103 protein-coding genes are annotated in these 110,188 nt (G+C 38.3%); 45 read left to right on the forward strand and 58 right to left on the reverse strand.

Annotated elements, in window-relative coordinates; translation table 11 throughout:
- Positions 1 to 113: 113 nt before the first annotated feature.
- The 11 genes from hemB to ftsY form a co-directional block, all read right to left on the reverse strand.
- The gene (gene hemB, locus FCS21_RS07725; RefSeq protein ID WP_138622092.1) at positions 114 to 1,160 is read right to left on the reverse strand and encodes a porphobilinogen synthase; all 1,047 of its coding nucleotides are present in this window, start codon (positions 1,158 to 1,160) and stop codon (positions 114 to 116) included.
- A gap of 41 nt (positions 1,161 to 1,201) precedes the next feature.
- Positions 1,202 to 2,011 carry a GGDEF domain-containing protein gene (locus tag FCS21_RS07730; protein ID WP_138622280.1) on the reverse strand — a complete coding sequence of 270 codons (810 nt, stop codon included), beginning with the start codon at positions 2,009 to 2,011 and terminating at the stop codon, positions 1,202 to 1,204.
- A 75-nt stretch (positions 2,012 to 2,086) separates the two neighbouring features.
- Positions 2,087 to 2,914 (reverse strand): TatD family hydrolase, encoded by an 828-nt coding sequence (locus tag FCS21_RS07735; RefSeq protein WP_138622094.1) that lies wholly within the window; start codon positions 2,912 to 2,914, stop codon positions 2,087 to 2,089.
- Positions 2,915 to 2,926: 12 nt separating this feature from the next.
- Positions 2,927 to 3,472: a hypothetical protein gene (locus FCS21_RS07740; RefSeq protein ID WP_138622096.1), complete on the reverse strand. Its 546-nt coding sequence runs from the start codon at positions 3,470 to 3,472 to the stop codon at positions 2,927 to 2,929.
- A gap of 1 nt (position 3,473) precedes the next feature.
- A complete protein-coding gene (gene tatC / locus FCS21_RS07745; RefSeq protein ID WP_138622098.1) occupies positions 3,474 to 4,244 on the reverse strand; it encodes a twin-arginine translocase subunit TatC in 771 nt (256 codons plus the stop codon).
- The gene (gene tatB / locus FCS21_RS17020; RefSeq protein WP_171035659.1) at positions 4,241 to 4,798 is read right to left on the reverse strand and encodes a Sec-independent protein translocase protein TatB; all 558 of its coding nucleotides are present in this window, start codon (positions 4,796 to 4,798) and stop codon (positions 4,241 to 4,243) included. Before tatB ends, tatC begins: the two co-directional genes overlap by 4 nt.
- A gap of 3 nt (positions 4,799 to 4,801) precedes the next feature.
- Entirely contained in the window at positions 4,802 to 5,062 is a 261-nt protein-coding gene (gene tatA, locus FCS21_RS07755) for a twin-arginine translocase TatA/TatE family subunit (RefSeq protein WP_138622100.1), read from the reverse strand.
- 330 nt (positions 5,063 to 5,392) lie between these two features.
- Positions 5,393 to 6,250, reverse strand: a complete 858-nt coding sequence (rpoH, locus tag FCS21_RS07760; protein WP_138622102.1) for an RNA polymerase sigma factor RpoH — start codon at positions 6,248 to 6,250, stop codon at positions 5,393 to 5,395.
- Positions 6,251 to 6,629: 379 nt separating this feature from the next.
- Positions 6,630 to 7,604, reverse strand: coding sequence for a permease-like cell division protein FtsX (gene ftsX, locus FCS21_RS07765; RefSeq protein ID WP_138622104.1), 975 nt, complete (start codon positions 7,602 to 7,604; stop codon positions 6,630 to 6,632).
- A complete protein-coding gene (gene ftsE, locus FCS21_RS07770) occupies positions 7,588 to 8,295 on the reverse strand; it encodes a cell division ATP-binding protein FtsE (protein WP_138622106.1) in 708 nt (235 codons plus the stop codon). Before ftsE ends, ftsX begins: the two co-directional genes overlap by 17 nt.
- 61 nt (positions 8,296 to 8,356) lie before the next feature.
- Positions 8,357 to 9,862, reverse strand: a complete 1,506-nt coding sequence (ftsY, locus tag FCS21_RS07775; protein ID WP_246047101.1) for a signal recognition particle-docking protein FtsY — start codon at positions 9,860 to 9,862, stop codon at positions 8,357 to 8,359.
- 143 nt (positions 9,863 to 10,005) lie between these two features.
- On the opposite strand from ftsY, the gene rsmD reads away from it, so the two are divergent.
- Positions 10,006 to 10,644: a 16S rRNA (guanine(966)-N(2))-methyltransferase RsmD gene (gene rsmD / locus FCS21_RS07780; protein WP_138622108.1), complete on the forward strand. Its 639-nt coding sequence runs from the start codon at positions 10,006 to 10,008 to the stop codon at positions 10,642 to 10,644.
- 102 nt (positions 10,645 to 10,746) lie between these two features.
- Positions 10,747 to 11,292 carry a methylated-DNA--[protein]-cysteine S-methyltransferase gene (locus tag FCS21_RS07785; protein WP_138622110.1) on the forward strand — a complete coding sequence of 182 codons (546 nt, stop codon included), beginning with the start codon at positions 10,747 to 10,749 and terminating at the stop codon, positions 11,290 to 11,292.
- 88 nt (positions 11,293 to 11,380) lie between these two features.
- Here the strand turns inward: FCS21_RS07785 and FCS21_RS07790 are convergent, their stop codons facing one another.
- From FCS21_RS07790 to FCS21_RS07800, 3 genes are all read right to left on the reverse strand, one after another.
- Positions 11,381 to 12,958: a serine hydrolase gene (locus FCS21_RS07790; protein ID WP_138622112.1), complete on the reverse strand. Its 1,578-nt coding sequence runs from the start codon at positions 12,956 to 12,958 to the stop codon at positions 11,381 to 11,383.
- Positions 12,959 to 13,071: 113 nt separating this feature from the next.
- Complete coding sequence (locus tag FCS21_RS07795; protein WP_138622114.1) at positions 13,072 to 13,719, reverse strand: YjaG family protein; 648 nt, start codon at positions 13,717 to 13,719, stop codon at positions 13,072 to 13,074.
- Positions 13,720 to 13,988: 269 nt separating this feature from the next.
- Positions 13,989 to 14,768 carry a SapC family protein gene (locus FCS21_RS07800; RefSeq protein WP_138622116.1) on the reverse strand — a complete coding sequence of 260 codons (780 nt, stop codon included), beginning with the start codon at positions 14,766 to 14,768 and terminating at the stop codon, positions 13,989 to 13,991.
- Positions 14,769 to 14,993: 225 nt separating this feature from the next.
- Between FCS21_RS07800 and FCS21_RS07805 the strand changes: the two genes are divergently transcribed.
- The 3 genes from FCS21_RS07805 (at position 14,994) to FCS21_RS07815 (ending at position 17,265) form a co-directional block, all read left to right on the forward strand.
- Positions 14,994 to 15,239 (forward strand): hypothetical protein, encoded by a 246-nt coding sequence (locus FCS21_RS07805; RefSeq protein ID WP_246047103.1) that lies wholly within the window; start codon positions 14,994 to 14,996, stop codon positions 15,237 to 15,239.
- Between the two features lie 112 nt (positions 15,240 to 15,351).
- Positions 15,352 to 16,608, forward strand: coding sequence for a leucine-rich repeat-containing protein kinase family protein (locus FCS21_RS07810; RefSeq protein ID WP_138622120.1), 1,257 nt, complete (start codon positions 15,352 to 15,354; stop codon positions 16,606 to 16,608).
- 39 nt (positions 16,609 to 16,647) lie between these two features.
- Positions 16,648 to 17,265 carry a cold shock and DUF1294 domain-containing protein gene (locus tag FCS21_RS07815; RefSeq protein WP_138622123.1) on the forward strand — a complete coding sequence of 206 codons (618 nt, stop codon included), beginning with the start codon at positions 16,648 to 16,650 and terminating at the stop codon, positions 17,263 to 17,265.
- A gap of 95 nt (positions 17,266 to 17,360) precedes the next feature.
- Here the strand turns inward: FCS21_RS07815 and FCS21_RS07820 are convergent, their stop codons facing one another.
- The 4 genes from FCS21_RS07820 to FCS21_RS07835 form a co-directional block, all read right to left on the reverse strand.
- Positions 17,361 to 18,113 carry a substrate-binding periplasmic protein gene (locus tag FCS21_RS07820; protein WP_138622125.1) on the reverse strand — a complete coding sequence of 251 codons (753 nt, stop codon included), beginning with the start codon at positions 18,111 to 18,113 and terminating at the stop codon, positions 17,361 to 17,363.
- The gene (locus tag FCS21_RS07825; protein ID WP_138622127.1) at positions 18,110 to 18,547 is read right to left on the reverse strand and encodes a nucleoside deaminase; all 438 of its coding nucleotides are present in this window, start codon (positions 18,545 to 18,547) and stop codon (positions 18,110 to 18,112) included. Before FCS21_RS07825 ends, FCS21_RS07820 begins: the two co-directional genes overlap by 4 nt.
- A 293-nt stretch (positions 18,548 to 18,840) precedes the next feature.
- Entirely contained in the window at positions 18,841 to 19,212 is a 372-nt protein-coding gene (locus FCS21_RS07830; RefSeq protein ID WP_138622129.1) for a VOC family protein, read from the reverse strand.
- Between the two features lie 194 nt (positions 19,213 to 19,406).
- Complete coding sequence (locus FCS21_RS07835; protein WP_138622131.1) at positions 19,407 to 20,381, reverse strand: cytochrome-c peroxidase; 975 nt, start codon at positions 20,379 to 20,381, stop codon at positions 19,407 to 19,409.
- A gap of 285 nt (positions 20,382 to 20,666) precedes the next feature.
- Here FCS21_RS07835 and FCS21_RS07840 point away from each other — a divergent pair, with 285 nt between their 5' ends.
- Together FCS21_RS07840 and FCS21_RS07845 are read left to right on the forward strand one after the other, a co-directional pair.
- The gene (locus FCS21_RS07840) at positions 20,667 to 21,938 is read left to right on the forward strand and encodes a mechanosensitive ion channel family protein (RefSeq protein ID WP_138622133.1); all 1,272 of its coding nucleotides are present in this window, start codon (positions 20,667 to 20,669) and stop codon (positions 21,936 to 21,938) included.
- A 183-nt stretch (positions 21,939 to 22,121) separates the two neighbouring features.
- On the forward strand, positions 22,122 to 22,430 hold the full coding sequence (locus FCS21_RS07845) for a DUF1330 domain-containing protein (RefSeq protein WP_138622135.1): 309 nt from the start codon (positions 22,122 to 22,124) through the stop codon (positions 22,428 to 22,430).
- Positions 22,431 to 22,549: 119 nt separating this feature from the next.
- On the opposite strand, the gene qatD is transcribed toward FCS21_RS07845, so the two are convergent.
- From qatD to FCS21_RS07880, 7 genes are all read right to left on the reverse strand, one after another.
- Positions 22,550 to 23,308: a Qat anti-phage system TatD family nuclease QatD gene (gene qatD / locus FCS21_RS07850; protein WP_138622137.1), complete on the reverse strand. Its 759-nt coding sequence runs from the start codon at positions 23,306 to 23,308 to the stop codon at positions 22,550 to 22,552.
- A gap of 1 nt (position 23,309) precedes the next feature.
- Entirely contained in the window at positions 23,310 to 24,728 is a 1,419-nt protein-coding gene (gene qatC / locus FCS21_RS07855; protein ID WP_138622139.1) for a Qat anti-phage system QueC-like protein QatC, read from the reverse strand.
- Positions 24,728 to 25,573: a Qat anti-phage system associated protein QatB gene (gene qatB / locus FCS21_RS07860; RefSeq protein WP_138622141.1), complete on the reverse strand. Its 846-nt coding sequence runs from the start codon at positions 25,571 to 25,573 to the stop codon at positions 24,728 to 24,730. Before qatB ends, qatC begins: the two co-directional genes overlap by 1 nt.
- Before the next feature lies 1 nt (position 25,574).
- Complete coding sequence (qatA, locus tag FCS21_RS07865) at positions 25,575 to 27,473, reverse strand: Qat anti-phage system ATPase QatA (protein ID WP_138622143.1); 1,899 nt, start codon at positions 27,471 to 27,473, stop codon at positions 25,575 to 25,577.
- 686 nt (positions 27,474 to 28,159) lie between these two features.
- The gene (locus tag FCS21_RS07870; RefSeq protein ID WP_138622145.1) at positions 28,160 to 29,356 is read right to left on the reverse strand and encodes a BaiN/RdsA family NAD(P)/FAD-dependent oxidoreductase; all 1,197 of its coding nucleotides are present in this window, start codon (positions 29,354 to 29,356) and stop codon (positions 28,160 to 28,162) included.
- Positions 29,357 to 29,559: 203 nt separating this feature from the next.
- Positions 29,560 to 30,081, reverse strand: coding sequence for a non-heme ferritin (gene ftnA / locus FCS21_RS07875; RefSeq protein WP_138622147.1), 522 nt, complete (start codon positions 30,079 to 30,081; stop codon positions 29,560 to 29,562).
- Positions 30,082 to 30,304: 223 nt separating this feature from the next.
- Positions 30,305 to 30,778: a peroxiredoxin gene (locus tag FCS21_RS07880; protein ID WP_138622149.1), complete on the reverse strand. Its 474-nt coding sequence runs from the start codon at positions 30,776 to 30,778 to the stop codon at positions 30,305 to 30,307.
- A 246-nt stretch (positions 30,779 to 31,024) separates the two neighbouring features.
- On the opposite strand from FCS21_RS07880, the gene FCS21_RS07885 reads away from it, so the two are divergent.
- Both FCS21_RS07885 and FCS21_RS07890 read left to right on the forward strand, forming a co-directional pair.
- Positions 31,025 to 32,695 carry a Na/Pi cotransporter family protein gene (locus FCS21_RS07885; RefSeq protein WP_138622151.1) on the forward strand — a complete coding sequence of 557 codons (1,671 nt, stop codon included), beginning with the start codon at positions 31,025 to 31,027 and terminating at the stop codon, positions 32,693 to 32,695.
- A 62-nt stretch (positions 32,696 to 32,757) separates the two neighbouring features.
- Positions 32,758 to 33,645 (forward strand): LOG family protein, encoded by an 888-nt coding sequence (locus FCS21_RS07890; protein ID WP_138622153.1) that lies wholly within the window; start codon positions 32,758 to 32,760, stop codon positions 33,643 to 33,645.
- Positions 33,646 to 33,742: 97 nt separating this feature from the next.
- On the opposite strand, the gene FCS21_RS07895 is transcribed toward FCS21_RS07890, so the two are convergent.
- Both FCS21_RS07895 and FCS21_RS07900 read right to left on the reverse strand, forming a co-directional pair.
- The gene (locus tag FCS21_RS07895) at positions 33,743 to 35,695 is read right to left on the reverse strand and encodes a methyl-accepting chemotaxis protein (protein ID WP_138622155.1); all 1,953 of its coding nucleotides are present in this window, start codon (positions 35,693 to 35,695) and stop codon (positions 33,743 to 33,745) included.
- 95 nt (positions 35,696 to 35,790) lie between these two features.
- Positions 35,791 to 36,573 carry a class I SAM-dependent methyltransferase gene (locus FCS21_RS07900; RefSeq protein ID WP_371287224.1) on the reverse strand — a complete coding sequence of 261 codons (783 nt, stop codon included), beginning with the start codon at positions 36,571 to 36,573 and terminating at the stop codon, positions 35,791 to 35,793.
- Between the two features lie 519 nt (positions 36,574 to 37,092).
- On the opposite strand from FCS21_RS07900, the gene FCS21_RS07905 reads away from it, so the two are divergent.
- The 3 genes from FCS21_RS07905 (at position 37,093) to FCS21_RS07915 (ending at position 40,877) form a co-directional block, all read left to right on the forward strand.
- On the forward strand, positions 37,093 to 37,785 hold the full coding sequence (locus FCS21_RS07905) for a single-stranded DNA-binding protein (RefSeq protein ID WP_138622159.1): 693 nt from the start codon (positions 37,093 to 37,095) through the stop codon (positions 37,783 to 37,785).
- A 36-nt stretch (positions 37,786 to 37,821) separates the two neighbouring features.
- Positions 37,822 to 40,002 (forward strand): SHOCT domain-containing protein, encoded by a 2,181-nt coding sequence (locus FCS21_RS16780; protein WP_246047106.1) that lies wholly within the window; start codon positions 37,822 to 37,824, stop codon positions 40,000 to 40,002.
- Positions 40,003 to 40,100: 98 nt separating this feature from the next.
- On the forward strand, positions 40,101 to 40,877 hold the full coding sequence (locus FCS21_RS07915) for a TVP38/TMEM64 family protein (RefSeq protein ID WP_138622161.1): 777 nt from the start codon (positions 40,101 to 40,103) through the stop codon (positions 40,875 to 40,877).
- A gap of 45 nt (positions 40,878 to 40,922) precedes the next feature.
- Here FCS21_RS07915 and FCS21_RS07920 read toward each other — a convergent pair whose 3' ends face one another.
- On the reverse strand, positions 40,923 to 41,396 hold the full coding sequence (locus tag FCS21_RS07920) for an NYN domain-containing protein (protein WP_138622163.1): 474 nt from the start codon (positions 41,394 to 41,396) through the stop codon (positions 40,923 to 40,925).
- Between the two features lie 137 nt (positions 41,397 to 41,533).
- On the opposite strand from FCS21_RS07920, the gene plsB reads away from it, so the two are divergent.
- Positions 41,534 to 43,969 (forward strand): glycerol-3-phosphate 1-O-acyltransferase PlsB, encoded by a 2,436-nt coding sequence (gene plsB, locus FCS21_RS07925; protein WP_138622165.1) that lies wholly within the window; start codon positions 41,534 to 41,536, stop codon positions 43,967 to 43,969.
- Positions 43,970 to 43,992: 23 nt separating this feature from the next.
- Here the strand turns inward: plsB and ubiA are convergent, their stop codons facing one another.
- Both ubiA and FCS21_RS07935 read right to left on the reverse strand, forming a co-directional pair.
- Positions 43,993 to 44,856, reverse strand: a complete 864-nt coding sequence (ubiA, locus tag FCS21_RS07930; protein WP_138622288.1) for a 4-hydroxybenzoate octaprenyltransferase — start codon at positions 44,854 to 44,856, stop codon at positions 43,993 to 43,995.
- A gap of 39 nt (positions 44,857 to 44,895) precedes the next feature.
- Positions 44,896 to 45,528, reverse strand: coding sequence for a chorismate--pyruvate lyase family protein (locus tag FCS21_RS07935; RefSeq protein ID WP_138622167.1), 633 nt, complete (start codon positions 45,526 to 45,528; stop codon positions 44,896 to 44,898).
- 207 nt (positions 45,529 to 45,735) lie between these two features.
- Between FCS21_RS07935 and FCS21_RS07940 the strand changes: the two genes are divergently transcribed.
- The gene (locus FCS21_RS07940; RefSeq protein WP_118056136.1) at positions 45,736 to 46,125 is read left to right on the forward strand and encodes a flagellar basal body-associated protein FliL; all 390 of its coding nucleotides are present in this window, start codon (positions 45,736 to 45,738) and stop codon (positions 46,123 to 46,125) included.
- Positions 46,126 to 46,205: 80 nt separating this feature from the next.
- Here the strand turns inward: FCS21_RS07940 and glpG are convergent, their stop codons facing one another.
- From glpG to FCS21_RS07960, 4 genes are all read right to left on the reverse strand, one after another.
- Positions 46,206 to 47,093, reverse strand: coding sequence for a rhomboid family intramembrane serine protease GlpG (glpG, locus tag FCS21_RS07945; RefSeq protein ID WP_138622169.1), 888 nt, complete (start codon positions 47,091 to 47,093; stop codon positions 46,206 to 46,208).
- Positions 47,094 to 47,099: 6 nt separating this feature from the next.
- Entirely contained in the window at positions 47,100 to 47,426 is a 327-nt protein-coding gene (gene glpE, locus FCS21_RS07950; RefSeq protein ID WP_138622171.1) for a thiosulfate sulfurtransferase GlpE, read from the reverse strand.
- Positions 47,427 to 47,536: 110 nt separating this feature from the next.
- Positions 47,537 to 48,562, reverse strand: a complete 1,026-nt coding sequence (gene tdh / locus FCS21_RS07955) for an L-threonine 3-dehydrogenase (protein WP_138622173.1) — start codon at positions 48,560 to 48,562, stop codon at positions 47,537 to 47,539.
- 67 nt (positions 48,563 to 48,629) lie between these two features.
- Positions 48,630 to 49,823 (reverse strand): glycine C-acetyltransferase, encoded by a 1,194-nt coding sequence (locus tag FCS21_RS07960; RefSeq protein WP_138622175.1) that lies wholly within the window; start codon positions 49,821 to 49,823, stop codon positions 48,630 to 48,632.
- 273 nt (positions 49,824 to 50,096) lie between these two features.
- Between FCS21_RS07960 and waaA the strand changes: the two genes are divergently transcribed.
- Together waaA and FCS21_RS07970 are read left to right on the forward strand one after the other, a co-directional pair.
- Complete coding sequence (gene waaA, locus FCS21_RS07965) at positions 50,097 to 51,530, forward strand: lipid IV(A) 3-deoxy-D-manno-octulosonic acid transferase (RefSeq protein ID WP_138622177.1); 1,434 nt, start codon at positions 50,097 to 50,099, stop codon at positions 51,528 to 51,530.
- The gene (locus FCS21_RS07970; RefSeq protein ID WP_138622179.1) at positions 51,527 to 52,291 is read left to right on the forward strand and encodes a 3-deoxy-D-manno-octulosonic acid kinase; all 765 of its coding nucleotides are present in this window, start codon (positions 51,527 to 51,529) and stop codon (positions 52,289 to 52,291) included. The genes waaA and FCS21_RS07970 overlap by 4 nt, the downstream gene beginning before the upstream one ends.
- A gap of 4 nt (positions 52,292 to 52,295) precedes the next feature.
- Here the strand turns inward: FCS21_RS07970 and FCS21_RS07975 are convergent, their stop codons facing one another.
- The 3 genes from FCS21_RS07975 to rph form a co-directional block, all read right to left on the reverse strand.
- Positions 52,296 to 53,642: an alpha/beta hydrolase gene (locus tag FCS21_RS07975; RefSeq protein ID WP_246047108.1), complete on the reverse strand. Its 1,347-nt coding sequence runs from the start codon at positions 53,640 to 53,642 to the stop codon at positions 52,296 to 52,298.
- A gap of 286 nt (positions 53,643 to 53,928) precedes the next feature.
- Positions 53,929 to 54,582: an orotate phosphoribosyltransferase gene (pyrE, locus tag FCS21_RS07980; RefSeq protein ID WP_138622183.1), complete on the reverse strand. Its 654-nt coding sequence runs from the start codon at positions 54,580 to 54,582 to the stop codon at positions 53,929 to 53,931.
- Between the two features lie 17 nt (positions 54,583 to 54,599).
- Positions 54,600 to 55,313 carry a ribonuclease PH gene (rph, locus tag FCS21_RS07985; RefSeq protein ID WP_138622185.1) on the reverse strand — a complete coding sequence of 238 codons (714 nt, stop codon included), beginning with the start codon at positions 55,311 to 55,313 and terminating at the stop codon, positions 54,600 to 54,602.
- A 209-nt stretch (positions 55,314 to 55,522) separates the two neighbouring features.
- Between rph and FCS21_RS07990 the strand changes: the two genes are divergently transcribed.
- From FCS21_RS07990 to FCS21_RS08050, 13 genes are all read left to right on the forward strand, one after another.
- Positions 55,523 to 56,071 (forward strand): thioredoxin family protein, encoded by a 549-nt coding sequence (locus tag FCS21_RS07990; RefSeq protein ID WP_138622187.1) that lies wholly within the window; start codon positions 55,523 to 55,525, stop codon positions 56,069 to 56,071.
- Positions 56,071 to 56,865 (forward strand): gluconate 2-dehydrogenase subunit 3 family protein, encoded by a 795-nt coding sequence (locus FCS21_RS07995; protein ID WP_246047109.1) that lies wholly within the window; start codon positions 56,071 to 56,073, stop codon positions 56,863 to 56,865. Before FCS21_RS07990 ends, FCS21_RS07995 begins: the two co-directional genes overlap by 1 nt.
- A complete protein-coding gene (locus tag FCS21_RS08000; protein WP_138622191.1) occupies positions 56,862 to 58,589 on the forward strand; it encodes a GMC family oxidoreductase in 1,728 nt (575 codons plus the stop codon). The genes FCS21_RS07995 and FCS21_RS08000 overlap by 4 nt, the downstream gene beginning before the upstream one ends.
- A 38-nt stretch (positions 58,590 to 58,627) precedes the next feature.
- The gene (locus tag FCS21_RS08005; RefSeq protein WP_138622194.1) at positions 58,628 to 59,491 is read left to right on the forward strand and encodes a YicC/YloC family endoribonuclease; all 864 of its coding nucleotides are present in this window, start codon (positions 58,628 to 58,630) and stop codon (positions 59,489 to 59,491) included.
- Between the two features lie 153 nt (positions 59,492 to 59,644).
- The gene (locus FCS21_RS08010; RefSeq protein WP_138622196.1) at positions 59,645 to 60,832 is read left to right on the forward strand and encodes a tyrosine-type recombinase/integrase; all 1,188 of its coding nucleotides are present in this window, start codon (positions 59,645 to 59,647) and stop codon (positions 60,830 to 60,832) included.
- Positions 60,833 to 60,922: 90 nt separating this feature from the next.
- On the forward strand, positions 60,923 to 61,213 hold the full coding sequence (locus FCS21_RS08015; protein WP_138622198.1) for a hypothetical protein: 291 nt from the start codon (positions 60,923 to 60,925) through the stop codon (positions 61,211 to 61,213).
- 206 nt (positions 61,214 to 61,419) lie between these two features.
- A complete protein-coding gene (locus tag FCS21_RS08020) occupies positions 61,420 to 63,168 on the forward strand; it encodes a hypothetical protein (RefSeq protein ID WP_138622200.1) in 1,749 nt (582 codons plus the stop codon).
- Positions 63,152 to 64,849: a hypothetical protein gene (locus tag FCS21_RS08025; RefSeq protein ID WP_138622202.1), complete on the forward strand. Its 1,698-nt coding sequence runs from the start codon at positions 63,152 to 63,154 to the stop codon at positions 64,847 to 64,849. The genes FCS21_RS08020 and FCS21_RS08025 overlap by 17 nt, the downstream gene beginning before the upstream one ends.
- Entirely contained in the window at positions 64,850 to 65,551 is a 702-nt protein-coding gene (locus tag FCS21_RS08030; protein WP_138622204.1) for a hypothetical protein, read from the forward strand.
- Positions 65,552 to 66,139: 588 nt separating this feature from the next.
- Positions 66,140 to 66,814 (forward strand): YceH family protein, encoded by a 675-nt coding sequence (locus tag FCS21_RS08035; protein ID WP_138622206.1) that lies wholly within the window; start codon positions 66,140 to 66,142, stop codon positions 66,812 to 66,814.
- A 149-nt stretch (positions 66,815 to 66,963) separates the two neighbouring features.
- Entirely contained in the window at positions 66,964 to 67,380 is a 417-nt protein-coding gene (locus tag FCS21_RS08040) for a VOC family protein (protein ID WP_138622208.1), read from the forward strand.
- Positions 67,381 to 67,482: 102 nt separating this feature from the next.
- Positions 67,483 to 69,861, forward strand: coding sequence for a fatty acid cis/trans isomerase (locus FCS21_RS08045; RefSeq protein ID WP_138622210.1), 2,379 nt, complete (start codon positions 67,483 to 67,485; stop codon positions 69,859 to 69,861).
- A gap of 419 nt (positions 69,862 to 70,280) precedes the next feature.
- Complete coding sequence (locus FCS21_RS08050; RefSeq protein ID WP_138622212.1) at positions 70,281 to 72,464, forward strand: prolyl oligopeptidase family serine peptidase; 2,184 nt, start codon at positions 70,281 to 70,283, stop codon at positions 72,462 to 72,464.
- A 112-nt stretch (positions 72,465 to 72,576) separates the two neighbouring features.
- Here the strand turns inward: FCS21_RS08050 and recQ are convergent, their stop codons facing one another.
- Positions 72,577 to 74,373, reverse strand: coding sequence for a DNA helicase RecQ (gene recQ / locus FCS21_RS08055; RefSeq protein ID WP_138622290.1), 1,797 nt, complete (start codon positions 74,371 to 74,373; stop codon positions 72,577 to 72,579).
- 348 nt (positions 74,374 to 74,721) lie between these two features.
- Between recQ and rarD the strand changes: the two genes are divergently transcribed.
- Positions 74,722 to 75,624: an EamA family transporter RarD gene (gene rarD / locus FCS21_RS08060; RefSeq protein WP_138622214.1), complete on the forward strand. Its 903-nt coding sequence runs from the start codon at positions 74,722 to 74,724 to the stop codon at positions 75,622 to 75,624.
- A gap of 75 nt (positions 75,625 to 75,699) precedes the next feature.
- Here rarD and FCS21_RS08065 read toward each other — a convergent pair whose 3' ends face one another.
- Positions 75,700 to 76,959 carry a diguanylate cyclase gene (locus tag FCS21_RS08065; RefSeq protein WP_138622216.1) on the reverse strand — a complete coding sequence of 420 codons (1,260 nt, stop codon included), beginning with the start codon at positions 76,957 to 76,959 and terminating at the stop codon, positions 75,700 to 75,702.
- Between the two features lie 98 nt (positions 76,960 to 77,057).
- On the reverse strand, positions 77,058 to 79,232 hold the full coding sequence (uvrD, locus tag FCS21_RS08070; protein ID WP_138622219.1) for a DNA helicase II: 2,175 nt from the start codon (positions 79,230 to 79,232) through the stop codon (positions 77,058 to 77,060).
- 302 nt (positions 79,233 to 79,534) lie between these two features.
- Between uvrD and FCS21_RS17025 the strand changes: the two genes are divergently transcribed.
- Positions 79,535 to 80,104, forward strand: coding sequence for a PEP-CTERM sorting domain-containing protein (locus FCS21_RS17025; protein ID WP_246047110.1), 570 nt, complete (start codon positions 79,535 to 79,537; stop codon positions 80,102 to 80,104).
- Between the two features lie 188 nt (positions 80,105 to 80,292).
- On the opposite strand, the gene FCS21_RS08080 is transcribed toward FCS21_RS17025, so the two are convergent.
- The 4 genes from FCS21_RS08080 to FCS21_RS08095 all read right to left on the reverse strand — a co-directional run bounded on the left by FCS21_RS08080 (position 80,293) and on the right by FCS21_RS08095 (position 83,198).
- The gene (locus FCS21_RS08080; RefSeq protein ID WP_138622221.1) at positions 80,293 to 81,063 is read right to left on the reverse strand and encodes an HAD-IA family hydrolase; all 771 of its coding nucleotides are present in this window, start codon (positions 81,061 to 81,063) and stop codon (positions 80,293 to 80,295) included.
- 49 nt (positions 81,064 to 81,112) lie between these two features.
- On the reverse strand, positions 81,113 to 81,805 hold the full coding sequence (locus FCS21_RS08085; RefSeq protein WP_138622222.1) for a DUF484 family protein: 693 nt from the start codon (positions 81,803 to 81,805) through the stop codon (positions 81,113 to 81,115).
- Between the two features lie 212 nt (positions 81,806 to 82,017).
- On the reverse strand, positions 82,018 to 82,848 hold the full coding sequence (dapF, locus tag FCS21_RS08090; RefSeq protein WP_138622224.1) for a diaminopimelate epimerase: 831 nt from the start codon (positions 82,846 to 82,848) through the stop codon (positions 82,018 to 82,020).
- Positions 82,849 to 82,853: 5 nt separating this feature from the next.
- Positions 82,854 to 83,198, reverse strand: coding sequence for an LptM family lipoprotein (locus tag FCS21_RS08095; protein WP_138622226.1), 345 nt, complete (start codon positions 83,196 to 83,198; stop codon positions 82,854 to 82,856).
- 318 nt (positions 83,199 to 83,516) lie between these two features.
- Here FCS21_RS08095 and cyaY point away from each other — a divergent pair, with 318 nt between their 5' ends.
- From cyaY to FCS21_RS08120, 5 genes are read left to right on the forward strand one after another with little or no spacing between them, the layout of a single operon-like run.
- Positions 83,517 to 83,837, forward strand: a complete 321-nt coding sequence (gene cyaY / locus FCS21_RS08100) for an iron donor protein CyaY (RefSeq protein WP_138622228.1) — start codon at positions 83,517 to 83,519, stop codon at positions 83,835 to 83,837.
- A gap of 14 nt (positions 83,838 to 83,851) precedes the next feature.
- Complete coding sequence (gene hemC, locus FCS21_RS08105; RefSeq protein WP_138622230.1) at positions 83,852 to 84,805, forward strand: hydroxymethylbilane synthase; 954 nt, start codon at positions 83,852 to 83,854, stop codon at positions 84,803 to 84,805.
- The gene (locus FCS21_RS08110) at positions 84,789 to 85,622 is read left to right on the forward strand and encodes a uroporphyrinogen-III synthase (protein WP_246047111.1); all 834 of its coding nucleotides are present in this window, start codon (positions 84,789 to 84,791) and stop codon (positions 85,620 to 85,622) included. Before hemC ends, FCS21_RS08110 begins: the two co-directional genes overlap by 17 nt.
- A 12-nt stretch (positions 85,623 to 85,634) precedes the next feature.
- On the forward strand, positions 85,635 to 87,017 hold the full coding sequence (locus FCS21_RS08115; RefSeq protein ID WP_246047113.1) for a uroporphyrinogen-III C-methyltransferase: 1,383 nt from the start codon (positions 85,635 to 85,637) through the stop codon (positions 87,015 to 87,017).
- On the forward strand, positions 87,014 to 88,225 hold the full coding sequence (locus FCS21_RS08120; RefSeq protein WP_138622232.1) for a heme biosynthesis HemY N-terminal domain-containing protein: 1,212 nt from the start codon (positions 87,014 to 87,016) through the stop codon (positions 88,223 to 88,225). Before FCS21_RS08115 ends, FCS21_RS08120 begins: the two co-directional genes overlap by 4 nt.
- A gap of 61 nt (positions 88,226 to 88,286) precedes the next feature.
- On the opposite strand, the gene FCS21_RS08125 is transcribed toward FCS21_RS08120, so the two are convergent.
- From FCS21_RS08125 to FCS21_RS08135, 3 genes are all read right to left on the reverse strand, one after another.
- Complete coding sequence (locus tag FCS21_RS08125) at positions 88,287 to 88,490, reverse strand: DUF3565 domain-containing protein (protein ID WP_138622234.1); 204 nt, start codon at positions 88,488 to 88,490, stop codon at positions 88,287 to 88,289.
- A 46-nt stretch (positions 88,491 to 88,536) separates the two neighbouring features.
- Positions 88,537 to 90,078: an FG-GAP repeat domain-containing protein gene (locus tag FCS21_RS08130; protein WP_138622236.1), complete on the reverse strand. Its 1,542-nt coding sequence runs from the start codon at positions 90,076 to 90,078 to the stop codon at positions 88,537 to 88,539.
- A 102-nt stretch (positions 90,079 to 90,180) separates the two neighbouring features.
- Positions 90,181 to 93,663: a hybrid sensor histidine kinase/response regulator gene (locus tag FCS21_RS08135; RefSeq protein WP_138622238.1), complete on the reverse strand. Its 3,483-nt coding sequence runs from the start codon at positions 93,661 to 93,663 to the stop codon at positions 90,181 to 90,183.
- A 335-nt stretch (positions 93,664 to 93,998) separates the two neighbouring features.
- Between FCS21_RS08135 and FCS21_RS08140 the strand changes: the two genes are divergently transcribed.
- The 5 genes from FCS21_RS08140 to FCS21_RS08160 all read left to right on the forward strand — a co-directional run bounded on the left by FCS21_RS08140 (position 93,999) and on the right by FCS21_RS08160 (position 98,717).
- Positions 93,999 to 96,173, forward strand: a complete 2,175-nt coding sequence (locus FCS21_RS08140) for a TonB-dependent receptor (protein ID WP_138622240.1) — start codon at positions 93,999 to 94,001, stop codon at positions 96,171 to 96,173.
- A gap of 82 nt (positions 96,174 to 96,255) precedes the next feature.
- The gene (locus FCS21_RS08145) at positions 96,256 to 96,522 is read left to right on the forward strand and encodes a hypothetical protein (RefSeq protein ID WP_138622242.1); all 267 of its coding nucleotides are present in this window, start codon (positions 96,256 to 96,258) and stop codon (positions 96,520 to 96,522) included.
- Entirely contained in the window at positions 96,522 to 97,163 is a 642-nt protein-coding gene (pnuC, locus tag FCS21_RS08150) for a nicotinamide riboside transporter PnuC (RefSeq protein ID WP_138622244.1), read from the forward strand. The genes FCS21_RS08145 and pnuC overlap by 1 nt, the downstream gene beginning before the upstream one ends.
- 14 nt (positions 97,164 to 97,177) lie before the next feature.
- Positions 97,178 to 98,191, forward strand: a complete 1,014-nt coding sequence (locus FCS21_RS08155; protein ID WP_138622246.1) for a protein kinase family protein — start codon at positions 97,178 to 97,180, stop codon at positions 98,189 to 98,191.
- A gap of 88 nt (positions 98,192 to 98,279) precedes the next feature.
- Positions 98,280 to 98,717 (forward strand): OsmC family protein, encoded by a 438-nt coding sequence (locus FCS21_RS08160; RefSeq protein WP_138622248.1) that lies wholly within the window; start codon positions 98,280 to 98,282, stop codon positions 98,715 to 98,717.
- A gap of 160 nt (positions 98,718 to 98,877) precedes the next feature.
- Here the strand turns inward: FCS21_RS08160 and FCS21_RS08165 are convergent, their stop codons facing one another.
- From FCS21_RS08165 to FCS21_RS08205, 9 genes are all read right to left on the reverse strand, one after another.
- Positions 98,878 to 99,300: a F0F1 ATP synthase subunit epsilon gene (locus tag FCS21_RS08165; RefSeq protein ID WP_138622250.1), complete on the reverse strand. Its 423-nt coding sequence runs from the start codon at positions 99,298 to 99,300 to the stop codon at positions 98,878 to 98,880.
- Positions 99,301 to 99,389: 89 nt separating this feature from the next.
- Positions 99,390 to 100,775 carry a F0F1 ATP synthase subunit beta gene (gene atpD, locus FCS21_RS08170; protein ID WP_138622252.1) on the reverse strand — a complete coding sequence of 462 codons (1,386 nt, stop codon included), beginning with the start codon at positions 100,773 to 100,775 and terminating at the stop codon, positions 99,390 to 99,392.
- 103 nt (positions 100,776 to 100,878) lie between these two features.
- Positions 100,879 to 101,745: a F0F1 ATP synthase subunit gamma gene (gene atpG, locus FCS21_RS08175; RefSeq protein WP_138622254.1), complete on the reverse strand. Its 867-nt coding sequence runs from the start codon at positions 101,743 to 101,745 to the stop codon at positions 100,879 to 100,881.
- Between the two features lie 39 nt (positions 101,746 to 101,784).
- Positions 101,785 to 103,326, reverse strand: a complete 1,542-nt coding sequence (atpA, locus tag FCS21_RS08180) for a F0F1 ATP synthase subunit alpha (RefSeq protein ID WP_138622256.1) — start codon at positions 103,324 to 103,326, stop codon at positions 101,785 to 101,787.
- Positions 103,327 to 103,341: 15 nt separating this feature from the next.
- Entirely contained in the window at positions 103,342 to 103,875 is a 534-nt protein-coding gene (gene atpH / locus FCS21_RS08185) for a F0F1 ATP synthase subunit delta (RefSeq protein ID WP_138622258.1), read from the reverse strand.
- 10 nt (positions 103,876 to 103,885) lie between these two features.
- Positions 103,886 to 104,356 carry a F0F1 ATP synthase subunit B gene (gene atpF / locus FCS21_RS08190; protein WP_138622260.1) on the reverse strand — a complete coding sequence of 157 codons (471 nt, stop codon included), beginning with the start codon at positions 104,354 to 104,356 and terminating at the stop codon, positions 103,886 to 103,888.
- A gap of 39 nt (positions 104,357 to 104,395) precedes the next feature.
- Positions 104,396 to 104,641, reverse strand: a complete 246-nt coding sequence (gene atpE, locus FCS21_RS08195) for a F0F1 ATP synthase subunit C (RefSeq protein ID WP_442548485.1) — start codon at positions 104,639 to 104,641, stop codon at positions 104,396 to 104,398.
- Positions 104,642 to 104,701: 60 nt separating this feature from the next.
- Positions 104,702 to 105,556, reverse strand: a complete 855-nt coding sequence (gene atpB, locus FCS21_RS08200) for a F0F1 ATP synthase subunit A (RefSeq protein WP_138622262.1) — start codon at positions 105,554 to 105,556, stop codon at positions 104,702 to 104,704.
- A 42-nt stretch (positions 105,557 to 105,598) separates the two neighbouring features.
- A complete protein-coding gene (locus tag FCS21_RS08205; RefSeq protein WP_138622264.1) occupies positions 105,599 to 105,982 on the reverse strand; it encodes an ATP synthase subunit I in 384 nt (127 codons plus the stop codon).
- Between the two features lie 695 nt (positions 105,983 to 106,677).
- Between FCS21_RS08205 and FCS21_RS17155 the strand changes: the two genes are divergently transcribed.
- Both FCS21_RS17155 and FCS21_RS08215 read left to right on the forward strand, forming a co-directional pair.
- The gene (locus FCS21_RS17155; protein WP_371287225.1) at positions 106,678 to 106,863 is read left to right on the forward strand and encodes a DUF4158 domain-containing protein; all 186 of its coding nucleotides are present in this window, start codon (positions 106,678 to 106,680) and stop codon (positions 106,861 to 106,863) included.
- Positions 106,864 to 106,941: 78 nt separating this feature from the next.
- Positions 106,942 to 107,487, forward strand: coding sequence for a Tn3 family transposase (locus FCS21_RS08215; protein WP_222927959.1), 546 nt, complete (start codon positions 106,942 to 106,944; stop codon positions 107,485 to 107,487).
- A 163-nt stretch (positions 107,488 to 107,650) separates the two neighbouring features.
- Here the strand turns inward: FCS21_RS08215 and FCS21_RS08220 are convergent, their stop codons facing one another.
- Positions 107,651 to 108,364, reverse strand: a complete 714-nt coding sequence (locus FCS21_RS08220) for a hypothetical protein (protein WP_138622266.1) — start codon at positions 108,362 to 108,364, stop codon at positions 107,651 to 107,653.
- Positions 108,365 to 108,502: 138 nt separating this feature from the next.
- Positions 108,503 to 109,036, reverse strand: a complete 534-nt coding sequence (locus FCS21_RS08225) for a hypothetical protein (RefSeq protein WP_138622268.1) — start codon at positions 109,034 to 109,036, stop codon at positions 108,503 to 108,505.
- A gap of 619 nt (positions 109,037 to 109,655) precedes the next feature.
- Here FCS21_RS08225 and tnpA point away from each other — a divergent pair.
- A complete protein-coding gene (gene tnpA, locus FCS21_RS08230; RefSeq protein WP_138622270.1) occupies positions 109,656 to 109,952 on the forward strand; it encodes an IS66 family insertion sequence element accessory protein TnpA in 297 nt (98 codons plus the stop codon).
- 5 nt (positions 109,953 to 109,957) lie between these two features.
- Positions 109,958 to 110,188: IS66 family insertion sequence element accessory protein TnpB (gene tnpB / locus FCS21_RS08235; RefSeq protein WP_171035662.1), on the forward strand; the 231-nt coding region annotated here is incomplete at its 3' end.

A 110,188-nucleotide genomic window follows, 5' to 3' on the forward strand; every position in this document is an offset into this window, starting at 1 on the left:
CCCTCGGTATTTGTTGTTCAGTTTGGTAATTTAATAAACAACTGAAAAAAAAACGCGATAAAATCGCGCTTTTTATGCTAGGGCATATCAATGCTATAGAGCTAGTAACTGACTTAAGCGTCTTCTTTTAACCACTGCGCTACTTGCTTAGCAAAGTACGTTAAAATACCATCAGCTCCCGCGCGTTTAAAGGCAAGTAGACCTTCCATAACACAAGGCTTCTCTGCTAACCAACCATTTTGAATGGCTGCCATATGCATAGCATATTCACCACTCACTTGATAAGCATAAGTAGGTACTTGAAAGGTATCTTTAACACGACGCACTATATCAAGGTATGGCATACCAGGCTTTACCATCACCATATCCGCACCTTCAGCGATATCTTGAGCAACTTCATGCATGGCTTCATTACTATTAGCTGGGTCCATTTGATAGGTATGTTTATTACCACCTTTAATGTTAGCTGAAGAGCCAACGGCATCACGAAATGGGCCATAGTAATTAGAAGCATACTTAGCTGAATAGGCTAGAATTTTAGTATTCACAAAGCCATTTTCTTCTAAAGCTTCTCTGATTGCACCAACACGTCCGTCCATCATATCTGAAGGTGCGACAATATCAGCACCTGCTTGTGCATGCGATAACGCTTGTTTAACTAAAATATCTTTAGTGACTTCATTGACTACATAACCGGTTTTACCGGCTTTATTGTCATCACTTTCACTTAAAATGCCATCTTGACCATGGGTGGTAAATGGATCAAGTGCGACATCGGTTATCACGGCAAGCTGAGGAAAATTAGCTTTAAGCGCGCGTACGGCACGTTGCGCCAAGCCATCAGGATTGTACGCTTCTTCAGCCATTAATGATTTTTTATCACTTGGGGTCACTGGGAATAAGGCAATCGCTGGTATTTTTAAGTCAACCAACTCTTGTGCTTCCTCAAGTAGTAAATCAATACTTTTACGTTCAACCCCTGGCATTGACGCAATCGCTTCACGCTGATTTTCACCTTCAAGCACAAAAACAGGGTAAATAAGATCATTAACGGTTAACTGTGATTCAGCCATTAAACGGCGAGTATGATCATCAACGCGCATACGACGCATACGACGAGCAGGATATTGGCCAAAAGCCGCGTTACTATTATGGGACATAAGAATTCCTAAATTATTCTATGAAGATATGATTCGTGAAACTACTTTTTAATAAAAGTATATTGTTGGGTTCTATTTCGGCCGTTATGTTTGGCCTCATATAAAGCTTTATCGGCACCAGCAAAAATTTGTTCTGGACTAACATCAGCTTCTTGTTGATAAGTACAGGTACCACAACTAATGGTTAGTCTAATATCAGCAACGTCAAGCTGACAAGGTTGTTGACTGATAAGTAAACGTAACTGCTCGGCAATCTGAAAAGCACCTTGAGCATCAGTATCAGGTAAAATTAAACAAAACTCTTCACCACCATAACGAAATGCTTTATCAGCACTGCGTTTTAAACTTTGCTTTATTTGTTTAGCAACCCAAACTAAACAATGATCACCCGCTAAGTGACCGTGACTATCATTAACCGATTTAAAATGGTCAATATCAATTAATACTAAGCTCAAGGGGGTAAGGTTACGGCGACTACGACGATATTCAGCCAATATCTTCTGGTCGTAATAGCGACGGTTATGTAAACCTGTCAATGCATCTAACACATTTTTTCGTTCTAGCTCTTGATTAGCACTGGCTAATTCTTGTAAGGCTATATTGAGCTCTAAGGTTCGCTCTTGTACTCTTTCTTCTAACAAGTCCTGATTCTCTTGCTGCTTTTTAGCTAAGGTGTTCATTGCTTGTTCTACTATTTTTTCTTTATTTTGTGCTGATTTAAGTAATAATACTTTTCTTTGATACTTCTTATAGTAATGTCGTTTGAGGTACACACATATTAATAAGGCCACTAAGCTACCAAACACAAAGCCTATGCCAAAATATAAATACTCATAATTTTTCTCAGTCATAGCCATGCTTGCAGGCGAATATGCCGCCATTAAAGATGCTAAGCCTACACTTATTTGCCTAAGCAGTGACTTCATTTATAGGGCTTCATTATTTGAAGAAAAATTAAACACCTTAGCGGCATTACTACTCGTTTGCCAAGCTATTTCTGTTGGGTCAACGCCAGTTATACTGGCAATTTCTTTGACGATAAAAGGTAAATAACTCGGTTCATTACGGCTACTTTTGGGTTTAGGTCGAATCGTTCGTGGAGTTAAATAAGGCGCGTCAGTCTCAATCAATAATCGGTTTAATGGAATTAAACTAACAATATCACGCAATGCCTGCCCTCTGCGCTCATCACATAACCAACCTGTTATACCGATATACATATCAGCGGCTATACACTGGCTAAGTTCATCCTTTGAGCCGGTAAAACAGTGTGCCACCATAGCCGGTATTTTATCTAGATAGGGTTTTAGCGTAGCAAACCAAGGATTAAAGGCATCACGCTGGTGTAAAAATAATGGCATATTGAGTTCAGCGGCTAAAGCAACTTGTTCGCTAAAGACTCTTTGTTGTTGAGCGGGGGTTGAAAAATTTCGGTTAAAGTCTAAACCACACTCACCTATCGCTTTAACGTAATCATGTTGAGCTAATTGCTTAAGTTGCTCTATATAATCGCTACTGACATGGTCAGCATCATGAGGGTGAACACCTGCTGTGCTATATAAAAAACCAGGGAAGTTGGCTTGATACTGCTCACACAATAATAATGCTTTCTGGCTTTCTTCGACACTAGTACCTGTGATGAGTAAAGCACTAAGTGCTGAATTTTGCGCGCGACAAAGTACCGCCTCGCGATCTTTATCAAACCGTTGGCTGGTTAAATTCACGCCAACATCAATGAGAGTACTTTCAGTCAAGGTAATCTTGTCCTATTTAAGTCTTTTTACCTTAATGCGTCTATTAATATTTTCTTTTTGTAAAAATACGGAGCTAAACGCTCCTTTAGTCAGCGTGACTTCATCACCTTGTTGGAGCGATAAAGTACCACTATCTTTTTGCTGCCATTGTTGACCATTTTCAAAAGTAATTTTCCATTGTCCGCGTACTGTTTTACTAAGCTTACTCACAGTTAGCGTAATAGAATCGATTTCTTTCTCTAGTTCTTTGGTGGTTTTTTTAACATGTTCTTTAGCAAAGTCATCAACTTGTTGCTCTGCTTGTAACATCGTTTTATCTATTACCAAAGGCTTAGCAGTATCGACCACTAGGTTATTGTTGCTCGTAAGTGCATCAAAACAACCTAGCCTTGATTGGTTATCTGTTATTTCACTGCAGGTTAATATTTTAGTGGCAAGCTGAGTTTCTTTAGCCGATACAATTGGTGCAATAAATAAATGGGTGACGAAGGCATAACAAGTTAGTTGCGTTATTTTTTTTACGCTTATTTTTACGGCTTTTTTTACGGTATGGTTCATCTTAATGCTCCTTTACATCACTCGAGTCGCTTTCGTCATAGGCTTTGTCTGCTTTATGATAAATCGAAGCGATCAAAATACCTACTTCAAATAAAAGTAGCATAGGTACTGCAAGCATTGTTTGTGAAATGATATCGGGTGGTGTTAATAACATACCAATAACAAATGCACCAACAACCACATAAGCACGTTTTTCTCTTAAGCTATCAGGTGTTGTTATACCAGTCCAGCACATTAAAATGATCGCAATAGGAATCTCAAAGGCTACGCCAAAGGCAAAAAATAGTTTTAAAATAAAATCGAGATAACTACTTATATCTGTTGCAATAACCACACCTTCAGGTGCAACCGAAGTAAAGAAGGCAAAAACCACAGGAAAAACAAGAAAATAGGCAAAAGCAATTCCCGCATAAAATAACAAGGTAGAACCCAGCATTAAAGGCGCGATTAAACGTTTTTCATTACTGTATAAACCCGGAGCCACAAAAGACCATATTTGATATAAAACAAATGGCATGGCGATAAATAATGACAACACTAAGGTTAGTTTAAACGGCGCAAAGAAAGGAGAAGCAACATCTGTTGCTATCATTTGAGAGCCTTGAGGCATAACAGATAGCAGTGGCTGTGCTACATATTGGTAAATATCTTGTGCAAAATACACTAAACAGCAAAAGACAATTAACACCCCTAAAACTGACCGTAATAGTCTATTACGTAATTCTAACAGGTGGTCGAAAAGGCTCGCATTTTGTACCGGAGTATTACTCATGGTTGAGGTTTATCACTTTCTTGATTAGCTGGTTTTACGGTATTTTCTGCATTATCTATTACTTCGTCCCACATAGTTGAGGCATCGGTATTTGATATTTTCTGCGACACGTTACTCTCGAGGTCGTTGTTCACTTTATTCGAAGTTTCGCTATGAGTTTCGTTATTGATTTCTTTGTGCGCTTTATTTGACTCAGCCATGGTCTGCGGAGCCGATGCTAATGAAGATGAAATCATTGAATCTGAAGGTTCTTTATCAACTTTCTTAAAAGGCTCATTAACTGAGTCTGCTGCCGCTTGTAGTGACTTTAACGATTCTGCCACTTCAGGGCTTAAGTTTTTTAAATTATTTTCTTCGGCTTTTTTTAGGTTAGCATGCAATTCATGTATACGTAATTCTTCCGTCAACTCGGATTTAACAGTATCACTGAATTTTCGTGCGCCAGATATCCAGCCACGAAGCGTGCGAATTGCAATGGGTAAGCGCTCTGGACCTAAAATAACTAAACCCATAATTGCAATAACAATTAATTCCCAAAAGCCAATATCAAACATACATTAAGCCTGATCGGTATCTTTAGATTTAGATTTATCGGCTGTGTTTTTACTCACATCTTCGCTAGCTTTTTCGTTATGTGCCAAAGTATCTGCCGTTGTGTCTGCACTATCTTTTTTATCTTTTTCTTCACCTATAGCGCTTTTAAAACCTTTTACTGCTGAACCTAAATCACCACCTAAGTTACGTAACTTTTTAGTGCCAAATAATAACACGATAATCACTGCGATAATGACTAGTTGCCAAATGCCAATGCCACCCATAATAAATTCACTCCTATGCTTTGATGCTCACATGGCTAATCACTGTGTTAACGCATGCTTGGTATAAAAGTATTATATACCTAAATAATACAGGGAAACGAGTAAAAGCGGTAAATGATGAGCTAAAACAATATTTATTTTATCGGAACGTTTTTTTCGCTCAACAAGTCATAAAAAAACACTAGATAACACAGACTCATCATTAACTCATTAATAAAAAAGAACAAAAAAGCAACACAAACGATAAAATATCGATAATTTACCATAAAAAAAATCCGATATTTGTTCAATATCGGATTTTTCTTATTGCCGCTAAAAACTATTTTTTAACTAGTCAAATACCATGGTATTTTTTAATTTAGATAAGGCATTTTTTTCTAACTGTCTGACACGTTCTGCCGATATTTGATATTTATTAGCAAGCTCTTGCAAGGTGGTTTTATCTTCGGTTAACCAACGTGTTTTTATAATATCTTGACTACGCTCATCCAGTGCGACTAATGCAGTAGATAAACGTTCATTGGCATGGTTATCCCAATTATCATTTTCAACTTCAACGGCTAAATCAGATTGATTATCTTCAAGATATTGCGCAGGTGCGAAATTACTAGCACCAATATTATCATCGTCATCTTTAGATAGCTCAAACGTTTGGTCATAGCTGCTCATACGAGATTCCATTTCCATCACATCTTTAGTCGTTACCCCAAGGTTTTCAGCAACGGTATTTACTTCTTCGTTACTAAACCAACCTAAACGTTTTTTATTTTTTCGTAAGTTGAAGAATAATTTTCGTTGTGCTTTTGTGGTAGCCACTTTCACTATACGCCAGTTTTTAAGCACATATTCGTGAATTTCTGCTTTAATCCAGTGTACAGCAAACGACACTAAGCGTACGCCAACTTCTGGATTGAAGCGTTTTACTGCCTTCATTAAGCCAACGTTGCCCTCTTGTACTAAATCGGCATGAGGTAAACCATAGCCTGAATAGCCTTTGGCAATATGAATAACAAACCGTAAATGCGACATAATCAATTCTTGTGCCGCTGATAAATCGTTTTCGTTATAGAGACGAGTAGCCAAATTATGTTCTTTTTCTGCGGTTAGCATAGGAATGCTATAGGCGGATCGCGTGTATGCTTCAATACTACCACTTTGTGGTAAGGTAAGTTGCATTGCATGGCTCATAAAAACTCCTCAATTCTTTGTTTTCTATTTGCTTATTGTTCACTGGTAAAAGCATTCTTTTAAAAGTATTTATTACAATGCTTTTCAGAATAATTTCTAAATAATTGGTCTAAGTAATTTGCGTGGGTACGGCATTGGAAAAATTTACTTAGCTGTGAAAATTTACTTAGCGACTACTTAGTCTGCTTAACAGTAGCATACTTCAATCGGTCGATATTATAACACATATCGACACAGTTGACGATGTCAGCGGCACAAACATTAGCTTAATAGAGAGCCCTAGACAAGGCGAACTTGCGATTTTTTGATGAATTTAATGTGACTATTTGTAAGTATCTAAAATAATTAACAATAAATAGAGGCAAATAAGGGCTATTTATCAATCAGCATTAGGCTCTATCGCTTTGATATGTTGCCTTACTGAAATATAACTGCCCGTTAAAGCAAGCACAATGGCAAAGCTAATTAACATCAAGGCTTCACGGATTGATAAGCCCTCCAACTGAAAATTACTTTGGTAAAGCTCAGTTAAATCACTAATAGCATAACCCAAGTACCAAGCTAGCAGTGTTACAGCAATACAAGAGAGTATGCCGCCAAAAATACCGTACCAAATACCAGAATACAAAAAAGGTCGCTGAATAAAGCTATCTGTTGCGCCTACCAGCTTCATAATGGCAATAGCATCTTTTTCATTTAAAATAGCTAAGCGAATGGTATTACCAACAATTAACACCACAGATAAACATAATAATAAAGCAACACCAAGTACAATATCTTCAATTAAACGCGCCATGGCTTCTAATCGTGTTAACCATTCTAGGTCGAGCTTACCTTGCTCAACTTCACGCTCTTTACTTAGCTTTGCTAATAAGGCGTTCGCCGCCTCTGCTTGGCTCGCTCTTTGTGTTGGGGTCACAAGTAAGGTTGCTGGCAATGGGTTTTCATCTAAATATTCAAGCGACTGGCCAAAACCTGATAAGACTTTAAATTCTTTTAATGCTTGCTTAGCAGAAATATAACGAACGTCAGCCACCTCATTATAAAGACTAACGCGCTGCACTAAATTTTGAGCGCTTTTTTCACTGGTTGAAAGTTTTAAAAATAAGGTGATTTGTGAAGCACTGTCCCATTGTTCACTGACCTGTTGTGCATTTTTAACAAAAAGGTGTAATGTTGCCGGTAATGCCAAGCTGATACCTAAAACAAAAATGGTCATTACCGTCGTAAAAGGTGTGCGCCATAAGTTACCTAAGCTACCCACGGCTTGTTGTACATGCCGAATAGGTAAGGTTAGCAACCGAGCCAAAAAACTTGAACGTGATTTTAAACCACTACTATGAATGTTGCTCATGCCTTGTCCCCTGTGCCTGTAAACCATCAACAATACCATCGTTGATCATAGTGCCCTCTTTAAGGGTCAAGGTGCGGTATTTCATCCGTGCAATTAAACCAAGATCATGAGTAGCAATAAGTACGGTAACACCAGCGGCATTAAACTCTTCAAATAAGCTAATAATATCTAATGATAATTTAGGGTCTAAATTACCGGTAGGCTCATCGGCAAGCAGAATCGGTGGTTTATTCACAATAGCGCGAGCGATACCAACGCGCTGTTGCTCACCACCTGACAACATATGTGGGTAGCACTTGGACTTACTCGTTAAGTGTACTTTGTCTAAAGCCGTTGCCACCCGCTTTTTAATTTCACTGTGACTAACCCCTTCAATAATTAATGGTAAAGCAACATTATCAAAAACAGTACGGTCTTTAAGTAAGTTGTGACTTTGAAATATCATACCAATACCCCGGCGTACGTAGGGTATTTGCTTGTATTTAATATCAGCAAGTTCGGTATGATTCACTTGAATGCTACCTGAACTAGGTTTTTCCATTAAAGAAATTAACTTTAACAAGGTACTTTTACCTGCACCTGAATGACCGGTTAAAAATGCCATTTCACCGCTTTCTAAGTTAAAACTGACTTGTTTTAAGGCCAGAAAGCCACCTGGATAGGTTTTATTTACCTTATTAAAATTAATCATATTATCTTTATATATTACACGAGTAAGAAGGTTAATTTAACACGCAACAGTAGTGATACCTCTATGACTTACTAAAAAGTGCATCAATAAAATCATCTCCATTAAAAGGTCTTAAATCATCAATACCTTCGCCAACGCCTAAATAACGAATAGGAATACTGTATTTATCAGCAACCGCAAAAATAACACCACCTTTAGCCGTACCATCAAGCTTAGTAATAGTTAAGCCTGTTAGACCAACAGCTTCGTTAAATAATTTAGTTTGGCTTAATGCATTTTGCCCAGTGCCCGCATCAAGCGTTAACATCACCTCATGAGGGGCGTTAACATCGAGTTTTTTCATTACTCGAACAACTTTTTTTAACTCTTCCATTAAGTGAGCTTTATTTTGTAAACGCCCTGCTGTATCAGCAATAATAACATCCACTTTACGCGCTTTTGCCGCATTAATCGCATCAAAAATAACCGACGCACTATCAGCGCCAGTATGCTGAGCAATAACCGGAATGTCATTACGTTCACCCCATACTTGTAATTGCTCAACCGCCGCTGCTCTAAAAGTGTCGCCCGCGGCAAGCATTACCGATTTACCGTCTGCTTGAAATTGCTTAGCAAGCTTACCAATGGTGGTGGTTTTACCCACACCATTAACACCCACCATAAGGATAACAAAAGGCCCGTCGCTTTGAGGAATAACTAACGGCTGACTCACTTCTTTAATAACTTTTTTCAACTCTATTTTAAGTAAATCATACAAGGCAGACGCATCTTTTAACTGTTTTCGACTCGCACTTTGCGTCAAGGAGTCGATTATTTTCATGGTGGTTTCAACACCAACATCAGCTAGCAGCAAATGTGTTTCTAGTTCTTCAAACAAATCATCATTGATTTGTTTGCCACGAAACAAATCAACTAAGCCATCACCTAAGTTTTGCCTAGTTTTACTTAAACCTTGTTTTAAACGCGCAAAAAAACCAAGCTTAGTTTCTTTAACTTCAACTGGCTGTTCTGTTTTTGGTTCTGGTTCTGGTTCTGGTTCTGGTTCTGCAGTAGTATCAACTTGCTCAGCAGCCTCCATTTCAGCTAATAGTTTTGCTTCAGGTAGTACGTCGTTAGCGACATCGTTTGTCAGATTCGTATCAATAACCTTAATAGCTTCGTCGACGCTTTGTTCTTGAGTAATTTTTTCATCGATATTTTTTGTATCAATAATCACCTCAGCATTAACCGTTGGTGCTTCTCGCACTGCGGTTACTTCTGTCTCTGGCTCTACTACAGCTGGGGTAACTGAAACTTCAACTGCTTCTGCAACTGGCTTTTCAGTAACCTGTTCTGTCGTATTTTCAGGTACTTGTTCGGTTTCTTTTGCCGTTACAGGTTCAACAACACCACCATCAGTTGACTCAATGGCTTTATTATCAATAGGCTCAACGGCATCAGTTGTGATCGCTTGCTCATGCTCATGCTCAGTCGTAGACTGAACCTCATCGTTATTTTCTTCAGTGCTTGGTTTTTTTGATTTTTTGCCAAAACCTAACCAAGACAACATACCTTTTTTCTTCGACACGTTTAGCTACCTAAATATTGCAGTATGGATATGTTTGCTGTAACACCAAGAGGATGAATAATACGACAATCTACTTGGTATAAAGACCAAACAAGGATAAAATTGCCGTCATATTAACACCTAATAGCAACATTGTCAGTGATATGAAGCAAGCAAAGAAACAACTCAGTAAAAAAATTCTTCCTAGAAGTGGCCAAGGTACGCCTGCCGGTAAAATCCGTATTATTGCGGGTAAATATAAAGGAAGAAAATTACCGGTATTAATGGCTGAAGGGTTACGTCCTACAACGGATAGAGTTAAAGAAACCGTTTTTAACTGGTTGATGCCTTATATTGGTCAAGCTAACTGTTTAGACTGTTTTGCTGGCTCAGGCAGTTTAGGCTTTGAAGCGTTGTCACGTGGCGCTGGCCATGTCACTTTAGTTGAATTAAATAGAGCTGCTGCCAAGCAATTGTTGGCGAATAAAGACTTGCTCAATGTTAACAACCTAGCAGTAATTAATAGTGATGCTCTGACTTTTTTAAAAGAAGGCTGTCTAACGCCAACACTACCCCAAAATGCTCAGCAACCATTTGATTTAGTTTTTCTCGATCCGCCTTTTAGAAAGCAATTAGTAGAACAAGCCGCGCAGCTATTAAATAACGTTGGCTTAGCCGATCAAGCACTTATTTATGTCGAAATGGAAGCACAAAGCACACAAGTAATACCGAGCAACTGGCAACTAATCAAAGAGAAGTTAGCAGGGCAAGTTGTTTATCGCCTTTATCAGTATCAATCGTAGTACTATTTTTTCTGCTAACGTTGATTATAAGGTTGCCATGTTTTTTGAGCATTTGAGCACCCCACTTTACCTCGCTATAGATTAGCCTCTGGAGCAAGTACCATGTTTATTGATTACCTCGATACGCCCTTAGGTTTATTTGAATTTATGGCAACTGAGCAAGGGATCTACCAAGCTATTTTCTGTGGCGATAGGGTAAATGATAAACAGAGTAAACAAAAAACTAACCACATTACCGCGCTGTGTAAACAGCAATTAACCGAGTACTTTGCTGGTCAACGCCAAGTTTTTACTGTGCCGCTAGTGCCAAAAGGTACGCCATTTCAGCAAGCTGTTTGGGCGTGTTTAACACAAATTCCTTTTGGCGCGATAAAGTCTTATGGTGATATCGCTAAGCAGTTAGATAAACCCAAAGCTTCACAAGCCGTGGGTGGCGCAAATGGTAGAAACCCAATTACGCTCATTGTGCCTTGTCATCGTGTTATTGGCGCTAATGGCTCATTAACTGGCTATGCTGGCGGTATTGAACGTAAATTATGGTTATTAAATCATGAAGGGATCGAGCTAAAAAAAACCGATGATAATAGTCATTTAGATATTAATAATGTCATTGGTAAGCGCCAAGCAAAAACACAATTTTTAAATTAGTTGTTCTACTTTTGCCTACCGCATCACTAAAAGTAAAACTAAGAACAAAAAAGGAATGCCTTTCAACATTCCTTTTTTAGCGCTAGCGTTATTTTTTCGGTACTAGCCTTAGGTCATGAAAATCAAAACTAAAGTCAGTTGCTCGTGATACGGCTTTCATGGTGGCGTAACTAATACCCCCCTCTTCATTAAGATTAAAATTAACAAAGGCATCCGCTTCAAGTGTTCGGTCTTGCCAGCGAACAATAAAAGTATTGTGCTGGTAATGCTCTAACGTGCCTACTAGCTCTGGCGTATTGCCAAACTGCATATGCAGCTGATTATTTTTAAAACTAATAGTAATTTCACCATACCAGTTATCAACATAAGTCTGGGCATAATCTCGCAATATTAATGAGTGCGCTGAATTTTTATTCACTGATTGAGCGGCTTTCGCTAAGCGTTTTTGCTCTTTAGCTATGCTTTGCTGTTGTTTTTGATGGTAATGAGCGGTCCAATCTTTGTCAGGTAAATCTAAGTACTCGTTTAATATTTGTTGGTATATCGCATTAAAAGCATAGCCCGATTGCTGATTAGTGAGAATAACCATGGCTAAATCTTCTTCTGGTACTAATACTACTTTTGATACCATACCCAAGATACCACCGCTGTGATGAATTAACTTCACACCATGATAATCTTTCATAAACCAACCTAAACCATACGCTGAAAAATGGGTTTTATCTTGCTCCGTCGCGCTATCAGAAACAGACAACAGGGTTTGCGCTCGCCACATTTTATCGCTTTGCTCAGCTGAAAATAGACGAGGTGACTGTGCACTTAATTTAGCGCCATATGCGCCTTTATTTAGCTGTGCTTGCAACCAAAGACTCATATCATTAACACTTGAGGCAACCGCGCCTGCTGATGAAAACTTCTCTAAAAAGTTGCCACCAACCACATTTAATTTACCGTTAAGAGGGACATGTGCTCTGGCTACATTAGTATTGTTTTTTTCAATTAAGGAGAACGTTGCTCGGGTGTTATTCATGCCAAGAGGTGTAAATATACGCGCTTGAATAACCTCATTCCAAGTCTGGCCAGTAACGCGAGCAATCACTTCGCCAGCAATAATATACATTAAATTATCGTAAGCAAACTCACTACGAAAACTTGAGACTTGTGGTAAATATTTTAACCCTTTAATGATATCGGCTGTCGTTAAGGTGGTATGCGGCCAAATCATCAAATCGCCAGCACCTAGACCTAAACCAGAGTTATGCGCCAGTAAATCGGTAATAGTAAACTCGCGAGTAACATAGGCGCTAGGCATTTGAAATTCAGGAATAATATCAATGACTTTAGTTTGCCAAGTTAACTTTCCTTCATCCACTAGGTTAGCTAATAAAGCAGCGGTCATCGCTTTAGTATTTGACGCAATACCAAATAAAGTATCCGCCGTAACTTTTGCGGGCTTACCTTGTTCAATAACGCCAAAACCCTTACTCATTACTAGCTCATTATCTTTGATAATGGCAACCGCAACTCCCGGCACTTGAAACGTATTCATGGCTTGAGTAATGGTGCGCTCTATTCGGCTATTTTTATCAGCAACACTGTTTGCTTGTACTGAAAAAGTTAAGGTAAATAAAATAACGGCGAGCAAGGCACTACTGAATAACTGCATATGCATTTCCTAAATTAAGAGATATTTTTCTTTATACGCTTATTTTTGAGTTTGGTTTGAGGTTATTTAAGCAAGCACTAACAACCTATAGGCTCAAAATAACAAAGTCGTTATTATATGATTTCTATACCTAAACTAGATAAACCTTCCGATAAGCTCATTTTCTTTGCTAATTCACAACTGCGTTTATCTTCGGCGGCAAATTTTAGAAAATCGAACAACTCATGTTGAGTATCACTTTCCCACTGCACTAAAGGATGGGCATTTATTTGCGTTTGGGTAATCGCTAGTTCTGCGGCATTAACGTCTTGATTGTCTGTATCAGCTTCATCAAGTAACAACAACTCAACATAGTAGCTAACGCTATTATATGAAAGGCGACTAATGCTACTAATATCGTCAACTTCGACTACTGATGTTTTATTTTTCTTCTGCGGTTTACTTTGCATAAGCTGCCATAACGCAGTTAATGCCATACAAGCATCAAGTGCAGGAAATACACCGAAAGAATCGAAGGCTTCAGGATCAGGCGTTTGTGGCTCTAATTTAATTAATTGTGCATCAATATTAATTTTGACCGTGTTGCGATTAGCTAGCCATTGCCAAATGATATCAAGTTGATTGCGCAATACTTTAGCGTCGCCAAAATCAACCGCTTCACTAAACATTTGATAATTAGGTAGCATGCGTTCAAGTAAAGCAGCCGAAAAAGCAATTTGCTGCCAATGACTTAACTTGGCAAAAGGAAGGTGTATAGCCACGTAGGTATATACTCAGTAGAAATAATTAACTCGATTATACCCAAGCCTACTCAAAATTAGAATAAACTTAGTTTTATAATATTTATCTTGTTTTTGCTGCCATTGAACAATGGGTAATGGGTAATAAAGGCTCTACTCATTAATATCTATGATATCGCGACAACAACACGATAATGTGACCAATAAAGCACTCACTTAAAAACAAAAAAGGAGCCAAAGCTCCTCTTATTATTTTACCCGTAACGCTTAGACTTTGTCAGACTAAAAAATTAGCTTTCTGCCGTTGCTGTTTCCGCATCGGCTTTCACTAATGGCGCAATTTGAATACCTGCAATATCATTTTTACCGGTAAGGTTACGTAATTGTACTAAACGGTTAACTTGGCCTAAAGAACCTAACATGGCATAAATGGGTACAAACAAGCCGCGTTTATGGAAATCGATTACTTTGTCTTCTGCTAGTGCTTTGACTTTATCTTCATTGATAGTAAAAACACCCGTGAGTTTTTTCTTCTCACCACTCGTTAAATTAACATTCAGCTCAAGCTCTTGTAGTAAATCATTTTCTTCTAATTCTTTAATGAAGCTCTCGGTCATTTTTTCATTTTCATATAAACGACCTAAAGAGTTTTGTACATTAATCAATAATTCTGATTCTTTACCTTCAGCTTCAAATAACGCTAACTCTTTATCTTCACCAACTAAGTTGCTCTCAACATCAACACAAGCCGTTAAAGTGTTTTCTTTATCTGGATCTAAACCTAAGGCGAACGGTGCCATGCCAACACTTTGTGGTAATGACAAACCGGTCCATTTACTATCGTTATAAAATAAGTTTTCACCCGCTTCTAAACCTAACATAACAACACTACGGTAACGTGGTGATTCAGGGTTTTTCACCAATACCACTGGAAAGCTGGCTGATGCTTGTGCATATTCAGCAGCAGTAACAGGAACAATGTGCTGCTCAGCAACATGTGCAAGGTCACGCTTACTAGCAAGTTTAAGGTTATGATGTTTGTCTGCTTTAATTGCTACAAAATTAGCCATGATTTATCATCTCTTGTTAATGCCTCTATCAGAGCACATTTTATAATATTGTTATTGGATTGTTATAACTAAGATAAATTATAACGCTATTATAAGTAATGGAGACACTTAATGAGCTTTCAATGCTAAACTCAATATTATTTCATTAACAGGCTAAAAGTAGTGATGTTAGTTAAAATTGTATGTTTTTTGCTGTTTTTATTACTAACAACCAGCGTATCAGCTATGCCTAGGATAGACGTAAAGCATCAACGCAATATTAATGGCTTTGCAGAAATACAAGTCAGTAATGCCACTACGGAAAATTTAATTTGTCATGTAGCGATTGACGGCTATAAAATATTATTTCGTTTACAAGGCATGGGCTATTCAAAATGGTATACCGCCACAGACAAGCGTTTTAATCATACTAACTTTAGTGTGTGGTGTGATTATTTAAAGTTACATCCTAAATATCAGCCCAAAAATTAAGCGACATAGTGTTCTCACGCCCCTCTGACTTAACATTAACTTAGCCCTGATTTAACCCTAGTTTTCTAGTACACTAACGCCGTTTTTAACCATTATAAACGGACGTTTTATTGTGCAAACCCTTTCTCAACTTCGCTCTGGTGAGCTTGCCGGCATCAGCCAGCTTAAATTATCTGAAAACCTCAGCACATTTCCCTTAGAAATTTTAACCCTCGCTGACACTTTAGAGGTGCTTGATTTATCCCATAATGCACTATCGTCGTTACCTGATGAGTTGGCGCAACTGAGTAAATTAAAAATAATTTTTGCCTCGCAAAATAACTTTACGCATTTACCAGAAGTATTAGGAAAACTGCCTAAGTTAGAAATGGTTGGCTTTAAATCTAATCAAATAACACAAGTAGCCCAAGAGTCGCTACCTGCACAATTACGTTGGTTAATATTAACGGATAATTTAATTGAAACCTTGCCTAATAGTTTAGGAGAGCGACCACGATTGCAAAAACTAGCCTTGGCGGGTAATCAGTTAACACAGTTACCAACAACATTAGCACAAGCCCATAATCTTGAATTGGTGCGTATCTCAGCTAATCAACTAAGCCAATGTCCTGAACAATTATTAAACTTGCCCAAATTGGCGTGGTTTGCTTTTGCGGGTAACCCGTTTAGCCAGGTGAAGTGTACTAACGACAATAACAGCGATACCAGCTCAGTACCGCAACTTCCATCAACAAGTTACACCTTAAAGGAAGTACTCGGTCAAGGCGCGTCAGGGGTTATTTCAAAAGCACATTGGAATACACCACAAACACAATTTCCCGAGGCTATCGCGGTTAAAGTTTTTAAGGGTGAAGTCACCAGTGATGGTTACCCACAAGATGAGTTACAGGCGTGCTTACAAGTAGGGTATCACCCTAATTTAGTGCAATCATTAGCACAGGTTAATGAAGAAGGTTATCTAGCATTGATCATGAGTCTTATTCCTGAGCCTTATCAAAATCTTGGCTTACCACCTTGCTTTAACAGCTGCACCCGAGATACCTTTGCGCAAGATTTCAGCTTACCCATAACCTTGATCAGTAATATAGTAAAACAAATGCAAGACGTCTTTACCCACTTACATAGCAAGCAAGTATGTCACGGTGATTTATACGCTCATAACACCTTATTTGATAAACAAGGCAATATCATTTTTGGTGATTTTGGTGCTGCGACACGCTATCAAATGCTAACAGCGGCGCAACAACACAAAATACAGCAAATAGAGCAGCGCGCCTTAAAGCATTTTATTGAAGATTTACTCAGTATTTGCGCCAAGGAAGACAAAGAGAGTGCTGCGTTTTACACCTTACAAAACCTTATTGAATAAGGTCATCATTGTCATAGCAATTAACACAAGGAAGTTCACATGAGATTGACAGGAAAAATAATTAACTGGCATGCCGACAAAGCGTTTGGGTTTATTACCCCTAATGGGGGGGGTGATAAAATCTTCATTCATAAAAATGCGCTAACCAACCGAAATCGCTCACCCAAAATCAATGACATAGTGAGTTTTTCAGTGGTAAAAGATAATCAAGGGAGATATTGTGCAGATCAGGCAACATTTGCCGGCGAAAAAGTCCGTAATAAACATAAAAAACAGGTAACACCACCAATAGCTAAGCTCTCAATATATTTACCGGTGTTGTTTTTTGTCGTACTCACCGTTAGCTATTTTTTGCATTACTTACCTCAAAAAATAGTATTTATTTACTTAGGCTTGAGTATTATTACGTTTTTTGCCTACGCATTTGATAAGTCTAAAGCACAACGAGGTCAATGGCGCACACAAGAAAGTACCTTACACTTACTAGCATTACTGGGTGGCTGGCCTGGTGCAGCGATAGCACAACAATTGCTTCGCCATAAGTCTAAAAAAACAGAGTTCCGTGTTGTTTTTTGGTTCACTGTTGTTGTGAATACCGCGGTATTAGGCTGGTTGATGTCAGCTCAACGGGAGCTTTTGTTAAGTTTATTGACATAAAACGTTAAGGAAAAAAATGTGCAGCCTAACATAGGCTCGATGCACCTTGTTAACTTGATTTGTTAGCGAGTGATCATAAAGTCTATCATCAAGATTTAACGCTTATGTTCAAGACCATATTCTTGCCACAAAGACTTTAACGTGCCCTTTCGTTCCATCTGTTTAAGCAACGTATTAATATATTCAATCGAGGGAGTCGTATGCTTACGCACTAAAATAGTGTGTTGATAAATTTGGTCAATTTTATCAGAAATAAGTAACTGCGTTTTCGCATGAGGAGCGCGCTCAAAGTAATACTTTACATACTCCTTTGATAAAATAGCAATATCACCGCGGTTATTAAGTATCAACTGAAGACTTTGTTGCTGACTGTTGGTATAAACAAAATTAATGTGCTTGGTTAGAAAGTCTGGCTCGCTATGAAAGCTAGCGAATAGATAGTTATAGCCAAAAACACCAATTAAGGTTTTATTGGTAAAACTAGAGAAATACTCTTGCCCTCTTCCTGGTTCTGCTTTACTTACATAAACCTCGGCACCGGTAATAAAAACTTGTGAAGCGATCACCGGAAAGTCCTGCCAGCCCCATTTGATACTTTCAAACATCAGCATATCAAATTTATTATTTTCAAAGTCCTTATACCGACGCCTAGCGGTAGTAGGTACGGCAACAAACTCATACTTATTTTGAAACGTGTTCATGGCCGTTATCATTTTTTCAGTAATACCAATCGCTTTATTAGCCATGAAAACATAAGGTGGAAAATCATAAATACCCACCTTCACTACCTCGCCAGCTAAGGTGTTGGTAGATAACAAAAAACCGGCAAGTAAGCCATATAGCCTCATTGACCTATATCCTCATTCCATAAAGTCGGCTTTGCCATAATAAAATTATTCATCATTTTTTTGCAGACATCCGAGTTGATCATTTCAATTTCAACCCCTTTAGATTTTAACAGCGCCTCTTCACCCATAAAGCTCTGGTTTTCACCAATAACTACCTTAGGAATGCCATACAGCAATATTGCCCCGGTACACATAGCACAGGGTGACAAGGTAGTATAAATTACGCTTTGTCGATAAACACTGGCAGGTTGACGACCAGCATTTTCCAACGCATCCATTTCGCCATGCAAGGTAGGGCTGCCTGTTTGCACTCTCCTGTTGTGACCACGGCCAATAATTTTTCCCTTATGCACTAATACCGAGCCAATAGGTATGCCACCTTCGGCTAAGCCTCTTTTGGCTTCATCAATTGCTGCTTGCATAAATTCATCCATCAACCAACCCCATAAATATTTTTCTGTATGAAGCCTAACAGTATATAAACAAAAAACACAAAACACATGTTTACTTTATGAACACAACAAGTACAAAAAAAACTCAAGCAACACGGCAGTATTAACGCTACAGTATTGTTATTGAAATGGCTCAACATACCTCTATTTAAGGTTAGTGCGCATTGAGAAGTTCCCAGAGGGAAAGTGCTTAATAAAAGGTAAAGGCTTAGCTGCGGCGTTAATGATGGTGAGATATTCGAGCATAGCGATAGGCTATGCTCGAATGAAAGGTGTTAACCGAAGTGATTAAAAGCGATTTTATTACCATCAAAATCACGGAAATATGCGCCATAAAAAACATCTGGAATGCGTTGTCCTGGTTCGCCATCGCATGTTGCACCCAAGGCTATTGCCTTATGATACATTTCCTCACACTGCTCTTTTGAACCTGGAGCAATAGCCAACATATTACCGTTACCACAGTGAGGGGCTTCTTCGTTAAAGGGAATACAAAGGGCAAGCATAGGTTCTTTCATGCTTTTACCAATAAATAGAATACGATCCATTTTTATTAATGTTTTAGCACCCATGGGGGCTAGTAGTTCATTATAAAAGGTTTCTGATTTTTCTAAATCGGTTACACCGATAGTTGCATAACTAAGCATATTCATTCCTTTTTTATCATGATAGTGACGTTAGAGACATAGCTGACTACAACAGGTTAGATAAATCATGTCAATAATCATCTGTAGCTGAAATACAGTAAATATAAACCAGTTACTCAGTCATCACTTTTATAAGGCTTAATCATCTATTACTAAGCCTTATAAGGTATTAATTTACCCGATCGCAATATTATTTATAACGAGCGGTCGTGATTGGTAGACGTTAAAAAAGCAACAATATCAGCAGTCGTTTGCGCATCTAAATCACGCCCTAATTGTAATGATGACATAAGCTGTACCGCTTCAGTTAATGTCTTAACACTACCATCGTGGTAATAAGGCGCTGTTCTCGCCACATCCCTTAACATTGGTACTTTAAAAAACATTTTGTCACCCGGGTTTTTAGTAACATCAAAACGGCCTTGATCAGCTTGGTTTGTATAAGGTTTTACTAAACCCAGTTTTTGATAGAAAGTACCACCTAACGTTGGGCCACTATGACAAGCCGTACAACCGGCATTAATAAATGCTTTCAGGCCATTTTTTTCTTGCTCATTAAGCGCGGTTTTGTCACCTAACATGTACTGATCAAAGCGATCTTTACTAATAAGTGTGCGTTCAAAAGCGGCAATAGCATGCGCTAAATTATCGTAAGTAATAGCATTATTAGCATCAAAAGCTTGTTCAAAAGCTTGTTGGTATTCAGTAATGGCTGAAATTTTATCAACTACCGCTTGCTCTGACGGCATTGCCATTTCTGCTGGGTTTAATATAGGGCCTTTTGCTTGATCTTTAAGATCAACTGCACGACCATCCCAAAATTGCGCCAATTGAAAACCTGCATTCCATACCGTAGGGGCATTTCGGCCACCAAATTTACCCGCAACAGCACCAGGAGAGAATTGCGTATTATCAACGCCAGGCCCTGCATCAACAACATTGTGACAGCTGTTACAAGACTGACTATCGTTTACCGATAATCGTTTATCCATATAAAGCTTTTTACCTAAGGCGATCATAGCTGGGCTATCATTTTCAGCCCCTGGCATCATAGTAGGTAAAGTACCAAAAATGGCTTTGGCTTGATCTTGTAATGGTTCAGCGTGAGCAAAAAGCGGAGCAAGCAATAAACTAAACGTTATTGCGGTAATTTTTAAAGCATTAAACATAACTTTTCCTAGGACAGATAAATGCTGGCTATAGTATCAATTTTCTTTTATCTGTAAAGGGTAAATAGAGTTAATATTCTATTAAATAAATGAAAGTTAATCTTGTATCAATTCCATTAAATTACAGTATCATACCATTGGGACTCATTTATTATGTGAAGTAGTTCACATTACATAAAACACCATTAATAAGATAAATAAGGCCGTTAACAATGCCCAAAAGTGCCGTTTGCACACAACATAAAGCATCACAACGTTAATACACCGAGTAAGGAACAATGAGTTATGACAGAAGTAAGAACACAGCTAAGAGAATTTTTACTTGGATGGTTTGGTGAATACCTGCCTGGCAGTGTTTTTTTATGGTATGACGCACTTTTTTTATGCTGGATAGTGATTTTTTCTATTGCCTTACACCTAGGGTTAAGAATTTTAACCAAGCATTTAATTAAAGACCGGTTAATTGGTAAACGCGATCTTACCGATAATGATGTCATCGTCAGTTTAGTACTGAAACTAGCGAAGAACCTGTCATTTGCACTACAAGGCGCAGTGGTTATTATTCAGGCTAACTTGTGGTTAGCACAAGGCGTAACATTTTTATACTTGATTAAAGTTATTACCGACCAATGGATAATTCTATTTTTATTACTGTCTTTATTTACCTTACTAGACATATTTCAAGCCCTGTCAGACAAACGATCTAAGCCAGCACATTTTCCGTTAAGGGGTTTACTACAAACCGTTAAGCTGATTGCCAGTGTACTTACCGGTATTTTGGCGGTGTCACTGCTAATGGATAAATCACCGCTTATTTTATTAAGTGGTTTAGGGGCCTTATCCGCAGTACTCCTATTAGTGTTCAAAGACCCTATTTTAGGGCTTGTCGCTGGTATACAGTTATCAGCAAATAATATGCTTGCCGTGGGTGACTGGCTTGAAATGCCTAAGTATGGCGCTGATGGTGACGTTATTGATATTGCCTTAACCACGGTAAAAGTAAAAAATTGGGATAAAACTATTACCACCATCCCTACTTATGCCCTTATTTCTGACTCCTTTAAAAACTGGCGAGGCATGTCTGAGTCTGGCGGTCGCAGAATTAAACGTAGTATTCATATAGAAATGAGCAGTGTTTGCTTTTTAACTGAACAAGAAATTGAAGAGCTAGAAAAAGTCCACTTATTAAGTGATTACTTAGCAGCAAAACGCTCGGTAGTCGCACAAGAAAATAAAACCAAAAAAGCCGATATGTCAGTGATGATCAACACACGACGCCTAACCAATGTGGGTACATTTAGGCACTACCTTGTCGCATTTTTAAAGCAGCACCCTAAAATTCATCAACAAATGACCTTAATTGTTAGGCAATTAGAACCTAACAACAATGGTTTACCTATAGAGCTGTACGCCTTTTCTAATACGACAAACTGGGCGGAGTATGAAGACATTCAATCTGACATTTTTGACCATATCATCGCAATACTGCCAGCATTTAACCTGAGGCTACATGAGTCTCCTACGGGCAATGATATTCGCCTATTAGTAAAGCAATAAAGTAAAGTATTAATGCTTTGACTAGCCTTTACGCCAACTATTATGACAGTATAAGCCACTAGCTTACTGTGGATTTTTTAGTGTAAAGGCTATTATTTTGTTAAATATTGTTGAGTATTGTTAGGCTGTTTTTAATACAGTGAGTTTTATAAATTTGGTTTATTAGGTGAAGGTGGAGTATTTATGACTTTTGAAAGAATTATGGCATTAGAAGTAGTTGATGATGACTTATATCAGCAATATCGTGACAATATGCTACCCATTTTACACACTTTTGGTGGTAGCTTTGGTTACGACTTTATCGTCAGTAAGGTGTTAAAAGCTAAAACAACAAAACCGATAAACCGCTTGTTTACCATCGACTTTCCTAGTAAAGACACCATGGAAAAGTTCTTCGCTGACCCAGCTTACCTTACCGTTAAAGATAAATACTTTAAAGCGTCTGTGAACGCTGTCACCATGATTTCGATGCATGAAAAAGCAGAAACTTAAGAAGAAAAAAAGACAATTAAGCTACAAAAAAATGGCCAAAATTAGTTGACCACTACACATCGACTTATCAAGTTGATGTGTAAGATCAGGTCTGAGCTACTACAATCTATGATACCTTCTTAAACAAAACTTAACAGTTTAGATGCATTATTTAAAATTACTCTTCTAGTATCATATTCTGATATTTTGAGTAAATAAGATGAACTGGTGATAGTACTTGTTAAAGATTCATAAATTGCTGAAATTGAAGATGTATTTGTTGTAAACGGAAAGTCTGTCTCCGTCAGCAACCGATCTTTAGGTAAATAACTTATTAATTCTTTACCTTTATTGGATTTAAGCATTTTGTGATTAAAAGAAAAATATGCACCTAAATCTAAAAGGTGCTTTGCCTGAGTCATGGAGCCAGTAAACCAATGCATAACTGGTGTACATGTTGCTTGAGAGCTAAAATCTCTTAACTTTCCGATAACTTTAGATTCTGCTTTTAGGCTATGAATAGATAAGATTTTACCTGGACGTGATTTACAAAAACCAAGAATTGTTTCAAATATCTCTTCTTGTTCATTAATACTATCTTTGAAATTTTTTGAATTATCTAAACCTACTTCCCCTATGACGCTAGTTTGATCAATATATTTCTCAAATACTCCAAAGTCTGCTTTGTGAGACTTCACTAATTGAGGGTGAAAGCCTAATGCAGCGACTATATTTGATGATTCTTGTGCCTTTTGTCTATTTACAGGCCAAGCTAAAGGAGTTGTAGTAACCGCAACAACTCCTATGCTCTGTTCTATTTCATTAAAAGCGCTTGTAAATTCCGGACACAAATCTAAGTGGCAATGAAAATCAATTAACTTAATGTTTTTATCATTCATACTATCTTGCCAATTCAATTTTTACATTTTTTACTAATTCATAAACTTCTTTTAAACCACGCTCATACATTCCTGAAATATCTTTCCATTCAGACTCTAACCCAGTTAAAGAACCTGATTTATGTATTTCAATTTGAGGTTTGATTTTTCCTTCAGAAAGTCTGAATCCAGCATATTTTACGGACATTATATCACGCGATTCGGCATAACCTTTGCCTTCTTTGCCAGCTTTAATCTTAGCTTGAGAAAAGTCATTTATTGCAACATAGGAGGTCTCATCTTTTATTGATGCTCTATTAAAAGCGGCTTTTCTAATTAAACATGGATAGCAATAGCCACAATTTCCTTTTCCTCCTATACCACCTAACCGCTTAGCTTTTAGCCCACCTTGATCAAATCTCATTTTAGTCGGAGATGCACAAGATAATGTTTTTCCCGCAACTTTTTTAAGAACGGACTCTTCTTGGCACTTTAAAACCATCTCACCCTTTGTCATATGCCTATATGGATTATTAAGTACTACTTGAAAATGGAAATTCTTAAAAACCTCATTCATGCTCCTCAAAAAATGAGGGTGAACAGTTCTTGTGCTATGAGCGCCAATCCTTAGAGGGTCAAGGGGAATGTTTAATGCTATAAAGCCATTTTCAGGTACTATTAGTTCAACTTTTTTGTCATTAGAGGCTGCTATATAGTTTGCCATTGCTAAAAATAGAAATGATCTTGAACGCTGACTATTTTCAGTATTCTCCTCTTGATCATTAATTGCTACACTATTGATGTCGAATGTTATATTCCCTTTAGCAAAGCCAATAAAGTTTGACTGATAGCTCTCTAATAGTGTTTTCTCAACATCTTTTTGGTAATTTTGTGTTCCATCACTAGAATAATGGCCAACAAAGATTGTTTTCTTTTCTTCTTCTAACAAATCAATAGCGCCTATAAGGCTATCTAAGCCTCCAGAAAGCAAAGAGACAAAATCAAAGTCTACTTTTGATTCTGTTGGTGCCACTATTTTCAATAAGTTATCATCGGGTCGCTGGCGAAATTTAATATTCCATTTGTCTCCAGTTAAGAATCCTAAGATTCTTTGTAATTCATTTTTTTGCTTCACCCAAACAGTTGTTTGATTAACTGGCATTGTAATGTCAAATTCACGTGTCCAACCATCTTCCGAATTTCCATATCGGCTCACACGAGTATCTGCCGCATAAATAAGACTTGCCAAATTTAAAAATTCAGCAGCGATCAAGTTTGGCTTATTCATAAAAACAGCTGTTCTTTTTACAAAAGCACCTATTCCATTGGGTGTTTTAATGTGCTCACTGGGTAATTTGACATAAATATTTATATTATTATCTGAAGATAACAAGCTTTTTTCTTTTTCATTACAAACGCCAAAAACAGAACATCTTTTCATTATTCATCCTCCACTGATGCTAATATTTCAAATACATCCGTATATATATTTTCCATACATTCAATAAGCTTTTGATCAGTTAAATCAAAACCATTTGCATTTATGTCATTAACGGCATCATATGCTCTCCCTTCTATGTACCCAGAAAGCTCACTGATAGTTTCGCTTAATTTTTCAGGTGTTGCTTTGTGTGCTACTAAGTTATTGCATATATCGTTAATTATTCTGTAGCTCACGCTTTTCCCAACAAAGCACCCCAAACTAGCTTGAATTTGTTCGGAAGTCGTGTTTTCCAGGTCCGTTATCCCCAGAGTTGTCAGCATTTCTGAAATTGTATCAGTGTAAGCATTTCGAATTACACTGTCAGGTAAGTCTCCTGAAGTTTCACCACATATTTGATCTGAAACTCTGAGTAATAATTCATCGGCAGTTTCATCTCCTCTTAACTGAATGGAGTATTCTTGTGCTACAACATCTAAACCATTATGAGATACGCCGTTTAAGAATGAAGCCAAGTTTCCTGCGGCAACAGGAGCGTTTCCCATCCTTTTAAGGGCGGCTTTTGAACCTCCAGAGCCTTTTACATAATTACTGACTCCTTTTTTCATCGAGTTACTGTTACCTGTTCTTAGGTATTCATTTATCTTGGCTCTGGGATATCTAAATCTTTGCCCTTGTTGCGGCTGTATAGGTGATTTAGGGTTCTCTTGGGTAACATCATCTTGTTGGTTGCCACTTTCACCAGCATTTCCATTTTGAGGTAATGATTCTCCTTCACTATCCAACCATGATGGGATAAGGGGGTTTTTAGAGTTCGGTCCTATATTAGTAGTGGAGGTACCCATTTTAATTCCTTTTATTTGATTTTAGAGCTGTCTTAGAAGCGGATGCTAAAAGTGATTTTCCTTCCAATTTACTCCACTTGGTTAGTAGAGCAACTCGCATTGTTTCTGCTTCATCCGTCAAATCAATGCCCCCTGCACCTGTAGTAACCCAAGGGCCTATTTTATTTGTCGGTAAATTTTCAATAGTCTTTAATAGGGGGAGTTGTAATTCTCTGAAATGTTTACAAAGTTCCCAAGCACCAAAATAGCCTTCTGCATCAGAGGTATTACAGGTGGTTGTTATCTTGGTAATTAATATATCCATCAACGACTTAGATTCATCATTATTTAGCTTTTTAACTAATGAAGTGGCTGAAGTCACTTTGAGTTTATCTCCAAGCAATAGTGGTAAGCATCTAGCGACATTTTCATTTCGACCACTACTAGTAATAAACCTAACTCTTTCTCTTGTTAAATATAAATAAGGAGTTAAATCACACTTGCTTAACGCCGGTTCCATCGAAACCCACTCTTTAAGCCATTTATCTTTTTCTAAATCAAAAAGATTAGCAGTGGTATCTTGAGTACTTGTATCTGAAGTAGGCGGCTGATCAACCATCTCTTCCATTCGATTTAAAGCTTCGGAAATTCCATCATTATTTCTAAAACAATCATCTCTCAATAAATTATATGCAGATTCATTAAATTGCTCTAAGAGCATGATTTTTATAAGTGTAGATTCGTTGATTGCATCAGCATAACCGGCACCTTCAGCTACTAGCATTCGTGTAATGAAAGCATTCAAAAAGCGCTTAATTTGACGAGGATTACCTTTCGTACCTATAGTTAGAACAGTTGAAAGAGTAGAAACCATTAACAGTTTTTCTTTTTCTGTCTCGATTAAGTCTCTACCAATAGCCTCTTGAATATCAGATGTTTCTAACAAACTCCCTTTCCAAGGAGTTCTTAAAATTTCCTTAGCTTTATCGTGGACGCACTTAAATTCATCAGATTCTGCTCCAAAAAGACTTTGAGCTATTAATAGCTGCAAATATGTTCCTGTCTCTTTCTCACTTAATGCCGGAATTCTGAAGGGAACTTGAATCAATTTCTCTAAATAATTTCTTGTATATGCCCTCCCTCCAATCTCTTCATTCAATTTGGGAAAATGGCGACGAACTGAATACTCAATCATTGTCTCATCAGCAGCTATAACAAAGGCTGTATTGGGCATGAAAAGAAATAACTTCATAGCTTCTAGGGTTGATATGGCTGTTTCAGGAAGACAACGATCTAAATCGTCTACTAATATAACTAATCGCTCTATCTTTGCTGCCTCTATTAATTTTTTATACTCTTTTCTGAATTCAGTGATTTCCTTAACTACTCTTTCTTTTTTAGGCTCGTTAATGCATTTAGAAAGTTCTTTAACTTTAGCTTTAGCATCTTCAGCACTAATCTCTGTTATAGAACTTGTCAGTTTTTCAAAACCAGCTTTTAAATCGTGCAGTGTTTCAGGGGTTGGCATTCCAGTAAATGCGGTTGCTCCCCAATTCGTTACAGTCTTTGCAGTTTTCAACCAATCTATTCTTTTATAAAATTTTTCAGCTTTCTGTTTAAACCCCCTTATGCCGGATCGCTGTTTAATTAACTCAGATATTATCTGTTGCATTAAAGCTGATTGAGCATCTTCTAATCCTTGGAATAACCAACCATTAAAACGGATACATGCCGTTGACTCATCATGTGCGTATTGTTTTTCTAACATTGAAAGAATACTAGATTTTCCAGCTCCCCAATCTCCATGAACGCCAACAGAAATGGGAAGTTTTTTTGAATCTTCTAATAATTTAGTAATTGCAGAACTTATAGACTGGTAATTTAATAAATCTAAATCAGTTTCATTATCGGGCCAAAGCATTCATATTTCCTTATATAAGAGAGCGTTCTAAATATGCCTTAATTTACAGTATACTCTTACGATTTAGATCAATATATATGTTTTATATGGTTTTTTTAAATGGAGAACATTGGAAGTCTTTACCTTTTTGTCAACTTAGTTGTGTTAAGTAACAAATATACGGGTATGAAGGGATTAAGCTTCCATGCAATATTCATTGGCTGACGTACATTGTAATTAATGAAATCTACAGGGCTATAACTCACCTTCTCATCTTTCTTCTGTTAACTCTATTGTGGTTATTGAATGATGGTTTACGATGGTATTTTGGCTGAATTATTGACGGAGTGTGCCTTTGCAGAGCATGTTGGCATATCTATTATTTTGATGATTTCAAGTTCCTGCTGAGTAACGGGGATAAGCAATTTGACTATACTTTGCTATTACTATTGTTATTGTTATTGTTATTGTTATTGTTATTGTTATTAGACTGCATATTAAATGGGGTCAGGTACACTTTATTACTTATCGAGCTACTCATAATAAGTCAACGTCCGTGATTTACTGAAACCCCCTCACAGACGACTAGAAAGTCCTAGCTAATATTCTTCTGAGTATGGTTAAGAATATACAAAAGCTAAGGTCAGCTCCCTCTATAGCTTTAAATTTCCTGATGAATTGTCTCAATTTTAAATAGCAGAATACAATCAAACCGCTTGCCCACAGGCATAACCACTTGCCCAGCAAAATTGAAAATTGTAACCGCCGAGCCAACCGGTAACGTCAATTACTTCACCAATAAAAAACAACCCTGGCTGCTTTTTACTTTCAAAGGTTTTTGATGATAATTCGTCAGTATTAACGCCACCCAAAGTGACTTCAGCCGTTCTGTATCCTTCGGTTCCATTAGGCTTGATCTGCCATGTATGTAAGTAGTCACTTAGTGCAGAAATTTCGGGGTGATTCAGTTGTTTTATTGGTTTGTCGGCGATAACGCCATCTTTTACTAACACATCAACAAACCGCTTAGGTAATAAGGTAGAAAGTAAGTTTTTTACTGATTTTTGTCCTTGCTCATGTTGCCACTGAACTAAGGTTTCATTAAGGTTTATTTCTGGTAATAGGTTAATCGTTACCGCCTGCCCGGCACGCCAAAAAGACGATATTTGCAATATCGCGGGGCCTGACAAGCCTCGGTGGGTAAATAAAATATTTTCTTTAAAACGGGTGCCATCTTCGCTGGTGACTTCGGTAGGTAAGCTAATGCCAGATAAGCCATCAAAGCGTTGTTTATCATGCTCGTGTAAGGTAAAAGGCACAAGTGCCGCAAGAGTTTCCAGTACGTTTAAACCAAATTGTTCTGCAATTTTATAACCAATAGGTGTTGCACCTAGTTTTGGCATGGTTAAGCCACCTGAGGCAACCACTAATGATTTACATTGGTAGCTTTTATCGCTGGTTGTCACAATATAGCCTTGCTCATGGTCACTATTTGTTGGTTTAACTGACAGTACTTCAGTACGTAAGTTGATTTGTACTCCAGCCCACTCACATTCGGTCATCAATATATCAACTAAATCTTGGGCACTGTCATCACAAAATAATTGTCCAAGGGTTTTATGATGGTATTTAAGGCCATGGCGATCAACTAAATCAATAAAATCTTGTGAGCTATAACGACTTAACGCTGATTTAACGAAATGGGGGTTTTGGCACAGGTAGTTTTCAGGCGTGGCGTTCTCATTGGTAAAGTTTGAACGGCCACCACCACTGATTAATATTTTGCGAGCAGGCTTTTTGCCCATATCAACCACGACAACTCTTTTACCGCGATAGCCTGCTTGTGCCGCGCACATTAAACCTGCTGCGCCGGCACCTATTATTAATACGTCTGTTGTGATCACGCCAATACCTTAACTATAAATTGCTAATAAGAAAACTTATCAGAAGCGTCCTACGAAGAGAACATTGAAAATTTTGCAGGTATTATACTGCTTATGGTAATAGCGCGCACAAAAAAAGGGCTATAAAGCCCTTTTCGTTAATTATTTTATTATTACTTGGTAGCACTGTGTTTAGTTACCTAGCCAAATAATAACCTTTATGATTATGCTTCAGTCATTATGCTAGTGTTACCAGCTTTGGCTAATTCAGCTAAATCTTTATCAACAAAGAATAATGCATGACCGTCATTACCGACTAAATTAATTTTATCTAAAATACCTTTAAATAACGTTTCTTCTTCGTGTTGCTCAGCAACATACCATTGTAAGAAGTTAAAGGTTGAGTAGTCTTGATTAGTAAAAGCTTCATGAGCGAGTGAGTTAATACGTTCAGTGATTAAGCACTCATGCTCATAAGTAAGTTCAAATAACTGACCTAATGAGGAGAATTCATGTGGTGGTGCATCAATAGCACCAATAATAGGTAAAGCACCCGTTTCACTAACGTAGGTAAATAAACGATTCATGTGCTGAATTTCTTCATTGGCGTGCTTACGTAAAAATTGAGCCGCACCAGCAAAACCTTTTTCTTCACACCAAGCACTCATTTGTAAGTATAAGTTTGAAGAGTAAAACTCTAAATTGAGTTGTTGATTTAACTTTGTGATCATTTCAGCTTTTAACATCATTTTACCTTAAATATTTTAATTACGATGATCTTGCCTTTTTATCCGTATTGATTCAAGTAATAAATCGTATCAAGTTCACTTTTATAAATAAAAAAACCTTATTAACCAATTGGTTAATAAGGTGCATTATTCTTATTCGTGTTCTTATGTTGATTACTTTTAGTATCAATAAATGGTTAAATACTTATTAAGGTATCAATAATATAATCGTCAAAGTCGCTTACAGTTGCTCAAGAATCACTTCTGCTTTACTTACCTCAAACGATTTAGCTTGCTCTACATTTAGGCTGGTTACTTTACCGTTATCAATAATCATTGCGTAACGCTGTGAACGCACACCACCAAAGGCTGCGGTATCCATGGTTAGACCTAAGGATTCAGTATAACTACCGTCACCATCGGCCAACATCATAATATTTTCTGCGTTTTGTGACTCGCCCCAAGCATTCATCACAAAAGCATCGTTAACAGATAAACAGATAATGGCATCAACACCTTTAGCTTTTAATTCATCCGCTGAAACCACATAACCGGGTAAATGTGCTGCCGAACAGGTTGGCGTAAACGCGCCAGGTACAGCAAATAACACCACCTTTTTATTGGCAAACAGCTCTTGTGTATTGTGAGTGATTAATTCACCATTTGTTAATTGTTGTAGCTCGCCTACAGGCATAGTTTCATTTAGTGCAATCATAATATTTCCGTTACTTTGTGGTTAATAGGATAAGGTAGCTTTATTGTTTATCTTAGAATATTGTAAAGCACAATGCACAAAAATGTCGTGATAATATCTTTACATTAGTGTCGTTAATTAAGCGACCTATTTTATCCAGTAGCAATGATCAGATAATTAATGAGATTAGTATTACGTCATTCATCACGTAATTGAGCCACTAAAATGAGTTCAAGATAAAATTAACCGTAATAAAAGGAAGGTGTCATGGGCGATATTATTGCTTCGCTAGGGTCATTATTAGGTGGTCTGGGCTTATTTTTATTAGCAATAAAAATGATGACTGATGGTTTACAGCGCTCGGCTGGGAGTTCGTTAAGAAAGGTATTATCAAACAGTACTGACACTCCTTTTAAAGGTATTGTTTCTGGCTTTACCATGACCGCCTTAGTGCAATCGTCAAGTGCGGTTACCGTAGCATCCATTGGCTTTGTTAATGCGGGTTTACTTACCATGCGTCAAACCTTGGGAATTATTTATGGTGCAAATATTGGTACCACAATTACCGGTTGGTTGGTTGCCTTTATTGGTTTTAAATTAGATGTTCAAGCCTTTGCTTTACCTTTAATTGGTATAGGCATGGCATTACAGTTAATAAAAAACGCTAGAAGATTAGCGGCCTTTGGTATCGCTCTGGTTGGTTTTGGTTTGTTTTTTCTCGGTATTGATGTATTAAAAGACACCTTTGAAGGTTTAGTCACTACCTTCGATATAACACAAATCAGTGTTAATGGCGTAGAAGCCATTGTTATTTTTCTGTTTGTTGGTATCGCTATGACGGTATTAACGCAATCATCTAGTGCCGCTATTGCCTTAACCATTACCGCAGCAGCCAGCTCTCTTATAGATATTAATACCGCAGCAGCCATGGTCATTGGTGCAAATGTTGGCACCACATCGACGGCGCTTTTAGCCTCAATTGGTGCGACGGCTAATGCGAAAAGAGTCGCACTGGCTCAAGTGTTATTTAATTTAGGCACCGCCATAGTCGCTTTATTACTAATGCCTTTGATGCTTATCATTATTGACGCGCTGAGTAATCACTTAGCCATGGCCGCTGATCCTGCCATTACTTTAGCTTTGTTCCATACTATTTTTAATGTTCTGGGTGTTATGTTGATATTTCCACTCAATAAAGTAATGGCCACTTTTCTGGAAAAACGCTTTATTTCTCGAGATCAAGCGTCCTCACTACCAAAATTTCTTGATAAAACGCTAGTAGCTACACCGGTATTAGCGGTTAATGCTGTCGTCATGGAACTAGACAGTATTGAGCAACGTGTAAGAATATTAGTAAAACAGTTAATACAATTGCAATACCCAGTGTCAAATGATGAGGCGAAACAAGTAAAGCCATTGTTATTATTGGTCTCGCAGTTTATTGGCTCATTGGAGCGTAATGAAACCTCAGCAGAAACCACTAATCAGCTAGCGACTCTTTTACGTATTAATCAGTACCTATTTAGCGGTATTAAATGTGCCATTGTTTTTGATGAAAAACATATGCAATCGTTAATACTTGCTAATGAAACAGTTCATAGTGAATTTGCTCTTTTTCAACAAGACCTTTTACAAACCTTAGCGGCAGAAACTAACTATGACCGCGCAGAGGCTCAAGTATTTGTGCAGAGAAGACATGACATAATGAAAGTCATGATATTAAAAGAAGCTGCTGAAGGACGTTTGAATTTTGAAGTGATGTTAGTAAACCTTGATGCCTTGGCGGATTTATTAGAAATGACACTGCTGTTATTAAAGGCGCGTAAGTATTTACAACAACTTATTATTGATACTCACTTATCAAACCCTGAAATAAATACAGCCGACAGTGAGCCTATTGATAGCGATGAGGTTAACAATACGCCCGCGTTGTTATAAGTTTAAAAGCATAAGCTAAAACTCGTTAGTTTTGCTTAAAATAAGATAGGACCTAATGATAAATGAAAAAAAGCCCTTTAAAAAATAAAACTCCTGAACGCTGCGTTGATGCTGCCAAAGGGAGCGAAACCTCATCAGTAGCAAGAGATTCATATAAGTTAGCCTATGATGATGATGCCTTGTTATTGCGTGACGACCTAAAAGCTATTCGATTGCAGCTTGAGTGGCTAAAAGCTGATTTAATTCAGCAAGAACAACATATTCTTTCAACTGTCGTTATTTTTGGTGGAGCGCGGTTTCCAGAGCTAGAAAAAGCGCAAGCGATGTTAACCCAAGCTGAAGAAAACTTAAAAGAATCACCTGATGATGCTGAATTAGTTCAACAACGCTCAATAGCCGACAATATTTTAAGCAATAGTCATTATTATGAAGATGCTAGATTATTAGCGGGAAAAATTACTGAGCTATCTTTAACGTTTGATGGTCAAGAGTTTGTTGTGGTAACCGGGGGTGGTCCTGGTGTTATGGAGGCAGCGAACAGAGGTGCTGCTGAAGCTGGTGGTAAAAGTATTGGCTTAAATATTAAGCTGCCCTTTGAGCAAAAGCCAAACCCTTATATTACACCCGAGCTATGCTTTCAATTTAATTACTTTGCGCTACGCAAAATGCACTTTTTAAAACGAGCTAGAGGTTTAGTAGTATTCCCCGGGGGATTTGGCACATTAGACGAGCTTTTTGATACCCTAACATTAATTCAAACAAAAAAAATGGCTGCTATTCCAGTGGTTTTAATTGGTAAAGAATATTGGCAACGGTTAATCGACTTTGACTTTTTGGTTGAACAAGGTGCTATTAAAGCCGCAGATCTGCAGTTATTTACACTCGTTGATACGGTTGAAGAAGCTTGGCATTATCTTTGCGGATTCTGGAAGGTTACTCTTGAAAATTAGCCTCTGAGTCATAACACCCTGAGCGTAGCAACTAAATTTTGTCGACGTTTTAATTGTTGTCGCTCGCCTACGGGCATTAATGGCTTTTGTTTACCGGTTAAGACGCCTTACTCAATGTCAGCCCGATATCGTTAACTTGGTTACTGACATCTATAGAAATAATATTGGTTAATTGCTGTGAATCTGTCACTTCTTTATCAACATTAGCCATAGCTTGCTCAAAAGCAATAAAGTGGCTGCGTTGACGGGTAATTTGTTCAAGCGTATCTTGTGCAACCGTTGCTGACACTTCTGCTTGTCCAGATACGGTTAATGCCGTTTCTTGTAATTCATCGGCAATGATACGTTGATTTTGTGATGCTTTTTCAATATCGTTGATGATGTTTTCAATAGAATTACTCGCGCTTTGTAATTGACTTAAACGCGCTGAAATTTGTTTTAGTGATGCCTGCGTTTTACCGGCAAGTTGACGAACTTCATCAGCAACCACTGAAAAACCCCTGCCATGTTCACCAGCCCTTGCGGCTTCAATGGCGGCATTAAGTGCCAATAAATTAGTTTGGTCTGCAATAGCGCTAATAACATCAACAATAGAAGTAACCGATTCAACCGAGTGAAAGAGCGAGGTAATGGCTCCCTTACTTTCTTTTGCCGCTAAATTAGTGGACTCACTCGCCGCCAATACTTGTAAAACATAGCCCTGACTAATTTCCATGGCTTCTTTAGTGGCCTGAGCATTATTAACTACCTGCCCAGAAAGTGTATTAACGGTTTCGGTTGCCTCACCTAAAGCTTCCATTATTTTTCTAGCCCCTTGCACATGTTCACCGGTAGTGTGTGATGAGCGGTAAATACGCTTGACCTGGCTTTCCATCGTTGTCAGCGCTTTCGCCACTAAATCAAGTTGCTGTGCTTTATCTTTATCATCTTGGGCAAGCTTATTAACCATATGATTAAAACTCGTAGATATTTCACCAAATTCAGTACGGTTATCAATGTTGGTAATGATAGCTACTTCTCCTTGCTCCATTAGCTGCACAAAACTATCACGTAAGTTGCGCAAAGGTTTAAGGATAACAGTACGTTGTAAAGCGTAACTGACTAATAGAAAAACAACTAAAAAGATTAACAAGCCAATAACAATCATATAAAGCTGTTTATTTTTTTGCTCTTGTTGCTGTGAAATATCCGCTTCACCTTGCATAATCGATTGCTCAATACTTCCTACTTGCTTAGACAATAATGCCAAGCCAACTTTTCGCTGTTGTTGCTGAGTAAGGGTAGTATCTAATTCTCGTTGATAACGATTAATGAGTGACTGTAATTCAGTAATCACTTCAAGGCTGAGATCTTCTTTTTCATCACTGTTAGCGAATAAATCTTCGCTATCATCAAATAAGTCTTCATCGCTTGGGGCATAAATAGCTAAGGCGGGTTGCTTTGACAGAGCGTTGCCTAAACGTTGTAACTCGTTTAGCAGTGGCGTTATCGATTCAATATTAGGGTTTTCTTGGATAAAAACAACTTCTCTGGCGTTGACTAAATCAGCAAGTAGCCTTCCTATGACTTGTATCTGAGTAAGATAGTTAAATTGCTCTGTTAACGATAGCACCGATGTTTTTTGCACATACCCCGCCAGTATATTAGTAAGCGCTAACATCTCTTGTTCACCATAACGCAACAGCACTAAGGGATCACCACTGAGCTTACCCATAGCCCGAAATTTAGTGTCAATATTATTGGCCAGTGCTTTTGCTTGTAAGTCTATCTGCTTAGACAAATGTTGAATATTCAAGCCAGCGGTTTGCTTTACAATCGCGGCAAGTTGCTTTTCTGCTTCGTTTAACAGCGTTGCATCACCGGTTTGCAAATACGCCGCGATGGTTCTATTAAACTTAACTGTGGTTAGCGAATAAAGTGCTTGGTAGCCTTTATATTGTGTCCTGCTCTTATTTAAAGATTCACCTACGTGATACATAGTCGCCATAAAGGTGAGGGCAAAAACACTGATAGCCATAACAGAAAGACGAGAAAAACTAGAAACACGCATGGCAATAACAGCCTTTAATTGTAAATAAAGACCATACTCACTTATTCATGTGACAATTAGGTTACATCTATATGACGAATTTATGTCACCGTTATCTATGCAGTATTTTTGGGGATCGCTAACTTTACATACACATCAAAGCGATTTTTCTTCATATTGATACTCATCGACGGTTTTTTATTGGCTAACGGTGGTGCATAACTAGGTCGTTTAACCACCACGCGGTATTTCGCTAACGCTAATGCGGGTTCAAGTAGACTGTCGGCATCAAGATCTTCTCCGACCAAGGATTGAAAAATACGCATTTCTTTTTTAACCGCTGCTGATTTTTCGCGGTGCGGATACATGGGATCTAAATACACAACGTCTGGCGCATCCGCTAAGTCCATTTGATCAATAGATGAACCATGAATTAACTTCATATTATTGGCAATATTGGCAACCTCATGATTTAGCTTAGCGCGCTCAATACCGTCATCTAATAACGCTGCCACTACAGGCATACGTTCTAATAATGTTAACTTACAACCAAGGCTCGCTAAGACAAAAGCATCTCTGCCAAGCCCTGCGGTAGCGTCTAACACATGGGGAGTAAAGCCGTGTTTTAAGCCAACTGCTTTGGCAATATCTTGACCTCTACCTCCACCAAATTTACGACGATGAGCGACCGCGCCTTCAACAAAGTCGACTTTAATCGCGCCCAGTTTCGGTTCATCTACCTTACAAAGCTCTAACGCATGATGATGCATTTGCAGTATAAACTGCAGTTGCGGATGTTTATTAGCGGCTGCAACATCACCGAGATAAGTAAATCGCCATTTTTTGGCAAGTCGTTTAGCGTAATCACTATCAACACTATCTAGGTAACCAAGCGCTATAGTACTTGGTTGTTCATTGGCAAGTGTTTCGTTGCTAGCTATGTCATTGGTAGTTCTTTTATTGGTAGACAAGGGACTCATTAGCTTCCTATATGCTTGTTTAATATCAACCTCACGCATTTTGTGATCATTTCTACGGGTTAAAATAACCAACTAAATAGCTGGCTGTTTTACCTGCATATAAAGTAGACCATCTAATGAATGAAACTGATATAAAAAGACAAGACTTTTTAATTCGACTCTAAAATATTATCTTCATTATAAAAGCCATGCCGCTCTTTGTCTTTGACTAACCACTTAAATGAATAGTTAATTGCTTATAAAGCAACTTTTAGTGCTTTTGCATACTAAATGGTCGTATTAGTGAGTAATAAAGTAAATATAATTGATATAACAATACAATGAATAAACTTTGAAACAATTTGTTAACGACTGTATATTATTAGTATTAAAATATGGTGCGAAAAATAGCAAACAATTGAATTATTTATAAACATTTAAACGTTGCAGGAAGAAAAGTTGCCTTTATCAGATGTTGTTCAAAAACACTTAAATACCCCAAGTCCACAGTTATGTGCAGTCACCTTATTAGGTAATTTAGTCGCAACCCCGGACATACGCTACCGTGCCAACCCAGCAACGGCGGTGACTGAGATTGTAGTAGCCACCTCGAGCAAGTGGTTAGATAAAAACACCAATAAGTACAAAGAGTGGACTAGTTATCATCCTATAAAAGTAGAGGGTGAGCTAGTCGAGCAAGCGTTATTACATGCGAATAAGGGCGATATTGTTTTACTACATGGTTATTTAAGCAATATTAAGCCCTCTGATAAAAGTGAGAATCACCCCAGTATTGTTCATGCTAATTTTGTCCAAAAGTTTACTAAGGGCTATACCCAAGCGATTAATCAAATTAATTGTAGTGCCCAGTTAACGTCAACACCCAAACTAATGTTAACCGAGCATAATAAAAACATTTGCCAAGCTACTATTGTTATTAATCAGCATGTCTACAATACCGACAAGCAAATGTGGCAAATAATTTCAGTCTCTCGTGCTATTCATGCTTGGGGCAAACAAGCACTGTATTTAGCTGAAAATGGTGATATGGGTGACGAGCTTATGTTAGAAGGAAAACTCAGCTACGCCAGTAGCGCTAACAAAGAGCAGTTTATTGAAGTTAATAATATCCGTGTTTTTAAAAAGGCATAAAATACTATAAAAAGTACGTAACAACTTGCAAGAAGAATGCTGAACTATGGAAAAACCAACGCTATGCTAACCGCAAAAAACAGACTCTTTAGTATTCTTCTGCTATCACTACTTTGGGTAAGTGGTGCGCATGGTGCCAATGAAGACAGTCAATATTTTTTACAAAAAATAGCGCAGGTACCACCGGTTGAACAACACAATAACCAGTGGTTGTTGCCGTTAGAGCAACCTGGCAATAGTAAGCATTATTTTTTAGCCAATAAACAAGGTCAAATTTATCAGTTAGGCCAAGATACCCCTGAAAACCTCTCACCACTCCTCGATTTAACAGCGCTTTCGGTTAACAATCCTATTGTTGAGTTAAACGCTTTTACTTTACACCCTAACTTTTCTTTACGCGGTCAAATAGGTTTTGCCACTTTTTATACTGCTCATATTGAAAAAGCCACTAGTAATGAAAAAACCAAGCGACTACTCGACACCACGGTTAGTTTAGCGCTTCCTTTTGATGCGGTTATTACCGAATGGCAATTAGATTTAGCCAAGACAGTTGATCAGTCAAGTCAACGCGAAGTACTGAGAATTGCGATACCAACCTTAGCAAGCGGTATCAAGCAGTTAAAATTTAATCCGCATAGTAAATCATGGCATGACGATTATGCTCAGCTTTATATATCACTACCACAAAGCTTATCCCTCAAAGAGTACCCACTCTATTCAGGCGCAATTTTACGTATCCATCCAGAAAAAAATGCTGGGCAAAACTATACCGTTTCTCATAACAACCCTTATTACGCTAATGATGACATTAATAAAACTTTGTATTTATTTGGTGCTGGTCAAATTAATCAATTTATTTGGCCAGATAAACACGCCCCTCGCCTGCTAATATCTCATGAATATAACGTTAAAAAACCACCAACACATTGGTTATCTTATAGTAATGGCGGTGATGACTGGCGAAATAAATCACCGCAAAATTTTTTATTTAAAGGAGAGCAAGCCACTTCAGGCTTAGTCATATATCAAGGGAGAAATGCGCTCAGCTTACGTAATAAGTTGCTATGGTTGTCGCAAAACAAACAACAACAGTGGCAACTCAACTCATTGCCTAATGAAATGACACCTGACCCACTATCAAAAAGCAACGAACAAGCGCAACAACCTCTAGTTACCCCCTCAATAGAATGGCAATTAACGCAACCAACATTGCAAACTAAGCGCTTAACGCTCTACCATGATAATCGTGATGAAGTATTGCTTTTTAATGAAGAAAGCGGCGCTATATATCAATTATTTGAAGATAAAACACTGCTTACTCCCCAAGGAAATAACCAAGAAAACGAACAAAGCGGTTTAGGGATTATCGCTACTTTACTCATTATTATAGTGGGTGGGGTTGGCTTATATATTATTTACCGCGTTAATATTAAGCGCACCTCGGCAAAATCTTTAGTGCGTCGAGAGTTCTCTAACCTGTCACTTACAGAAGATGGGTTAACGTTAAATCTCTTTAAACGCCATCAACGTGATATAGAAAAAACAATGATGCTCACCGAGGTTAAACAATGCCAAGTTTTATTGGGCGATTTAGCCGTAGCAACGATTAACACCACCTCAGGGCATGGCTTCAATACCGACAAAGAGCAAGCATTACGCGAGATATTTCATCGCGAACAAGTGGCTAAAATGGTCGACGATAAAGTGCGCCGCATTAGCTTGTCGATCACCTGCGAAGAGAAAAACAGGTCGGTTATTTGTTTATATTTACGCAAAGGTAACGATAGGATAACCAAAAAGAATTACTTTACCGTTGTTGATGACATCATTGACTGGTGCTGGCTTATTGCTAAGGCAATCAACGAGGATAGTACGCAAGAACGCCCTTTAATGCCTAAAATTCAAGTGACCAACACTCACCTAAATGAACATAAAGTACATGATAATAGACCCTTACATGCTCAAGTGTCACATAGCAGGCCTGAAAGAATTTTGCCTGCCATAAAACCTAAGCAAACCACTAGCGCAGCCCCCGCAGAAAAGCCAAAGGATAAGGAAATCTCAGCGAATCATTATGATAGCGCGGCAATAGAAGCCGTTAAAATAGAAACAGAATTAGTGAACGCTTTAGAGAAATTAGTTAAACTACGCCAGCAAGGCTTTTTAACCGCTGATGAATTTGAGCAAGCAAAAGCCAAGCTATACCATTTTCATTAGGCTTATCGCTTTGTTATGACTTGTTGTAATGTACCTTGTTGTACTTTGCCGTAATGCTATACAGAACCAATACATCAAGCTGCTAATCGGATTAATTCATGTTTGCTAAAGTTTTGCTCATTGCCTCGCGCGCAAGTACCCTAAAAATCCTGGCAAGTTTAATTATAGTAACCCTTATTGCTCTAGGCTTTTATCAGTGGTTAATACAAAGCCCTGTACTTCCCTCTTCACTAGCAAGCACGTACACAACAACACTAACGGAAAATAATGATAGTTTTAACATAAGCCAGTGGACAATCAACCTAGTTGACAAACTAAATTGGCAGCAAGAAGGCAGCTCTATTTTTTTAAATACCTTATTGTTATTTATGTTTTTAACTGTGGCAACCAGCCTAGGTTTGCCAAGGCAAATTGCCGCGTTAGTGGCAGGTATCAATTTAGGGGCTTTAATTGGCGTCATTATTGCGACCTTAGCGGCAACACTCGGCTGTTTAATTACTTTTAGCGTGGCTCGTTATCTCTTAAGCAATAGCATAAGCCGAAAATACCCTAATCAGTTGGCCAAATTATCTGATTTTCTGGGTGAACGAACCTTCTTAAAAGCTATTGTTATTAGAATATTGCCGCTAGGCAGTAACTTTATTACTAACATTATTGCCGGTGTTAGCAAGGTATCAATGCCTGCTTATGTCAGTGGCTCGTTTGTTGGTTTTATACCGCAAATGACTATTTTTTCACTGGCGGGCAGCGGTATACGCTTAGGCGCACAAAATGAACTGATCGCTAGTGCAGTACTCTTTGTTATTGCGCTTATGCTGACTGGCTATTTAATTAAAAAACATAAAGCCAAAAATAAAATAAAAGCTGCGTTATGACGGCTCTCATTGTCGCGATAAGGCTATGCTAACGTAATCGAAAAATTACAATAATAAACTTTGCTCTATTTTATGATGGACATCTGCCGCCTCTACTAACGATTGTGCCGTTAAGCTGTCAACACTATATACCTCAGTAGTCACACCATATTTTTCGCGTATTTTACGTAACAGTAAGTCAAAGTCACCATCACCTGACAGCAATATAACCGTATCAACGCCAGCGGCTGCCTCCATTACATCAATCGTAATACCAACATCCCAATCACCTTTAGCTGAGCCGTCTCTGCGCTGTATATAAGGCTTAAGCTTCACTTCAAAGCCAATATGTTTTAGCGCTTTTTGAAATTTATGCTGCTGGTCATCACTCCGTTGAATAGCGTACGCATTAGCGATAACAATATCGCCTTGCGCCATCAATTCTTGCCATAATAAACGATAATTAAATTGCTTAGCAAAAGCATCTCTTGTGGTGTAATAAATGTTTTGTACATCAACAAATACAGCAATTTTCTTCAATGTGAACTCCTGAAACAAACGAATATAACCTACTGATGTTAGTGTGCAATGGCTTCACCTACAAACCAAGACAATTTTAATTAATGATGTTAAAATCTGTTTTTTATACCCATTTCTGACTAATCCGAGCAATAAACATGTTGGCCTTACATTCTTTTTTTTACTTATTGTTAACGTTTCCCCTTAAGTTACTTGTTCGTTGTAAAATTATTACCGACAGTAAAAGTCTTATTGAACAGCCAACTCAGCCAATTTTTTATATTGTTCGACATCAATCCGCGTCTGATTTATTGGCACTACAAGGTGTCTGTAAAAAACAAAATTTGCCTGACCCGCTTGGACAAGTGAGCATTAACGGTAAAACATTTAACCGCACGCTTTGTTTAGCTAAACCTACACCGCTTTTTTCATGGCGCAAGGCCAGTAACACCAAAGCAACAGCACAAGGTTTAGCAATACTTAATGAACATGTTATTGATAAAAACCTTGATGCCAAATTAATTCCTGTGCATTTAATTTGGGGAAAGATGCCCACTAAAGCGCGAAAAGATCTCAAAATGAGTTCGCTACTCGCTGATCAAGAATCTCCTCATTGGTTACGTAAATTATTTATTGTCTTGTTCTTAGGTCGAGATACCTTAGTTCGCTTTAGCGAAGCTTTTTCTTTTCGCAATATTATTGATAATCATGGCAGTGATGAAGCTGCCGCCCATAAGTTTTTACGCGTAGCTCGCTTTCACTTTCATCGTCAAACAATTGCGGCTAAAGGCCCTAGACTGATGCACCGCAAGCAGATGTTTAACGCCTTATTTGCTAACCCATCGATTAAGCGCATTATCAGTGACGAAGCCAAAAGTAAAAAAGTCTCTGAAGCTGAAATAAAAAAACAAGCGCTGCGTATGATGAATGAGATTGCCGGTGACTATAGTGTTTCTTGGCTGCGCTTTGGTGAGATAATTTTGCACTGGTTATGGAAGCGTTTATACAACACCATTAACGTCAGTAATGCCAAAGTATTACGTAAATTAGCGCAAGATGGTCATGAAATTATTTATGTGCCTTGCCACCGTAGCCACATGGATTACCTGCTACTTTCCTATGTCATTATACAAGAAGGCTTAGTAATGCCGCGTATTGCTGCGGGTATTAACCTAAACTTCTGGCCGGCAGGTACTGTGTTTAGAAAAGGCGGCGCGTTTTTTATTCGTCGTAGTTTTGGTGGTAACCGTTTATATTCAACTATTTTCCGTGAATATTTAGGACTTTTATTTGAGCGTGGCTATGGCGTTAAATATTACACTGAAGGTGGTCGTAGCCGAACAGGTAGAGTGTTGTCACCTAAAACTGGCATGTTAGCCATGACCATTCAAAGTTTATTACGCGGTATTGATAGACCCCTCACCTTAGTACCAGTGTATTTAGGCTATGAACACGTAATGGAAGTAGGCACTTACCACAAAGAACTCAGTGGTAGTGAGAAAAAAAGTGAGTCAGTTTTTGGAGTATTAAAAGCCATTAAAAGCTTACGTAACTATGGTAATGGTTATGTAAATTTTGGTGAGCCAATGAACATTAATGAGTTTTTAAATAACCAAGTGCCTGACTGGAAAGACGCGATTGACCCTATTGATCCACAAAAGCCGACTTGGTTAACGCCGACAGTAAATATACTGGCTGGACAAGTCATGGAAAACATTAATAAAAGTGCTGCTTTAAATGGTGTTGCGTTAATTGCCTTAATTTTACAAGCCAGTAAAAACAAAGCCTTGTCTAAACGTGAGTTAGCAACACAACTCAATTTCTTTTTAACTATACAGCGCCAAGCTCCGTTTAGTGAACAACTAACTATTCCACAAGAAAGCGCTGCTGAGCTAATTAGCCATGTAATTTCACTGAATAAAGTCACCATTACCGAAGATAGTTTTGGTAGCTTAGTGTCTCTGTCAGAAACCGCTAATTTAGAAATGCGCTATTATCGTAATAATATTTTACACACTTATGTTGTCCCTGCGATGGTTTGTCGCTTACTGGATAAACACAGTAAAATAAAGCAGGACAACTTAGTAGAAAAAGTACAGTGTTTAACCGCGCTATTAAAAGAAGATTTATACCTCTACCAAGATAGCGAGCAAATTGCTGAGCAAACCTTACAGATACTTAACGTATTAAAAGACATGCATATTGCTAAACAAAGTGACGCAGGCTTTTGGTCCCTGACTAACGATGTAGCGTTACTGAGTCAAGTACATGCCATGGCGGAATGTATTGATGAAAGCTTACAGCGCCTAGCCATTATTACTTCACTAATAACTCGTTTAGCACCCATTAGTAAGCGTGAATTAGAAGAAAAAGTGGTCGCTATTGCTAAGCGCCTTTCGGTACTAAACAACATTAATGCGCCAGAGTTTATCGATAAACGCGCTCAAGCAACGTTAATTTCGACTACTCGTGATGAAGGTTATATTGACATGAACGAGGAGGGGTTGCTGGTTACTAGCGACAGTATGATTGAGCTAAAAGCCACCGTGGTTAACTTAGTAGATATTGAAGTATTACAAAGTATCGCTCGCTAAACTCTTTATTTATCAATGAGCTATTATAAATACTCAATGGTTATGCCAACAAAAATAAGTAAACCAACCCAATGGTTATGTAAAAACGCTTGGAAACAAGCGTTACGCTCTCGATTGACAATTAACAGTTGTTGATAGCTAAACAAGCCCGCGGCGCCAATAACGCACAGCTGATACGGCCAACCAAATGCTAATATCTCACCTACAGTCCACAATAAAGCCAAGGTTATTAACTGTAAAAAACCAATAATGCGCTTATCATTATCACCAAATAAAATGGCGGTAGACTTAACTCCTATTTTAAGATCATCATCTCTATCTACCATGGCATACATAGTATCGTAAGCCACAGTCCAACATAGGTTAGCTGCAAACAGTAACCAAGCAATAAGCGGAATTTCACCTTGTGCTTCAGCGAAGGCCATGATCATCCCCCAGCTAAAAGCAGCACCTAAAAACACTTGTGGTAACTGAGTATAGCGCTTCATAAACGGGTAAAGCGCCGCTAAAAATAACGCCACCGTAGCAAGGTAAATGGTTGGCCAACTCAGTGTTAACACCAGACCCAGTGCTATACCAATTAATACACCAAATAAGTTAATCGCTTCAAACGGGCTCATCATGCCATTAACGAGTGGCCTATTTTTAGTCCGCTCAACCTTGCCATCTATTTTTCTGTCTGCATAATCATTTATCACACAGCCTGCACTGCGCATAACAAAAACACCTAAACTAAATACCAATAACAAATGAAAACTTGGCCAGCCGTCACTGGCAATCCATAAAGCCCAATACGTTGGCCATAACAATAAATAGGTGCCAATGGGCTTATTCATTCGAGTAATTAACGTGATCGCTAACCATTTTTGTTGTAGTTTTTTCAGCATTGAAGTGTTTCGTTTCATGTTATTGTATTTATTGCGCGCCTATTGATAAGCAAAGGCGTCAGGTAAAAAAACTTCGGCGACCATCAAGGGTTTATTGTCTAACATAAACACAGAACGTCGACCCCATAGTACGGTTTCATCTATTGTTGATGCTTTTACCAAACAATCATCATGAGTACGCTGCGCCGTTAAGGTATTGGCTAACTTTGCCACGTTAGAATCGTTGGTAAAAGTTGATAGTTCTAATGCTAAACGTTGTAATGATGGGTTATTAAATAGCACTTGCCCTAACGGCTGTTCACCTAAATGAGCAAGTACTTGCTCTTTACCGGTTAAGCTTGCTAATGGCAATAAACTTCGAGCAAAAACTTGCGGAATATTATCACAATATAAAATAACTTCGCGCACCAATACCGCCTCACCCACCTTAATAAAATGCCCCGCTTCAGCTGCTGAGCAGCGTTGTTGTTGCTCACCAATCACTTTAACCTGGAAGCTTTGACACCGGTTTTTTAACCGCGCCGTTAAAGAGCCTTCATCAAGTAACCAATTTTGTAATTGCTCGGATAGCAAAGATAAGCACTCATCGCTAGGAGATTGCCATTGTCCCGCTAAGGTAATAGGAAAGGTAACTGGAAAATTAAAAGAGCAATTCACTTGTTGCTGTGTCATCAATCTACTTCATCAATCTATTTCATTAAAAAGTCGTCGCTATAATACCAATTCTATTAAATTTATTCGCTACTCAGTGCGATATTAGTGCTCTTAGAACAAGTAAAAATTACTTAACACCGTTATTATTTATAAAAATAGTCATGAAAAAACTAAAATCAGGGTATGATAGGGTAAGTTAAATTATCTACATCGACTATTATTTTTATGTATAAATACTTATTGGTTTTTTCATTTTTAGTTAGCCTAAGTACTGGTATTTCTAAAGCACACGCTAGTGATTACGCTTATTATGGTTTTCAGCCTGACATTGTTACTAACTATGTCGCGGTACAAAAGAAAATGGGCTATGTACGCCTAACAGTAGAATTAATGGTTAAAGGCGATAATTTAGCGATTGTTGAGCATCATGCGCCATTATTACGCGACGCAATTATCAACATTATCGGTAATCAAACCGAGGCTAAAGTAAAGTCAATAAAGGGTCGAGCAGAGATTCAGTTGCAATGCGAAGAGCAAGTAAAAGAGTTATTAATTCAAGAAACTGGCAAGCCACTGATCAAAAAATTACTTTTTACCCAATGGCTAGAAAACTAAGCGCTTTATATCAATCTCACTAACTTTTATAAGTATGGCTAGTGTATATAAAGCAGAGCAGCTAATTAATGACGCTGATATTATTTAGTCTTTACGCCAATGACTTTCACGGTAAATAACGCTAAAAAACACCCTGATAATAAACCGAGTAAATGGGCAGTGTTAGCAACATTAACCGGTAGTAAATCAACAAAACCTAGCACCAGCCAGAACAGCAAAAAAGCCACTATCGGCTTGGCAAGCGATAAACCTCGCTCTGGTGCTAAATAACCAAACCACCAAACAAAGCCTACCAACGCGTAAACAACACCTGATAAACCACCAAAATTTGCCCCAGAAACTAAATATTGGCCAAGATTAGACACAATAGCTGAAATCAGTAATAGGTTAATGAGTGTTGTTTTACCTAGCGATTGTTCAATACTGCCACCTAACTGCCACCACCACATGGTATTAAAAACAATATGCAACAAAGAAAAGTGAAAGAATGCTGGGCCAATTAAGCGCAACGGCTCTGCTAAGAAGGCGTCCATTGAGAGTTGAGGATAAAACTGTAATGCGTTAAAAATGTCTCGCGACCAACCTAACTCACTGCCAATAAAAACTATCCAGCACAAGGTGAAAGTCACTAGCGTTACAATACCCGCATGCGCTAAAAAACTTTCTTTAAAGCTTTTCACCAAGGTATAATCATCAGTATTTAAGCTAACGGTTTCACCGATATCCCAGGCTGCTTTTTGATATTTATCCGCATAGGGGTTAGCAATAAAGACATCAAACTCTACTTTAGCTTGTGCTAACTTGTCTTCAGGGCAATAAATCACATGCCCTTCATCTTGACTTGATTTAAGCTGAGATTGAATCCCCAAAGAGTGTAAATAATTACTGAACAATAGCGCAATATTACGATCTTTAAGGTGTACTAACGGCTGTAAAGCATCAGTATTATTAGCAGACTCAGTAGTCATGAGTCACTATCGCTCTATCTGGTCAGGAAATTGTGTTTGCCACTGAGTAAAGCCACCGTCAAGTGAGTACACCTCGGTAAAATCTTGACTGATAAGAAACGCTGCCGCTTGTTGACTCGAAATCCCGTGGTAACAACAAACAACCACGGGAGCGTCCATATCCGCTTCACGTAAAAAATCCCCTAACGATTCGTTGGTTAAATTAATCGAGCCGGCAATATGACCACTAGCAAAAGAGTTGGTATCACGAATATCGACCACAACGGGAGACGTATCTGCCATCACGTTTTGTAACTCGCTGACCGACATATGCTTAAAACTATTATCTGACACTGTGTAATCCTTATTTAATGATCTGTTTATTGGTAATACCATGAATGATTATATTTTTCATCGCGCTACATTATTAATGGTAGCGCTTATCAAAAGTGAGTATAACGAATTTACGTCCAATCTAAAATGACCTTGCCCGATTGACCAGAGCGCATCACATCAAAACCTTGTTGAAAATCATCAACATTATAATGATGGGTAATTATCGGACTAAGATCTAAGCCCGACTGGATTAAACTCGCCATTTTATACCAGGTTTCAAACATTTCACGGCCATAAATGCCTTTGATGGTTAACCCTTTAAAAATAACTTGGCTCCAATCAATGGCCATATCGCTACCAGGAATCCCTAGCATGGCAATTTTACCACCATTATTCATGTTATCTAACATACTAGTAAAGGCCATTGGTACACCTGACATTTCTAAGCCAACATCAAAGCCTTCAGTCATACCTAAATCATTCATCACATCAACTAAACTTTCTTTACTCACATCAACAGCGCGTGTTGCGCCCATTTTTCTGGCGAGATCAAGACGGTATTCATTCACGTCTGTAATTACTACATGGCGTGCACCCACGTGTTTTGCAACCGCCGCTGCCATAATACCGATAGGGCCAGCGCCAGTAATTAAGACATCTTCCCCGACTAAATCAAAGGATAGTGCGGTATGAACAGCATTACCAAAAGGATCAAAAATAGCCGCTAAATCATCTGATATTTCATCAGGTAATTTAAAAGCATTATACGCGGGGATCACCAAATATTCTGCAAATGAGCCCGCACGATTAACACCAACGCCCACGGTATTTCGACATAAGTGCGTGCGACCACCTCGACAATTACGGCAATGACCGCACGTGATATGGCCTTCACCTGAGACTCGGTCACCTAAACTAAAACCTTTAACTTCTTGACCCATGCCCACGACTTCGCCAGCGTATTCATGACCAACAACCATAGGCACTGGAATAGTTTTTTGTGCCCATTCATCCCAGTTATAAATATGAATATCGGTACCACAAATAGCGGTTTTTTTAATTTTTATCAGCAGATCATTATGACCCGGAGTTGGTTTTTCAGTACTTGTTAACCAGATGCCTGTTTCTGCTTTTAATTTAGCTAAAGACTTCATTTTTTTCTCTATCTTTGTTGTTTTTCATTGTTAATATAACGTTTTGTCGACACACCAAGCGAATAATTTAAATAACTGCCATTGACTTACCGATACGGGTAAAGGCTGCAATAGCATGGTCTAATTGTGCTTTACTGTGCGCAGCAGAAATTTGGGTGCGAATACGCGCCTGCCCTTTAGGCACCACAGGAAAAGAAAAGCCAATGACGTAAATACCTTCAGCTAATAATTGCTCAGCCATGGCACTAGCCACTTTAGCATCGCCTAACATCACCGGTATAATAGCGTGATCAGCACCCGCACAGGTAAAACCTGCCGCCGTCATATTTTTACGGAAATAAGCCGCGTTATCTTTGAGGGTTTTGCGTAAATCGTCACCTTGCGCTAGTAATTCAAGTACCGTTAATGAAGCATTAACAATCGCAGGGGCGAGTGAATTAGAAAATAAGTAAGGGCGAGAGCGTTGACGTAACCATTCTATCACTTCTTTTTTAGCTGAGGTAAAACCGCCTGACGCACCGCCCATCGCTTTACCCAAGGTACCGGTAATAATATCTACACGCCCGATAACATCACAATATTCATGGCTGCCACGACCTTGTTCGCCAACAAAGCCTACGGCATGTGAATCATCAACCATCACCATAGCATTGTATTTATCCGCTAAATCACAGACGCCTTTTAAGTTAGCAATAACACCATCCATTGAGAACACGCCATCAGTAGCAATTAACTTAAAACGTGCGCCTGCAGCATCCGCTTCAATTAAGCTTTGCTCTAAAGCGGCCATATCATTGTTGGCATAACGAAAGCGCTTGGCTTTACATAAACGTACCCCATCAATAATAGAAGCATGATTTAAGGCATCACTAATAATGGCATCTTCTGCCCCTAATAAGGTTTCAAATAACCCTGCATTAGCATCAAAGCATGACGAGTATAAAATGGTATCTTCCATGCCTAAAAACTCGCTAATACCTTGTTCTAATTCTTTATGGATATCTTGCGTACCACAAATAAAACGTACCGACGCCATACCAAAACCGTGTTCATCTAAACCTGTTTTTGCCGCCGCTATTAACTCGGGGTGATTGGCTAAGCCTAAATAGTTATTCGCACAAAAATTAACGACCTGTTCACCGCTAGCAACCGATATTTGAGCTTGTTGAGCGGTAGTAATAATACGCTCAGCTTTGTACAAGCCCTCAGTTTTAACTTGGTCTATTTGTGTTTGAATATGGGAATAAAAATTTACTGACATGAGATACCTCAACAGCGAAAGTAATGAATGGTTAAGCCGCATTATACTCAATATTAGCGCTAAAACACCGTTAGCAAAAACACGGAGATATTGCTTTAGAGTGCTTGGTGTAACTAAAAGCTTCCTATTTTATGCTTAATGAACACAATACGCGGTTACTCAAAGGAATTAATGTTTAAGGCATACTTCGTACAGCCATAATTGCTAAGGCTTATTTGCAAGTCCTTTGATATAATCTACCGATAAACTGACCATTGAGCAATATTCTCCTATATGATTTCCCTGCTAATTTACCGCATTATACTCTTGCTGTTATCACCGTTATTATTGGCTTTTTTACTGGTGCGTTCTAAGAATAACACCGCTTATCGTCAGCGCTTATCAGAGCGTTTGGGGTTTTTCCCAAAACCTTACCAACAAGGCGGTATTGTTGTGCACGCTGCCAGTGTTGGTGAAGTTATTGCCTTACAAAGTTTTATCGAGAAGTTATTGGTTACTTACCCTCATTTGCCCATCACTATTACCTCATTTACTCCAACCGGCTCGGCACAAATATCGAAATGTTTTGGTGACCGTGTTCAACACGGTTATTTGCCGCTAGACATACTGCCCTGCACTGCCTTATTTCTGCAGCGCCTTAAACCTACCATGATGATTTTTATGGAAACCGAATTATGGCCTAACTTAATTGCTCAATGTAGTAAGCGCTCAGTTAAATTATTATTAATTAATGGTCGCTTATCGAAGAAATCTTTAACGAGTTATCAAAAAGTAAACCGACTTATTGAACCCTGTTTAAATCGCTTTGATAAAATACTCACTCAAAGTGAAGAAAACTTAACGCATTTTCTACAACTAGGTGCAGAGGCAAGTCGCTGTCTAAATACTGGTAATGTAAAGTTTGATATGAGTATTAATCAGCAAGTGACCACTAAAAAAGCGGAGTTAGCCAAATTACTTTTTGCCAATAAAAATCAAACCAAAAGAACCATTTGGCTAATTGCCAGTACCCATGAGGGCGATGAAGCTATTGCCTTAGCTGCCTTTAAGCAATTATTGCTAGACTACCCACAGCTATTATTAGTGATAGTGCCAAGACACCCAGAGCGGTTTGAGCAAGTCGCTAGTCTTTGTACTAAGCAAGGTTTTACATTAGCAAAGCGCAGTGAAAGTACCGTTATTAACAATGAACAAGTGTGGTTACTTGATAGCCTTGGCGAACTTATGGCGGCTTTTGATCTCAGTAATATCGTCACCATGGGGGGAAGTTTTAGTGCAGTAGGAGGTCACAATCCATTAGAGCCGGCTTTATTTAACAAACCGATTATTGTTGGTCCTAACATGAGTAACTTTAACGAAATAATGCAGCAGTTAAGGCAAGAGCAAGCCGTTATTGAGCTAACCTATAATTCGGTAGTTAATGATACTGCCACTCATAAGGCTAGTCCTGAGCTTGCCAGTCAACTTGTAGAGCAACTTATCGGTAAAGTGAAACACTTATTACAACAACCCGCTGAGCAAAAAGCCTTAGGTGAAAATGCTCTTAAAGTGGTGTTGGCGAATCAAGGTGCTAGTGACAAAACTTTAGCGCAAGTAATAAAGCTGTTGGCGACGATAAATATCAACCCTGAGATAAATATTAACCCTGACATTACCCGTAAAGTTAGTATTGACACTACCATCCCAAAATTAAGAGGCCGCGAGTGACGCAAGCAACAACCAACGAGAATTTTTCTAAGCTTAAACAAGGTAACGTTACCTGCTTTTTCAATCAAAGCCTGATCAGCGATTTTAGTGCGGCAATGTTGAGCCCAAGCTATTGGCAACAACACAATGCTGTTACCGGTTCCGCCCAAGGTCGCGGCACTACCTGGTTTGTCGCCTATAAAGACCATAAAAACATCCAACACGATTGGGTGTTGCGTCATTATTATCGCGGTGGTTTAATCGGTAAAATTAATAAGGATTCTTACTGGTTTACTGGCGTAGAAAAAACCCGTGCAGCCGTTGAGTTTGCTTTATTACGTCATATGAAAACACTGCAACTACCCGCTCCTGAGCCTATTGCTTACCGTGTTACTCAACAAGGCTTATGTTATAAAGCTGACTTGCTTTCTAGTCGTATTCAACACGCTCAAGATTTGGTGGCTGTGTTATCTAAGCAGCCTTTAGCAGATGATATTTGGCAACGTATTGGTGCGACCATTAAACGCTTTCATCACCATGGTATTTATCATCATGATTTAAATAGCCATAATATTTTACTGGATAATAAAGCGCAGGTGTTTTTAATTGATTTTGATCGCTGTGAATTACGTACTAATCCGGTAAAGACTCAGTGGAAGCAAGAAAACATGGCGCGTTTACAGCGCTCATTTTTAAAAGAGTTAACTAAACAACCGCAGTTTTATTTTACCGAGCAAAACTGGCAAACCTTAATGAGCAGTTATCAACAAACTATTATTTAGTTAGTTATTCGCTCATTGATGATTGCGTGGCCTGCAAAAATGCCGTCATTTCAGTAAGCATTTCAGCATAGTAAGGGTTGTAGGTTAGTCTTTGCATTGCTCGCTTATGCGCAAGATTAATGGCGGTAGTCTCTCCCTTAATAGTCTGTTTATTATTTTTACAGGCTTGATAGCGGGCGGTATCTTTTACATAGTGACCACAATTTCTATATTGCCCATTAACACCATAATGGGGGTTATCAGGCGAATTAGTGGTGGCAATATGAGAGACATCTAACACATCACTGCATAAGCTTTTTGGCGAGCACTCTGGCACGATTACCGTCATCACATCTGCTAACTTCGAAGGCAACTGATTGTTATCACCATAATAAATTAACACGCTTTTTTTCATCTGCGTTTTAGCAGAAGCTAATTGCCACTGTTGAACTAACTGTAAAGTATGTTTGGTGTCTATGGTTTGATCGTGTTCACTAACAACAACAAAGAGTGGTATTTCATGTAACTGTCGACTTGCACTAGCGCCTTCATCAACAACGAGACTCATGATCGAATTAACCTGCGCCGCGGCGTGATAGGGGAATGATTCATATTTAGCAAAATCTATATCGGCATCGATATCAAGCCAATCAACAAAAGGAATAGCATCAATGTATTTAGCTAACCAAGCTAAACTATTTTTCGCTTTTGACGCCGGAGACCACATAAATAAGCCTTTAATCTTTGTATCAACCTGCTCTTTTTGCATTAAATAATCAAAAATAAGTGCGCCACCGGTAGATAAACCGCCAAGATAAACTTCGCTATAATCCGCTAAGGTTTGCTCTATGGCAAAGGTTGCCGCCTGCTGCCACTCTTCATAATTCGTATTTAATAACGCTGATGGCGCCGTCCCATGCCCGGGTAATAACAAGGTACGTACGGTAAAACCCTGTTGGTAAAAAAACTGGCTTAGATCATGAAAAGAAAACGGTGAATCTGTTAATCCGTGAATAAGCAAAATAGCTTTATCATTATTATTTTGGGCTAGCTCAAACGGTGCGAGCAACTGGCTTATTTGCGGCGTTGTTGACCAATGATTCTTTTTTGCTAACTGCTGGTAGGTCTCAGTAACAAGCGGACAAGGCATACTTGCTCTAGGGTTTTTCTGAATTATTTGCTGATAAGCCTGGCTAAGATATTGTTGATAGCTTGATAGGCTTTTAAAATGAATACCGGTGAACTGCTCATCTTGCTCTGTATCGGCTAGTTCATTAACAAATCGATACTTACCCGATTCAATAAGCGAGACATAATCCTCTTGAATAGTCAGGCAATTTTCCTGTGCCACAGCCACCTGAGTATATGACAAAGTACTTACTAGCCAGAATAAGAACTTGTACCTCTTAGCATTGAACATAACCATTCCCTGTGAGTGTTGCTTAATTGTGCTGTTTAATTATGTTAGGTAACGGCTAAACTAATTAGCGAATTAATTGACGAACTAATCACCGTACTAATAGAGTAATAATAGCTAATGTTGCCAAGAATATTTCTCCAAAATAGTACACAAAAAAATAACGCCTTTGAAGCATTAACTACAAAGGCGTTAGTGATTTTCACATGACTATACTTTTTTCACTAACAATCGTTAGCCATTAAATACCGTACGTTAGACGATATTGTTTAATGTTTGCTAAGTTATCAGTTAATTCTGGCTTATTAGCGACTTGCTCTTCAAGATAGGTAACCACATCACCTAAGGTAACAATCGCAGCAACTTGTGTGCCGAAATCACGTTCAACTTCTTGAATTGCAGACAGTTCTCCTTGGCCTTTTTCTTGACGATCAAGCGCAATTAATACACCTGAAAGCTGTGCACCTTGGGCTTTAATAATCTCCATTGATTCACGAATAGCCGTACCAGCGGTGATAACATCATCAACTAACATGATTTTACCTGCAAGTGCCGCGCCCACTAATGAACCACCTTCACCGTGTTGTTTAGCTTCTTTACGATTAAAGCAATACGGTACATCAATATTATGATGATCGTATAACGCAACCGTCGTGGTAGTCGCAATAGGAATACCTTTGTAAGCTGGACCAAAAACTAAATCAAAATCAATTTTTGCATCCATTAATGTTGCCGCATAAAAACGACCTAAACGGGCTAAATCACCACCTGTTTTAAACATACCGGCGTTAAAAAAGTAAGGGCTAACACGGCCAGATTTTAGCGTGAACTCACCAAAGCGTAATACTTGTTTCTCAATTGCAAATTCAATAAATTCGCGTTGATAATCTTTCATTGTTATTTCCTGTGCGTTTAGCTTAATGCAGCTTTTTGTATGTCGAATAGTTCATTAATACCGTGTTTAGCTAAGCTAAGCATTGCTTGCATTTCTTCAAAGCTAAACGGCTCTTCTTCAGCAGTCCCTTGTACTTCAATTAACTTACCGGTATCTGTCATGACTACATTCATGTCAGTGTCCGCTGCTGAATCTTCTATATAATCTAAATCAGCAACGGCTTCGCCTTTATAAATACCAACCGATACCGCAGCAATCATGTGCTTAAGTGGATTGGTTTTAATAATGTCTTTAGCGCGCATATAATTAAGCGCATCAACAAGGGCAACACACGCACCAGTAATAGCCGCAGTACGCGTACCACCGTCAGCCTGGATTACATCACAGTCAACTGAAATAGTATTTTCACCTAAGGCTTTTAAATCAACCGCAGCGCGTAAGGCACGAGCAATCAAACGAGAAATTTCTAAAGTACGCCCGCTTTGCTTACCTGTAGCTGCTTCACGACGCATACGCGTATGCGTAGAACGCGGTAACATGCCATATTCAGCCGTAACCCAGCCCTTGCCTTTACCTTTTAAGAAACGTGGCACACCGACTTCAACGGTCGCAGTACAAATGACTTTAGTTTCACCAAATTCAATAAGTACCGAGCCTTCGGCATGAGTGGTAAACTGACGGGTAATAGTTACCGGGCGAATTTGCCCCAATGTTCTACCGCTTGGACGCATGTGTGTTCCTTTATCTTTAGAGTGAGACTGAAAAATTAATTGCGCTATTATAGTGCTTATAACTAAGTCACTTCAAGATGCGTGTCTTCACACAGAGATTAAATGCTATATTTTGAAGTAATATGAGTACAAAAGAGATTTTTGAAATAAAGTTAGGTAAAGCAAGGTCATGTTAGTTGTCTTAATCATAAATATTATTAGAGCGTATTATGAAAATTTTTAGCTCATTAGTCATCTGTTTAAACATACTGTTTAGTAGTGTCGCTATAGCAAACACTTCATCTATGGCAGTAGCACCAAACTTACCCACTTACAGTAAAGTGTATGATGACCAACGCGATCCTTTTGCTGATGCTTTGGCTGCACTAGCGCTAGCACAAGCAACCAATCGACAGGTGCTTATTGAGATAGGCGGTAACTGGTGTAATTGGTGCGAAAAAATGGATAACTTTCTAGTGAAAAATCCCGAAGTGTATCAAGCACTACATAGCCAATATGTCGTATTGAAAGTTAACGTAAGTGACCGCAATGAAAATAATGATTTTATGCAATCACTACCGCCAGTATTAGGCTATCCGCATATGTATGTATCAACCGCGCAAGGTAAAATGATTTTATCGAAAGACACCGCGGAATTATTAGAGGGTAGTGATTACTCAACAACCCAATGGTTGAGCTTTTTAAGCAATTGGTCAGTTAGTGCTACTGCCGTTCAAGCACAACTTACTGCGACCACAAAAAACGGAGCAGTTCAGTGATGAATGCCAATAAATGTTCATCTTTTTTTGATAAGAATTATCAAACACCTGAGTTTATTAACAAACAAAAAAAACAAAACCAGCAAAACCAGCAAAACCGCCGTCGTTTTCTTAAATCAGCAGCCGGTATGGGCGTATTAACCACTTTACCAGCATTCGGTTTAGATGTAGGTGTTAGCGTTGACAGACAAACTTCGCTCAATGAATTACTTCATAGCCTAGTGAAAACAGATCCTTGGTTAACACTGGACGCCACCCTCAATCACTTATTGCCTCATTCAGCAACAGGTCCAAGCGCCCGCGATATACAAGCAACTTATTATTTATACCAAGTAATGACGGTACAACCGACCGATCAATATGAAAAAGAATTTATCCTCAAGGGGGTTGGTTGGTTAAACGGTTATGCCAATAGTGAAAAATCTGCTAATTTTGCTCAATTGAGCATTGCCGATAAAGAACAATTACTGCAGGGCATTAGTCGCTCAAGCGCAGGACAAAACTGGTTAAATACTTTACTCGGTTATATTTTCCAAGCCATGCTTGCCCCTGCCAGTTATGGTGGTAACCCTAATGGTATTGGTTGGCAATGGTTAGCACATCAACCTGGCTTTCCTTTACCTGAAAAAGGACAACGCTACTTCGAATTACCCAGCAGAGCCCGTATTAGTTTTCTTAATCAAGTACATTCTACTAGCGCACAAAAAATCGCCCCTCATAAGCGCATAGCATCTGACGATAATCGCCTTGCTTCACGCGCTAAGGCATCACCTCAAGGAACAAGAAAAGCATGAGTTATGACATTTGTATCGTCGGTAGTGGTGCTGGCGCCTCTCCTATTGCCTATCAATTGGCCCAAGCAGGCGCAAAAGTATTAGTGCTTGAAAAAGGCCCTTGGTTAACCGAAAAAGAATTTTTTAAAGATGAGTTAACCATCAGTATTCATGATGCTTATAATCCAAAATTAACCGATGAACAACACGTTATTGAAGAAGAGTACCTTGATGAACATAATAAACCTTTCTGGCAAGGTGAAAAAACCAGTGATTCTGGTTGGAGCTGGTGGAACGGTAATGTTGTTGGTGGTTCATCAAACTTTATGAGCGGTTATTTTCATCGCTTAAAACCGATAGATTTTCGTTTAAAGTCTGAATTTGGCGAGATAAAAGGTGCCAATATTGAAGATTGGCCCATTAGCTACGATGAGCTTGAGCCCTATTACGCCAAAGTAGAACGTGAAGTGGGTGTATCGGGTCGAGTAGTTGCACACCCCCATCAAGAGCCTCGTTCAACGAATTTTCCCTACCCGCCTGTTGCTGAATTGCCAATGTCAGCTTGGATAGATAGAGCCGCAAAAAAAATTGGCTATCATGCTACCCCTGTTCCTAGAGCTATTTTATCTGAACCAGCTATGGGTAGACGCAGCTGTGAATATTCAGGCTACTGTAGCAGCTACGGTTGCTCAACAGGTGCTAAAGGTAGTGGTCGAGCAGCGCTTTTAAATCATGCGGTGGCATCAGGTAATTGCACCATAAAAGCCAATGCTAAAGTCTACAAGATTGCCAATGACCAAAACGGCAACATTACTGGCGTGCACTATTACGATAAAATAGGGCGAAAAAAATCAGTAAGCGCCAAAATTTATGTGATCGCTTGCCAAGCGGTCGAAACATCGCGTTTATTACTCGCCTCTACCGGTGAAAAATTCCCCCAAGGTTTAGCTAATAATAATGGTCAGGTAGGAAAAAACCTACTCTTTAGTGGCGGCGGTATTGGTCAAGGTGATTTCAATTACGCCGATTTATCAAAACAACAAGTTAAAGAGCTACAACAAGTCGGCCCCTTTATAAACCGTGCCTTGCAAGACTGGTATCAAATTGCTGATAAAGCCTTTAGTGGCGCTAATGAAAAAGGCCAAGCTAAGGGCGGCACCATCGACTTTTTGTTTCACCAAAATCCCATTGCTCGATCACGAGGCACACAGTGGGGTGTTAATAAAAGCGGTGATGAACAATTACTGTGGGGCGAAGCATTAAAGCAAAGTTTAAGAACAGAATTTACCAGCTATAAAACCCTACGTTTTGAAGTGTTTAACGACTGGCTACCCACTGACGATTGCTTTGTTAGTTTAGATAAGGAAATAACCGACCAATGGGGCGATCCGGTTGCCAAAGTACGTATTGGCTATCATAACCACGACTTGGAAGTAGGCGAGTATTTATCGAAAAAAGCTGAAAAGCTACTCGAAGCGTTAGGGGCAAAAAACATATCATCTTCGGTCAGTGGCTATCCATCTACTAATTTAATGGCCGGTGGTTGTCGCTTTGGTAATGATGCTAGAACTTCCGTACTCAATAAAGACTGCCAAGCACATGAAGTTGACAACTTGTATGTTACCGATGGTTCATTTATGCCGACAGGCGGTAGCGTACCTTACACTTTTACTATTTACGCTAACGCTTTTCGAGTGGCGGATAAAATAACTGCCCATTGGCAGCAGATACAGAAACAGGCATAATTAGCGCCATTAATTCTCGATAAACTCAGGTAATTCCAATGATCTATAGTATGACTGCTTTCTCTCGCATTGAAATAAAAGGCGACTGGGGTAATGCCGTTTGGGAAATTCGCTCGGTTAACCAACGCTTCTTAGAAACTTACTTTCGTTTACCTGAACAGTTTCGTGGTATAGAGCCGGTATTACGTGAGCGTTTTCGTAAACAATTAAATCGCGGTAAAGTTGAATGTAACTTACGTTTTAATGCCAACCCTGCGGCTAAATCTGAGTTGGCACTTAACGAAAAGCTTGCTTTACAGCTCATTCAACATGCCAACTGGGTTAACGACCAAACCTTAAACAGCCAAGTGAATCCACTAGAAGTAATGCGCTGGCCAGGCGTGATGGAAGCCCCTGAAAGTGATATGAGTGCTATTCAAAGTGAATTATTAGCCGCATTCGACACCGCCTTAACAGACTTTATCGCCGCGCGTGCTAGCGAAGGTGAAAACCTTAAAGTCATGATAGAACAACGCCTTGACGCAATTAGCGCCGAAGCCGATAAAGTACAAGCCTTTATGCCAGAAGTGATTGAATGGCAGCGTAACCGCATTATTGATAAATTTACCGATGCCAACATTGATCTAGACTCAGGTCGTGTTGAGCAAGAATTAGTTTTATTAGCACAAAAAATGGATGTTGCCGAAGAGTTAGATCGTTTAAATAGCCACGTTAGCGAAACCAAAAAAATATTGCAAAAAGGTGGCGCACAAGGTCGTCGTTTAGACTTTATGATGCAAGAATTTAACCGTGAAGCCAACACATTAGGCTCTAAATCAATTAACACCGACATCACCGCCAGCGCGGTTGAATTAAAAGTATTAATCGAACAAATGCGTGAACAGATCGCGAATATAGAATAGAGTACCTGAGTGTTTATTGCTGTTTCTATTTTGACTAGGCCGCTGATTTTAGAGGTCTTTTTTTCTGCTGCTCTTTGGTGATTTCTCTGTGTTTCACAATAGTGGTGACATAATGTATGGTTTATTTATGTTTTACAATTATGTGTCACCATTATGAATGTCCAACAAATTAAATCATTAATCAAGAAGTCAGAAGCAGGTAGGTTCAGGGTTGACGATAATTTATATTTGAGAATTTCAAATAGTAAAACAGCTAGCTGGACGTTTAGGTATAAAATCAATGGGAAAAGGAAAGAGTTAACAATTGGTAACTTGGGTGAAGAACCTACCGCAGTTCCTTTGGTTAAAGCAAAATCTATTGCTGCTAATTATAAAGTGCTAGTTAAAGAAGGAATGGACCCTAAGTTTCAAAATAAGCGAACAACTCTCTCTGACTTTAAGACTGTAGATGATTTAGCAGCCGACTGGTTAAAATTCTGTGAGGAAAGGCTCAAATTTCCTAGCATACCTAAAAGAGTTTACAAAAAAGACATAGCCCCAGTTATTGGTGAGCTACCAATCCATGAAGTAAACCCGATGGACATCAGGACTGTTATAAAAACAATCAATGAAAGTGGTAGGCCCACCATTTCAAATGATGCATTGATTTATTGTAAACAACTATTTAATCACGCAATAAAGCTAGGATTAACCCAAGTGAATCCTGCGCTAGCGTTTAATTCAAAAGATGCTGGAGGAATTGAAAAATCAAGAGACCGATTTTTAACTATTGAAGAAATTGAAACAGTATTCAAAACAATGCGTGAGAATAAGGATAGTTTTGTAAGGCAAAACTATCTTGCTTGCATATTATTGTGGTGTCTAGGGGTTCGAAAAGGAGAGTTGCTTGCTGCTCCTTGGAGTGAATTTGACTTTGACAAAGGAATTTGGAGTTTACCAAAAGAGCGAAGCAAAAATGGGTCAAGTATCGAATACCCTCTTCCATTAGATCTGATTAAGATTCTTCAAGGATTGAAAGTACTGGCTTGTGGTTCTGACTACTTATTTCCTAACCGCCGTGCAAGTAAGAGAAACCCATATATTTCACCTGATACACTAAATGCTGCATTATCTTCTCTTTTCAAAAAGAACAAATTATTATTAGACTATTTTACAATCCATGATTTGAGAAGAACATGTCGAAGTCACTTATCTAGTCTTGGTGTTGCACCACATGTGGCGGAAAGGTGCCTTAATCATAAACTGCCAAAAATTATAGCTACATATGATCAATATGATTATTTTGAAGAAAGAAAACAAGCTCATGAATTATTGGTTAATTGTTTGTCTAAATTTTTTTAGCCAAAAAATCTACACTAACCCTTGTATATATTTAGACTAGCTTTTCCATTTGGAATAAGAACTATTGATAATTCTAAAGCGCAAGAGCTAGTGGAACAAGGTAAATGTAATGGTGACACTATTAACCAAAATGGTTATAGAAGATACCTAACAAGAACACTTTGTACTTCAAATAAAGATGTTGAAATTGACGTAACTTATTATTCAAAATTTACTAGCGGTAATACAATATTAATGTGTTCTGATGGTTTTTGGAGTCAGTTCAAAAATGATTCACAAATTTTTAAATTTTCTAGTGACTCATTGAAAGAATATATGGAATCACTATCGAATAATGACTTAGAAGATAACACAACGGTATTATTGCTAACTAAATTATAAAAAAAACAGCACAATTAATCATTTTGATGAATAGTAATACGGCGACAATAAGTCAAACGACCTCCCAAAAATTCTCTCTATGTGCAGCTGTTTTTATTAGAACATTTCATGAAATACTAAAGAGTTATGCTGAAAGTAAGTCACTCTTAATGATAGCTTGTTATTCTTTTGCAAGCCCAAAGATATAGTTAAACGGATTAAATTATATGGCCCCCTGTATGTCACTTATTAATGTAAAAACGGAATTAATAAATGCATTAAAAAATGAATGCTTTTTTAAAGTAGTAATAGAACTGTATTTAGATGAGAGAAAAACGGAGAAGTATCTTATCGAGGCTCTTCATCAACTAAATTCTGAGTCATTATTAAATATAAATGAGTTATTCAAAGCTATAGGTTCAAACAATCAACATGATTTTTGGATTATATTTGACGTTTATAGAGCATTATTACCTAATCTGGAGGCTTCAGTTCTTGATGTAATGGAATGTATTCTGCTGCTAAAAGATAAGGGAGGTGAAAATCTAGGCATCGGTAATTTAATTACAGGATTTACTAAGTTTTGTGAGAAGGATAGCGAACGTTGTAAAGAGGCTTTCACATTTTCTTTACATGAGAAAGAAAAGTTTATCGAATTTATGTCTGCTAGTCTTATATCTGGCAGCTTATCAGATGTCGAGTGGAGCTTTGAGCAGCTAAAGACACTTATAATCATGGATTCCGCAGATGTTCGTAAACAAGCTTATTTTGCTATTTCACGTATACAGTTCAACCTAAATATCAAAGCCAAAACTGTTATTTCTTTGTTAGAAAAAAAAGCTAATGAAGAAACCGATGATTTAGCTATAAGTAGTTTGTTCCATGCGTTGATAAACTTAGGTGAAAAAGACGATACATTATGGATTAGGATAGCAAAATCTCTGGACTTAATACTTAAAGAGCCTAAATCTGAGGTGCTTTATGCAGTATCAAATGTTGCCGGCTTTGATCAGAAGTACGTTCCTAATTCGATTAAACTAAAGTTCATTAGCTGCTTAAAAAATGTAACATCTAAACATGTTGCTGCATTAAGCAATATTGGACGCTTGTTGAGAAACTTACTGAATCGCAACGAATATGTAAGCATAGAGGACTTACTAGAATGTTTAATTAATAAAGGTATTTGCGTCACAGAATTCGGTTATTTTAATAGTGAATTATTTAAAGGTAATAAAAGCTACTTAAACCATCTTATTACCAAATGGTTTCTATCAGGGAGTTCTAATTTATGCTGCGCTGTCCATGATTTATTAAATGATGTGAGTATTAAGGACATCGAGATAAAAGTTGATGTTGAGCAGATAAATAAGCTTAATGAAACCCCTATTTTTTTAGCTAGAAAAGCTGTTGGTTGGTTATTTACACGCCCTATTATAGCCGCAAGCTTCATCCTATCTATTATTGATACAGTATCAACCGAAAAGCGTGAAGAATTAAATCAGTTATTGTTTGAGCCGCTACTAATTAGCTACTCAGGTGAATTACGTCGATATTTAGAAAGAATAGAATCAAATAGCTCATTAGCTATAAAGAACTCGGTTCAGCATGTTGTTAAGCAGCTAGATGATTATTTTAACGGTATGGAGGGGGTATGGGGAATTAATGAAATATTATGCTCTCAACAAAACCGAGAACAATATTGGGAACATTCTCAACAATTGATGGAAGAAGCTTATGAAGCTGCCCAACCTAGTGCGTTATCTGACTTATTCACACAACAGACTATTTTATATGGTAATAGCAGTGCCGTTTATATACATGACGGTAGTAACCAACTTAAACGCTCTGAAATGAAAATGACTAAGCACTCATATTCGACTGAACTCCCGAGGTTAAATACTCTAGATCCTGAAAGTCTCGATTATATGCTCCGTTTTTTCAGAATGGAGGCTTTTAAACATGAAGTTAATTCTTAAACAGTATTTAGCCTCTTTAAATGAACGTGATGAACTGGATGTTTTAGTGCCTGATTTATTAAGTCAAATGGGACTCAATGTTTATGCTCGTCCTATTCGTGGTGCAAATGAGTATGGTGTCGATGTTGCGGCTGTCGGAAAAATTGATGGCGGAATTGAAAAAGTTTACCTTTTTTCTATTAAAGAAAGAAATTTAACAAGACAAAGCTGGTGTGGTGGTTCTAGTCAGGATTTACTACCTTCTATTCACAGTATCCTTAATTCTTATATTCCTCACCGTTTGCCTAAAGAACATGCGGATAAACCTATTGTTATCTGCTTGTGTTTTGGTGGGGATGTGCAAACAACGATAAGGCAAGAGGTTACAGGTTTTGAGCAGCAGCATGAGACAGAAAGTTTAAAATTTGAAGAGTGGAATGGTGATAAATTATCAGAGTTAATTTTACAATATTTTTTGAAAGAAGAATTATTGCCAAAAGATTGGCAGTCGATGTTAAGAAAGTCTATAGCATTACTTGATGAACCTGAAGAGTCCCACAAACACTTTGTTAGGTTAGTAAGGAAAATTATAAAGACGGATACCAAAGATAAAAAGAATATTTATAGGGTAATTAACCGAATAAATATTTGTTTATGGGTGCTTTTTTCATGGGGGAGAGATGGTAATAATGTTGAATCCTCATACCTATCCGCAGAGTTTTGTATTTTAAATTGTTGGGATTTAATTAGAGATTCAAGAAGTACAAATGCACGAAAATCCTTTGATAAATTGTTATCGACTTATCACGCAATAACGTGTGAGTATACGGAAAAATGTTTAATAGCTCATGCTGATAAGAAACATGCCATTTCTAACGCAATTAATTCACCTAGCTCAATTGATATTAATTTAAAGTTGTTTGATTTTATGAGTCGTTTATCAATGTGCGGTATCTGGACTTTGTTGGATCTGCAAAAATTAAATACAGGAAAACCACCGATTGATGATGCTCAGGTAAATAATTTAGAAGGCAAGCTAAAATCAATTATTCATTCGATAAAATTACTGATAAAGAATAACCCTTTATTGTTATCTCCATACTTAGATGAACAAGCAATTGATATATCTTTAGCTATGTATTTATTGATACAGGACTCTGAAAATGATGAATTCTCCATTAGTTGGTTAGATGAAATAGCTAAACGGAGTATATTTTCATATAAAACAGATGGAATGTACCCGTCTACGGTTAGCCATTTTAGAAAGCTATTAGATCACCGAGAACAAAAAAGTAGCTCGTATAAGCATAGTGTTACTAAGGGGAGTATTCTCTACCCCATATTAGCGGTATTTTCAGCTTTATATGAGAATGAGATTACAAGTAATGAACTATCAAATTTTGCAGAAGAGGAACTCAGGCACTGCACTTTACAGTATTGGTACCCAGCACAAGATTCTGAAACATATTTTTATAATAATATAGAAAACCATGGGTGTGCTACTACAGGTTTTGAAATGGCTTTTGATAAGGTTCTCGACCATGTTATGACCGAATGTGATAACTCAAAATCATTTAGTGAGCTATCAGTTGTTAAAAAAGGCTTAGAGCCAATAGTTTTTCTTGCTTGTCGTTATTATCGATATCCACTTCCAATTCATAGTCTTTATGACTTTATAAAATTTAAAAAGGTAGGTGCTTAATTGGATAAAGTAAAATTACCAGCTGAGGAGTTTAGAGCGCTAGAAAATATAATGCTGCCAGATATTAGAAATGAACATTTTGGCGATAAAGCAATTGTAAAGTTTCGTTCTTCTATTGAGGAGTTCGCTTTAGAAGGGCATGTCCCTGAAAAATTGAGGATTCAGTTTGATACTGTAAAAAATCTATTCCTACATTCTTACTATGTCTATAGGTTTTTTCCTATCGTTAAACATCAGCTTTTTGTCGTTCTAGAGCATGCTATTCGAGAATGTATTGGAGAAAAAAGATTAGATCTGTATAGAAAGCTTAAAAATAAAGGTATTCCTAAAGGAAATCCTAAATTTTCAAGGGGGCTTAAATTTAATTTGGTTTTTATTATGGATCATGAATTAATAAAAAATGAAGATTTTAGTGTTTGGCAGATAGGAAAAGAAAGAGCGGCAGAAGATAAATATGATGAATTTATTTTTCAAAAAATGAAAGAGGATAATCTTGATAGTTATCAATGGAATCCTTCTGAAATAGATTATGAAGGTGTTGAATACGATTATGATTATTTAAGTGTTTTATTAGAAACTACGCCTGCTTTACGGAATGCACTTGCTCATGGTTCAACATTTTTAAGCCCAACCTCAACATTAAGCTTTGAGATAACGTCAGTAATTATTAATAAAATATTTGAAAGAAATACTAAAAACTGAAGCTAGTGTTATCTTTATGAAATAACGATATATCACTAACTTTCGATGGTTATGTTCGAGTAAGTGATTCTCGAGGCATAAGTTAGAATGATTTAGATACCTCCCATTGTCTTAATCTATTAAAAGCAAATATTTAGCATTTTTGAACTTACTTTTATGGTTACAATTTTGGTGACATAATTTGATTTTCATATGAAAAACAACCATTAACTCCATGTATAATAAATATATTGTTTTCACAGTGCGTATTCAGACCTCGAATATAGAATAGCTAACCCACAAGTTTTCACCTGTCCTACACCGCCTGTAAAGCCTCGTTAACCGGGGCTTTATTTTTTGTTCATTTATACGACTCTTGCAGTCTTAGTTAACAAAAATACTAGCCAATAAGATGAGTAAAATAGTTTATAAAGATTCATTTACCTTACAATTATCTCATCCCCTTTTAAAGTCACTCTTTCCTACAAAACAACCAATAACTAGATCATATTTCTTATAAGAATTAAATAGCTAGCATGGTAAATATAGTAAATAGCTGTATTGCTTGGTATAACTCTACTATCGATTTTTTATCCGGATGCTTTCACTATGGTCATACTATCTACACTGCAATGCCGCCTTATCGGTGTAATGCTCGAAAAAGAAACCACCACGCCAGAGCAATACCCACTGTCGTTAAACGCTATTACCACGGGCTGTAACCAAAAGAGTAACCGTGAACCGGTAATGACCTTATCAGATGCTGAGGTGCAAGATGCGGTTGATGAGTTGGTGCAAATGAATCAATTAATGGTAGATCACAAAGCATCAAGCCGTGTTAATAAATACTTTCATCGTTTTTGTAATACAGAGTTTGGTGATTTACAGTTTTCGCCCCAACAAAAAGCAGTAATTTGTGTGCTGTTACTTAGAGGACCACAGACTCCTGGAGAGTTAAGAACCCGTACTCATCGCTTAGCTGACTTTACTGATGTTAATGAAGTTGAAAGCACTTTAACCCAATTACAAAATTTAAACGGTCAAACGCTGGTAAAAAAATTAGCACGTCAACCAGGTAAGCGTGATTGCCGTTATGTACATTTATTGTCAGATTTTACTGAAGAAAACTACGCTCAAAATCCTGATGAATTAACGAATACCGTTAACGTAAACAAGGATAGTCAACTGGCGGTTCGAGTCACTGAATTAGAGCAACAAGTGGCTTACTTAACTGAGCAAGTAAGCTGCTTAACCGAACGATTAAATGATAACCACTCTTTATAGCTAGGCATTAAAGCGGTAACAATAAAGTCGTACTGTATAAAATATGCGATAAAGTACAGCTGAAAAAATAGGAGCTTAACACGAGTGATTACTCTACTATTTACTATACTTTTCACTATGTTGGTTTTAAAGATTAAAGGAGAGCAATAATGATTACGCTAGAGCATGTTAATTTAGTGGTCAAAGACATCGACAAAAGTTTAACTTTTTATCGCGCCGCTTTTCCTCATTGGCAAGTGCGTGGTGGCGACAAAGGTGAATGGTCAGGCAAACCAAGAAACTGGCTACATTTTGGTGATGACTATCAATATATCGCTTTTGCTGATAATGGCGTCGGCGAGAATAGAGACTTAACCGGTCACCAAGTAGGTTTAGCTCACTTTGCTTACGTTACCAGTGATTTAAAAGGCACTATAGCGCGTATAACTGCTGCTGGTTTTGCTATTCATAAACCAGGTGTACCTGATAAATATAGAGAAAATATTTATTTTCTTGATGCTGACGGTTACGAAGTAGAATTTGTGCAATACCATACTGACGTGCCTAAATTACGCAACCGCTATTAAGGCGCAGAGAGAGTGCTGCAAAGTCATATCTCTTTACAGTATTCCTGCATATAGCTTAAACTCAATGCCCTACGCACACATTTTTGCAAGCTAAGGCTTTCCATGCGCAAGTTTAAATGGCTATTTTTTGTTCTATTTCTTTCTGGCTGTGCCACCTTGGGTGTAATGGAGTTTGATAGGCTTTATGGCACTAGTCATGTTGATAATAGGCTAGCACAACCTAAAGCAACCCAAGCTCAAGCTATTAATTTCAATAAAAATATCCAACCAATCATTGAAAACCGTTGTGTAGTTTGTCATGGTTGTTACGATGCGCCCTGTCAACTAAAAATGGAAAATCGCGCCGGCCTTGAGCGTGGAGCCAATAAAGCCATGGTTTATAATGGTGAGCGCTTAGTTACTGCCAATATTAGTGACAGCCTTAGTGCATTAACTGAACTAAACCGTGACACCTTACAACCACAGCGCCAACAAGGCTTTTTTCCTGTTTTCAATGAGCGTCAACAATCCGCACTAGGTAATACTCAAGCAAGCCTATTTTATCAAATGTTGGCATTAAAGCAGCAGCATCCTTTGCCTAATGAAACAATACTGAATGACAGCTTTGATATCTCGCTCGACCGCAACCAACAATGCCCAACCATAGAAGAGTTTGAGCAATATAAACATGACTTTCCACTAGGCGGCATGCCTTACGCATTACCCGCGTTATCAACAACTGAACATAAGCAATTAAGCCAGTGGCTAGCTAGTGGTGCCATTATGCCTGAAGCGGAATCTGCGAATGCCCAAGAGCAACTAATGATTAACCGTTGGGAAATTTTACTTAATGGTAGGTCCGCTAAAGAGCAGTTAATTGCTCGTTATTTATTTGAACACTTGTACCTAGCCAATTTATATTTTACTGACGAGCGCACTAGCTACTTTAAATTAGTACGTTCAAGCACTCCTAATGGTAAAAAAGCCGTTGTTATTAATACCCGTCGTCCATTCGACTCGCCCTATAAAGATGCGGCTCAACAACCCGAGGTGAATAACCCACAGGTTTTCTATCGGTTAATTAAACACAACGAAACCATTATTGCTAAACGCCATATGCCCTACCCGTTTGGTGAAGAAAAGTTAGCACGCATCACTGAACTTTTTTATCAGCCCGATTATAAAGTAGCAACACTACCTGATTACCAACTGATTAATGCGTCAAACCCTTTTAAAACATTTCAGGCGATTCCTAGCCAATCGCGCTATCAATTTTTGCTAGATCAAGCACAGTTTTCAATTATGAATTTTATCAAAGGCCCTGTTTGTCGAGGACAAATTGCCCTTAATGTGATTGATGATAATTTTTGGGTGTTTTTCCTTAGTCCTGATAACAATCCAGATGATGCGTTTCTTAATGCTAACGCCGACCTTTTACAATTACCCGCAGCCACCAGTGATAAAGCGATATCATTACTTTACTGGCGTCAATATGCTAAGCGCCAGCAACAATATGTAAAAAATAAACTAGCCTATCTAAAAGATCTAAACTTGCAACCAAGTGAACTCAATTTGGATTTAATTTGGTCGGGTAACGGTAACCCTAACGCGAGTTTAACCGTATTAAGACACTTTGATAGTGCCTCGGTTTTACCAGGTTTTGTTGGCCCAGCGCCTAAAACGGCTTGGTTAATTAGCTACCCTTTACTAGAACGAATTCATTATCTGTTAGTGGCAGGCTTTGATGTTTATGGCAATGTCGGTCATCAGTTAAAAACACGTTTGTACATGGATTTCTTGCGTATGGAAGCAGAAAGTAACTTTATTAGCTTATTACCTAAAGCACAGCGTAAAACTGTACATGAGTATTGGTATAGAAATACCAGTGATGATATTAAAGACTATATTTTTTCGGATGATTTTTATCAATTACCTGAAACAGGTATCACTTACCTTACTGATAATCCACAAGCAGAGTTATTTGAGCAAGTGGCTAAATATACCGATAATAGTCAGGTAAGCCAGCTTAACTTGCCAGAAGTATCTCAAAGCAAAGCAGACGAACTCATTAAGCATATAGGCACCCTACAAGGTACAAAAGTAAGCTTCTTACCACAAGTCTCTTATGTCATGGTGACTAATGGCTCTAAAAAACACGTTTATAGTTTAATTACTAACTCAGCACACAGCAATGTGGCGCATTTGTTTTCTGAAGCAGATAGACGCATACCTGCAGAAGATAATATAGCGGTTTTACGTGGTGTGGTGGGTACTTACCCCAACGCCTTCTTTAAGGTAGAGCAAGCACACCTTGCTGAGTTTGTTGAGCAGGTAATATCTATAGAAACTGAACAAGATTACCATGCACTTAAAGATAAATTTGCCATACGCAGAACGAACCCCGATTTTTGGGCATTTGCCGATGAATTACACGCTTGGTATAAAAAGAACCAACCAAATGACGCTGGCTTACTTGATTTTAATCGCTTAGAAAACCGTTAATCAATAGCTAAGACATAAGTCATTACACCTTGTAACAAAATACTGCCGCTTGTCTTATTCCTCAATGAGGCAAGCCGTAGTTTTGCTTAATACCAAGTCTATTAAGTTATTTCCCACTCAGCGAGAATTAAAAGGCTTAGAGGCAAGGCTTTGATTGAAGAGAATGGTTACTCCCTTGTCAAAATTAATAACGCTGCATGTAAGCCTTTTAAACTCGCCCTTGGGAGCTTATTAGCAAACTGATAACAGCACAAAATTAATGAAATATAGAATAACTATAGTTAACAAATTTTGCTTGTTCTAAGCTCGCTAATACAGCTCTGAGTTGGGAATAAATTTAATAGAATTGGTATAGTTCTCTTCTGCTACACTGCGTTATCCTTGTAGAAGACTCACGTCAAAATAGAGATTCAAATCTAATGAAGAAACATAACCTTTTACTAACCAGTGTTTTAGTGACCAGCGTATTAGTCGCTTGTACTGGTAACAGTGTTAAACAAACAGGTAATACCCTTAATACAACTCAAAAAGAAGTACTAAAAATGAGCTATCCGATAACAAAAAAAGGTGACGTGGTTGATAACTATTTTGGCACTGACGTCGCTGATCCCTACCGTTGGTTAGAAGATGATCGCAGTGAAGAAACCGGCGCTTGGGTTGCCGAAGAAAATAAAGTGACTTTTGATTATTTGTCACAAATCCCCTATCGTGGACAACTGAAATCTCGCTTAGCTGAGCTATGGAACTACGAGAAAGTTGGCGCACCTTTTAAAGAAGGTGACTATACCTATTTCTACAAAAATGACGGTTTACAAAACCAGTATGTGGTTTATCGTCAAAAAGACGATGGTAAGGCTGAAGTCTTTTTAGATCCAAATAGCTTTAGTGAAGATGGCACTACCTCACTGGGGCAGTTAAGCTTCTCAAAAGATGGTTCTATTGCCGCTTATGCCATCTCAGAAGGCGGTAGTGACTGGCGTAAAATCATTATTATTGATGTAGAAACAAAAAAAGTATTAGAGACACCGCTAATTGATGTGAAATTCTCCGATATTTCTTGGTTTAAAAATGAAGGTTTTTATTACTCAAGTTACGATAAGCCAACAGGTAGTGAGCTCTCTGCTAAAACTGACCAGCATAAACTGTATTACCATGTATTAGGTCAGCCACAAAAAGACGATAAAATCATTTTTGGTAACACCGCAGAGCAAAAACGTCGTTATGTAAGTGGCAGTGTTACTGAAGATAACCGCTTCTTACTTATATCAGGTGCTATTTCTACCTCAGGTAACGATCTTTACCTTAAAAATTTAACCAAACCAAATAGCCCATTAGTTACTATTACTGATGATTTTGCTGCTGATACTTATGTGATTGAAAATGAAGGCGACAAATTATTTTTAGTGACTAACTTAAACGCGCCAAATAAGAAAATTGTTACCGTAGATGCTAGCGCACCTGAAAGTAAAAACTGGACCGACTTTATTACTGAAACAGACTATGTATTAAGCGCATCAACTGGCGGCGGATACTTTTTTACCGAGTACATGGTTGATGCTATTTCAAAAGTGTACCAATTTGATTATCAAGGTAATCAAGTACGAGAAATTAGCTTACCTGGCGCGGGGAGTGCTTCAGCGTTAGCAGGTCATAAAAATGAAAGTACTTTATATTACTCATTCAGTAACTACAAAACGCCAGGCACTATCTACCGCTACAACATAGATAAAGGTAATAGTGATGTTTACCTTAAATCAGGCGCTAAATTTGATAGCGACACTTACGAGTCACAGCAAGTATTTTACCCTTCAAAAGATGGTACCAAAGTACCTATGATCATTACCTATAAAAAAGGTCTTGAGCTTAATGGTAAAAACCCCACTATTTTATACGGTTACGGTGGTTTCAATATTAGCTTAACGCCATCGTTTAGTGTTGCTCGTGCGGTGTGGTTAGAGCAAGGCGGTATTTATGCGGTTGCTAATTTACGGGGTGGTGGTGAATACGGTAAAGAGTGGCATAAAGCCGGTACACAATTACAAAAGCAAAATGTTTTTGATGACTTTATTGCCGCTGGTGAATATTTAATTAAGCAAAACTATACCTCGAGTGACTATTTAGCCATACAGGGCGGCTCTAATGGTGGTTTATTAGTCGGTGCAGTAATGACGCAACGTCCTGATTTAATGCAAGTAGCGCTACCTGCAGTGGGCGTATTAGATATGCTTAGATACCATACCTTTACCGCTGGTGCTGGTTGGGCTTACGACTACGGCACTGCTGAGCAAAGTGAAGAGATGTTCACTTACTTAAAAGCTTACTCACCAGTACACAATGTTAAAGCAGGTGTTAGCTATCCGGCCACTATGGTGACTACGGGCGATCATGATGATCGGGTGGTACCGGCTCATTCATTTAAGTTTGCCGCGGAATTACAGGCCAAACAAGCCGGCACGGCACCCACGCTGATTAGGATCGAAACCAATGCCGGTCATGGTGCTGGTACGCCAGTTTCTAAAACCATTGAACAGTATGCTGATATTTATGCCTTCACCTTATTTAACATGGGCTTTACTGTCTTACCTAGCGCTTCATCTAAATAACTAGAACAAACTAAAGCGGTTACTTTTTTAACGGGTAAGGTTTACAAAAATGCCGATTAACGTTAAGCGTTAATCGGCATTTTTATCTGTTAATATTCTACTTAGACATACTTTACTGGTGTGCTTTGATTAATGCTAAAAAGGGTTGACCATAACGCGATAACTTCACTGCACCAATACCACTAATACTGAGCATTTCACGTGAGGTTTTGGGTTGTACCCGCGCCAACTCAGACAAGGTAGCATCGTTAAAGACAATAAAAGGCGCTATATCTTCACCATCAGCAATGGCTTTACGTAGCTCTCGCAGTTTGGCAAATAGCACTCGGTCATAACTTTTTTGCGGCGCTTTCTCTTGCCAGTAGCTAGCTTTTTGTAAGCGTGGCGTTGCTAACATTAATGGCTCGTGGCCTTTTAATACCACGCCCGATGCTTGTGTTAAACATAAAATAGATTGTTGTTCGATATCTTGCTGCAAATAGCCTAAATGTATTAACTGAGCAATAATTGAGAACCAGTAACCGCTCGTTTTACCTTTACCAATACCAAAGGTAGAGACTTTGTCGTGCGCTAATTGTTTTATTTTATCGGTGTGTTCACCACGTAAAACCGCAATCACATGATTAATATTACCCTGTTGCTCTACACGGTAGACACAAGACAATACTTTTTGCGCTTCAACGGTGCCATCAAATTGACTGGGCGGATCTAAGCAAATATCGCAGTTGCCGCAGCCTTTTTGGGTATATTCAGCAAAATAATTCAATACCACTTGTCGACGACAGGTTTGTGCATCAATAAAGGCATCCATAGCAGCAAAACGTTGCATTTCAACATTCACTCGCTGTGGGTTATCACCTTCACTAATACGTTTTTTTATACGGCTCACATCTTTGTCATCAACCAAAAACAACGCTTCCGCACTTAGTCCATCACGGCCGGCGCGCCCAATTTCTTGATAATAAGATTCTAAAGTACGCGGTGGCTCAAAGTGGATAACATAACGCACATTAGGTTTATTAATACCTAAGCCAAAAGCGACAGTCGCTACCACTATTTGAATATTATCTTTGGTAAAGCCTTCTTGTACTATGGAACGGATTTCATTTTCTAAACCAGCATGATAAGCCGCACAATTAATACCACTAGCCGCTAAATACTTTGCCAATTTTTCTACTTGCCAACGGCTATTACAATAAATAATGCCGCTATCTTCACCCTTTTTTCTGATATAACCCAATAACTGTTTTTCGCCATTATATTTAGGTGCTAAGGTAAAGCGAATATTAGGTCGGTCAAAGCTATCAAGATGGATATACGGGTTTGGCAGCGCTAGTTGGTTCAAAATATCTTTACGAGTAGTGACATCAGCAGTAGCGGTTAATGCCATAACAGGTACTGTCGGGAAGTTTTGTTTTAAACATTGTAGTTTAGTATAGGCTGGTCTGAAATCATGACCCCATTGAGAAATACAATGCGCTTCATCAATAGCAAATAAGCTAAGCGGTAACTGACTTAAACCTTGTAAAAAATAATAATTAGTCAGTCGCTCTGGCGCAACATACAGTAACTTAATTTCACCGCGCCCTAAGCGAGAAAAAATATCATTAATCTCACTTTGCTCAAGAGTAGAATTAATAAAAGCCGCAGAGATACCTTGTCGAGTTAAACCATCGACTTGATCTTTCATCAAGGCAATTAAAGGCGAGACAACCACGGTTACGCCCGGTAATAATACCGCTGGCAGTTGATAACACAGCGACTTACCGCCCCCGGTGGGCATTAGCACTAACGAGTCTTGTCCTTGCAACAAGCTATTAATAATTTTAGCTTGCCCCTCACGAAAACTTTCATAACCAAAATGATGCTTTAGTGTATCAAGCAACAACGCACTATTATCTGTATCCACTGCTGTACTGACCTCCGAGCTTATTACCGGGCTTAGTACCGGACTTAGCGCAGGGCTTAATGTCGAGTTTATATCAGTGCTCACGGCGATATTATTTTGATTAGGGTCTACTAAGGTGCTCAAGAAGGTCTCGACTACTTTTCTTAGGGGTAATGTTATTATTTTACCTCAGCGGCATGGTTAAAACCTAGTATAGAAAAATATATTTTTAACGTTAAGGGCTGATTATTTTAGTATGAGTAACTTTACAATATTCACTATGACTAATCGATTTGAAAAATACTGAACTTACTCATGTCATGCTATTATCGACGCTCTTTCATTACCACTAAAGTTGACCACCAAAAAATGAGTACTGCAGCCACTAATCAGCTTGAAGAAAATAGTCACCGCAATGGCGCGATAAGTGCGCTCTGTGCTTATTTGCTATGGGGCTTTGCCCCTATATACTTTAAATTAATCACCTATATTGAGCCCGGTGAAATATTAATGCACCGAGTGATTTGGTCAACGGTGTTTTTGTTAATTATGATTATTGCCATGAAAAAGTGGCGGCTGTTAATGACAGTAGTGGCTCAACCTAAAATCGTATTACAACTCGCTTTATCTGCGAGTATTTTGGCAATGAATTGGTTTTTATTTATTTGGGCTGTCAATAATAACCATTTACTTGATGCCAGTTTGGGCTATTACATTAATCCATTATTCAATGTCATACTCGGTATGCTATTTTTTAGTGAACGTTTACGTCGCAACCAATTAATCGCAGTTGGTTTAGCCTTTTTTGGCGTGTTAATACAATTGGTAGCTTTAGGTACTTTACCCATAATTTCACTGGTGTTAGCCAGTACTTTTGCAATTTATGGCCTACTAAGAAAAAGATTACCTGTTAATGCCTTTATTGGACTATTTATAGAATCATTAATCATGCTGCCTATCGCACTTGCTTATTGGCTGTTCTTTGTTGAAAGCAGCACCAGTAATATGGCCTTAAACACCAACAGCTTAAACTTTACTTTGATCATGGCGGGTATAGTCACTACCGCACCCTTGCTGTTTTTTACCGCAGCAGCAAAGCGCTTAACCTTATCAACATTAGGTTTTTTTCAATACTTGGGACCAAGTATTATGTTTTTATTAGCGACCTTTTATTATCAAGAAACCATGAAGAGCGCCGAACTCATTACCTTTATTTTCATTTGGGCAGCATTGGCACTGTACAGTCTAGACTCCTTTAAAAAACGCGCTTAATTAGTCATTATTGATTTTTAAAAACTAAAAAGCGCTCGAGTTGAGCGCTTTTTAGTTTAGTTGGCTGTTAGCTTGCTAATCTTCAAGTTCACTACCGGAAACGACCACTTGATTACGGCCATTTTCTTTAGCTAAGTACAAGGCATTATCTGCTTGATTTATTTGCATTGGAAGTGACTCTTGGCTATCAAAAACCACGCCAATACTTAACGTTATTGAGATTGTGTTCTCACCAATGGGGATAGTAGATACAGCAATATCACGCCTAAAGTCATCTATTTTATTATACAAATTATCGGTATCTAAACCACACAATAACACCGCGAACTCTTCTCCACCTAAACGTGCAGTTAAGCCGCTACTAAAATGTTTACGCATGTAAAGCGCCACCACTTTCAATACCTGATCACCAGCTTCATGACCGAAGTTATCATTAACTTGCTTAAATAAATCTATATCTATCATGGCTAAGGCATAAGGCACTGTTTTACTAACATACTCTTTAATACGCTGTTCAGCAGCTCTGAAAAAAGAGCGCCGGTTAGCAAGGTCAGTAAGGTAATCGGTATTAGCAGCATGCTGAATTTTGGTAATATTATTTAAATTTTCAATATTTTGCATAATGCGGCAATAAAATTCTTCCGGACAAAAAGGTTTGCGTAAGAAATCATCTGCGCCATTTTTTATAAAACGCGCTGAGTGAATACCATTACTAGCCCCAGAAATACCGATTACCGACAATTGTTCACGAGTATAAGTACGACGGATCTCATTGGTTAGTTCAATGCCGCCCATCTCTGGCATCTCTAAATCTGTGATCACCATTTTTATATTCTTGTGCTGAGCAAGCTTATCTAACGCTTGTAGTCCATTATTAGCGGTAACCACATTAAAATTACGGCGTTTTAATAACTCAACTACATGATTTCGCGCTGCCGATGAGTCATCAACCACTAAAATAGTATTTTGATGGTTAGTTAACTGCCAATGTAAAACACGCTTTAAATACAAAAAGGCTTGGCTGTTTTCTTTAGGGATATAATCAATTACCGGTTGCGACAATATTTTTTGGCGCGTTTCATCATCCATTTTTCCTGTCATAACAATACTAGGAATACCATAAGACAGCACACAAGCAATAGCTTCACCATCTAAAGCATCTGGCAAGGCATAATCAATAGTTGCGGCAAAAAAGTCAGTATCAGATGATAAAAGATGCTCTACTTCGGCTAAATTAGTGGCAATAACCACATCAAATTTTAACGACCGAGCTATTTGCCTAATAACTGTCGCGATTGGTTTACTGTCTTCTACTACTAATAATCGTTGAGACATGACAACACCTTATAATATTAATAAACTATGTGGTTATTTTTTTTAATCGCCTAAGTCACCAGTATAAGCTAAATATTAGCTAGCTATATTGCAAGATATTACAGTGCTTGCAAGTTAGCGTATTCCACCACCAGCCACTTACTACCCACATCAGCAAAATTCACTTGAATACGTGATTGAGCACCACTACCTTCATAGTTAAGCACTACCCCTTCACCAAACTTAGCATGTTTAACCTGCTGCCCCAGCTTAAACCCTGTATTTTCAAAGGTTTCAAGTGTAAAAGTATTTGAGAATTTACCGACTTTACTCGGGCGTTTTATTTGCGATTGCATACGAATTTCTTCTACGCAATCTTCCGGTAATTCACGTAAAAATCGACTGGCTTTATGAAACTTCTCTTGCCCGTATAAACGACGACTTTCAGCGTGGCATAAATATAACTTCACCATGGCTCTGGTCATACCTACATAACACAAACGACGCTCCTCTTCTAAGCGACCAATTTCTTCTACTGATTGCTGCGACGGAAACATACCTTCTTCAAGACCAGCAATAAAGACTAACGGAAACTCTAAGCCTTTAGCTGAGTGCATGGTCATTAACTGCACCGCGGCTTCAAACTCATCTGCTTGTGATTCACCGGATTCTAACGCTGCATGGGTTAAAAATGCCGTGAGTGGTGTTTGCTCTTCTACTAACTCAGGATCACTTTCAAAGGTTTGACAAGCGGTAACCAGTTCATTTAAGTTTTCTATACGCTGAGCGGCACGTTCACCTTTTTCAGCTTGGTACATGGCTTTTAAACCACTATTATTAATAATAAAGTTTGCTTGCTGATCTAAATCTAAGTGGTTGGTATCATCTTCTAGTTGTTCAATCAGTTGCATAAATGCGGTAATGGTTTTAGCGCCTCTGCCCTTTAGCTCTTCTGCTTGTATCATTTGCTGACAAGCCTGCCAAAGTGTGACTGCTTTACCTCGGGCGGCATCCCTCACTAAGGATAAGGTTTGATTGCCAATACCACGCGTAGGCGTATTAATAATACGCTCAAACGCGGCATCATCATCTCGATTATTAATAAGGCGCATGTAAGCAAGCGCGTCTTTAATTTCTTGTCGCTCGAAGAAGCGTTGACCTCCATAAATACGGTACGGTAATTGCCCCTGCAATAAGGCTTCTTCGAGTAAACGTGATTGCGCATTTGAGCGATATAATATCGCTACTTCGTCAAGTTTTCCGCCATCATCACGCCACTGCTTAATTCGACCGGCAATAAAGCGCGCTTCATCAATTTCATTAAACGCCGTATAAATTGATATCTTGTCGCCCGCCTCACCCTCAGTCCATAACTCTTTACCCATACGATTAGTATTGTTACCAATAAGCTGATTCGCTGACTTTAAGATATTAGCGGTTGAGCGATAATTTTGCTCTAAGCGGATAGTTTGGGCATCGTCATATTCTTTGAGAAAACGTTCAATATTTTCAATTTTTGCACCGCGCCAGCCATAAATCGATTGGTCATCATCACCAACAATCATTACCTTGCTACGCGCTTTACCTAGCATAGTTAACCACGCATATTGAATGGCGTTAGTATCTTGAAATTCATCAACTAAGATATGGGCAAAGCGTTGCTGATAATGCGCTAATAAGGCAGGATTTTTTAACCATAGTTCATGAGCGCGTAAGAGTAATTCGGCAAAGTCAACCAGGCCCGCACGATCACAGGTTTCTTGATAAGCTTTATAGACTTTAACAAACAGCTCTTCACTGGGGTCAAACTGGGCATCAATATGTTGAGGGCGCAAACCTTCATCTTTTTTACCATTGATATACCAAACAAATTGCTTAGCCGGCCATTTTTTTTCATCTAGCTCTAATGAACGCACAATCCGTTTAATCAAACGCAGCTGATCATCACTATCGAGTACTTGAAAACTTTGCGGTAAATTAGCTTCTTGGAAGTGCATTCTCAACAAACGATGTGCTAAACCATGAAAAGTACCTATCCACATGCCATGGGTATTGCCATTGGTTACTTGCTCTACCCGAGCACGCATCTCTGCTGCAGCTTTGTTAGTAAAAGTAACCGCTAAAATACTGTGCGATGAAACACCTTCAACTTGCATTAACCAAGCAATACGTTGCACTAATACTCGCGTTTTACCACTACCCGCACCAGCCAAAATAAGCATATTTTGTTTCGGTGCAGCAACAACGTCACGCTGTTTATCATTAAGAGAGTCGAGTAGTTCAGAAACGTCCATAGGGTTAAAGCCTTTAGTGAGTAGTATTAGCTAGAGTAGACAAATAGTGGTGCTAAATAAAAGCAAAAGTATATCACTATTTATCATTAGCTGCTGGGCTTGGCTGTTTATTTTTACAGTGCCAAACTAGTGATGGGTAGAGTTCAATCAAAATAGCTAGTCACAGTGTCTATAAATTTTACAACTCCCTTTATCAATTGCAAAAAAAAAACATAAGCCACTGAAAAAGAATAGCTTATACATATTGGCATAGAATTAGCTATATCTTCTATAATCACTATTAAACATCCTAGGAATACATCTTGAAATTATTTAGCACAACGATTACCAGTTTACTGTTCGCAGTAACTTCATTTTTCAATATAGCTAACGCCGGACTAATTACTTTAGATCAACAATCAACGTCAGTAGATGGTGGAATAATAAGCTACACCAATTTGTTAGCCGACACTAACACGATCTCAGATGCTATTTTTACGTTAAATATCTCTGGAGACTTCGATTCAACGAGTGAAAGTGTTGCTATTTCAATTGATGGTTATTCTCTAGGTGTGGTTTTTGATAATAATACAACTAATGATGTCTTTGATTTTGCTAATGATAGATATATTGGCAATCATAATAATTACATCAATATGACTGGAGTTGCCACCATTGCCCAAGCTGACTGGGCTAATATCATTGCTGATGGTTTTGTTTCAATCTCTTTTGATTTATCTTCAGGCGTTAACTGTTGTAATGCCGGACCACATGCCTTCACTAGTGGTAATATTGCTTATGATACGAATACTATAGCGGTACCAGAACCGTCAACCTTAGCTATTTTGGGTTTAGCTCTTATTAGTTTTGGTGCTCGTCGTTTTAATAAATAAAGCACTACTCAATACGTTATATCCAATTGGTATTAGTCAAATAGGTGTAACGTATTGATGCAAGCCGATAACTACAGCCTAAAAATAAAAAGCACCTAAGCTTAATCAGCTAGGTGCTTTTTTATGTGGATAAACTTTTCTATTATCCCTGCTTATTCTATCTATTGAAAAACTGCCTATAGCTAATTTTACCCGTTTTTCAGCAGTAACGCGTCCAAATCATTAACTTGTGCTAATTCAATATGCGGTATTTGTTGTAGCTTTTTACCAACGCCGTATTGCGGTAACCAAGCGGTTTGACAACCCGCATTTAGCGCACCATGAATATCAGCAAAGCCACAGTCACCGACATGCAATAGTTGCCTAGTTGGTATAGCTAATTGCTCACACACTAAGGTAAACATATCGGCAGCAGGCTTTTGTCTAAGTAAGTACTCACCTTCTTCATGTTGTTCGCTAGGTTGAAAGCCGGCATGGTAAATATGTTGAAAATAATGATCGATACCTAAAGCTTTGGTATCAACATTACCGTTACTGATCGCCACTAACGGAAAGGCTTTACTTAAATTAGCTAATAGCTCATGACTTATTTGCGGTACGTTAAAGTCACTACGTAAGCTGATAAAATAGTTTAACCCCGCTTGTGCCTCTGCCATAGCAGTGCTTGTAGAAAGGTTATGTTGCAAGAATCCTAAGCGGTAGGTTTCAAAACGCAGTCTGACAACATCGTGAGTAATTCCCTGGTAAGTATCAATGGCTTGTTGACGATAAGGTGCCCAGAAATGTCGATTAAAGCGATGCTGCGATGACAGTTGTGGCAGTAACGTTGCAAATTTGTCAGTAAAATAACTGATCATCTTTTTTTCAATCGCCTGCATCACGGGTCGATTATTATATAAGGTGTCATCTAAATCAAAGCTGATAGCCTTAACTTGCGTTAAGCGGCGATAAATTTGCATAATATAAAGTCCTGAAAATAACAAACGTGCTTATTAACACGGTTACCCGTTAACGTGCGAGTTGCTGGTGTAATAACTTAGCAACCAAACGCTTGAATTGGTTAAGTAATAGTGTATCCATACGTGGATCAAAATGATGCGCGTCTTGACTGCTAATCGCCAAAAAACCTACCACTTGCGCTTCGTGCGTTAATTTAATCAACACAACCGAGCCTAAGCATGGCTGAGAAAAAATAAGGGTTTGTTCGCTTTCTTGTAAACGACCAAAGTAATATTCATCATCCGCTAAACGATTTTGCATAACGCCAGCACAATCATTATGAGATAAACAGTGATGAGCAATATCTCTATTATCGGCCGGTGTTAACCACAATTTAAACGATGATAAAGAAAGTAGCTCAGTGGTTGCTTGGTGTAAGCAATCAAGTAACTCTTCTGCAGAGGTACAGTCAAGTAAACGCAAATATAAGTCACTGTACAAGACAAATAATTGTTCATTATGATTGGCCACTGACATTAATTGGGTAATTTCGTCTTCTAAGCTCTGTACCTTATGACGAAGTTGCTGCTGCTGACGCTCTACTAAAGATACCGTGCCACGTCGTTCATCTTTAAGACGTAGGCTGGTCATTAAACTATTGTTACGATTAAAAAATTCTGGGTTGTCTTGTAAATAGCTCACCACTAACTCATCCGTTAACGGAATATCTTCGCTATTAATACCTTGTTGTACATCATTCATATGTTAGCTTCTTTTTATTGCATATGGCTATTTATAAAGACTAATACCAGTTTCATTAATTAGGTGACCTACTTTATACGCAGGAAAAATAGCCAAATACAAGGCGTTTATTTTAATAACTAGTTGTTCTAATTATAAAATAAATAACGCAGTAGTTGGTTGTTTTAACCAGTAGAAATGATCACATAGTTTGTGAGATTGGTATAAGTTGGTTACATAGATATTTGACCATCAAATACATGTGTTGCTGGTCCAGACATTTTTACAGGGTGTCCTGGTCCTTGCCAAAATATTCGTAATTTACCACCGGGTAGCTCTACCGTGACTTGCTTAGCTAATTTCTTTTGCATATAACCAACCACAACAGCAGCACAAGCGCCACTACCACAAGCCAAGGTTTCTGCAGCGCCGCGCTCATATACTCTTAACTTAATATAATTAGCACTAACAATTTCCATAAAACCGACATTAGCATCCTCCGGAAAACGTTCATGAATAGATAATTCTCGTCCAAGTGATTCAACATCGGCTTCAACGACATTATCTACCGTCACCACGCAGTGCGGATTACCCATTGAGACCACGCCACATAGCACGGTTTCATTTTCACTACGTAAAATATACGTCCCCTCTGCTTTTTGCGCAATAAAAGGTATTTTACTCGGTTCAAATTGTGGCACCGGCATAGTGACGGAAATATTACCATCGCGCTCTATATGTAAATTCATTTTTCCTGTGCTGGTTGACACTTTAATTTTATGTTTATTGCACAAGCCTTTCATACGAACAAACTTGGCAAAACAGCGAGCGCCATTACCACACTGCCCAACTTCACTACCATCTGCATTATAAATACGGTAATGAAAGTCTAAATCGGGATCGTAAGGTGGCTCAACAACTAATAACTGATCAAAGCCGACACCGAAATTTCTATTGGCGAATTTAGTGATTTGCTCTGGTGATAAAAAAACATTTTGAGTGACATTATCAAGCACTAAAAAGTCATTACCTAAACCATGCATTTTAGAAAAATTGACTAGCATTATGATTACTCGTTTACTTGCGCTGTTGACTGGCTAGTAGCTTGTGTTGTTAGCTCTGTTGGCTGCGAAACAGCGCGCTGATTTTGTGATGGTGCCAGTGTTTCTATCGCTTTTTCTTGCGTCGCTTCGCTGGTATCAATATTTTTTTGTTGGCCTTGTTCAACTTGCGAAGGCGCTTTATCTTTTGGGTTAACTACTTGCGCTGGCGTTTGGTATAAATTACCTTTAATACCACAAGCAGATAAAAACATAATACTGATAAAAATCAGTAAAAATGATTTTACGTTTAATTTATGATCTAGCTTTTTAGATAGCTTTTGATATAAGTAATGATCTCTATTGCTACGCATGATGCTTTTTTACCATGAAAGTCGTTTAAATCAAGCTTTTTAGCTTAACTTAACCGCGCTGTATCTATATTTATTTTGTCTGATTGCTATTATACTCACATGCCTATCAACAATTATACCCATTTCATTAATTAGGTGGTCTACTTTATACGTAGAGAAAACAGCAAATACAACGCCTTTATTTGAATGACTCGTTACTCTGTTTATGCAGAATAAATAATATAATAACGTGTTGTTTTAACCAGTAGCCGTATTTAGATAATTAGTAAACTAGGTATTATATTCACTTAAAAACTCATGATATTTAAAGGATAAGCAATGAATGATAGCCAATATAACTTAATTGCCGAAGCACTGCTTCTCGCTATAGAAGAGGCGATTGAAGACTGTGGTGTCGATATAGATTATGAAGGCGTAGGCGGGTTATTAACGTTAACGTTTAAAAACGGCAGTAAAGTGATAATAAATAAGCAAGCACCCTTACATGAAATATGGGTAGCAACAAAATTCAACGGACATCATTTTGTACTTAACAACGACCACTGGACAGATAAACGCAGTGGGGAAGAGTTTTGGCAGTTTTTATCAAATGCAGTAAGCACGCAAGCTGAAACTGAATTAACGCTTTGTGCACAGTAATAGGATTTAATGTAATGAATAACACGACAATACGAATTGCCACGCGTAAAAGCGCCCTAGCATTATGGCAAGCAGAGTATGTTAAAGAAAGACTTGAACATTTTCATGAGGGCATTAACGTAGAATTAGTGCCAATGTCGACAAAAGGTGATGTTATGTTAGACACGCCTTTAGCTAAAGTAGGCGGCAAAGGTTTATTTGTTAAAGAGCTAGAAGTAGCCATAATGGAAGGCCGTGCTGATATTGCTGTGCATTCAATGAAAGATATTCCTGTCGATTTTCCTGAAGGTTTAGGCTTAGAAGTTATTTGCCCACGTGAAGATCCACGCGATGCTTTCGTTTCAAATACTATTAAGTCATTAAGCGAATTACCCCAAGGTGCTATTGTGGGTACCTCAAGTCTACGTCGTCAATGTCAATTAAAAGCTAGCCGTCCAGATCTAGATATTCGTGATTTACGCGGTAATGTGAATACTCGTTTAAGAAAACTAGACGAAGGCGAATACGACGCCATTATTTTAGCGGCTGCAGGTCTTATCCGTTTAGAAATGAGTGACCGTATTGCCCAATATATCGAGCCAGAAGAAATTCTTCCTGCTAATGGCCAAGGCGCTGTTGGTATTGAGGCTCGAGTTAATGATCCAAAAATTGCTGCCTTATTAGCGCCATTAGAATGTAAAGCAACTCGTATTCGTGTGCTTGGTGAGCGTGCTATGAATAAAGCACTTGAAGGGGGATGTCAGGTACCTATTGGTAGTTACGCAGTAATTTCTGCTGACGGCAAAGATATTTACTTACGTGGCTTAGTGGGCGCTATTGATGGTAGCGAAATTATTGAAAGTGAAATAACGGGTCCGGTTGAAGAGTGTGAAGCATTAGGACATAAGCTTGCACAAGAGTTACTTAACCGAGGCGCTGCTAAAATTTTACAACAAGTTTACTCAGAAAATAATGCTGAAAACAACTAAAACTGTTAATACAACGCCTCAAGTGACACCACTTGAGGCGCCTACTCCTGAGTCGACTTTACTTATGCCGAGTAAACCACTCAAGGTCTTAATCACTAGACCTAAAGCTAAAGCTCAACAACTGGCCTTGTTACTTGATCAACAAGGTATAGCCAATACCAGCCAAATTCTATTCGATTATCAAAGCAACGCCAGCACTGGTGATATAGCCACAACCTTAATGCATGCTGACATTGTTATTTTTGTTAGTGTCGCAGCCGTTGAGTTTGCTCACGCTAGCTACCCGCTCACTAACCATTTACCACACCTTGTTTTTGCCGTTGGTAAAGCCACCAAAGAAGCATTACTGGCGCTAGGTATTAACACCGTGTTTTCGCCGCCATCAGAACAAGAACACAGTGAAGGTTTACTTAAACTGCCACAATTAGCTAATGTTAAAGGTAAGCAGGTTGTTATCTTTCGTGGTAATGGTGGTCGAGAGCATATTGCTGAAGCTTTAAGGCAACGTAGTGCTAAGGTGCACTACCTTGAAAGTTACCAACGTGTATGGCGAACATTAGCAATAAATATCGCTAAGCAATGGCGAGCACAACAAATTAACTGTATTGTCGTTACCAGTAACGATATATTAATTGCCTTAACAAAATACCTAGCCAGTACTACTGATAACTATTGGCAAACACAGTGTTTGTGGATAGTGGTCAGTGACCGTATTGAAGAAAATGCCAAAAATTTAGGCTTAACACGGGTAATTAATACTCGTAGCGCTAGATCACAAATACTCTGTAACACCTTGCGAGATCTTTCTTGTTTGTAAGCGTAACTAACCATGGAATATAGAATTATGTCGGATAATGAAGACTCTAAAAATAAACTATCGGATAATAGCGGCACCGAGAAAAAAGACACTGCCAACTTATCATCTGCGAGTAACGCTAAGGTAAGCGAACCTGTTCATAAAGCATCCACTACTGAGAATAAAAGCTCTGAAGCTAAAAAGTCAGCTGCTGCAAAAGCTAGCACAGCAAAAGTAGCTGCCAACCCAGCAACGAAATCGGCCACAAATAAGGTATCCGCTAATCCATCAAACAAAACCGCGACGGCTGCACTCGTTATTGCCTTATTAAGTATTGCCGCTTCTGCTGGTCATTATATTTGGCAACAGCAACAAACAAATACACAATTGCTAACCTTAAATCAGCAAAACCAGCAAGCGATAAAACAGAGCCAAATTGAGTTAAAAAACAATTTAGCGACAGAGTTTAGTCAACAACTGCAACAACAATATCAAGCAACACAGCTATCGCAACAAAATGCCAAGCAAGCCTATATTGACAGTAAGACTCAACTTGAGCAATTAAAGACTCAGGTTAGTCATTTAACCGAACAAGTCAATCAACGCCAGCCAAGTGATTGGCTTATACATGAAGCTGAATATTTAGTACGTATTGCCGCGCGTACTATGTGGTTAGAGCGTGACACTACCGCAGCCATAGGTTTACTGCGTGATGCTGATGATCGCCTTAAAGAATTAAACCAACCAAAGTTTTTACCCGTACGAGCATTAATCAATGAAGACATTGAAAACCTTGCATTAATGCCAACACTACAAAGCCAAGACGCTATTTTGACGTTAATGGCACTTAACAAACAAGTAGAAAATTTAACACTTGCTGGCGTTAATTTAGCTGAAAGCCTAGACCCCCAGAAGGAGGATTTAACTCTCTCTGACGATATCAATGACTGGCAAGCCAACTTAGCTAAAACGTGGCATAAGTTTCTCAACGACTTTATCACCGTGCGCAGAAGAACTGGTATGGTTGAGCCTTTAATGGCGCCTGAACAGCAGCAACACTTAAAACAAAATTTAAGCTTAAAAGTACAGTTAGTACAATGGGCTGCGAGCGAGCAAAAAGCAGAGGTTTATCAACAAACCCTAGTAGATATACAGCAATGGCTAACTGAGTTCTTTGATATGAGTTTACCAGTAAACAAAAAATTCTATCAATCAATAGAACAACTTAAGCAGCAAACTATTCATTATGACTACCCGAGTGATTTACGCTCATTAGCCGCTATCAAGCGCTTGCTACAAGACACAAAGCAAACGATAAAAGAGACTGTTGAACAAAAATCGGCGCCTCATAACAACGCTCAAACTGATAAGACCGAAGCTAACTATAATGAAGAAGCAAGCGGAGGTTCATTATGATCCGCATCATTATTGCTTTACTCATTTTCTTTAGTGTCATGGCAGTAAGTCCCTTGCTAATAGATGAAAAGGGCTACATTCTTATTGCCATGGGTAACACCACCATTGAATTAACCGTATTATCTGCCAGTATCATGTTAACGCTGTTATTCATTGCACTTGTAATTAGTCTTAAATTATTACGTGGTGGCGTAAATATCAGCTTTGGTACCTGGAATAAGCTTGCCTTTGCCGGACAGCGCCGTGGCATTGCCAATTTTAATAAAGGACTTGCGGCTTACATGTTAGAAGATTATAGCCAAGCAGAAGCATTATTCGCTAAAAGCGCGATTCCCTCAAAAAGAAAACAAAGTGCTTACCTACTTGCTGCCTCAGCATCCGCTAAATTAAATTTAAACAGTAATACTAATCACTACCTAGAGCTACTTGAACAAGAAACCCTTAAACTAAAAGACCTTGGTTTAGAAGGTGTTATTGTGAACATTAAACTGCTTATGAACCAAAAAAAGCCCGAAGCTGATACTAAAGCACGAGCGTTAATTGATGAAAATCACAAACAAATTGGTCATGACGCGCGCTTATTAGCGCTTGAAATTGACTTATGTTTAGTTGAAAAGCGCTTTAACAAAGCTATACAGTACTTAGTTTGGGCGCGTAAAGAAAAAACAATTACCGAAGAGAGAATACAAGCATGGGAGCGAATAGCCTATTACGGTAGTTTTAATGAAAGTATTAACGATAAAAACAACGAGGCATTACAGCACAACTGGCAGAGCTTAGGTCGTAAAATTAAGCAGCGCGACACAGTGATACTAGCTTATTGCCAAGTATTAGCAGAAAACGATCTTCATGAACCGCTCAATAAGTTACTCAGCCCGTTATTTAAAAAATCGCCCAGCACTGAGTTTTTAAAACAGGTACGTAACTTACCTATTAAGCGCGCCGATGAGTTAATTGCCATCGCGCAACAACAGCTTCATAAAAACATCCATAGTGCGAAGTGGCTGAGTTGTTTAGGTCATTTAGCGTTGAAGAGTCAACAATATTCTATGGCAGAAAAAGCCTTTGGCAGCTTAATAAAGCTAGAAGATAAGGATACTGGTCGACAATATGATCGCCAAGACTTACAAGCGTTAGCGCAAGCGCATAGTAAAGAAAAACAATATCAAGCCGCTGATGCCATGTGGTCAAAGGCCCATACTTTATAAAATATTTGGCATTACTGACGGTTTGGTGGCGCTATTAGCTTAATGAGTTAATAGCGCTAGTCTATTTATCTTGGGGGACACCCTCATCACATTTTTTACATGATAGCTGGTGTCCTAACATATCTTGACGACCACTTGATGAGATTACCCAAGGTCTATTAATAAAGGGTGGAATATGGCGCACATGCTGAAAATGACCACAGGTTAACTCTGCAACCCAATGTTCCTCTTCATCTTGATGGTAACCACAAATAGCTTGTTGCATTAGGTTATGCATCCTTGGATCATATAAGGCGTCAATTCAATCAGTATCACAGAGCAAATAGTATTTTAATTTGCTTGGCTTTATCTTTACCATCAAGAGCAGAAAATTTCATTAATAGATCGTCTTTACCATCGCTATTTAAATCATCAACCTTCACTAAGTTGCCATCTTTAGGTAGTTTTGTACTATAGCTAACACTGCTTTTTTGAAAGGTTTTATTGTTTTCATCTGCTCTCTGGCCTAAGTATATTTTCAATTCATCATCATCTGATAACACTAAATCTTGTAAGCCATCACCATTGATATCGGCTAACTCCACCACCGCACTGCCACTTTGTCCTGAGCTTAAACTAAAGGTCAGCTCTACATCTTTTTTGATCGCTGGCTTGCTGGAAAATTTATCTTGTCCATCCATATTAAATACATAAACATCTTGAGCAATACTACCGGTAATTAATGCACTGATAATCTGTGATAAGCCTATATCAAAGCCCGCTAGTAACACCTCAAGCCTGTTATCACCATCAATATCAACAAACGTTAACCCCGTTAACGTACCTTCAGCCTGAATAACACTGTCTGCTTGGGGCGAATAAATTAAGTTCCCTTCGCTTTGTTTACCTAGAAAGATTTCATAGTCATTAACACGGTTCAGTACACCTGACGTTTTAGTATAACGCACCACCATATCAATAAGACCGTCATTATTGACATCACGTAACTGTTCAAGCTTTCTATATTCAAGGTTACTTTGATCTAATTGTTCACCATTTTCAGCACGCTTATTCCACCATTCAGTACCACTAATCGTCTTGTTAATTGCAACAGGTATTGCTTTACGAGCAAACAGACTGTTACCGTATTGTGGGTAAATAATCATTTCGCCATCACCTACCAACACAATATCAATTTTTTTATCAATGTTAGCATCGCTAAAATATAAGGTAGTCTCAGTGTAAGTAACGCCCGTAGGTAAAACGCGTACATTGGGCTTTATCGGTAGTATGTGCCGCGCGAAACTATTCATTCCTAAGCCAATAAGAACATGAGTTTTATCAAAGTCGGCAATAACGACATCATCAAAATCGTCATTATTGAGGTTTTGAATAAAGTTTCCTCGGCTAAGAAAGCTCGCTTGTTCTTGAATATATAACGATTTAACCTTGACCAAAGACTTGAATTTATTTTGCTGATAGACGGCTAAAGAGTTAGCTGATAGAAAATATAAACGCTGCTTTTGTCTTATTTTTTTATCAACTAGAACACTTAAATCAAAGCGATAAAAGGCCTTAGGTATGATGGTCTGTTCTGCGATAACATATTCACTAGCAGTGCTATCTAGCTGATAAATAATTAACCAACGATTCCCCTGCTTATCGACAGAAAAAGTAATTAATTCTTTACCTTCATTGGGTAAAATATCTGCAACAATAATTTCTTGGGTGATGTTATAGGGCGTATTAATGAGCACCTCATTAAAATTAACGCTTTTCGATGTATCAGCGACAGCGGTTAAAGAGGTAACACTAAGCAGCGTTGCCAATAAGCCTAAAAAAATTCTCTTAGTAAACAGTAATAATTTGTTCATGGTGCGTACTTCATCTAGTTAGACCTATAGTATAAATTTTTATTATCTTTGATAAAGGTAAATAATTATACCTTTTGCGATTAAGTGTATTAGCTTATAAAACTAGCTATAACCAACATAATCAGTTTGTAGCTTTTTGGCCAACGCGGCACTCATCATGGCACGTAAAGCAGCAGGTTTAACAAGTTTACGCATGTAACCAACATCATAGCTTTTGGCTTTATCTTCAATGCCAGGCTCTGTAGTCGCTGTGATTAATATTGCCGGCAATGAATGATGACACTGGCTGCGTAAGTCTTTAATTAACGTTAAGCCATCAACTTGTTGACCTTGTGGCTCATCCGCTTGACTATCTTTTCGGTAACCCAATTGATAATCAACCAATAATATGTCAATTTCATTTCCATGATTAGCAAACTCTTCTAGCGCTGTTTCTCTAGAATCCGCTGCAAGAATATTACATTGCCATGCCGATAGTAGTTCAACCATGCCACTCAGTACATCAGGGTCGTTATCAATACATAAAACGGTAATGTCTTTTAACGCCACAACAAAGCCTGAATTACTGACTATATTTTTTTGCACCAAAGCTTCTGCTTGCTCTACTTGTACAGAAAACTTACAGCCTTGCATCGCTTTTGATTGTAAGCTCAGTGTGTGACCGAGTAACTGCGCCAAACTTTGCGTGATATTAAGTCCTAACCCTAGCCCTCTACCCGCATGATTATTAGGGGTATTAAGTTGAATAAACTGTTCAAACACCATCACCTGTTTTTCAACGGGAATACCTGGGCCATTATCTAAAATTTGTATAATGACTTGTTTATTGAAGACTCGCGCTCCTAACAGCACCTTACCTGGGCTAGCATACCTAAAAGCATTACCAACAAGGTTTTGAATAATACGGCGAAGTAAATTACGGTCTGACTTAACCCACACTTTACTCGCGACTAAACGGAACTCTACCGACTGCTCAACGGCTAAGGCGGCAAACTCTTGCGCTAAATCCTCAAACAGATCATTCAATGAAAAAACTTGAATATTGACACTAATGTTGCCACTTTCTAAGCGCGCAATTTCAGCTAAATCAGCTAATAAGTCATTAGCGGCTTTTAAAGAGCGATCAATATTGGAAACTTGCCTTTGTTGAACCGTCGTTAAAGTACTTTGCTCAGATAATGCTGAGGTAAAGAGTCTTGCCGCTTCCAGTGGCTGCATTAAATCATGACTACACGCTTTTAAATACTGACTTTTTTTCAAGTGAGCTTGTTCAGCCTTTTCATGTGCTTTCGCCAGCGCTTCATTGGTTTTAGCTAAGGTTAAGGTACGCTCATAGACTCGCGTTTCCAGATCAAGGTTAGCCTCTTTAAGTACCTGCTCGGCTTGTCGATAGGCGGTAATATCTGAAAATAACATAACAAAACCACCGCCAGGTAATGGATTACCCTCAATGCGAATAGTTTGACCATTAGGTTGTTGTCGCTCTGAGCTGTGCGGACTACCTTTACGTAAAAAATCTAAGCGACGCTCTACCTGTGACTCTATATCACCGGAGCCACATAACCCTCTTTGTACGTTATAACGAATTAACGTCGCTATTGGGCTGCCCACATAGACCAGCTCAGATGGATATTCAAATAGATCTAAATATTTTTTATTCCAGGCCACTAGCTGTAATTGGTCATCAACAATAGAAATACCCTCACTGGCATTTTCAATAGCACTTTGCAGTAAATTTTGTGAAAACACTTGTCGTTGATTCGATGCTTCTTCTACCAATACGGCGAGCTCATCAAGGGCAATATCTCGACCATCTAACGCAGAAGACAACACTAACCTCGCAGAAGAAGACCCCATAACCGTTGCTAAGGTATTTTCGGTGTGTTGGATTAATTTTTGATTATAAATAACATTACTCAACGATTTTTTATCATGAGTCGCTAAAAATTTATTAAAATTGGCACTGGCTTTTTCCAAGCCAACAAATCGTGATGCTAACAGCTCTAACTCTCGCACATCAAGCTGCCTTTTTTTCTCTACTTTTAAAAGTTTAGGTGACTGCCACTCTAAAAATAATGATGCTTGCACGCGCTCTTGTACGCTTTGCCGACTAATTTGAGACAGAGCCCACATCACAATAACGTTAGCACCTAAACTAAATAAGGTTGCTGTACTGGTAACCGGTAAAAAGCCTTCTGCAAAAGGTGAAGCATATAAACCAAATTGCGGTAAGAAGTTAAGAGTAAGCCATAGAATAAAGCCAACTAAAATCCCTGCGTAAACGCCCATTAAAGTCGCTCGACGCCAATAAAAAGCGGCAATTAATGCGGGGGTTAGTTGTGCAAAAGCGCCAAAAGCCACTTCACCTAATGAAGACAATGTATCAGGAGAAGCCATAATAAAAACACCATAGCCAAGTAAAATAACAAACAACGCTAAGAATTTTCTAATATTTAATAAACGTCGACGAAAATTATCATAATCGGTTTGTGCTACTTTTTGGCGACGATAAAGTAACGGAAAAACAATTTCATTGCTTAACATAGTGCTTAATGCAATAGCCGAAATAATCACCATAGAGCTTGCTGCAGATACCGCCCCTAAAAAGGCAAACAGCGTTAACCAGGTTTGTTGGGTAACATCCGGAAGAAAAAGCACATAGGTGTCTGAAGGTACTGTATTACCCAATAGCATTTGGCCGGCTAAACCTAGTGGTGCAGCAAAAAAGGCAAAAACAAGTAGGTATAACGGAAAAACACGACGACTTAACCAAGTATCTTTTTGGTCTTTAAGCTCAACAATCATCACTTGAAATTGTCTTGGTAACGATAAGAAAGCCGCCATAACAATCACTAACATGGCAAACATTGAGGTAACATTATCAGTAGTTAATTGTTGCTCTAACAACTCAGTGGCATTGGCTTGCTGCCAAATGTCAGCAGGTGAATCATATAAAACGAAACAAACAAAAAGACCTACGGCCAAAAACGCAAAGAGTTTCACTAAAGATTCAAAAGCAATAGCTAACATAACGCCAGGATGACGCTCAGTAACATCAATGTGCCTGATACCAAATAAAACAGTAAACACCGCCAAGACTAAGCTAACCACTAAGCCAATATGCCAACTGGTTAAGCTTTGATCCATTTGCAGTTGTTGAAAAGAGTAAACCATGGCTTTAAGTTGCAAAGCGATATAAGGCATGGTGCCAACTAACGCCACAATAGTAACCATTATGGCGAGGTTATGCGACTTGCCAAACCTTGCCGCCAGCAAGTCGGCAATGGAGGTTAAGTGCAGCTTTAAGCTCACGCGAATAATGCGCTGAATAAACGGCCAAGCAAAAACAAACAGTAAGATAGGGCCTAAGTAAATAGGGAGGTGAGACAATAAATTGCTTGATGCCTGCCCTGTTGTGCCTAAAAAACTCCACGAGGTACAGTAAACACCTAAGGTAAGTGCATAAATAATGCTTTGACCTTTTTTCGCTAACTGATGTCGGTATCGGTCACCCAAAAAAGCAATTAAAAATAACAAGCCAATATAGACCAAACTCAATAGCGCTAATTGCCAATTGGGAAACATAAACTCTCACTACTATTATTATATACCTTCAAGCTAAGAAAACCGCTCAAGAGTACTTTTGAAAAAACCACCACCATGTGAACTGATTAATATACCTAAGCTAGTCAACAATACAAAGATTATAGTTAAATTATTTGCTAGAATAATCTGAGACCAAGGGGTGCGCTGTTATTTAAATTTTTAAATGAGAGTCGCTGAGATATATACCCTTTGAACCTGGGCAGAGAATATAATACATTTTCTGGCATAGGGATGGTTAGAGAGAAATCTTAACGTTTATAAAACTATCCTCATTGCGCACGCCTCTACTTTTTATTTTTAATTAATGAGATTTTATGACGTTCCGCAAATCCGCTATTTATTTAGCTATCACCGCAAGTACTATTAATTTTACCGCTTTAGCTGAAGAACCAATAACCCCAAGCGCTGACAACCTGGAAGTCATTACCGTTAACAGTGATTTTCGCCAGCAAAACCTACAAAACGCGCCTGTATCTATGTCGGTGTTAACCGATATTGATATTAAACAGCGTAATGCCAAACACCTAGAAGAGTTAATTGCCGTTAGTCCTAATGTTAACTTTGCCAGTGGCTCACAACGAGCACGTTATTATCAAATTCGTGGCATTGGTGAGCGTAGCCAGTTTCAAGAAACCATAAACCCATCGGTAGGCATGATTATTGATGATGTTGACTTTACCGGTATTGGCAGTGTTGCTTCACTGTTTGACGTAAAACAAGCTGAAGTATTTAGAGGCCCGCAAGGTACGCGTTTTGGCGCTAATGCTATTGCCGGCATGATTAATATTACCACTAATGCTCCTACTGAAAATTTTGAAGGCGCCTTACAACTAGGTGTCGGTAATTACAATAGCTATGATATGGGCGTTGCCTTGTCTGGTCCCGCCACCGATACGGTAAACTACCGCTTAGCGGTTAATCAACATAGTAGTGATGGCTTTACCGAGAACGTTTATTTACAACGTGACGATACTAACAACCGTGATGAATTAAGCGTGCGTGGTAAATTAGCTATTGAGGCAAGTAATAATTTAACCATTGACCTTGCTGGCTATTATTTTGATTTTGATAATGGTTACGATGTTTTTTCATTAGATAACAACAGAGAAACACTGTCTGATGAACCTGGCTTTGACAGCCAAGAAACCAAAGCTTTCTCGGCAAAATTCACCTATAAAGGTTTTGATAGCGTCACTGTGCTCGCCATTGTAAGTAATGCAGATTCTGATTTAGCGTATGGTTTTGATGAAGATTGGGCTTATGTGGGAATATCAGATCCTACTATTAATCCTAATATTCCTTCTGATTTTGAATATTGGGAATATAGCTCTACCGATCATTATTACCGCCAAAAAGAGGTGCTCACAGCTGAGCTACGCGTACTTTCTAATCCTGGCCAAGAGATTTTTAATGGTAGTACTGCTTGGGTTGCCGGCGTGTACTTTAAAAAAGATGATGAAGATCTACTACGTCAATATACTTATAACTCGGCTGATTTCACCTCAACTAATACCAGCAAGAGTATTGCGGCTTATGGACAGTTAGATTCTCAACTAACCGAACGTTGGTCATTAATATCGGGTTTACGTATTGAAAACCGTCAAGCTGACTATAATAATTCGAGCTTATTTAATGATGACATTTCTGACACTATGCTTGGCGGTAAGTTAGTACTTAGTTACCAACAAAGCGATGATAGTTTTTGGTATGCTTCTGTTAACCGTGGCTATAAAGCCGGCGGCCATAATACTGATGGCACATTACCTGAAGATTTACGCACTTTTGATCCTGAGTATTTAGTAAATTACGAGTTGGGTTATAAAGTATCATTACTCGATAACAGTGCTTATATTCGCACTGCTATTTTCTACATGGATCGTGATGATGTTCAAGTAAAAAGCTCTAATACCATAGTTCGCGAAGATGGTAGTGCTGAGTTTATTAGTTATTTAGGCAACGCCACCTCAGGCAGTAATTATGGCGCTGAAATTGAAGCCGCTTGGTACTTAAATGACCTAGTAAATATCTACGGATCACTGGGCTTACTACAAACTGAATTTGACGATTTTATTGATGCCGATGGCAATTCCTTAACGGGTGCAGAGCAAGCTCATGCGCCAAATTATCAATTTAATATTGGGGTAAACTATCAACCAAGTGATCACTGGCTATTTAATCTTTCTGCCGATGGTAAGGATGAGTTTTACTTCTCAGATACGCGATATTATGATTATCAAGGTAATGATACCTACCAAGCAATCCCTGAAGATGATATTAAATCTGAAGCGGTGGTGTTATTAAATGCCTCTATTACTTATTTGCAAGATAACTGGCAGCTTAAAGTTTGGGGTCGTAACCTAGCGAATAAAGATTATGCCAACCGTGGCTTTTACTTTGGTAATGACCCGCGAGATGGTTATACACCAAAGCAATATTCTCAGCTTGCTGAGCCATTAATGTTTGGTGCAACATTAGACTACCAGTTTTAATCGCTATTAATAATGTTGGTAGCATTGGTACTGCTACCAATATGCTTAACAGGTAACTAAAAAGATAATTTAAAGGTAACTTATGAAAATATCAATTGAATTGAGCTTATACCCCCTAGCAGAAGAGCAATATAAAACTGAAATCTGGGCATTTATAAAAAGACTACGCGGTGTTGATGGCTTGCAAGTGGTGACCAACGGCATGAGTACACAAGTATTCGGTGATTATGATTTAGCGGTTAGCCATGTAATGGCTGAAATGAAGCAGGTACATCAAGCAACGGATGCCGCTATTTTTGTCTGTAAATTTATCAACGGTGATCGCTCACAAGTTGAAGCAGAAAGTTAATGTTTGAAATTTTAAATAGTGTCTTAGCGTATTTTCAACAGCTACCTTGGCTTGAGCTCATTGCCATGTTGCTGTCAATTGCTTACGTGATTTTAGCCGCTAAAGGCTCACTATGGTGCTGGCCAGCGGCCTTTATTAGCACGGCACTTTACACTGTTGTTTTTTATGAGGTTCTATTATTAATGGATAGCGCCTTAAATGCTTATTATCTGTTAATGGCTGTTTATGGTTACTGGCAATGGTCTAAAAAGCCACAAGAAAATCAGGCTAACAAAAGTGAGCTCACTATTGTTAGCTGGCAGCTTAACTGGCATATAAAAGCCTGTGCTGCATTAGCAATAGTTGCCCTAGGTCTAGGTTATCTTGTTGATAACTTAACTCCCGCACACTTTCCTTACTTTGATACCTTTACTTCGGTGTATGCGGTCTTTGCTACTTACCTCGTGGCTCAAAAAGTATTAGAAAACTGGCTTTATTGGATTGTTATTGACTTAGCTTCTATCTATTTGTACATCGAGAAAGGCTTAATCCCTACTACCGTGTTATTTATCGTTTTTATTATTGTTGCCGGTTATGGCTATAAAAAATGGTTAAAAGTTTATAAAGAATCTCTCTTTAATCAACACGCTGCTGTTAATTAAGTTTTTACACCCTGATGACTATTAGCCAAGCAGACTATCACTCTCTTAAAGCGCTACCTTGCTTCAGCACCATAGTAGCGGTTGAGTTGTTAGCTGATGGTATGAGTCAAACTTGTATCAAAGTAACCACACCAAAGCATATATTTTTAGCAAAGAAACTCAATGATGCTACAGCTAACACGGAAGTATCTGCTGCACTCATTTGCGCCGAACAAGCCTTAAGCCCTGGCGTGATCCATCATGATAATCAATGGTTGATCACGGAGTTTATTACTGGTTTTAGTTTAAGCAACGCTACACTAAAAAGTGATAAGCAAGTTTCAATAGCTCTTAAATTAATGACAAAGCTACATCAATTAGCACGCTTACAACCAACTGTAAAATATCCGGTAAACGGTGAAATCCCTTTACTAGATATCAAAAAAACAATCACAGCACTACTGGCTAAACCTCTGGCATTTAGCGCTGAAAATAGTCTGGTTTTAATCAAGCTAACTACGGTACTAATGAATGAAATAAACGACCAAATAACGCGATATAAACCTGCTAGCGTAGTTTGCCACGGCGATATTAACTTCTCTAATATACTGATCGGTGCGATAACTAATGATCACATTAATGACATCCCTCAAAGTAAAGATAATCACAATAATAGTATCAAGATTAGTGATCTGGACCGTGTTAAACACAGAGCTTGGTTAATCGATTTTGAATGTGCACATTTAGCTCCGTTAGAATACGACTTAGCGATGTTTATGGCAGTTAATAACATTGCTTTCACTGATAGAAATGAACTGGTAAATACCTACCTAACACTAGCGCCATCCGCTTTCATAAATAAAAAATTACTCACTTATTATCTTCTGTCTAGTTATTTTATTAATGGTTTATGGTATTTAGCCCATAACACTGACTCAACAAGGAAAAGCTCTATGTTTTTACTTGCCACTAAACAATGGTCAGCCTTTGATAATACCCTCAGCCAACAACCATTAGTTTTACCGCAATTAATGCCGCTGATAAGCTAAACTATTAAAACCTACCACTAATAGCCTATTGAGTCTTTGTGATAACAGCTCTATGCTTATCATTATCCCAACGCAGGAGTATTAACTAATGCAATCATTACCTCACCAATATAATGTGACAGCAAACGGTAAATCCGATGACAGTTTAACCATAAGTATCGATAACTTATCAGACTTACCTGTAGCAGCACCGTTACAATTTGGCGGACCTGGCGACAAGTACTCGCCAGAAGACTTATTTATGGCATCTATTTCAAGTTGCTTTGTCTTGTCTTTTAGAGCTATTGCCAGAGCCTCTAAATTTAATTGGACGTCAATACAATGCCATTCGCAAGGCACACTTGACCGGGTTGATGGTACAAACAAATTTACCAAAGTTATCACTGAGGTAAAACTGGTGATAGCAGAGAGCGAAAGCACTGAAATAGCCGAACGTTTACTACACAAAGCAGATAAAACTTGTTTAGTGGCCAACTCATTAAATTGTGAAATGATATTGAATATTGTCGACGTTAGTTATCAATAGTCATGATATTAACAACTAAATTTACAGACAAAAAAAAACCACTTTAATGTATTAAAAGTGGTTTTTATAATCAGAATCTGTATTTACTTCTTAACACTTACTTTAAGCATAAGAAGTCACTAAAACTAGAGGGTATTTATCTACTTACCAATTAACTAAATTAGTTATGCTTAGTAGTTACTTGAATAACACGTAATTGTGCTACTGCACGAGCTAGCTCAGCCGCAGCAATAGCAAAATCAACATCAGAGCCTTGGGCGTTAATGTTCGCTTCTGCACGTTGCTTAGCTTCAAGTGCCGCTTGCTCGTCCAAATCCGCAGCACGTGTAGCAACATCAGCTAACACAGTTACGTTATTTGGTTGAACTTCTAACATACCACCTGAAAGATAGATAACTTCTTCGTTACCATCTTGTTTAGTGATAAGTGCCATACCAGGTTTTAATGAGGTCAGTAAAGGTGCGTGACCAGGTAAAATACCTAACTCACCTTCACTACCTGTGATCTGTAATGATTTAATGCTGCCAGAAAATAAACTTTCTTCGGCGCTTACTACATTCAGATGTACAGTTAATAATGACATTTGACTCGACCTCTTTAATTGTAGGTTGGGCTTTCGCCCATCATAGTTTTATAAAAACCATTGATGCCTTAAAGGCAACCTACAGATAATTACATCTTACTCGCTTTCTCTACGGCTTCTTCAATAGAACCAACCATGTAGAATGCTTGTTCAGGCATATCATCAAAGTCACCTGCTAAAATGCCTTTAAAGCCAGCAATGGTGTCTTTTAATGAAACGTATTTACCTGGAGAACCTGTAAATACTTCGGCAACGAAGAACGGTTGAGATAAGAAACGTTGTATTTTACGTGCACGGAATACAACTTGTTTATCATCTTCAGATAACTCATCCATACCTAATATGGCGATGATATCTTTAAGTTCTTTGTAGCGTTGTAATACTGTTTGAACGCCACGAGCAGTTTCATAATGTTCAGTACCAACCACTAATGGGTCTAACTGACGTGAAGATGAATCTAGTGGGTCAATCGCAGGGTAAATACCTTGCGAAGCAATATCACGGCTTAATACAACAGTTGCATCTAAGTGAGCAAAGGTAGTTGCTGGGCTAGGGTCAGTTAAATCATCCGCAGGTACGTATACCGCTTGGATTGAAGTGATTGAACCTTTGTTTGTTGAAGTAATACGCTCTTGTAGTATACCCATTTCTTCAGCAAGTGTTGGTTGATAACCAACCGCTGATGGCATACGACCAAGTAGTGCTGATACTTCAGTACCCGCAAGAGTATAACGGTAAATGTTATCTACGAAGAATAATACGTCACGACCTTCGTCACGGAATTTTTCAGCCATAGTTAAACCTGTAAAGGCAACACGTAAACGGTTTCCTGGAGGCTCGTTCATTTGACCGTAAACTAACGATACTTTATCAAGTACGTTAGAGTCGTTCATTTCGTGATAGAAATCGTTACCTTCACGTGTACGCTCACCAACACCAGCAAATACTGAGTAACCACTGTGCTCGATCGCGATGTTACGGATAAGTTCCATCATGTTTACTGTTTTACCAACACCAGCACCACCGAAAAGACCTACTTTACCACCCTTAGCGAATGGGCAAACTAAATCGATTACTTTGATACCAGTTTCTAACAATTCATTAGACATTGATTGTTCAGCATAAGCAGGTGCTTGACGGTGAATAGACCAACGGTCTTTTTCGCCAATAGGGCCCGCTTCATCAATTGGCTCACCAAGTACGTTCATGATGCGACCTAAGGTCTCAACACCAACAGGTACTTGAATACCTTGACCTGTATTTTTTACATTCAGTCCACGACGTAAACCGTCTGAAGAACCCATTGCGATAGTACGTACAACGCCGCCACCAAGCTGCTGTTGAACTTCAAGTACTAAACCGTCAAGGTCACCTTCGGTTATTTTTAATGCGTCATATACCTGAGGTACGGCATCTTGTGGAAATTCAACATCCACAACTGCGCCAATTATTTGGACGACTTTACCTGTACTCATGTTTATTCCTCTTAATTTAAGTTAGCTAAGCTTCGCTTAAAGCTAACTTCTCGTTAAATTACGAAAATTGTTATCAGATTACTTCGTTACCGAACTAGTCTATTTACCCTACCGCAGCTGCACCAGCAACAATCTCACCCAATTCTTGAGTAATTGCTGCTTGACGAGCTTTGTTATATACCAATTGTAAGTCATCGATTAAATCACCCGCGTTATCGGTTGCGGCTTTCATCGAGACCATACGAGATGCTTGTTCACAAGCAATATTTTCAACAACACCTTGGTATACTTGAGATTCAACATAACGAACGAGTAATTGATCTAACAATACTTGAGCATCAGGTTCGTAAATATAATCCCAACGATGACTAATTAATTCATCATCTGACTTAGGTAAAGGTAACAATTGATCAATTGTCGGCTCTTGCGTCATGCTATTAACAAATTTGTTATACACAACGTATAGCTTATCAATTTCACCGTTATCATAAGCGTTGAGCATTACCGTAACACTACCAACTAAGTCAGTAAGTGAAGGGGAATCACCCAACCCTGATACTTGTGCAGTTACTTTGGCGCCCATATTATTGAAAAATGAGATGGCTTTTGAGCCAATCACACCAAATTCAACTTTAGCACCTGATGCTTGCTTTTCAGCAGCATCAGCAAGTACTCGTTTAAATAAGTTAATATTTAAACCACCACACAAGCCTCGATCACTTGAGACAACAATGTAGCCAACACGCTTAACTTCTTCACGTTCTTCCAAATAAGGATGACGATATTCTAAGTTACCAAGCGCGATATGACCGATCACATTTCGTATATTTGTCGCATATGGACGAGAGGCCGCCATGCTATCCTGCGCTTTGCGCATTTTACTAGCGGCAACCATTTCCATAGCGCTTGTGATCTTTTGAGTGTTTTTAACACTCGCAATCTTGGTTTTTATTTCTTTACCAATGGCCATGACTCTTCTCCGAAAAGGTTACTTAATTAAAGACTCTAATTACCAAGTTTGCGTTGACTTGAATAACTCAAGTGCTTTATTCAAACTCGCTTCGATATCTTTATTGTAGTCACCGCTTTCGTTGATAGTAGCCATCAACTCAGCATGCTCAGAGTTTACATAGGCATGTAATGCAGCTTCACAGTCAACAATCTTGTTGATTTCAACGTCAGTTAAATAACCTTTTTCTGCGGCAAATAATGACACTGCTGTTTCAGCGATTGACAATGGGCTATATTGCTTTTGCTTCATTAATTCAGTAACACGTTGACCATGTTCTAACTGAGCACGAGTCGCGTCATCTAAATCTGAGGCAAATTGAGCAAATGCTGCTAATTCAGCATATTGAGCTAGTGCTAAACGAATACCGCCACCAAGTTTCTTGATGATTTTCGTTTGTGCAGCACCACCAACACGAGATACTGAAATACCAGCGTTAACTGCAGGACGAATACCTGAGTTAAACAAGTTAGATTCTAAAAAAATCTGACCATCGGTAATTGAGATTACGTTAGTTGGTACGAAAGCAGATACATCACCGGCTTGCGTTTCAATAATTGGTAAGGCAGTTAATGAACCTGTTTTACCTTTAACTTCACCGTTAGTGAATTTTTCAACGTATGCTTCGTTTACACGAGCGGCACGTTCTAATAAACGGCTATGAAGATAGAAAACGTCACCTGGGTAGGCTTCACGACCTGGCGGACGACGTAAAAGTAATGAAATTTGACGGTAAGCAACAGCTTGCTTAGACAAATCATCATATACGATTAGTGCATCTTCACCGCGGTCACGGAAGTATTCACCCATTGAACAACCAGCGTAAGGTGCTAGATATTGTAATGCAGCAGCTTCAGAAGCTGAGGCAACAACAACAATAGTATTTGATAACGCACCATGTTCTTCTAAGTTACGAACAAGGTTCGCTACAGTAGAAGCTTTTTGGCCGATAGCAACATAAACACACTTAATACCTGTGTTCTTTTGGTTGATGATAGCGTCAACAGCAATCGCTGATTTACCGATTTGACGGTCACCAATGATTAATTCACGTTGGCCACGACCAATTGGAATCATAGAGTCAATAGACTTGATACCAGTTTGAACTGGTTGGTCTACTGATTTACGTTCGATAACACCTGGTGCAAGTACTTCTACAGGAGAGAAGCCATCGTTATCAACTGGGCCTTTGCCATCAATTGGTTCACCTAAGGTGTTTACTACGCGGCCTAATAAACCACGACCTACTGGTACTTCTAAAATACGACCAGTACCTTTAACTTTTTGACCTTCCGCTAAATCAGCGTAAGGGCCCATTACTACCGCACCTACCGAATCTCGGTCAAGGTTTAACGCGATAGCAAAACGGCTACCAGGAAGTTCGATCATTTCACCTTGCATTACATCGGCAAGGCCATTTATACGAATAATACCATCTGTTACTGAAACGATAGTACCTTCATTACGAGCTTCGCTGACAACGTTAAACTGTTCAATTCTATTTTTGATCAGTTCAGCGATTTCAGTGGAATTCAGTTGCATGCTCTGTTTCCTTATCTAAGATTGTAGTGTTGTTGCTAAGCGGTTCAATTTACCTTTAACAGAACCATCTATTACCATGTCACCAGCTTTTATAACTAAACCGGAAACGATACTTACATCAACAGTACAATTAAGCTTTACTTTACGTGCCAAGCGTTTTTCAAGCGCGGCGCTTAATGTTGTTTTTTGCTCTGCAGTGACTTCCACAGCAGAGGTTACATCCACATGGATCTCTTTATCAAAATCAGCTTTTAACGCTATAAATTGTTCAAGAACATATGGAAGCACCAACAAACGTTCGTTTTGTGCCATTACTTTCAAGAAGTTTTGGCCTTGACTGTCTACTTGCTCACCACAAACACTTAAAAATAATGTTAGTGATTGCTCAACTGAAGCTCCACCTGAAATATAACTGTTAACAGTTACATCTTTAGCAACTTCAGCGGCAAAAGTTAGCTGGTTTAACCAGCTATCTATTGCCTTCGCTTCGACAGCGAAGTCAAACGCAGCTTTGGCATACGGACGAGCGATACTTGTCAATTCAGACATGGCGCTCCCCTTAAAGCTCAGCGACGAGTTTATCTAAAATGTCGCTATGTGCAGCGGCATCAATTGAACGTTCAAGAATTTTCTCAGCACCAGCAATAGCCAGAATAGCGACTTGTTTACGCAATTCTTCTTTTACACGGTTACGTTCAGTTTCGATTTCTGTGTGGCCAGCAGCTAAGATTCTTACTTTCTCGGCTTCTGCTTTCACAGCAGCTTCTTCAACTATTCGCGTTTCACGCTTTTTTGCTACATCAATAATTTCAGCAGCTTGCGCTTTCGCTTCTTTTAGTTGGGCCGTTGCTTTTTCTTGGGCTAATTCCAAGTCTTTTTCAGCACGGTCTGAAGCAGCTAAACCATCTACGATAATTTTCTGGCGAGCTTCAATAGCATTGTTTAATGGTGGCCATACAAATCTCATACAGAACCAAACAAAAACGATAAATGCTACTAATTCACCAATTAGAGTGGCGTTTAAATTCACAACCGCTCCTCCTTAATAGTAAGCTGTTCAAAGAGTGAATTAAAGTACAAACAATAATACCATCGCGATACCAACACCGATCATTGCAACAGCATCGATTAAACCAGCTAAAATAAACATTTTAACTTGTAATGATGGTGCTAATTCTGGTTGACGTGCACAAGCTTCTAAAAATTTACCGCCCATGTTACCAAAACCGATAGCAGTACCAATAGCACCAAAACCGATAAGTAAAGCAACAGCGATGAACTTGATAGCTTCAGGCATTGTTAATAGTTGTTCCATTTTTTTTCTCCAGGGTTTTTAATTATAAATTAAAGTTAAAGTTAAAGTTAAAGTAAAAAATTAATGATTATCTGAACTTGCCATACTTAAGTAAACAATCGTCAGCATCATAAAGACAAATGCTTGCAATGTAATTACTAATATATGGAATACCGCCCATACAAAGTGCAACGGAAGTTGCATTAAGCCTACCGCGCCGATTAAGATGAAAATCAACTCACCAGCATATAAATTACCGAATAAACGCAGTGCTAACGAAAACGGCTTAGCAAATAATGCAATTGTTTCAAGTAATAAATTACAAGGAATTAAGAATACCATTGCAAGTTTATTTTTCGTGCTAAAAGGATGTAGGGTAAGTTCTTTAACAAAACCGCCTATGCCTTTTATTCTTATTGAGTAAGCTATCATCAACAAGAAGACACCTACAGCTAATGCAGCAGTAAGATTAATATCTGTTGTTGGTACAATTTTCATGTATACATCATGAGAATCCATACCAAAAACATTTTCGCCAACAAAACCGGCAAACGCAGGTAAGAAGTCAACAGGTATTAAATCCATTAAGTTCATCAAGAATACCCAAACAAATATTGTCAGGGCTAATGGTGCAATTAATGTACTCTTGCCTTGAAATGTTTTGGCAACATTATCGCCGACAAAATCAATAACCATTTCAATAAAACATTGAAACTTATCAGGTACACCCGTAGTTGCTTTATTTGCTGCTCTACGGAAGATCCATAAAAACAACACCCCTAAACCAATTGACCAAGCTAGGGTATCTATATGCCATGTCCAGAAGCCACTGTCACTACATGCTTTATTAAATGCTAAACCGTTATCGGTTGTACACATTTTTGCATTAGTTAAGTGATGCTGAATATGGCCTGAGAGAGTAACTTCTTCTGCCATTTTATTATCCCAAAGTTAAAGTTTATAATTCTTTTGTAGTGCTTAACGTTTTGTAAAAAACACCGGCTGTAATAGTGGAAAAAATACTACCACGCAATATGTACTTAAAAATGCCGAAGGTATAATTACCAAAAATTTAAAAACCAACGCAAATAATAGCGCGGTATAGAGCATTTTTAATTTTACGCCACTATAGAAAGACTCTACGACTTTCCTAGATGACTGTGCCCCTGCATATCTAAATGCTTTATAGGCAAAAATTATATTGGGTACTATTGCCACTATGCCGCCAACTAAAGCTGACTTTGCATGAGGTGCACCCCATATAAAATATATTACTAGTGTTGTTAATAGCATTAAAGCTGTCGTGAATAATATTTGTGTACGGGCTATTTTTCGCCCTGCTTTCACCAAAGTATTATTCATATATACTAATAAAAATTCGTTTAAAAGCTTATCAACTTTGTTCTCTATTTAATTACGAATGCTTCATAACCAAACACATATTTTAAAGTAAAAGCTTTAATGCTAAAAAAGTTTGCGCAAGTATACTTAACTTGGTTTTATTTGCAAGATATTAGGGTGATAGATGCACTATATTTGTACTAATAATTTATATTCACCAAAAAAATAGTATTTATCCTACCTAAGCATAAGTAATTCGTAATAATACATTCAAATTAAAGAGTTATAATTTCATACCACAACAAGAATTAAGCTTTATGTCTTTTGCTATGGCCTTCAAAATTCCAATATTAAATCACCAACATCTAAAAATGGTGGATTAAAAAATTTAGCTACAACCAGTAAGTGCACATGAGCTTGATGCACTATTTTCGATCATTACCACCTGTAAATACTATCAAGGCTCTTGTGTTAATTACCTAACACCTAGCCCTACATCATCCAATAATGCTCAAGAACGACGTTTCGTTAACCAAAAAGATATGATACTTGGTATATGAACCATTACGATATTCTATACCTTAATAGGGGTTTTGCGCCCATCCCCTCGAAATCGGCATTAAGGTTGTTATTTAATCAATTAGTTAAGGTATGATTATGAAAAAATAACGCTAAGGCTTTTCACTATCTCTGATCAACAAACAAAACGTATTCAAATACTTACATCGTCAGAAATTAATGAACTCTATGCTCTACCAAACTTTAGCCGTACTGAGCGAGAAGATTATTTCTCTCTCGATAAAGAGACTCAAAAATTAGTTAATACGTTAAGGCAAGTTGAAACGCGAATATACTTTATTCTTTTGTTAGGTTACTTCAGGTCGCGCACCAATAGTATTTAACTTCACGTTTGCAGATGTTGAAGCTGATTATAATTATATTAAAGCTAAGTATTTTAATGACAAAATAACCATAAGCTCATTACTGAAGAGTGGGACGAAATTCAGCATATTGTGTGTTCATTGAGCCGAAAGACTACCACACAAAGTACTATCATTAGAAAGTTGAGTAACGGTAATAGTCGCACATTGGCAGCCCTTCATGAGTATGACCGATTGATCAAATCAATTTATGTTTTGGAGTATGTTGATAATTCAACGCTGCGTCACTATGTTCAACAAGCCCTGAATAGAGGTGAAGCATACCATCAATTAAAACGTACTATAACGTCAGTGAACGGTAATAAATTTCGTGGGGGAAATGACTATCAAGTATCGCAATGGAACGACTGCGCGAGGCTTATTTCAAACTGCATTATTTATTATAATTCAGCACTGCTATCGGCATTTTTACAAATTCAAGAAAGGAACGGCAAACAAGACGTAGTTGAACTTATCTCAAGGTTATCACCTGTTGCTTGGCAGCATATTAATTTGAATGGTGAATATGCCTTTAATAAAGATCGTAAGGAAATTGATTTAATCGGTTTATTAAATGGTATTGAAACACTTGATAATAACAATTGAAAACCAAGATAATAAATTTTTCAGTGACATACACTATGTAAGATTAATGACGAGAGGATGGCCCTCCCCCCTAATACCAATCTAGGCCACACTCTCTAGAGTTCAATAAATGTTAAACAACCGCTAGCCTATTATTTAAATTTCAATGATGAGATTTACATGCTTAAACTTTAGCATTAAATCGAACACTTGTATTTAGTACAATATCGAGAGCATTAAGGTGATCTTCTTTACGGTATAGTGCTCTATTATCATTAGGTTTCATGACAAAATTTCGATCATGGATCTCAGTGAATTCTGTCGAACGCTGCTGTGCTTGTTCGATAATGTCTCTAACGTGAATTCGGCCGACAACATCTTCTTTGGTGTATATTGTATTACTTCTTGATGTCTGTGTTTTCTCTCTAGCTAGGTCCATATTTAAAAAATCAGTGGCTTCAACCAATTTATCACTAGCGTTGAGTTTGGCTTTTAAGTAGTTATATTCTCTTTTTGTTAAATCATGATCAATGATGTCTATTTCATCGCCAGTGTTAGTAAAATCAAATTTTTTGTTTAGTAGGTTGGGTTGCTCTTTTGCCACCTCCGCTAAAATACGCTGAGTTTCAGAGACCATGTCACCAGCATATTTTTGTTGTTCCTTTTCAAGAGCGACTAAGTCTAGAAGACCCTCTTTTAATTCAGCTGCTGTTGGTTTAGTTACTACATTAATTGTTACCGTATTTTGTTGTGATGATCTTGCTATCGTATCGTTAGAGGTACGGGGAGTACTTTGTGTCTTTGACGGGCTTACTTCCATACTATTAATTTGTTGTGCCTGTGTAGGCGAGTTCATTGAAGTAAGTATTGGAGTTGATGCTGACGTAATAGATTTCATGTTCTCTTCCTTTTGAACGTTATTTATAAGCTTTGGCTTATACAGGTTATCGACTGCTTTTCTACTAAATTAAGCTATTTATTTTTAGTTAATAAGGAGCAAGTGAGCTCCGAGGTGCTCACTTAAAAAAGTAAAGTGCTAGCGGTGAATAGTTTCTATAAAGGTTTCATCACAAATGTGGATATAACGCAGACTTCTAACATCCTTATTACTATCACCAATTTGAGAGGCAGGATACATTTCGATGACTTGTGCTGGTTTATATTCAACTTCCCAAACATCCCTAGGTGTCCCAAAGTTAGAGTCAAATCGCTTAGTGATTGTATTGCCAGTACATCGAGGTAAGTCAAATGAAGCCGAAAATTTTCCGAAAACATTTGTCGTAACTACTTCATGTATCTTCTCACCATTAACGGCTGTTACAACGACCATCTGTTCACCAATAACGGGGGCACCATTGGCATCAGCCACCCTGCCTCCTGCACTCAAGTTTGAGTAGGCTTCTGTATGAAAGTAGTGTACTAAATCAGTTAGGTTTTGATCTGTTGTCCAAACATCATAATTAGCAAAAGTATCAAATGCATTACTGGTGTTAATTTGATAGTTATTTAATGATGAAGTTGTTGTGTTTGGTTTGGCAAGTGCACGCTTTCGTTCAGAAGCTTTTATCATTTTTTGCCATAACTTCCGTAATAATTTCTACTTTAAAAGCTCTTTAGCGTACATCTTTTAATAAAGCCCCATCCAAGTATTTAGAGCACCTCTTATAAAAATTGAATTGCTATACCGTGATCTCTACATAATTCAGGATACAAAAGAGTCTTATCTTTATGTCATCGAGACTCTAGTGCTGGACCAAATAGTTTTATAAATAATTATAAATCATCTGTTTAATGAGATTGGTATAATATAATAACGTCACTCTTAATTTACTTCAGCAACTTACATCTGCTAGATCGGCACGATCGCAGTAGGGTGTGACGGTTTTGTCGAGGCAAGCATCGACTTATACGACAACTAACCATGCAATCCGTTCATTTTTCAAATCCCAGGAAGCAAAAAACCCGTAGCGTTAACGACGGGTTTTTTTAGTGCTTTCGCACAAATGAGCCGTGGAGAATGTCCGGCTACGCTCTCACATGGGCATGTCTGGTATTAGTCACACTACCCTTGGCGCATGGGTTCAATCTACCTGTTTTTCAAATTTTTTCGTAAGCGTCTAGCCAAGTGCACCTGCAAGTAACTCGTCAAAACGATTAAGCTATTTCTGAATTTCAATTAGGAGATAGCTATGAGAAAAACACGTAGCCTTGAGCAGTGGCGTGGTATTATAGAAGAGCAACAATCGAGTGATTTAACTATCACTGAGTATTGTCAGCAAAATGCTTTATCAAAAACAACTTTTTATGCCGCAAAAAACAAGCTAAAGGCATTACCTGACAATTTTGTTCGCGCCAAAATCACTAAACAACCTGACGTTATCAAACCGCAACAACCAATAACCCTCATCGTTGGCAAAGTAAAAGTCAGCTTGCCACCCACAACACCTGCAACTTACCTCAGCCAATTGTTACGCGAGTTTGCCTGATGAAAATGTTTGTTGAACCCGAGCGTATTTATTTACACCGCGATGCGGTGGATTTTCGAAAATCGATTGATGGTCTGGTCGCCATCGTTGAAGGCGAGCTTGAACGTGATGCCTACACTGGCGCGCTATTTTTGTTTTCCAACAAAGCGAAAGATAAACTCAAATTAGTGTACTGGGATAAAACGGGGTTTGCTTTGTGGTATAAGCGACTCGAAAAACAAAAGTTCAAATGGCCA

It is taken from the genome of Colwellia ponticola (genome assembly GCF_005885605.1).
GTDB lineage: Bacteria > Pseudomonadota > Gammaproteobacteria > Enterobacterales > Alteromonadaceae > Colwellia > Colwellia ponticola.

Excerpts from the sequence above, each read along its gene's own strand:
- hemB (WP_138622092.1), bottom strand. The coding sequence starts at position 1,160 with ATGTCCCATAATAGTAACGCGGCTTTTGGCCAATATCCTGCTCGTCGT.
- FCS21_RS07730 (WP_138622280.1), bottom strand. The coding sequence starts at position 2,011 with ATGACTGAGAAAAATTATGAGTATTTATATTTTGGCATAGGCTTTGTG.
- FCS21_RS07740 (WP_138622096.1), bottom strand. The coding sequence starts at position 3,472 with ATGAACCATACCGTAAAAAAAGCCGTAAAAATAAGCGTAAAAAAAATA.
- tatC (WP_138622098.1), bottom strand. The coding sequence starts at position 4,244 with ATGAGTAATACTCCGGTACAAAATGCGAGCCTTTTCGACCACCTGTTA.
- tatB (WP_171035659.1), bottom strand. The coding sequence starts at position 4,798 with ATGTTTGATATTGGCTTTTGGGAATTAATTGTTATTGCAATTATGGGT.
- tatA (WP_138622100.1), bottom strand. The coding sequence starts at position 5,062 with ATGGGTGGCATTGGCATTTGGCAACTAGTCATTATCGCAGTGATTATC.
- rpoH (WP_138622102.1), bottom strand. The coding sequence starts at position 6,250 with ATGAGCCATGCAATGCAACTTACCTTACCACAAAGTGGTAGTATTGAA.
- ftsX (WP_138622104.1), bottom strand. The coding sequence starts at position 7,604 with ATGAGCAACATTCATAGTAGTGGTTTAAAATCACGTTCAAGTTTTTTG.
- ftsE (WP_138622106.1), bottom strand. The coding sequence starts at position 8,295 with ATGATTAATTTTAATAAGGTAAATAAAACCTATCCAGGTGGCTTTCTG.
- rsmD (WP_138622108.1), top strand. The coding sequence starts at position 10,006 with ATGAAGCAAGCAAAGAAACAACTCAGTAAAAAAATTCTTCCTAGAAGT.
- FCS21_RS07785 (WP_138622110.1), top strand. The coding sequence starts at position 10,747 with ATGTTTATTGATTACCTCGATACGCCCTTAGGTTTATTTGAATTTATG.
- FCS21_RS07790 (WP_138622112.1), bottom strand. The coding sequence starts at position 12,958 with ATGCAGTTATTCAGTAGTGCCTTGCTCGCCGTTATTTTATTTACCTTA.
- FCS21_RS07800 (WP_138622116.1), bottom strand. The coding sequence starts at position 14,768 with ATGGCTAATTTTGTAGCAATTAAAGCAGACAAACATCATAACCTTAAA.
- FCS21_RS07805 (WP_246047103.1), top strand. The coding sequence starts at position 14,994 with ATGCCTAGGATAGACGTAAAGCATCAACGCAATATTAATGGCTTTGCA.
- FCS21_RS07815 (WP_138622123.1), top strand. The coding sequence starts at position 16,648 with ATGAGATTGACAGGAAAAATAATTAACTGGCATGCCGACAAAGCGTTT.
- FCS21_RS07820 (WP_138622125.1), bottom strand. The coding sequence starts at position 18,113 with ATGAGGCTATATGGCTTACTTGCCGGTTTTTTGTTATCTACCAACACC.
- FCS21_RS07825 (WP_138622127.1), bottom strand. The coding sequence starts at position 18,547 with ATGGATGAATTTATGCAAGCAGCAATTGATGAAGCCAAAAGAGGCTTA.
- FCS21_RS07830 (WP_138622129.1), bottom strand. The coding sequence starts at position 19,212 with ATGCTTAGTTATGCAACTATCGGTGTAACCGATTTAGAAAAATCAGAA.
- FCS21_RS07835 (WP_138622131.1), bottom strand. The coding sequence starts at position 20,381 with ATGTTTAATGCTTTAAAAATTACCGCAATAACGTTTAGTTTATTGCTT.
- FCS21_RS07840 (WP_138622133.1), top strand. The coding sequence starts at position 20,667 with ATGACAGAAGTAAGAACACAGCTAAGAGAATTTTTACTTGGATGGTTT.
- FCS21_RS07845 (WP_138622135.1), top strand. The coding sequence starts at position 22,122 with ATGACTTTTGAAAGAATTATGGCATTAGAAGTAGTTGATGATGACTTA.
- qatD (WP_138622137.1), bottom strand. The coding sequence starts at position 23,308 with ATGAATGATAAAAACATTAAGTTAATTGATTTTCATTGCCACTTAGAT.
- qatC (WP_138622139.1), bottom strand. The coding sequence starts at position 24,728 with ATGAAAAGATGTTCTGTTTTTGGCGTTTGTAATGAAAAAGAAAAAAGC.
- qatB (WP_138622141.1), bottom strand. The coding sequence starts at position 25,573 with ATGGGTACCTCCACTACTAATATAGGACCGAACTCTAAAAACCCCCTT.
- qatA (WP_138622143.1), bottom strand. The coding sequence starts at position 27,473 with ATGCTTTGGCCCGATAATGAAACTGATTTAGATTTATTAAATTACCAG.
- ftnA (WP_138622147.1), bottom strand. The coding sequence starts at position 30,081 with ATGTTAAAAGCTGAAATGATCACAAAGTTAAATCAACAACTCAATTTA.
- FCS21_RS07880 (WP_138622149.1), bottom strand. The coding sequence starts at position 30,778 with ATGATTGCACTAAATGAAACTATGCCTGTAGGCGAGCTACAACAATTA.
- FCS21_RS07885 (WP_138622151.1), top strand. The coding sequence starts at position 31,025 with ATGGGCGATATTATTGCTTCGCTAGGGTCATTATTAGGTGGTCTGGGC.
- FCS21_RS07890 (WP_138622153.1), top strand. The coding sequence starts at position 32,758 with ATGAAAAAAAGCCCTTTAAAAAATAAAACTCCTGAACGCTGCGTTGAT.
- FCS21_RS07895 (WP_138622155.1), bottom strand. The coding sequence starts at position 35,695 with ATGCGTGTTTCTAGTTTTTCTCGTCTTTCTGTTATGGCTATCAGTGTT.
- FCS21_RS16780 (WP_246047106.1), top strand. The coding sequence starts at position 37,822 with ATGCTGAACTATGGAAAAACCAACGCTATGCTAACCGCAAAAAACAGA.
- FCS21_RS07915 (WP_138622161.1), top strand. The coding sequence starts at position 40,101 with ATGTTTGCTAAAGTTTTGCTCATTGCCTCGCGCGCAAGTACCCTAAAA.
- plsB (WP_138622165.1), top strand. The coding sequence starts at position 41,534 with ATGTTGGCCTTACATTCTTTTTTTTACTTATTGTTAACGTTTCCCCTT.
- ubiA (WP_138622288.1), bottom strand. The coding sequence starts at position 44,856 with ATGCTGAAAAAACTACAACAAAAATGGTTAGCGATCACGTTAATTACT.
- FCS21_RS07935 (WP_138622167.1), bottom strand. The coding sequence starts at position 45,528 with ATGACACAGCAACAAGTGAATTGCTCTTTTAATTTTCCAGTTACCTTT.
- FCS21_RS07940 (WP_118056136.1), top strand. The coding sequence starts at position 45,736 with ATGTATAAATACTTATTGGTTTTTTCATTTTTAGTTAGCCTAAGTACT.
- glpG (WP_138622169.1), bottom strand. The coding sequence starts at position 47,093 with ATGACTACTGAGTCTGCTAATAATACTGATGCTTTACAGCCGTTAGTA.
- tdh (WP_138622173.1), bottom strand. The coding sequence starts at position 48,562 with ATGAAGTCTTTAGCTAAATTAAAAGCAGAAACAGGCATCTGGTTAACA.
- FCS21_RS07960 (WP_138622175.1), bottom strand. The coding sequence starts at position 49,823 with ATGTCAGTAAATTTTTATTCCCATATTCAAACACAAATAGACCAAGTT.
- waaA (WP_138622177.1), top strand. The coding sequence starts at position 50,097 with ATGATTTCCCTGCTAATTTACCGCATTATACTCTTGCTGTTATCACCG.
- pyrE (WP_138622183.1), bottom strand. The coding sequence starts at position 54,582 with ATGAAAGATTATCAACGCGAATTTATTGAATTTGCAATTGAGAAACAA.
- rph (WP_138622185.1), bottom strand. The coding sequence starts at position 55,313 with ATGCGTCCAAGCGGTAGAACATTGGGGCAAATTCGCCCGGTAACTATT.
- FCS21_RS07990 (WP_138622187.1), top strand. The coding sequence starts at position 55,523 with ATGAAAATTTTTAGCTCATTAGTCATCTGTTTAAACATACTGTTTAGT.
- FCS21_RS07995 (WP_246047109.1), top strand. The coding sequence starts at position 56,071 with ATGAATGCCAATAAATGTTCATCTTTTTTTGATAAGAATTATCAAACA.
- FCS21_RS08000 (WP_138622191.1), top strand. The coding sequence starts at position 56,862 with ATGAGTTATGACATTTGTATCGTCGGTAGTGGTGCTGGCGCCTCTCCT.
- FCS21_RS08005 (WP_138622194.1), top strand. The coding sequence starts at position 58,628 with ATGATCTATAGTATGACTGCTTTCTCTCGCATTGAAATAAAAGGCGAC.
- FCS21_RS08010 (WP_138622196.1), top strand. The coding sequence starts at position 59,645 with ATGAATGTCCAACAAATTAAATCATTAATCAAGAAGTCAGAAGCAGGT.
- FCS21_RS08020 (WP_138622200.1), top strand. The coding sequence starts at position 61,420 with ATGGCCCCCTGTATGTCACTTATTAATGTAAAAACGGAATTAATAAAT.
- FCS21_RS08025 (WP_138622202.1), top strand. The coding sequence starts at position 63,152 with ATGAAGTTAATTCTTAAACAGTATTTAGCCTCTTTAAATGAACGTGAT.
- FCS21_RS08035 (WP_138622206.1), top strand. The coding sequence starts at position 66,140 with ATGGTCATACTATCTACACTGCAATGCCGCCTTATCGGTGTAATGCTC.
- FCS21_RS08040 (WP_138622208.1), top strand. The coding sequence starts at position 66,964 with ATGATTACGCTAGAGCATGTTAATTTAGTGGTCAAAGACATCGACAAA.
- FCS21_RS08045 (WP_138622210.1), top strand. The coding sequence starts at position 67,483 with ATGCGCAAGTTTAAATGGCTATTTTTTGTTCTATTTCTTTCTGGCTGT.
- FCS21_RS08050 (WP_138622212.1), top strand. The coding sequence starts at position 70,281 with ATGAAGAAACATAACCTTTTACTAACCAGTGTTTTAGTGACCAGCGTA.
- rarD (WP_138622214.1), top strand. The coding sequence starts at position 74,722 with ATGAGTACTGCAGCCACTAATCAGCTTGAAGAAAATAGTCACCGCAAT.
- FCS21_RS08065 (WP_138622216.1), bottom strand. The coding sequence starts at position 76,959 with ATGTCTCAACGATTATTAGTAGTAGAAGACAGTAAACCAATCGCGACA.
- uvrD (WP_138622219.1), bottom strand. The coding sequence starts at position 79,232 with ATGGACGTTTCTGAACTACTCGACTCTCTTAATGATAAACAGCGTGAC.
- FCS21_RS08080 (WP_138622221.1), bottom strand. The coding sequence starts at position 81,063 with ATGCAAATTTATCGCCGCTTAACGCAAGTTAAGGCTATCAGCTTTGAT.
- FCS21_RS08085 (WP_138622222.1), bottom strand. The coding sequence starts at position 81,805 with ATGAATGATGTACAACAAGGTATTAATAGCGAAGATATTCCGTTAACG.
- dapF (WP_138622224.1), bottom strand. The coding sequence starts at position 82,848 with ATGCTAGTCAATTTTTCTAAAATGCATGGTTTAGGTAATGACTTTTTA.
- FCS21_RS08095 (WP_138622226.1), bottom strand. The coding sequence starts at position 83,198 with ATGCGTAGCAATAGAGATCATTACTTATATCAAAAGCTATCTAAAAAG.
- cyaY (WP_138622228.1), top strand. The coding sequence starts at position 83,517 with ATGAATGATAGCCAATATAACTTAATTGCCGAAGCACTGCTTCTCGCT.
- hemC (WP_138622230.1), top strand. The coding sequence starts at position 83,852 with ATGAATAACACGACAATACGAATTGCCACGCGTAAAAGCGCCCTAGCA.
- FCS21_RS08110 (WP_246047111.1), top strand. The coding sequence starts at position 84,789 with ATGCTGAAAACAACTAAAACTGTTAATACAACGCCTCAAGTGACACCA.
- FCS21_RS08115 (WP_246047113.1), top strand. The coding sequence starts at position 85,635 with ATGGAATATAGAATTATGTCGGATAATGAAGACTCTAAAAATAAACTA.
- FCS21_RS08120 (WP_138622232.1), top strand. The coding sequence starts at position 87,014 with ATGATCCGCATCATTATTGCTTTACTCATTTTCTTTAGTGTCATGGCA.
- FCS21_RS08125 (WP_138622234.1), bottom strand. The coding sequence starts at position 88,490 with ATGCAACAAGCTATTTGTGGTTACCATCAAGATGAAGAGGAACATTGG.
- FCS21_RS08130 (WP_138622236.1), bottom strand. The coding sequence starts at position 90,078 with ATGAACAAATTATTACTGTTTACTAAGAGAATTTTTTTAGGCTTATTG.
- FCS21_RS08135 (WP_138622238.1), bottom strand. The coding sequence starts at position 93,663 with ATGTTTCCCAATTGGCAATTAGCGCTATTGAGTTTGGTCTATATTGGC.
- FCS21_RS08140 (WP_138622240.1), top strand. The coding sequence starts at position 93,999 with ATGACGTTCCGCAAATCCGCTATTTATTTAGCTATCACCGCAAGTACT.
- FCS21_RS08145 (WP_138622242.1), top strand. The coding sequence starts at position 96,256 with ATGAAAATATCAATTGAATTGAGCTTATACCCCCTAGCAGAAGAGCAA.
- pnuC (WP_138622244.1), top strand. The coding sequence starts at position 96,522 with ATGTTTGAAATTTTAAATAGTGTCTTAGCGTATTTTCAACAGCTACCT.
- FCS21_RS08155 (WP_138622246.1), top strand. The coding sequence starts at position 97,178 with ATGACTATTAGCCAAGCAGACTATCACTCTCTTAAAGCGCTACCTTGC.
- FCS21_RS08160 (WP_138622248.1), top strand. The coding sequence starts at position 98,280 with ATGCAATCATTACCTCACCAATATAATGTGACAGCAAACGGTAAATCC.
- FCS21_RS08165 (WP_138622250.1), bottom strand. The coding sequence starts at position 99,300 with ATGTCATTATTAACTGTACATCTGAATGTAGTAAGCGCCGAAGAAAGT.
- atpD (WP_138622252.1), bottom strand. The coding sequence starts at position 100,775 with ATGAGTACAGGTAAAGTCGTCCAAATAATTGGCGCAGTTGTGGATGTT.
- atpG (WP_138622254.1), bottom strand. The coding sequence starts at position 101,745 with ATGGCCATTGGTAAAGAAATAAAAACCAAGATTGCGAGTGTTAAAAAC.
- atpA (WP_138622256.1), bottom strand. The coding sequence starts at position 103,326 with ATGCAACTGAATTCCACTGAAATCGCTGAACTGATCAAAAATAGAATT.
- atpH (WP_138622258.1), bottom strand. The coding sequence starts at position 103,875 with ATGTCTGAATTGACAAGTATCGCTCGTCCGTATGCCAAAGCTGCGTTT.
- atpE (WP_442548485.1), bottom strand. The coding sequence starts at position 104,641 with ATGGAACAACTATTAACAATGCCTGAAGCTATCAAGTTCATCGCTGTT.
- atpB (WP_138622262.1), bottom strand. The coding sequence starts at position 105,556 with ATGGCAGAAGAAGTTACTCTCTCAGGCCATATTCAGCATCACTTAACT.
- FCS21_RS08205 (WP_138622264.1), bottom strand. The coding sequence starts at position 105,982 with ATGAATAATACTTTGGTGAAAGCAGGGCGAAAAATAGCCCGTACACAA.
- FCS21_RS08220 (WP_138622266.1), bottom strand. The coding sequence starts at position 108,364 with ATGAAATCTATTACGTCAGCATCAACTCCAATACTTACTTCAATGAAC.
- FCS21_RS08225 (WP_138622268.1), bottom strand. The coding sequence starts at position 109,036 with ATGATAAAAGCTTCTGAACGAAAGCGTGCACTTGCCAAACCAAACACA.
- tnpA (WP_138622270.1), top strand. The coding sequence starts at position 109,656 with ATGAGAAAAACACGTAGCCTTGAGCAGTGGCGTGGTATTATAGAAGAG.